We start from the raw sequence: 115,343 nt of genomic DNA, 5'->3' as shown, positions 1-115,343 counted from the left end.
GTTCCGTTGAGCGTACCTTAGAGCGCGTAAAACGCTGGCGTGAAATTTGCCCAGAATTAACTTTACGTTCTACCTTTATTGTCGGTTTTCCGGGTGAAACAGAAGAAGATTTCCAAATGCTATTGGATTTCCTCACCGAAGCACGTTTAGATCGCGTAGGTTGCTTTAAATACAGCCCTGTTGATGGTGCGAAAGCAAATGAACTGGCAGATCAAGTGCCTGAAGAAGTGAAAGAAGAGCGTTATCATCGCTTTATGCAATTACAGCAACAAATTTCGACTGAACGTCTGCAAGAGAAAATCGGTAAAGTGTTGCTTGTTATGATTGATGAAGTCGATGAAGAGGGGGCAATTGGTCGCAGTATGGCTGATGCGCCTGAAATTGATGGTGCCGTTTATCTCAATGAGCAATTTGATGTAGAACCAGGGCAAATCGTTCGTGTGCTTATTGAACATGCAGATGAATATGATCTGTGGGGTACTATCGTCGAATAATCTCTATCTTAGACAGCGTGATAATCTATTGCGCTGTCACATAGATTACCTCTTTTTTCCTCTCTTCCACTATTATTGCTTTATAATCTCTTATTAATTGAATAGATTACCTGTTAGGTATTATCTGAAATTTCGGCTTTATTTCGTGTTAGCTGGTCAGTTGTTTTGTGGCATGAAATAATCTTACAAACTGTTATGAAAGGTACGTTGGTCAGATGGCAAAGAAAATGGATCTTCAAAAAAAAACACATCCGTCTTATCGTGTATTTTCTTTACCGTTAATCATGTTGATCATTAGCACAACGCTCTTTTCTGCATCTCCTGTTTTTGCTAACACATTAACAGATAATCGTAATCAGCTAAAAGATCTACAAACCACGATCGCAGAAAAAGAAAAACAGGTTCAAGAACAGCAAAAACAACGAACTGCACTTCTTAATCAATTAAAAACGCAAGAAACCCAAATCTCTAATGCCAGTCGCTCTGTGCACGAAACACAAAACCGCTTACAAACATTAGGTAAAGAGATAAAAACCATTACCGCAAATATTGCACGTCTACAAAAACAGTATCAGTCTCAACAAGAGTTATTAGCTCGCCAAATGGATGCGGCTTATCGTCAGGGTAAACATCAAGGTATAGAGCTTCTATTTCGAGGTGAAGAAGGCCAACGTGAAGAGCGTATTTTAGCGTATTACAGCTATATCAATGATGCGCGCAAAGAGACAATGGCCGAACTGGCTGAAACCTCAAAAGAACTAGAAGCAGAAAAAGCCGCACAGCAAGCAAAACAAAACGAACAAAAACAGGTCTTAACAAAACAACAGCAAGAAAAACAAAAGCTGGATAACGCATTAGCCGCGCGACAAAAAACACTAACCCAACTTGAATCCACCTTAAAAGCGGATCAGAAAAACTTAGCCACTATGCGAGCTAACGAAGCGCGATTAAGAAATAAAATTGCGCAAGCAGAGCGAGAAGCCAAAGCTCGCGCAGAACGTGAAGCCCGAGAAGCGGCACGCATTGCAGCCAAACAACGAGAAGCTCAACAGCGCGGTTCAACCTATAAACCAACAGCTGAAGAGCAATCATTGATGTCACGTACTGGTGGTTTAGGTAAACCTGCGGGACAAGCAATTTGGCCAATAAGAGGCTCTTTATTACACCGTTTTGGTGAATCTATTTCTGGCTCTGGTGAATTACGTTGGAAAGGAATTGTCATACCTGCTGCACAAGGCACAGAAGTAAAAGCCATTGCTGATGGGCGAGTGCTATTAGCCGATTGGCTTCAAGGCTATGGTTTAGTGGTTGTGGTTGAGCATGGTAAAGGTGATATGAGCCTTTACGGTTATAACCAAAGTGCTTTAGTGAGTGTTGGTCAACAGGTTAAAGCAGGCCAGCCTATTGCTTTAGTTGGTAACAGTGGTGGGCAAGAGCGTTCAGCACTCTATTTTGAAATTAGACGTCAAGGAAAAGCAGTAAACCCTGTTCCTTGGCTTGGGAGGTAGGTTTGAAATTACTTGGCACATTACAACGCAAGCGTCCGTTTTTACTTAGTTTAATGTTGCTAAGTCTGGTTGTAAGTACACCTGTATTTGCAGCCAAATTAGCCATTGTGATTGATGACTTTGGTTATCGAAAAAAAGAAGATAACCAGATTTTACAACTCCCTACAGCCGTTTCTATCGCTATTTTACCTGATTCTCCTCATGGAAAAGAAATCGCGACGAGAGCACATGCACAAGGGCGGGAAATCCTGATCCACATGCCTATGGCGCCAATAAGCAAACAACCGCTAGAACGCGATACCTTAAAACCGTCTATGGATCAGGCTGAAATTAATCGTATTATTCAACATGCTATTAATAATGTGCCTTACGCTGTCGGTATGAATAACCATATGGGTAGTGCGATGACATCAGATAGACAAGCGATGGATAGAGTCATTAAAGCGCTTAATCACTCAAACCTCTATTTTTTAGATAGCGTAACCATTGGTAATACACAAGCTGCCACTGCTGCCAAAGCCGCGGGCGTTCCCTCTTTACGTCGCCATGTGTTTTTAGATAATGTGCAAACGGAAGCCGAAACCCGACAACAGCTTAATCGTGCTATTGCTTTAGCGCGAAAAAATGGCTCTGCGATTGCTATCGGACATCCTCATCCCTCAACTGTAAGGGCATTACAACAACAGTTGCCTTTATTACCTGCGGATATTCAACTGGTTGCACCAAGTACTCTATTAAATCCACAGTCAGAAAAACCGATACAACCCGAACCGCCTAAAGTTGCCCCCCCCACAGAACAACCGCAAGAGCCAAAACCTGCATCTTGGCTAAAACCTGCACAAAAAGCGATTATTTCGATGAAAAAAAGTACACTAATTAATACGTTATCCAGTGGATTTAGCTCATCAGAAAAAAAGAAAATACCCAATACGCCTACTCCAAACGAAACGGGTGAAATAAAAGAATAACGCAATAAAAAAGAGCCTGTTAAGGCTCTTTTTTCGCTTAATGATCACTCATTACTGCCAATCTAAAATCACTTTACCAGATTGACCTGAGCGCATGATATCAAAGCCTTTTTGGAATTCATCAATAGGAAACTGATGCGTAATAATAGGCGAAATATCAAGGCCAGACTGAATAAGTGCTGCCATTTTATACCATGTTTCGAACATCTCACGACCGTAGATACCTTTAATAAACAGTCCTTTAAAGATAACTTGTCCCCAATCAATTGCCATATCAGAAGGCGGAATACCCAACAGCGCAATACGACCGCCATGATTCATGGTATTCAGCATGGTACGAAACGCAGGTGGTGCGCCTGACATTTCTAGACCTACATCAAATCCTTCAGTCATACCTAACTCTTTCATCACATCGATTAAGTTTTCTTTGCTGACATTTACGGCTCGGGTAACGCCCATTTTTTTAGCAAGATCAAGACGATATTCATTAACATCAGTGATCACCACATGACGAGCGCCAACATGCTTACAAATTGCAGCCGCCATGATACCAATAGGGCCAGCGCCGGAAACCAGCACATCTTCGCCCACTAAATCAAAAGATAATGCGGTATGTACAGCATTACCAAAGGGATCAAAAATAGTCGCTAATTCATCAGGAATATTGTCTGGAATTTTAAATGCATTAAAGGCGGGGATAACCAAATATTCAGCAAAACAGCCCGGGCGATTTACCCCTACACCAATAGTATTACGGCATAAATGAGTGCGACCACCGCGACAATTACGACAATGACCACAAGTGATATGCCCTTCGCCCGAGACACGATCACCAATATTAAAACCTTTAACTTCCTGCCCTATCGCCACAATTTCACCGATATATTCATGACCTACAACCATCGGTACAGGAATTGTTTTTTGTGACCACTCATCCCAGTTATAAATATGAACATCAGTGCCACAAATTGCTGTTTTGCGAATTTTGATCATCACATCGTTATGACCAATTTCAGGTACTGGAACATCGGTCATCCAGATACCTTCTTGTGCTTTTAATTTTGACAATGCTTTCATAGAATAACCTTATGCAATCACATTAAGTTCTTTGCCAATTTTGATAAATGCCGCCACTGCACGCTCAATTTGTTCAGTGGTGTGTGCTGCCGACATTTGTGTACGAATACGTGCTTGCCCTTGAGGTACAACAGGATAGAAAAATCCTGTGACATAAATTCCTTCATCAAGTAAGCGTGTTGCAAACTCTTGTGCTAATTTAGCCTCTCCTAACATCACTGGAATAATGGCATGATCTGCCCCAGCCAATGTAAAACCCGCCGCACTCATTTTTTCACGGAAAAGTGAGGCGTTACGCCATAAACGAGCACGAATTTCATCTCCTGATTTCAGCATATCTAAAACAGCAATAGAGGCTGAAACAATTGCAGGGGCTAATGAATTGGAGAATAAATAAGGGCGAGAACGTTGACGTAACCACTCAACCACTTCTTTACGAGCTGCGGTATAACCACCAGAAGCACCACCTAGCGCTTTACCTAAAGTACCCGTGATAATGTCAACTCTTCCCATTACATCGCAATATTCATGGGTTCCGCGACCTTGTGCCCCCACAAAACCCACGGCATGCGAATCATCGACCATCACTAATGCACCGAATTCATCCGCTAAATCACAGATAGATTTTAGGTCGGCAATCACGCCATCCATTGAAAATACACCATCAGTGGCGATCATAATGTGGCGAGCATTATCTGCTTTAGCTTTTTCAAGTTGTGCGCGCAGTTCTGCCATATCGTTATTGGCGTAGCGATAGCGTTTTGCTTTACATAAACGCACACCATCGATAATAGAAGCATGGTTTAAGGCATCAGAAATAATGGCATCTTCAGGGCCCATTAATGTTTCAAATAATCCACCATTCGCATCAAAGCAAGATGAATACAGAATGGCATCTTCCATTCCTAAAAATTCAGCGATTTTATTTTCTAATGTTTTATGTGAATCTTGAGTACCACAAATAAAACGCACAGAAGCCATACCAAACCCGTGGCTGTCCATACCCGCTTTTGCAGCTTCAATTAATTTTGGATGATTAGCCAAACCTAAATAGTTATTGGCACAGAAGTTAATAACATGGCTTCCGTCAGCAACGGCGATATCTGCGTTTTGTGAAGAAGTGATGATGCGCTCATTTTTAAACAGGCCATCTTGACGAGTTTGTTCGAGTTGTTGATTAATTTGTTGGTAAAACGCGGGAGTAGGCATACTTTCTCCTAAACAGAGACAAAAAGAGACTATGGTTATAATTGATTATAATACAATCACGTTGTTTCTTATTTTATGCCTTTGCTCTATTAAAAACGACAAATGTAAATAAATAATGTTATTTGTGTAATTAAGATCACTAATACACACTGTGTTTTTCGAGAATTTCAGCTTGTTATTCCGTGATGAATACTACCGTTAACGCTGTTCAGTGTTATTATAGACCTAGAGCTAATTTTAGATTTTTATATGAAGGGGTAGCCACATGATTATCGTCACGGGCGGTGCAGGTTTTATCGGCAGCAATATTGTTAAAGCATTAAATGATGAAGGTTATACCGATATATTGGTTGTTGATAACCTTAAAGATGGCACCAAGTTCGTGAATTTGGTTGATTTGAATATCACTGATTACATGGATAAAGAAGACTTTATTGCGAGTATTGTTGCAGGTGATGATTTTGGTGATATTGATGCCGTTTTCCATGAAGGTGCTTGCTCTTCTACCACTGAGTGGGATGGCAAATATATGATGGATAACAACTATCAATATTCTAAAGAGCTACTCCACTACTGCTTAGATCGCCAAATTCCTTTCTTATATGCCTCTTCCGCTGCTACTTATGGTGGTCGTACGGATAACTTTATTGAAGAGAGAAAATACGAAGCACCTTTAAATATCTACGGTTATTCAAAATTCTTATTCGATGAATATGTGCGTCAGATTTTACCTGAAGCAGAATCGATGATTTGTGGCTTCCGTTATTTTAATGTTTATGGCCCTCGTGAAGGACATAAAGGTGGCATGGCAAGTGTTGCATTCCATTTAAATAACCAAGTCAATGCCGGTCAAAATCCAAAATTATTTGAAGGTAGCGAAACCTTCCAACGTGACTTTATTTATGTGGGTGATGTTGCCGCGGTTAATTTATGGTTCTGGCGCAATAATGTATCCGGTATTTTTAACTGTGGTACAGGTCGTGCTGAATCATTCCAAGCGGTTGCGGATGCCGTTATTGCTCATCATAAAGATAAAGATCTCTCTATCGAACATATTGAGTTCCCAGAAAAATTGAAAGGTCGTTACCAAGCCTTTACTCAAGCTGATCTAACAAATTTACGTAAAGCAGGTTATACCGCACCATTTAAAACGGTTGCCGAAGGTGTCGAGCTTTATATGCAATGGTTAAATCAAGGTAAGTAATCGCTGTTTATGAAAATCTTTGTGGTAGGGCCTTCATGGGTCGGGGACATGATGATGTCCCAAAGTCTTTATCGTACATTGAAAGCATTACATCCTGCGGCAACGATTGATGTGATGGCACCAGCGTGGTGCCGTCCATTATTAGAAAAGATGCCGGAAGTTGATAATGCAATACCAATGCCATTAGGTCATGGAGCTTTAGCCATTGGTGAACGCCGTCGTTTAGGAAAACAATTAAAAGAGAATGGTTACACGCATGCTTATGTATTACCTAACTCATTTAAATCGGCATTAGTGCCTTTCTTTGCAGATATTCCTAAGCGTACAGGCTGGCGTGGAGAGATGCGCTATGGTCTATTAAATGATTTGCGACCTTTAGATAAAGATGCATTTCCTTTGATGGTTGAACGCTATGTCGCGCTAGCTTATGACAAACTAAAAGTCCAAAAAGCGACTGATTTACCTCAACCTCTGTTATGGCCTAAGTTATCAGTAACCGAGAGTGATATCTCTACCACATTGCATCAATTTTCATTATCTACTCAACGTCCTGCTATTGGTTTTTGCCCAGGCGCTGAATTTGGCCCCGCAAAACGTTGGCCTCATTATCATTATGCCGCTTTAGCGCAGAAACTCATTACAGAGCAAGGGTATCAAATCTTCTTGTTTGGCTCTCAAAAAGACAACGATGCAGGCGAAGAGATAAAACAAACGCTGACGCCAGAAGCTCGTGAAGCCTGTTTTAATCTCGCTGGCAAAACCAGTCTTGAACAAGCAGTAAACTTGATTGCATCTTGTAAAGCTGTTGTCAGTAATGACTCTGGTTTAATGCACGTTGCAGCCGCGTTAGAGCGCCCGTTAGTCGCACTTTATGGCCCAAGTAGCCCTGATTTTACGCCACCGTTATCCCATAAAGCACGCGTGATCCGTTTAATTACTGGCTACCACAAAGTGCGTAAAGGGGATGCCGAACAAGGCTATCACCAAAGCTTAATAGATATTCAGCCAGAGAAGGTTTTTGCTGAATTAGAAAATTTATTGTCAACGGAGCCAGCAGCGTGAAGCGGGTATTAATCGTTAAAACCTCTTCCATGGGCGATGTGTTACATACATTGCCAGCATTAACTGATGCAATAAATGTTTATCCTGATATTCGTTTTGATTGGGTAGTCGAAGAGGGTTTTGCCCAGATCCCAAGTTGGCATCAAGCTGTTGATACAGTGATCCCGGTGGCGATACGCCGTTGGCGAAAAAACTGGTTTAGTGCGCCTATTCGTGCAGAGCGCATGCAATTTCGTCGCGCTATTCAAGCGCATCATTATGATGCCGTGATTGATGCACAAGGTTTACTGAAAAGTGCATTCTTAGTGACTCGATACGCCAAAGGCACTAAACACGGCTATTCGCGTCAATGCGCTCGTGAACCTTTGGCCAGTTTTTTCTATGATATTCGCCACGATGTCAGTAAAAAAATGCATGCGGTTGAACGTATTCGCCAGCTATTTGCCTTAAGCTTAAATTACCCGATCCCTCAATCTCAAGGTGATTATGGGATTGCACAGCATTTTCTCTCACTTCCCGCCTTTGATGAGCGCCCTTATTTAGTCTTTTTACACGCAACTACGCGTGATGAAAAACACTGGCCAGAATCCCATTGGCGAGAATTAATCGCCCTACTTGCAGATTCAGGGATACGCATTAAATTGCCTTGGGGTGCAGAGCATGAACATCAACGTGCCATTCGCTTAGCCGCAGATTTCGACTATGTTGATGTATTGCCCAAAATGTCGCTAGCACAAGTAGCTCAGGTTATTGCGGGTGCGAAAAGTGTGGTGTCTGTCGATACAGGGTTAAGTCACTTAACTGCGGCATTGGATAAACCCAATATCACGCTCTTTGGCCCTACCGATCCCGGTTTAATTGGCGGTTACGGTAAGGCACAAATGTCAGTGAAAGCAAAAGGTGGGGATATTGCGGAGATAAAGCCACAGCAAATATTCGACCTTCTTGATATTTAGCTTAATAAGCCTTAAAAGCGATTAGTCTTTTAGGGTTTTATTGACGGCATCAAAAACTTCATCAACTGTAATAAGATCCATTGATGCTGGTATTTCCTCATTTGAGCTAGGCTTCTTATTAATAATGGTATGTAAATGAAGATCTTGATAAGGCCCCGTCCATTTAGGATCTGCAGTCGCAAATAAACTTACAGTTGGACGCTGTAATGTAATCGCTAAATGCAGAGGCCCAGTATCTCCGGTGACTAATACATCCATTATTTGGATCTGACTTAACAAGTCAGGTAATGAAGTTTTACCAACTAGATTTTCAATATTGCTATGATATTTTTCTGGCAACAATACAAAAAATTCTTCAGGTAATTCTAATTCTCGCGGAGATCCTATTAATTTAATTTGTATTGTTGGTTTACTATCAATTAGCTTTTGCGCTAATTCAACAAAGTATTTAACAGGCCACCTGCGCTCTTGCGTTGATGCCCCCATCTGAAATCCAACAATATGATAGTTTCCTTTATCTAATTGTTCTACTTCACAAGGAATTTCCATTCTTGTATCCGAGCTATCTATTCCTAAATAACGAATAATATTAAGTTTACTTTGAACAACATGGCAATTAGGAGGCTGATGCTCAGCAATAATCCATTTCTGAAACCATTTAGGGATCACATGAAAAGTATTACGTAATATATACTGACAGCCCGCCATTACTGCAAATAGCACATCATAAGGAAGATGAGAATGGAGAATAACCGCTAATTCAGGTTTATATTTTTTGGCCTGTAAAGCAATGGGAAGTAGATTTTTTATCTTATTATCCCAATAAACCACACTATCTATTTGATCATAGTTTTCAACTAATAATCTATTTTTTTCGCTGGAAACCAATGTGATATGTGAATTAGGGTAATGTGCACGAATCGCTCTTATTGCTGGGGTATTAAACATAAAATCACCCAGCGCTGTCGTAGAAAAAATAAGAATACTGTTAAATTGAATATCAGATGAAAATGTATCCGTTTTTTTCATCTTACCAAAAAGTGGGTTATAAATATTTAGGAAGTTATGTACCCATTTTAATTTCTTTAACTTCATCTTATTTTGCCTGCACCTGACTTTGATAATACTCAGCTAATGTCATTCCCTGCACTTTATCTGATAAGAAGCTAAATAAGGTTTCTAAGTCGTTATATAACCCTTCAATATCTTTTTCAGTACGAAATGTTGGACTACCACCCGGCATAAATTCAGACGAATGCAACATAAATTCAATATGAGAGTGGCCTTGAGCTAACGATTTTTCTGCTACTTCAATCATCTGTTGGGCATTGCCACCTTTAGGGCGTAACCAATTTACAGAAGGTGCTCGCTGTTTTCCTCTTAATTTATCGTAACCCTGCTTAATTTTATTCATTAAAGGCGAGTGCTTATATTGAATACTCATCGGCACTTCTAGCAACGTAGAATTGCCCGGTTTAGTGATATCTTCTAGATCCATAAAATAAGCATGGCTTGGAAAATCAGTATAATTAGTGCCTCCTGATTGTGTAGGATCACCTTTAGTCAATCGCCAATCGACTTTAGGTGTTACAGAACAATCGACTTGATAACCAAATTCAACTAAAAGTTGTGCATAAATCTCATTAAATGCCCAACGACCAGCACGGTGGCTTAACATTTTGGTTTGTAGTTTATCTTCAAGTAAGTCTGTCATTAATGCGATTTTTTCTCGCATTTGATCTTTGGGGTATTCAATTAAATAAGGCTGATAACGTAAATCATCATCTGTTAAAGGTGTTAATGGTGGACTATTCCACGCATGTAAGTGCATACCAATTTCACCGGTATTGCGGGCAATTACATCACGAGCAAACTCAATATAGGCATCATCCATTACCATTTCATAGTTTGTTAGCCAAACGGGTTTAAAATCAAAGCGCTCACAAAGCTGCTGAAAACGGGGTAAAAAATGCGTATTTTGTGTAGTAATATCACGTTCATTTTCCCAAAGATTATCGCCTTCGGTATCTAATGTGATAATAAATGCTGGTTTTTTCATGCATACCCTGCCAATTAATGGATAATAGGCTAATAAATTTATATTTAATACTATGGCATGCAGTGTAAAACATCAATTCAATCAATATAAATTAGGTTTTATGGATGCTTTTGGCTGTTTTGTTTACAATTAGAGTATCTCACTAAAGCTAAAGTAATTATGACTAATATAAATCAATCATTTAATAGAATACTGGTTATTAAACTCCAACATCATGGAGATATGTTATTAACGACACCCGTTATATGCTCATTAAAATCAGCTTATCCTAATGCAACGATTGATGTTTTATTATACAAAGAAACATTACCTATGCTTGAGCACAACCCATTAATCAATCATATTTTTTATCTTGATCGTAATTGGAAACATCAAGGTAAGTTGACTCGATTAAAAAAAGAGTGGGAACTTGGCCGAACATTACAAAAACAGCAGTACGACTTAGTGGTAAACTTAGCTGATCAATGGAAAGCGGCCATTTTTGCTTTACTTACCAAAGCAAAAACACGTTTAGGCTTTGAATTTGAAAAGCGCAAAGACAGCCAATTCTGGCAAACGTGCCATAACATCATAATTTCTACGGCAGATCATGGACAACTGCACACTGTTGAACAAAATCTGAGTATCCTGACTCCACTTAATATTCCTATCATTTCGGATGTTATGATGGCTTATAGCGAAGCAGACAAACAGTGGTTAGCGGAGACTATTGAAAAATATCATCTCCCTAAAAACTATATCGTTATACAACCAACATCTCGCTGGTTTTTCAAATGCTGGGATGAAGATAAAATAGCGACTTTAATTACAAAGCTTCAGCAAAGTCATTATTCCATAGTGTTAACCTCAGGCCCAGAAGCAAAAGAATTAGAGATGATAGAAACCATTTTGACACAATGCCCTAACAAAGAAATGATAACGGTTTTAGCTGGGCAAACATCTTTATCTCAACTTGCTGTATTAATTGATAATGCAGGACTTTTTATTGGTGTTGATTCTGTTGCAATGCATATGGCTGCGGCATTAAAAACCCCTTTAGTTGCTCTTTTTGGTCCTTCTAAACTTGAGCATTGGCATCCTTGGCAAGCGATAGGCGAAACAATATGGGCGGGCGATTATGATGATATTCCACACCCAGATCATATAAAAACAGACACCCAACAACGCTATCTTTCTGCTATTCCTGTTGATGTAGTTTACAACACAGCTATAAGGCACTTATCTTAATGAATCACCCATTACGACTCGCCATTGTTAGACAAAAGTATCGCCCTGATGGTGGCGCTGAGCGCTTTATTGCCCGCGCATTAGATGCATTATCAAACGACGATCTTGAACTCAATGTGATCACGCGAGAATGGCAAGGTGAAACTAACCCAGATTGGCATATTCACTTATGTAATCCTCGAAAATTAGGCAGAATTAGCCGGCAATCGGGTTTCGCTAAAGCAGCTAGAGCATGTTGGCAAGAACATCATTTTGATATTGTTCAAAGTCATGAACGTATCGCAGGTTGTGATATTTTTCGTGCTGGTGATGGTGTGCATCGCCGATGGCTATTACAACGCCAAAGAATATTACCGAATTGGAAAGGTCGTTGGCTATTTTATGATAGATACCATCGCTATGTTATGAATACAGAAAAGCAGATGTATGCTGATCCTGCATTAAAACAAGTTATCTGTAATTCACAGATGGTAAAAAATGAAATTATTGAGGATTTTGGTGTCTCTGCCGATAAAATAACTGTCATTTATAATGCAATTGACCATAATGTTTTTGTGCCTGCGACAACGTCTCAAAAACAGAGATTAAAGACTCAATATGATATTCCACAAGATGTACCTTGTTTTATTTATGTGGGATCTGGTTTTGAACGCAAAGGATTAGCTGCTGCTATTTCAGCAATAGCAAAGACATCAGCTATATTGTTAGTTGTTGGAAGTGATAAAAATCAGCGAAAATACGAACAACTCGCAACACAATTAGGTTGTAAACAACGTATTTTCTTTTTAGGTATGCAGAAAAAAACGCTCGATTTTTATCAAATGGCGGATGCATTGCTTCTTCCTACTCTTTACGATCCTTTCCCTAATGTTATTCTTGAGGCATTATCGTGCGGTTTGCCCGTGATCACTTCAACAACTTGTGGTGGTGCGGAATTTATTCAAAATGATAAAAATGGATTTGTTTGTGATGCATTAGATATTTCAGCATTAACTAATGCGATTGTGCAGATCCCCCAAAATACTGCGTGGACTGAAATGTCACAGGTGGCGAGAGAGACTATCCTCCCTTATACGCCACAACGATTATCAGGCGAGCTTATTTCACTTTATAAACGGATATTAGCCTTGTGAGTCAACAACATATACTTTTTATTATTGATGGATTACCGGGTGGTGGCGCTGAAAATGTCACGCTCAGGTTAGCTAATGGTTTTCATCAAGCAGGATATCAAGTCACACTGCTATCCTTACATAATAAATTAGCGTATGAACTACCTGATTTTATTGATTATATTGTTGATCATGATAACTATCGTGGTATCTTCAGAAAATTGACTGAAATATCGCGTAGAGCCAAATCCCTTGATAAGGTACTAATACAGCTTTTTGCAAAGAAAGGACGCCCTGCACTTGTTCTTTCTAACTTACATAAAACAGACCGTATTGTTTGCCGATCCAAACAACTAAAAAGCTGTAATGTTTGGTACTGTATTCATGGCATTTACTCTCAATCTTATCTTGGGAATAAATCTGGCTTTTCATATTGGTTGAAAAAAAACAAAATTCAGCGAGTTTATAAAGATAAAAATCTCGTCTGTGTATCCAATGCAGTTAAAGATGATTTAATAAACGCCATAGGCATCCATGCTCGTCAATTAAAAACTATCTATAACCCTTTTAATATTGAAGAAATACAACAAAAAGCCACCCTTCCTAATGTATTAACTCAACAAGAGTATATTTTACATGTGGGTCGATTACATGAAGTAAAAAGACAAGATAGATTAATTGAAGCTTTTGCTAAAGCGGATTTACCTTGCCAACTTATTATCTTAGGTGAAGGCACCCCCTCCGTTAAACAACGATTAGAAGCTCAAATTAAACAACTTAACTTAATAGAAAAAGTCATCCTTGCGGGTTTTATCCCAAACCCTCTCCCCGCAATCAAAGGCGCTAAAGTAGTTGCATTAAGCTCTGATAGTGAAGGGCTTCCTACCGTATTAATTGAAGCATTAATCTGCGGCGTACCTATCGTCAGTACTCGATGCCCTGGTGGAGTCAGCGAAATTATGACAGACGAACTTTCTGATTACCTTTCGACAATGGATAGTGACTCTCTCGCAGAAAAGCTTCGCCTTGCATATTATTCACCACCTCAAATATTGCCATCATCCTATGCAAAATTTGAACTAAACCATATTTTAAAGCAGTATATCGCTTTAATTCCTTAATCCGCGCTTACTTGTTTTACACACTTTATCCCACACAGTGTGATACTATAAGCGTTCGTCTAGATAAGTGAATTTGATAGCATGTTGTTGCGTTTATATCAGGTACTTCTTTACCTTATTCAACCTCTGATTTGGTTGCGTCTTTTATTACGCAGCCGTAAAGCCCCCGCCTACCGAAAACGGTGGGGAGAGCGCTATGGCTTTTGCAAAGGCAAAGTCGTGCCTCAAGGGATATTATTGCACTCCGTCTCTGTCGGTGAGACTCTCGCCGCAGTACCGCTTGTTCGCGCCCTTCGCCATCACTATCCTGATTTACCTATAACAGTCACGACCATGACTCCGACAGGTTCGGAGCGTGTGCGTTCTGCGTTTGGTGATGATGTTTACCATGTCTATCTTCCTTATGATTTACCCGGTTCAGTTAATCGTTTTCTTAAAACGGTTGACCCCAAACTAGTGATCATTATGGAAACAGAGTTATGGCCTAACTTAATTTCAAAACTGCATCAACGAAAAATTCCGTTGATTATCGCCAATGCTCGTTTATCAGAACGCTCTGCCGCTGGTTATCAGAAATTGGGCAGTTTCGTCAAAACGATGCTGCAAAAGATCACCTTAATTGCCGCTCAAAACCAAGAAGATGGTGAGCGTTTTATCGAATTAGGGCTTAAACGTTCACATTTGCATGTTACAGGTAGCCTAAAATTTGATATTTCAGTTACCCCTGAATTAGCCGCAAGAGCCGTTGCTTTACGCCGTCAATGGGCAGCTCATCGCCCAGTTTGGATTGCAACAAGTACCCATGAAGGCGAAGAAAGTATTATTTTAGAGACACATAAAAAGCTACTGACACAATTTCCTCAACTTTTGTTGATTTTAGTGCCTCGACACCCAGAGCGTTTTCCTAAAGCAGAACAGTTAACTCGTGAAGCAGGGCTAAAATATACCTTACGAAGCACGGATGCTGTACCCGATGCACAGACCCAAGTGGTGATTGGCGACACCATGGGTGAACTGATGTTGCTCTATGGTATTGCCGATCTGGCATTTGTGGGGGGAAGTTTAGTTGAGCGTGGTGGTCATAATCCTTTAGAAGCCGCTGCCCACGCTATCCCTGTAATTATGGGACCACATACTTTTAATTTTAAAAATATCTGTGCCAAACTTGATCAAGCTGAAGGATTAATTACTGTTACAGACAGTGAATCAATGGCAACCGCGATTGCCTCACTGCTTAATGATGAAGATTATCGCCGTTACTATGGTCGCCATGCCGTTGAAGTGCTTCATGAAAACCAAGGAGCATTACTGCGTTTGCTTACCTTACTTTCACCTTATCTTCCCCCTCGGAGTCACTAATGAGCCAAAGTAAGCGCCTTTCTGTGGTGATGATCAGTAAAAATGTCGCTGATGTCATTGGCGAGTGCTTAGACTCTGTACAATGGGCGGATGAAATTATTGTGTTGGATTCAGGTAGCCAAGATAACACTCGTCATATTGCGACAGAAAAAGGGGCTAAAGTCTTTATCAACAGTGAATGGCCAGGATTTGGCAAACAGCGTCAACTGGCGCAACAATATGCTACTGGCGATTATATTTTTATGATTGATAGTGATGAACGTGTCACTCCTGAACTAAAAGTCAGCATTCAAGCTATTTTGCAGCAACCTGAAGAAAATGTGGTTTATAACTGTGCTCGCCGTAATTTATTTATGGGGCGCTTTATGAAACACAGTGGTTGGTATCCGGATAAAGTGACCCGTTTATATGCTCGTGAACGTTATCAATATAACAATAATTTGGTTCATGAATCGTTAGAAACCCAAGGTGCGACTACCAAAACATTACAAGGTGACCTCTTACATCTTACTTGTCGTGATTTAATGGAGTTTCAGCAAAAGCAGCTAAAATATGCCGCCGAATGGGCAAAAGAGCGTCATCAACAAGGTAAAAAAGCCAGTTTCGGCTCAATCTTAAGTCATACGTTAGGCGCCTTTTTTAAGACTTGGTTATTAAGAATGGGGTTTTTAGACGGAAAACAGGGGTTGATATTGGCATTTGTTAACGCACAGTATACCTTTAATAAATACGCCTCTTTATGGGAACTCAGCCAGAAGACTGTAAATAATGAAAAATAAAGCTATCTACCCTGGAACTTTCGATCCCATCACTTATGGCCATATCGATATTTTAACCCGCGCAGCAGGTATGTTTGATACGGTTTTATTAGCGATTGCTGATAGCGCCCGTAAAAATCCGATGTTTACCTTAGAAGAACGAGTTGATTTAGCCAAACAGGTAACGAGTCATTTATCCAATGTTGAAGTAGTGGGGTTTAGTGAACTAATGGCTAACTTTGCTAAACAACAACAAGCGACGATTTTAATTCGTGGTGTTCGTAGCGTTTCTGATTTTGAATATGAATGGCAACTGGCGAATATGAACCGTCATTTTGCACCCGATCTTGATAGCGTATTTTTACTGCCCTCTCAAAATCTTTCATTTGTCTCTTCATCTTTAATTAAAGATGTTGCGCGCCATGACGGTGATGTCTCTACGTTTTTACCTGACGTTGTCACCACCGCCATGCTAAAAAAACTCGGTAAGATTTAACGCTCGTTCTCACCATGTTGGCAATGTCGGCAAAAAAATGTGCTACGTTGCCCTTGCTTTATACTTTCAATCGGTTGCCCACAAATTAAACACGGTTTGTCTTTACGCCCATAAACAAATAGCTCTTGTGCAAAATAACCGGGTTTACCATCAGACTGTAGAAAATCTTTAAGTGTTGTCCCACCTTGCTCAATGGAGCGGGTTAATACCCGTTTGATCGCCGTAACAAGAACTTCACACTCTTCTGATGTTAAGCTATTGGCTTTTCTATCTGGCATAATACCTGATGAAAATAGTGCTTCATTAGCATAAATATTACCGACGCCAACCACTAATTTATTATCCATTAACCACGGTTTGATGGCTGTTTTTTTATTTTTAGACTGTTGATAGAGATATTCGGCATTAAATTTATCCGAAAGCGGCTCTGGCCCTAAATGGGCTAATACCGTGCTTGTGGCTAAATCTTCACACCATAGCCAAGCACCAAAGCGCCGAGGATCGGTATAACGCAGTACCTTGCCATCACGAAAAACCAAATCGATATGATCATGTTTTTCTTCAGGTTGCTCTTCTAATAAAATACGTACACTTCCTGACATCCCTAAATGAATAATGATCCATCCTGTATTAAGCTCGACTAGCAAGTATTTAGCGCGTCGTTTTACGCTTAAAATAGGTTCATCCAATAAGGTTTTTATTTTTTCTGAGACAGGCCAGCGTAATTTACTATTACGCACAATGGCGTAGTGCAACACATTACCCACAAGATGAGGCTCAATACCTCGACGACTGGTTTCGACTTCTGGCAATTCTGGCACAGGTGACTCCATGATTATCAGATAAGAGATACAGCGATAACATCATTTTTATTGTATGATCAGCTTCCCTAAAAGTATAAAGGACGATAGCAGATTATTATGATGGTGTTTAAAGACTATAGTAAAAAATCCCTGTGGAATTTATCCATTATTGGGCTTTACATTATATTGATCTACTTACCGGATATCACCCGTTATAAAAATATTGTGATCGGATTGATTGGTGCAACAGCGCTGTGGTATCTGGTACGTGATTTTAAAACTATCTGTAAAATTTTTAAAAATAATCTGGCTTTCTCGCTACTGTTTTTATTACTGACTATTGGTTATTCCATACTGATTTCTGTCGAGCCAAATATTAGTATCAAAGAAGTAAATAAGCCTATTTTAAATGGCTTACTGCTTTTTGCTGTTACCTTTCCGATTGTATTATATAAAGAAAAACCCACTGATATTGCCAAGATGGTGATGGTAGCTTTTGCAATTGGATTGTTGGTGATTATGGCAAAAGAACTGGTGCAGTATTATTTAGAGTATCAGAAAGGTATTTGGCCTTTTACAATAAAAAGTCAGTTAATTCATAGGGAAATATCCTATGCTCTTCTTTTTTTCTTTCCTATTATATTAGCATTATGGGCTCTAAAAAAACGTAACGCTATTATTAATTGGTTGCTGTTAGCTATTGTTAGTTTAGCATTTGTTTTTATTATGTTAGGAACCTTAGCACGCGGAGCATGGGTGGCATTAGCAATTAGTACGCTACTTATCTTGGTCATTAATCGCCAATGGTTACTACTAATAATCAGTACGTTAATCTGTGCTCTGTTATTTATTGGGGCGACAAATTTACCGGCAAATCCCGTTATCAGCAAATTACTTCAATATAAATTAACCCAAACCAATAGTGGACTACGATTTGATAATGGCACCCAAGGTGCTGCACTTGATCTTATTCTAGAACAACCGATTAAAGGCTATGGTTATGGTAATCAAACTTACCATAATGTTTACAATGAGCGAGTTAAAGATCACAAAAGTTGGGTATTCAAAAAATCCATTGGCCCCCATAACGTCTTTTTAGCTTTTTGGTTTGCTGGTGGTATTTTAGGGCTATTGGGTATTCTCTATTTTTGCTCGTCAATAATTGTGCAAGGTATTCAGCTAATAAGAAAAAATCATGGGATTATTCGCCAAGCAGCTTTAGTGCTATTGATGTCATTTTTAGGAGTGTATGTACTACGAGGATTATTTGAAAATGCCTATATCAATCAAGTGGGTATTTTGGTGGGATTAATGCTGGCACTGCGCCACGCTTTACTCAATAATCAATCCGTCACACCATCAGGTAAACAACAATAAGTTACTTAATTAACGTCTTTATTGTCTTTAGAATAACCTCAGCCCGTTTATCCCAGTTGTAATAATTCTCAACCAGAGAACGGGCATGAGTGGTTTTTTCTTTAGCTCGTTGTGGGTTTTCTCTTAACTGTATTATCTGTTTTGCAAAACTCTGCGCATCGCCACTATCTGCAAAACTTACCGCTTTTTCATCTACAACATCACGAATTGAAGGAAAATCAGAGATCACCACGGGTTTTTCCATCGCCATATATTCAAATAACTTGAGTGGTGAAGTATAGCGGCTTCCAATACTGGTTAACGTAAGCGGGAGTACGCAGATATCATGCTGAGCAATCGCTTCAAAGCGTTTTTTTGGGATCAACAAACCCCAAAAAATTGACCTTATCTTTTACGTCCATTTCTTGAGCTAATAAAGTTAATCCGCTAATCTGCTCCGATGTTCCCCCTGCGATATTTAACCGTGCGTTATCAAGATATTTCATTGCTCGCATCATGGTAGGAATACCTTTCCATTTATGCAAACTTCCTAAATAGAGCACTTCAGTAATAGATTGATTTAATTTAGCAGGCACTACCTGACTATCCGCCACTGCATGTAAATCTACACCATCAGGCACAATAATTATTGGTGTAACAACTTGATACTGCGAAACAATATCATCTCTTAATAATGAAGTAAGAACAAAAATACCCGTCGCTTGGCTATAAACTAACTTCTCCATTTTTAATAGCTTATGATATTTTGCACGATTCTTTTTTTTCTCAAATGAATGAGACTCAGCAAAAGATTGAGCAAAAATTTCATGGCTTTCAAAAAAGAGGGGAATTTCTGGATAATTTTCACAAAGATAACACGCTAGCTTTAAGTTACGGGTAAACAACGCATCTACATCATTTTGTTTTATCCAACGAGCAATTTGTAATGAGAAAAGTTTTTGTGAATTAAATGGAAAATACCATTTACGTCGAATATCTCTTAAGGAAACTAAGCTCGCATTAGTGTGAATTGAACGACCTAATATATCGCTATCTTGATATTGTCCTTTTGGCGTGACTAAAGTGACTTCTGCACCCGCTCGAGCAAATGCATCCACATTTTGCAAGATTTGCAAGGAAGCAACACGTAAGTCAGGAACTGGGTAAGGATCAAGATAGGCGATCTTCATTATTATGACGCCAATGCCTGTAATAAACGTTGCGCGGAATGTTGCCAAGTATAACGTGTTTCTATACGCAAACGCGCATTCTCACCCATCGCTTTTCCTCTATCAGGTAATTGGCGAAGATGATTAATCGCCATCACAATTTCATCTGCACTACCAGGAGCAACTAATAATCCCGCAGTGCCTTCATTACCGACAACTTCAGGGATCCCCCCTATATGGCTGGCAATCACTGGTTTTGCACACGCCATGGCTTCTGCAATCGTAATACCGAAGGCTTCATCTCCTGTACTTGGGAAAATACCTGCATCACTGGCTGCATAAAATTCAGGTAATTGATTATGCCCAACGGGTTGATGAAAAATGACTTGTTCTGCAATACCTTTCGCCACCGCTTTACTTTTCAATCGTTCTAAATCATCACCAGCACCGATAATCAAGAGCTTAACATCTTCACCTTTTAGTTTTTCAATCGCATCAATCGCCACACTTAAGCCTTTCCAACCCACTAATCGACCTGCAAATGAGAGTAAAAATGTAGACTGACTTATTCCTAATTGCTCACGTAATGAGGTACTCATTGGCTTAAATTTTGCAATATCCACGCCATTATAAATTACGCTCGGGAATTGCTTAAAATGGTGTTGAATTTACCAAGCATTAAAATGACTACATGCAACCCATGCTGAGATTTTCTTACCTAACCGACGATCACCTTTAAAAAAGCTGGTGCCTCCACTCATATAACAAAAACGCGTTGAGGATGATTTAGACATCATAGAGGGCCAAAAAAAATCAAACGGTTTGGTTAAAATAATCCAATCAAAATGTTGGTTGATAACATCTTTTTTAGCGTGCCGCGCAAAAGTGTAACGCTCAACAATACGGCGAAAACGTCCACCGAGATCGATAACTTTATCCCGCGGTGTATAAGGATAAGTGTGTACCTGTATTTGGCGTCCTGCCAGATTGTGTCGAATATCGCCATTGCCACCATAAAGATGAACTTCATGCCCAGCATCATGCAGTTGCTTAGCAAGCTCCCAAACCGCGGTTTGGATCCCGCCATAAGACATGGTGATTGTGACATCAATTATACCGATCTTCATGGATTACTTTTTCACCTTCATTCCATTCATGATATTACGCACTGCATTCCACACTTCTTCAACTGATATTTCAGCCATATTGTCTTCACGGTGGGCATTTTCCAACGATGTTGGATGTTGGATAACCTGACAACAAGAATGTTGTAATGGTGCTAAATAACATCCTGGGTGATAGCTATGATATAGCGCCACCATTGGGATATCTAAAGCCCCTGCTAAATGTGTAGGCCCTGTATCTACCCCTACATAGAGCGATAAATTTGCCATAATCGCCGCATTTTGTCGCATTGAAACTCGACCCGCTAAGGCTAAACAATGCTCTTCACCGATCTTTTTAGCTAAATCAATGGATAATTGTTGGCTTTCCTGACTACCTAATAGCAAAAAGTACGTACTCGCGTCATGGGTAATAATCTGTTTTGCTAATTGCAGAAAATTTTCTACGGGCCAATCCCTATAGGCTTTAGCCGGAAAACTTTGCAGTTGAAAACCAACAATATTCTTATTAATTAATGCATTATCTTTTAAAAACTGTTGTGCAAAAGCCGTTTCTTCGTCATTGATAAAATAACGTAATTGCCAACAACTCGGATAAATCCCTAATGCATTAATTAATAAGGCTCGCTCTTTTTGTGCAACCATTGGCGAAGTGGGACGCGCAACCCAAGTCGTATTACCTTGCTGCTGAGAAATATCAGCAAAAGCAACGGTATGATGAGATTGACGACGAGCATAGTTCACCAATTCACTATCATTACCGTAAACCAAAGCCAAGTCATAAGGCTTATGGGGTAACCATCCAGACCAAACTGCTCTTTTTTTAGAAAAAGGCCTAATACAATCAATATCAGGATTATGCTCAAGAATGCATGCACTACGTTTATGTGCAAATACATGAATATGAGCATTGGGCCAGCGCTGCTTTAAAGCATGAAGAACAGGAGTGATAAGTAATGTATCACCAAAACGCGCTACCGCTATAACCAATATATTTTTTGGATCCATATGCTTTTTATTTGGTTTAAATGATACATTTACTTTTCAGACTATACACTAAAAAGTATTACAAATATTCATCAATGAGATGAATACACCAAGTTAATAATAGAGATAATCATTTCACGACTTTATTATCAACATTAATCATACTGATTTATTTTTATCGTTGATTGCCTGAATAAAGATCCTTTCCATCTTATCTAACATGTTATCTAAACTAAATCGTGAAATGGCATGTTCAAGCGCTGCTTTTCCCATCTGTTCACGCAATTCATCTGAACTCATTAATTTAGCTAAATGACGGGTTAATAATTCTTGTACTTGCGGTACTAATGTAAAACCGGTTTTACCATCAATAACGGCTTCACTAATCGCGCCCACCATTGTAGAAACAACAGGTAAACCACAGGCCATCGCTTGCATAATGCCTTGCGGTACACCTTCATTACCAAAAGAAGGTAATGCAAATAGATCCATTGCATTTAAACAATCAGGCACATCATTACGATTACCAAGGAAGAAGATACTTTGTTCTAGTCCCGCCTCTTTCACCATCGGTTCTAAATTTTTACGTTGAGGTCCATCACCAACAAAAATTAATTGCCAATCAGGAAACTGCTGATGCAATGATTTCCATGCTTCTACTAAATATTTATGTCCTTTCCATACACGCATAGTTGCAACAATACCTAATGTCAGCTTATTCGGTATTCCAATTTTTTCTCTAGCGTGTTGTTTATCTTGAGGAAAAAAACGTTGTAAATCGATTCCTGTAGGCACCGATGTCATTTTTTCTAATGGAAATTTATTATGCTGATGGAGCGTCTGGCGTAATTTCTCACCTGTTGTCACAACATGGGCACTGGATGAAAGATAAAGCCATCGTGTTGGTAATGAACGTGAAACATCCGTAGAAACATGACGAGTTCGAACCACCACGGGTGATTGGCGTAATGTGGCACAAGAAGCAGCAACTAGCCATGCATCAGTTGAACTATGAGTATTGATAATATCAAATTGGTGATGATGTAATTTCAGCCATTGACGAAGTGCTTTTAATGATGAAAGACGTTTTTTTTCAATGGGCAATGTGAAAACTTCAATACCATAATCAGGTGCTGCTTTAGCAATTTTAGATGTGGGACAACACACCAATGCCACTCGGTGTCCTCTGCGGATCATACCTTGAGATTCCGTCAGTATACGAATTTCCTGACCACCCCATCCACAAGATGATTCTGTATGTAATATTGATAGTGCTGACTTACTCATCCGCAATCCATTCACCTGACGATTCAAAAGAGCCATAGTATAACTAAAGAGCAAGCTAAGGTCACAATAGCTTTACTTTGTTATACTTAGCTGGCTCCAGATAACAAAAAACCCGACACGAAGGTCGGGTTTTTTAAGAAAACTAAAATTATTTAATTTTAGCTTCTTTATAAAGCACATGTTGACGAACAACTGGATCGAATTTTTTCATTTCCAGTTTTTCTGGCATAGTGCGTTTGTTCTTCGTAGTGGTATAGAAGTGACCTGTACCAGCAGAAGAAACGAGTTTAATTTTCTCGCGAATACCTTTAGCCATTTTTCAGCTCCTTAGAACTTCTCACCACGGGCACGTAAATCTGCTAATACAGATTCGATGCCTTTCTTATCAATCACACGCATACCTTTAGCAGATACACGCAGAGTTACGAAACGTTTCTCAGACTCAACCCAGAAACGGTGAGAGTGCAGGTTTGGCAGAAAACGGCGTTTAGTCGCGTTTAATGCGTGAGAGCGGTTGTTTCCACTCACAGGACGCTTGCCGGTAACTTGGCAGACTCGGGACATGTCTATTCTCCAAAAATCTAATCAGCTCGAGCTTTAATATCAGGTTTGACCGCCTCGTCAGGCTTTGGAGCCCATCTCAGCAACTTTTAACGATTGAAAAACTGTGTAAACACCTCAGAAAAAACTTGCTGAGATAGGCTCTTCTCGCCAAACCCAAGATCCTCAAAGGTGGCGTAGTATACGCCCAATGGCCTCAACGCTCAAGACCCGTACAAATAAAGATTGACAATAATTACAAAAATATTTGCTATAACCAACCTCGTTCTGCAAAAGAAACACAATCATCATGCCCTATCACAAGGTGATCGAGTACATTTACGCCCACTAATTGGCAAGCAAGAAAAATTTTTTCTGTTATTTCTTTATCTGCGAGACTCGGTTCGCAAACACCAGAAGGGTGATTATGAGCAAGAATAATAGATGTTGCATTCTTTTTTATTGATTGACGGACAATTTCTCTAGGATGAACCTCTACACGATTAATTGTTCCTTTAAACATCTCTTCAAATGCAATCAATTGATTTTGATTATCAAGAAAAAGTACCACAAACACTTCTCTGTCTCGCCAATGCAATAGTTTTTGTAAGTAATACTTTGTATCCTCTGAAGAAGATAAAACATTTTTATACATAAATTGTGTTGTGGAAAAACGCTGTGCCATTTCATTGATAGCTTGCAATTGAGTAAACTTTCCTACACCGACACCTTTAAAACGCCCCAATGTTTCATAATCAGCATTAATAACGTGATAAAGAGAACCACACTCTTTAAGTAGAAAAGCCGCCAATTCTAATACAGATTTTTCATAAGTACCGGTGCGCAAAAAGAGCGCCAATAACTCAATATCAGTGAGTGATTCCACGCCATAAAGTAACAATTTTTCTCTAGGTAACAGTTCACTAACCGATTGATTTTCCATCCGTGGACTCCTTAATACGTAAAGACAGTGGGATTAATGATCTATTTTATTTCTTCACATAAATATTAAAATTTAGGCGAAGTATCACTCATCATTAAATGCTAATCGCAAAACAACTGTTGTTTTATACAGTTAACTTACTATAAACTGCTAATCTTGTATAAAAAAGACACATATTAAATTTATGCGAGACAAATCGCATAAATTTAATCTATAAAACATGAAGTTACATAGAATTCCGAATTCACGATGACCTTGTGGTAAAATTATGGGCAATTATTTATGTACTTAGGCATTTCATCATGACTACACTTCACGACAAAAAGATCATTCTTGGTATCAGTGGTGGTATTGCGGCCTATAAAGCACCTGAACTTGTACGCCGTTTACGTGATAAAGGCGCGATTGTCCGTGTTGTAATGACACCCGCAGCACATGCTTTTGTCACACCATTATCATTACAAGCCGTTTCTGGCTTCCCTGTAGCAGATGACCTACTTGATCCTGCTGCAGAAGCCGCTATGGGGCATATTGAATTAGGCAAATGGGCTGATTTAATTCTACTTGCACCCGCTACCGCCGATCTTATTGCACGCTTACGAGTGGGGATGGCAAATGATTTACTTACCACACTCTGTTTAGCGAGTAGCGCACCGATCGCTATCGCGCCAGCAATGAATCAGCAAATGTACAGAGCCACAATTACACAAGAAAATTTATCAGCTTTAGAGCAGCGAGGCTGTTTAATTTGGGGGCCTGACTCTGGTAGCCAAGCTTGTGGTGATGTAGGACCAGGGCGAATGCTCGATCCTTTAGAGCTAGTCTCATTAGCGGAAAAACAACTTGCTTTACAACCACAAGATTTTGCAGGTAAAAAAATTACAATCACCGCAGGGCCTACTCGTGAAGCACTCGATCCGGTACGTTTTATCAGCAATCATAGCTCTGGAAAAATGGGCTTTGCAATTGCACACGCAGCCGCACTACGTGGAGCTGATGTCACGCTTATTGCTGGGCCTGTCACATTACCGACACCCGCTTGTGTTAAACGTATCGACGTTGAAAGTGCACAAGACATGTATGAACAAGTGATGTTAATCGCACCTTCACAAGATATTTTTATTGGTTGCGCTGCAGTTGCAGATTACCGCGCTAAACTTATCGCGGCTGAAAAAATAAAAAAACAAGGTGATGAAGTCACCATCACTATGGTAAAAAACCCCGACATTGTCGCGAGTGTCGGAAAGATGGTTGAACACCGTCCTTTTGTTGTTGGATTTGCAGCCGAAACCCAGAATGTGGAAGAATATGCCCGCAAAAAACGAGAACAAAAGCAGCTCGATTTAATCTGTGCCAATGATGTTTCAATAGAAAATCAAGGCTTTAACAGTGACAACAATGCATTACACCTTATTTGGGCTAATGGAGAAACGCGCTTACCACACAGTAGTAAAGCACAACTTAGCCATCGCCTACTTGACGAGATAGCCAAACATTATGATGAAAAAAATTGATGTTAAAATCCTTGATGCACGTATTGGTCAAGAATATCCACTTCCTGCTTATGCCACAACAGGCTCTGCTGGTTTAGATTTACGCGCTTGCCTTGATGCACCATTGGTTCTTGAACCAGGGCAAACCGAATTATTACCTACAGGTCTTGCTGTACATATTGCCGATGAAGGATTAGCAGCAATGGTGCTTCCTCGTTCAGGGTTAGGCCATAAACATGGTGTTGTATTGGGTAACTTAGTGGGACTGATTGATTCTGACTACCAAGGTCAACTCATGGTGTCAGTTTGGAATCGTGGTCAAACAGCGTTCACTATCGAACCGGGTGAGCGTATCGCTCAAATGATTATCGTACCTGTCGTTCAAGCTGAATTTAATATTGTTGAAGATTTTACCGCAACGGAACGTGGTAGCGGTGGCTTTGGTCACTCCGGCCGCCAATAATAAAGACGTCTTGCATTTAATTATATCAATGACGATATCACTCCCTTTGCACTAAAACCTTAGTGCAAAGGTTTACTGATTTGTTTTGCTTTTAGCAGGGGCCTTATCAGTCATGGCAGAAGAAAAAGAAACCAAAAAGAAAAGAAATAGACGGGATGAAATCTTACAGTCACTTGCCCAAATGTTGGAATCAAGTGATGGTAGTCAGCGCATCACAACGGCAAAGCTTGCCGCCAATGTTGGTGTATCTGAAGCTGCACTCTATCGACATTTCCCAAGTAAAACCAAAATGTTTGATAGCTTGATTGAGTTTATCGAAGACAGCTTAGTTTCTCGTATTAATTTGATTTTAAAAGACGAAAAAGAAACGATAGCCAGAATTCGCTTAATTCTTATCTTGATCCTTGGTTTTGCTGAGAAAAATCCAGGACTATCTCGTATTTTAACGGGCCATGCATTAATGTTTGAACAAGATAGATTGCAAGGGCGAATAAACCAACTTTATGAGCGCATTGAGGTTCAACTACGACAAGTTATTAAAGAGCGTAAGATCCGTGAAGGTAGTGCTTTCTTGCATGATGAAGCGTTACTTGCGTCACAATTACTCGCTTTTTGTGAAGGTATGCTAGCGCGCTTTGTTCGCACTGAATTTCGCTATCAGCCCACTCAAGAATTTGAAGCCCGATGGCCATTAATCTTGGCACAGTTACAATGAAATGATGGACTCGTGATTTAACTCAACAATTTGAAATTTACAGATATGCCGTTTTTTTCTTATTTGTGTTAACATGCGTCTTCTGACACATAGTTACCTATATGTATTTATCAGGAATGGCACTCGTGCAGTTCCTACATTGTGGCATTAGCAACTCGCTTTGCCCCTGCAGTAAAAGTCCTTTTTATATTTCAATATCTGTGATATTTATCACAGAAGCTTCATTGTACTACTCACCCCGCCCATAATTGGGCGAGGGCTTTTTTTATCTATAATCGACCAACTTGTTTATCGCTTATTAACTTTATTAATTCACGCCATAGCGCTCACGATAAGCTTTAACTGCAGGTAAATACTCAGACAAAGTTTCGCTCTCACTTAGGTAGCTAATTAAATCATCCAAAGTAATAATCGAATACACTTGGCATTGATAATCGCGTTTTAACTCTTGTATTGCAGAGAGTGCTTCTCGCCCTTTCTCTTGTCTATCCAAACTTAATAATACGGCAGAAAGCGTTGCATCATGCTGTTTGATGATTTCCATTGATTCACGAATTGCAGTACCTGCCGTAATAACATCATCGACAATCACAACATTACCTTTCAATGGGCTTCCGACTAACGTTCCTCCTTCACCATGATCTTTAGCCTCTTTACGATTAAAACAGTAAGGGATATCGATATCATGATGTTCAACTAATGCGACTGCCGTTGTAGTTGCAATAGGTATCCCTTTATAAGCGGGCCCAAACAACACATCACAAGACACATTATTATCTAATAATGTTTGCGCATAGAACTGCCCCAGTAAAGCCAAATCACGCCCTGTATTAAATAAACCGGCATTAAAAAAATAAGGACTCACCCTTCCTGATTTCAGTGTGAACTCACCAAATTTCAAGACATTTTTTGCTAATGCTAGTTCGATAAAGCGGCGTTGGTAGGCTTTCATTTCTTTCTCCTCTCTACGTTACTTGATGATAAATTTTAGGCATAAAAAAGGCGACTTTTCAGTCGCCTTAAAAATAAAATTTATTGCTTCAGCGCCTCTTTTTGCGCTTCAAATATTTTCTCTAATCCCCCTTTAGCAAGGGCGAGTAAAGCAAGTAATTCTTCATGGCTAAATGGCGCACCTTCTGCCGTACCTTGAACTTCAATCATACGGCCATCATCGATCATCACCACATTCATATCTGTTTCTGCGGCTGAATCTTCAACATATTCAAGATCGCATAATGGTTCACCATCAACAATTCCCACAGACACAGCAGCAACCATTGATTTAAGAGGGCTCTTTTTCAGTTTGCCTTCTTCAACCATTTTATTTAAAGCATCAACTAACGCGACGCAAGCACCGGAGATAGAGGCGGTACGTGTGCCACCATCTGCTTGAATAACATCACAATCGACGGTGATGGTAAATTCACCTAACGCTTTTAAATCAACCGCGGCACGTAATGAGCGAGCAATTAAACGCTGGATCTCCATAGTACGCCCCGTTTGTTTACCGCGAGCCGCTTCACGAGCATTACGACTATTTGTTGCACGAGGAAGCATGCCGTATTCTGCGGTCACCCATCCTTGCCCTTGTCCTTTCAGAAAACGTGGTACACCGTCTTCTACAGTGGCATTACACAAGACTTTAGTATCACCAAATTCAACTAATACAGAACCTTCAGCATGTTTTGTATAGTGGCGAGTAATGGTAATAGGACGTACTTGGTTTGCTTGTCTGTCTGCTGGACGCATGGTGTTATCTCCGCTTTCTCTGACATATTGGGGGCGCATTATACGACCTAAAATGGCTTATGCCTATCCTTGTATTGATGCATAGGGTTATAATCGTATTATCTTTTACACTATTGAGACCCTATTATGATCCGTAGCATGACCGCTTTTGCTCGCCGAGACATTAAAAAAGACTGGGGTAGCGCTGCATGGGAACTGCGTTCCGTAAACCAACGCTACCTTGAAACTTATATTCGTTTGCCTGAGCAATTACGTAGTTTAGAACCTGTTATTCGTGAACGTCTACGTAATCGCTTAACACGCGGTAAAATTGAATGTAACTTACGCTTTGATCTTAATGCTCGCTTTCAAGGCGAACTTAATCTGGATGAAAACCTCGCCAAACAACTCATTGTTTCTGCCAACTGGGTAAAAAGCCACAGCCATGAAGGCACTATTAGCCCATTTGATATTTTACGTTGGCCAGGTGTTATTTCAGCACAAGAGCAAGATTTAGATGCCATTGGTACTGAGCTTTTAGCGGAATTAGATTTGGCAATTGATGCTTTTATTGCTAGCCGTGAAACCGAGGGGCAAGCACTTAAAGCACTAATTGAGCAGCGTTTAGATGCAGTTAGCGAAGAAGTCATTAAAGTAAGAGCACAAATGCCAGAAATTTTACAATGGCAACGTGAACGCTTAACCAGCAAATTAGAAGAAGCGCAAATTCAAATTGATAATAATCGTTTAGAACAAGAGTTAGTGATGCTAGCGCAGCGTTTAGATGTTGCTGAAGAGCTTGATAGATTAGAAGCTCACGTTAAAGAAACACGCAAAATTCTAGTGAAAAAGGAAGCGGTAGGCCGCCGTCTTGATTTTATGATGCAAGAATTTAACCGTGAATCCAATACGTTAGCCTCAAAATCAATTAATACAGAAGTCACCAATTCAGCCATTGAATTGAAAGTTTTAATTGAACAAATGCGTGAGCAGATCCAAAATATTGGGTAAGATTTCTTAGCGGTTTACAGCCCATCATTAGGCCAGTAGATACATTGTATTTGCTGGCTTTTTTGTTATAACAATTTTCTAATTTTAGTGAGCTTCATTTTTTATAAATTGAAAATTGCACACCTGAAATGTTCAATTCAAATGTACATTAAATAATGTGAGAAAATATTATGCATACTTATACCTCCACTCAAGCTCGGGCTCATATTTCTGAAGTTTTAGACACCGCTATTCATGATAAGATCTTAAAACAACTTCCTGGTGTTGCAGGAATGCCTGAGCCAAGAAGAGCTGAGGCACTTATTTACAGAGTACAAAATCGTACTCATGATGAAGGAATAACAGATATTTATGAGCTAGCTGCAACCTATTGGATCGCCATTTCTCGAGGCCATATTTTTAATGATGGTAATAAACGAACTGCATTTTTTGTCACTATGTTTTTTCTTTATCGCAATGGTATAAAAATAATAGATGTTGATGATGTATTGGAAAATTTAACCGTTGATGCAGCCACAGGAGCTAAAAATAGCCAACAGTTGGCACAATACCTAAGAAAATTAAGTGATAAAAATTAAAACGATTTAATCACTCACCTAATGCCTTTCTAATAAACCCTCTATTTTGTGTAAGCATCTGTGTGGCTTGCTGTGCATCTACGTTTGCTAAGATCATCAAAATTGCCGTTTTACAGTGGCGATGACATTGTGATAACGCGTCTTCAGCGATAGCTCTTTCACACTCTGTTGCTTGCATTACAATACGAATTTGACGTTCAACAAGTTTGGCGTTGGTTGCTTCAACATCCACCATTAAATTACCAAAAACTTTGCCGATTTTTATCATCGCCCCTGTTGTGATCATATTTAAGATAAGCTTTTGTGCTGTACCCGCTTTCATACTTGATGATCCGGTTATCACTTCTGCACCCACAACTGGTGTAATAGCAATATCAGCAAGTCTGGCAATCGGGCTTTCAGGATTACAACTTATCGCCCCTGTTGTTGCACCTAATGATTTAGCGTAATTCAATGCACCAATCACATAAGGTGTTCTGCCACTTGCTGCAATACCCACTAAAATATCTTGCTTATTAAAATTAAGTTGTCGTAAATCCTCTTCACCTAATTGCGCATTATCTTCAGCATTCTCAACAGCTTGTAAAATAGCTTTATGCCCACCCGCAATTAAACCAATCACCATTTCATGAGGTGTGCCATAAGTTGGCGGACATTCACTGGCATCTAAAATCCCTAATCGTCCCGAGGTGCCTGCTCCGCAATAAATAAGACGACCACCTTGAGAAAAAGCAATTGCAACCTTATCAATTAATTGAGCAATTTCAGGTAACACTTTCTCGACGGCTAATGGCACTTTTTTATCTTCATTATTAATGACTTTTAGCATGCCTAATGTTGAAAGTGTGTCTATATTTTCACTGTTATGATTTCTACTTTCAGTGACAAGATTGCTAAGGTCAATCGCCATTACCGCTCTCCCAATATTGTTATTTATTTGATTAACTCGAAGAAATAAACTGCTTTTATACCATTATTATTGGTAAGATTTTCAAAATCATTACAAACGGTACTCTACATGACATTTATGAAATATATTTCAACCTTTACCACCCTACTTACTCTTGTTTGCTCGTTTTCTTTGCAGGCAAATTTTGAAGAACAAGACAAAAGAAAATTTGAAGATACTCGCAAAGAAGCACTCAATCACAATGCACAAGCTCAATATCAGTTGGCCGAAATGTATTTAATGGGAACGGGTGTAGAAAAAAACTTACTTAATGCACAATTGTGGGCTAATGAGTCCATAAAAAACGACTATGCAGATGCCTATGCATTACTTGCTGATCTCTATTTATTTAATGCTGATCCTTATTTTAAAAACCATTATGTTGAAGCGAGAAAATTAGCAACAATCGCTACAAATAAAGGAAGTATAAGAGGAAAAATAAGTCTAGCAACAACACTAATATCACCTTTATCTGGTGAAACAGATTACAAAAAAGCCATTGTATTACTAGAAGAAGCCGCCACAACTCATCAACCCGAATTTGTCTATGCGCCAATTTGGTTAGGTGTGCTTTATAGCGGTGTTGGTAATGTGCCTGCAGATACTGAAAAAGCCAATATGTGGTTTACGAAAGCGAACGAAATGACTTTTGAAGGCTTTGCTCAAGCAATGGCTTCTTTTATGTTTTCTGGTCAATATCATATTATTGAACCCAATAAGCAAAAAGCTGACGAATTAATGAAACAAGCGTGTGAAGAAGCCAAAAAAGTTGGCAATGAGTTTTATTGCCAACACGAGTTTAATTAACCTAAATTAAATCAAATAAATAACCCTAACTCAGAAAAGAGCTGGTAAATCTTACCATCTCTTTTATACCCTATATGTTCTACCTAACGTTCTTTTACAGCGCCATACGGTATTCAATCACACCCGGTTTTTCTGCCACCCAGTTATATAAGCGTTGTCCTCGTAAATTAGTTTCCTGCGTATGCCAATATAGACGGGCACAATTACGCTGTTTTGCTTGTTGATTAACAAATTCAATAAGTTGCTTACCGACATGGCGACCACGCGTATCTGGTGAAACAAATAAATCTTCTAAATAACAAAAATCACTTTCAGCCCATGTTGAGCGATGAAAAAGATAATGAACAAAACCCAATACCTTTTCACCTTCCATTGCGACGGCACAATAAACCAGCTCTTTTTCATCAAAAAAACGCGCCCATGTTGTTAATGTGGTCTCTTCTGATAACTCGACTTTATAAAATGCTTGATAACTTAACCAATATGGCAACCATTGAGCATAATGCTCTTGTTCAACAAACTGAATTGAAACAGTTATTGGTGTTGTGCTCATCTCTTCACTTCCTTCTACTTTCATCAATGCGATAAAAAAGTATCGCCTGCCTTTAATCGTGGCCATGGTACGTTTAATTTTGGTTCCCAATAAGGTACACTTTTTGTGTTTTTATAGGGTCCACTTTATGAAACAGAAAAAAACAGCTTATTTTCCTAACCTTGTTTTAGAAGAGGGGCCTATTGGCTCTCAGGTTTATCACGCAATTAGAAAAGCGATTTTAGATGGGCGCTTAACATCAGGTAGCCGTCTACCATCAAGCCGCACATTAGCTGAAATGATGTCGATTTCTCGTAACTCTGTTATTGCAGGATTTGAACGTTTAATTGATGAAGGCTATTTATTTACCCGGCGCGGTGCTGGTACTTTTGTTGCAAGCACAATCCCTGATGCGATTATTTCAGATCAGTGGATCAAAACAATCCACTCTACTTCTTCAACACACATCAAAAATCCATTAGAAACGCTAAATCCCAATATGCAAAAAGCCCACGCTTTTTGGCAACAGTCACAACCCAATATCAATAGCAGTCCTACATTTCATGTTGGCGTTGGCTGTGTCGATCTTTTTCCTCATGAACTTTGGGGAAGATTATTAGGGCGGGTTTGGCGGCAATCAAAAAAAGCACTCGCAACATTTAATTCGCCAACAGGCTACACGCCATTAAAAGAGATGATATGCCAATATGTTCAATCAACTCGTGGGCTTTTTTGTCAGCCTGAACAAATCATTATTGTAAATGGTACGCAGCAAGCGATAAATCTCACCACTAGAGTTCTATTACAAGAGGGAGATACTGTTTGGCTAGATGATCCTGGTTATGACAGTGCTCGGGGTATCTTCACTTCTTATGGTATAAAACCACATCCAATAAGTTCAGATATTGATGGAATGGATATTTCTCGAGGAATAGCGCAGTGTCCAGAAGCAAAACTTGTTTTTACAACTCCTTCTCATCAATTTCCCTTAGGCAATACACTCTCACTTTCACGTCGTATTGCGTTATTAGAGTGGGCATCATCCAATAATGTGTGGATCTTCGAAGATGACTACAATAGTGAATTTCGCTATCACTCTAAACCGATTCAATCTCTACAAGGTTTAGATAAATACCAGCGCGTTATTTATGCTGGTACATTCTCAAAAATGATGTATCCCGGATTTCGTTTAGGCTTTTTAGTGGTTCCTTTACCTTTAGTTGATACATTTAAAGCTGCTAAATATTACACCGATTCGCATTCAGGTTTTCTAGAACAAGCAACATTAGCGTTATTTATGTCTCAAGGGCATTACGCCCGCCATGTAAGAAGAATAAGAAAAGCCTGCTATGAACGTTATCAAGTGTTAACTAATGCGATAAAAACACATTTATCTCATGTCTTCTGTGTTGAACCAACAGACTCTGGCATCCATATTGTCTGCTGGCTACAGGCTGGTTATACAGAAGAATATATTGTGAAAAAATCACGAGAAATTGGATTAGCTATACAGCCTTTATCACGTTACTGCATTCAAACCTACCCAAAACAAGGCGTATTATTAGGATATGCTGCTCATAATCCTCTTGAAATTGAAAAGAGTGTTATTTTACTTGCTCAAACATTATCTAAATAAATAGCATTGATTCTTAATTGTTATTTACAATATAAACGTCGAGCAAGCTTTTCATTTACCCTATATTATTTTTAGGCGTGCAATAATAAACCCAAGCAGGGGGAACATTCCGCATAACTAATTTCTTTTCTAAATGAAAATAACGAGATAACGTTTTTTCATATCGAGTGGTATATTGAAATAACACAAAACAACCTTGTGTTTTTAATAACTCTTTATGTACCCGTTTTAAAATTCTTAAACCTGTTTTCTTTGGTATCGATAAAAAAGGTAACCCTGAAATAATCATATTATAATGGCTATTTAATTTCTCCGCCGATGCTGTATAAACTCTTAATCGATGATCATTAATTTTATCTAATTCTGTTGCAAAACTAGGTTCTATTTCAAAAACATCTAATGAGGAATTCACCGACATTCTTTTTAAGATCTGTTGAGTAATAACACCCGTGCCAGCACCTAATTCAGCAACTTGAATGTCCTGTTGCCAATTGAGTTTATCCAGCATTTCATAACATAACCAACGAGATGAAGGCGCGATAGTACCCATCGTGGTTGGTGAAATCACAAACCGTTTTAAATACGAGTAGTACGTAGATAATGGAATGACTGTGGATATATCCATTTCGCCTCCTAACACCACTTAATAAGCGGTAAAATAAAATTCAAATAAAATGAAGAACCTTCATCATTATTTTTATTTATGAAAATACATCATCTATTAAACAGTAGCGTTTAGTATAAAGCTTGGAGTGACCTCTAAGTAAATACGTTTTTCTTATATATTACACTATTTTACATTTTTCTATTTTTACTCTATTTTCTTAAATATGAATATATTTTTATTTATCCTAAAAAAGAAAATAAGATATAGCAGAATATTCTTACACTTTTATGGTAAATTTATTTTCTTTTTTAACAACTCATTGATATTTGTTCGTTCTGTGGCTTTCTTTTGTTAACTCTACGCAGACTATAAGAAACACTTCTAATTCTTTGGTAAATAATCAATAAATTAACTTGCACCTATCTCTATATTTTGTCAGGTTAGTGTGAGGTCTCTCACTATTCCTACAGACAAAGACAGGGTAATTACAATGAAAAATGTTGGTTTTGTGGGCTGGCGTGGTATGGTCGGCTCCGTTTTAATGCAAAGAATGGTTGAAGAACGTGATTTTGATGGGATAAACCCTGTTTTCTTCACCACATCTCAATTAGGTGAAGCAGCACCTGCTTATGGTAATCACCGTAGCACTCTGCAAGATGCTTATGATATTGATACGCTAGCATCACTCGATATTATTATTAGTTGCCAAGGTGGTGACTATACCAATGAAATCTATCCAAAACTGCGCCAAGCAGGTTGGCAAGGTTACTGGATTGATGCCGCATCAGCACTGCGTATGAATGATGATGCCGTGATTATTCTCGATCCCGTCAACGGTCAACATATTCAAGACAGCTTAAACAAAGGCATTAAAGCTTTTGTCGGCGGTAACTGTACGGTCAGTTTAATGCTGATGTCATTAGGTGGTCTGTTTGCTAACAATTTAGTGGAATGGGCAAGCGTATCGACTTATCAAGCCGCTTCTGGGGCGGGAGCTCGCCATATGAGAGAGTTACTGTCACAAATGGGCTCTTTACATAATCAAGTAGTGAAAGAGCTAGAAAACCCAGCATCTGCAATCTTAGATATTGAACGTAAAGTCACTAACTTTACGCGCAGTGGTACAATGCCAACTGAGCAATTTGGTGTTCCTCTGGCAGGTAGCTTGATCCCTTGGATTGATAAACAATTAGAAAACGGCCAGAGCCGTGAAGAGTGGAAAGGACAAGCTGAAACTAACAAGATCCTAAATACAGGTTCAAATATTATTCCTGTCGATGGCCTTTGCGTTCGTATTGGTGCATTACGTTGCCATAGCCAAGCTTTTACTCTAAAGCTGAAAAAAGATTTACCTGTTGCTGAAATTGAACAATTACTTGCCAACCATAACGACTGGGTAAAAGTCATCCCTAATGATCGTGAGTTGACTATTAGAGAGTTAACACCAGCCGCAGTAACGGGCACATTAAGCACTCCTGTAGGGCGTATTCGTAAACTGAATATGGGCCCTGAATTTATTTCAGCCTTTACAGTCGGTGACCAACTACTATGGGGTGCAGCAGAGCCTTTACGTCGCATGTTGAATATTCTGCGTTAATTTTCCAATAAAACAGCGCCCATAAATAGAAAAAAACCAGCTAATTGAATTAGCTGGTTTTTTTACTTAGCGACATTACACGTCATTAGATATCAATATTTGCCGCTTTCAACGCATTCTCTTCGATAAAGGCACGGCGAGGTTCAACCGAATCACCCATCAAGGTGGTAAATAACTCATCGGTTGCAATCGCATCTTTAACGGTAACTTGCATCATACGACGTGTATCTGGATTCATGGTGGTTTCCCATAATTGTTCTGGGTTCATTTCACCAAGGCCTTTATAACGCTGTACAGCAAGACCACGACGAGATTCTTTTGTAAGCCACTCAAGTGCTTCTTCAAAACTTGAAATCGCCTGGCGACGCTCTCCACGCTCAATAAACGCCCCCTCTTCAATTAGGTTACCAATAATGTCACCTAAATGAGTAATACGTTGATATTCGCTACTGTGGATAAAGTCATAATCCAGTTTATAGTCTGTATCAATACCGTAAGTACGGATACGTAATACAGGCTCGAACAGACGGTTTTCATCGTTTTGAGTGATGGTATAACTATAAGTGCTACTTTGCTCTTCCGCATTATTTAAACGGTTGACCAAGCCACTCATCCACTCTTCAACTTTGGTTTTGTCAGATAAATCTTCTTCTGTGAGCGTTGAATGGTACACCAAGCTATTTAACATGCTCAGTGGATAAATGCGCTCCATACGACGAATAATTTTATGTGCAGCATGGTAGTCAACAACCAGTTTTTCAAGTTGTTCACCGTGCATTGCTGGCGCATGTTCACTAATATAAAGCGCTGCACCATCAAGCGCTATCGACATCAGATATTCGTCCATCGCATCATCATCTTTGATGTATTGCTCTTGCTTCCCTTTCTTCACTTTGTAAAGTGGTGGTTGAGCAATAAAGATATGACCACGTTCGATAATTTCTGGCATTTGACGATAGAAGAAAGTCAGTAATAACGTACGAATGTGAGAACCATCGACGTCGGCATCCGTCATGATGATAATGCTGTGATAACGCAGTTTATCTGGGTTATATTCATCACGACCAATACCACAACCTAATGCTGTGATTAATGTTGCTACTTCTTGAGACGCCAGCATTTTATCAAAGCGCGCTTTCTCAACGTTGAGGATTTTACCTTTTAACGGCAGAATAGCCTGTGTTTTACGGTTACGCCCTTGTTTTGCAGAGCCGCCCGCAGAGTCCCCTTCCACTAAGTACAGTTCAGAGAAAGCAGGATCACGTTCAGAACAGTCTGCTAATTTACCTGGTAAGCCACCTAAATCTAATGCACCTTTACGACGTGTCATCTCACGTGCTTTACGTGCAGCTTCACGAGCACGAGCAGCATCAATAATTTTACCGACAACGATTTTCGCATCGTTTGGATTTTCTAACAGGTATTCCACCAGCTTCTCATTCATCAGCGTTTCTACCGCTGTTTTAACTTCTGAAGAAACCAGTTTATCTTTGGTTTGTGATGAGAATTTAGGATCTGGAACTTTAACAGAGATAACCGCAATCAAGCCTTCACGCGCATCATCACCCGTTGCACTGATTTTCGATTTCTTATTAAACCCTTCTTTATCCATATAGTTGTTTAACGTACGAGTCATTGCAGTACGGAAACCAACTAAGTGTGTACCACCATCACGTTGTGGAATATTGTTGGTAAAGCAATAAACATTCTCTTGGAAGCCATCATTCCACAGCATCGCAACTTCAACACCAATACCATCTTTTTCAGTGGAGAAATAGAATACATTTTGATGAATTGGCGTTTTATTACGGCTTAAGTATTCAACGAATGCCTTAATACCGCCTTCATAATGGAAATGATCTTCACGGTTATCACGTTTATCAATTAAACGGATAGAAACGCCTGAGTTTAAGAATGACAACTCACGCAGACGTTTTGCTAAAATGTCATACTGGAATTCAGTCTCGCCTTTAAAGGTTTCAAGACTTGGCCAGAAGCGAACAAATGTGCCTGACTTTTCGGTATCACCAATCACTTTTAAGCGATCATCAGGTACACCATGACGATAAATTTGCTGATGGATTTTTCCATCGCGATGAATAGTCAGTTCGAGTTTTTCAGACAACGCATTAACAACAGAAACCCCTACACCATGAAGTCCACCAGAGACTTTATAGGAGTTATCATCGAATTTCCCCCCCGCATGCAGAACCGTCATAATAACTTCTGCTGCTGAAACACCCTCTTCTTGGTGAATGCCGGTTGGAATTCCACGACCATCATCTCGAACAGAGACGGAGTTATCTGAATGGATAGTGACAATAATCTCATCACAGAAACCCGCGAGGGCTTCGTCGATTGCGTTGTCGACCACCTCGAAGACCATGTGATGCAGACCGGTTCCATCATCTGTATCCCCGATATACATCCCCGGGCGCTTACGCACCGCATCCAGCCCTTTTAATACTTTGATACTTGAGGAGTCATATGTATTCGACATCAACGTTTCTCGCTTTATTCCTATGGTTTAACCTCTATTTTGCCACGTTCTACGCTAAATAGCCTGCTATTTACATCTAGCATATCTTTCACTTGCCCTTGTGTTATCGCACTGACAAACACTTGAGCTTGCGTAGACTTTAGACGCTCGGCTAACAATTGACGCCGACTTACATCTAATTCGGAAGCAAAATCATCGAGCAGATACAGGCATCTTTGCCCATTCTTACGAGTGAAATATTCACCTTGTGCCAGCCTCAATGCACACATCAACAACTTGAGCTGGCCTCGTGACAACATATCTTCTACTGGCGTGCCATTTGCTCTAATACGTAAATCCGCTTTATGAGCACCAAGTGAGGTATAGGCTAACATTTTATCACGTTCAAATTGACGTGCTAGCAACTCACCATAATCAGTTTCTTTATCCCACCCCCGCTGAAAACTGACTTTCAGCGAAAATTCAGGTAAAAACAGACGACACGTTTCTTCAATATCTTTAGCGATATCTTCAGTATATTGAGCTCGCCATTCACTTATCTGTTGCGTTAATAAGATAAGTTCTTTATCCCAAGGCATCAGCTGTCGATAAGACGTTGCTTGCCTTAGTGCTGCATTACGTTGCTTTAAAACACGTTTTAAATCCGACCATGCAGCGAAAAATCGAGGTTCATTATGAAAACAGCCCCAATCGATAAACGCGCGACGATATTTAGGCCCACCATTCAGTAAAGTAAAACCTTCAGGTGTTATTAATTGCATGGGTAACAATTTTGCTAACTCTGCAATTTTATGACCATCGCTACCATCAATGCGAACTGTACTATTTCCTTCGCGATCTTTACTTAATCCAATCGCATAGCCACGGCTTTCTTCATTAAGCCCACTTAAACGCCCATGAAGAATAAATGCATTTTCATCATGTTGGATCACGCGATTTGCTTGAGAACTACGAAATGCTCGTCCATGTCCTAAGGTGTAAATCGCTTCAAGTATACTTGTTTTACCACTCCCGTTTGGTCCAACAAGAAAATTAAAGCCATCCGCTAATGGCAGATCCGCCTGTTCGATATTTCTAAAATGGCGGATCAATAAACGGGATAAAATCATGTTAGTGACTATTATAAACGCATTGGCATAACAACATAAGCAGCTGCAGAACTTGCCACATTTTCAACTTGAACACTTGAAACGGCATCAGTCAGTAACAGCTTAACTTCTTCGCATTTCAAGGTATTCAATACATCAAGGAGATAGCTGACATTAAAGCCAATTTCCATTTCTTCGCCTTGATATTGAACATCAACAATTTCTTCTGCTTCTTCTTGCTCAGGGTTGTTGGCTGTGATTTTTAATTGACCACTCGTGAGGTTAATACGCACACCGCGGAATTTCTCATTAGATAAAATGGCAGCACGAGAAAATGCCTGTTTAAGAATATCACAACCTGCAATTACTGTTTTGGTTGGGTTTTTCGGTAATACACGACGATAATCAGGGAAACGACCATCAACCAACTTCGAGGTAAAAATAAAATCACCTACATGCGCACGTATATTGTTACTACCGATTTGTAGTTGCAGTGAACTTTCACCACCACCATCCAGTAGACGCATTAATTCAATAACACCTTTACGAGGAACAATAACCGAGTGACCAGGTAAAGATTGTCCGATATCCATCGAACATACGGCTAAACGGTGCCCATCTGTTGCAACCGTGCGTAATTCAGTGTTTTCAGTTTCAAACAACATACCGTTGAGATAATAACGCACATCTTGATGTGCCATTGAAAACTGAGTGGATTCAATGAGGCGTTTTAATGTTGCTTGAGGCAAAGTAAATTCAACCTCACTTTGCCAATCATCTAAGTTAGGAAAATCAGATGCAGGTAATGTTGATAAGGAGAAGCGGCTACGACCTGAACGCACTAATAGGCGGTCACCATCTAGCTCAACACTGATTTCAGCACCTTCAGGTAGCCCACGCCAAATATCAAAAAACTTACGCGCAGGAACAGTTGTGGCGCCAATTTCATGAGACTGGCTAAGGTTAACTCTCGCTACCATCTCCATTTCAAGGTCAGTTCCTGTTAGTGATAAGGTGTTTTCAGTCACCTTAAGCAATAAGTTACCTAAAATAGGTAATGTTGGACGACCACCTAAAGGGCCACTTACTTGTTGTAGCGGCTTAAGAAGCTGTTCACGTTCAATGATAAATTTCATAGCGCTAGGATGATAATGTTCTGATTAAGTTAGAAAAATCTTCTTTGATGTCATGACTTTCTTCACGCAATTGCTCTATCTTTCTGCATGCATGAAGTACAGTTGTATGATCACGACCCCCAAAGGCATCCCCGATTTCAGGCAAGCTGTGGTTTGTTAATTCCTTTGCCAGCGCCATTGCCATTTGCCTCGGACGGGCAACCGATCGAGATCGTCGCTTTGACAGTAAATCAGCGACTTTAATTTTATAATACTCAGCAACCGTTTTTTGAATATTATCGATAGTGACTAATTTTTCTTGCAAGGCCAGCAGATCACGTAATGCTTCACGTACAAAGTCGATAGTAATCGCACGACCTGTAAAGTTTGCGTTAGCAATCACTCGATTTAACGCACCTTCAAGCTCACGGACATTAGAACGAAGTCTTTTAGCAATAAAAAAAGCCACTTCGTCAGGTAACTGAATTTGGTTTTCATCCGCTTTTTTCATCAAAATCGCGACTCGGGTTTCAAGTTCAGGTGGCTCAATAGCAACCGTTAATCCCCAACCAAAGCGCGATTTTAATCTATCTTCAACACCGTTAATCTCTTTAGGATAACGGTCTGACGTTAAAATAATTTGCTGATTACCCTCTAACAATGCATTAAAGGTATGAAAAAATTCTTCTTGTGAACGCTCTTTATTGGCAAAAAATTGAATATCATCAATTAAGAGGGCATCCACAGAACGGTAATAGCGTTTAAAGTCTTCTATCGCATTATTTTGTAACGCTTTTACCATATCTTGTACAAAACGTTCAGAATGCATATAAACAACTTTTGCATTCGCTTTACGTTCCATAATGCTGTTACCCACTGCGTGCAACAAGTGGGTTTTACCCAGTCCTGTTCCACCATATAAAAAGAGTGGGTTATAAGCGCCACCTGGGTTATCAGCGACTTGTCTTGCTGCTGCCCTTGCTAACTGGTTTGATTTACCTTCAACAAAGTTATCAAACTTATGTTTAGGGTTAACATTAGAGCGATAATTGAGCTCAGGCAGTTGAGACGCAGGTTGATTATCCCAACTAGGGCGAACAGGCTGGCTATGTGTTGGAGTTGTATTCACCGTTGGATGTACAACAGCTTTAGGAATACTTTCCGTAGTACGCCCTGATGCTGGCTTATTACCAACTTCAAAACGTAAAGAAGGGACTTCTGAGCCACAAAAATCCACTAATAATGCATTAATATTATTAATGTATTTTTCTCTCACCCAATCTAAAACGAAACGATTAGGTGCATACAGTGCCAGCGTATTATCGCTTAGTTCTGCCTGCAAGGGACGTATCCACATACTAAATTCAGTGGCAGGTAACTCATCCTGCAATCGGGCAAGACAATGCTGCCAAAGCGAAAGTGACACGGCGGACTCCCCTAAAAAAACAAGACTAAAAAATAAACAGGAAAAATGCAGTTAAACACTGTGTGCCTAAATACAAAGTGCACAACACCGTTCCTCTTCAATTCTTAATAAGGAACAACTCTTGGTGACAACGATTTTTTTACATCGTGACTCACGATCGCAGACTGGCTATTCTGATCGTGACGGGGGATCATATCGCAAAATGAAACGAAGATCCTCTTTCTTTTGCACAGTTTTTATGGTTTTTATCCACAGGCTTACTGATTTAAGATAATTCACCAAATGAAATATGCAAAGGCGTTCTAGTGTACTTGAGTCGCCCTATAAATAGCAATTGGGGATAACTTTCTCTTTACATAAATCTCTCCTTCTTATAGGAAGTGATCAAATATCTCTCATTTGATCCACCAAAGATCCTTGCGCTTTCACCATGAGTCCGTATAATCTTGCACCCTGCGTGCTTGTACCAACAAAGTCACTTATTAAGGCTCTCTTTCAGGCCGCTAATAAGCGTACTCGTTGCGCATAAGTCAGGATTGATTATCGGGTTTGCTAAAAAAGACGACAAAAATCGGTACTTAAAGCGTCATCTTGATTGACGCATTTGAGTGATTTTATTACAATCCCGCATCTTTCCATCATTGATGCTGCGATTGAAGTACTGGTTTGTTTATTTATTGCACGCCTGTCTGTCAACGCATTTGCTGAATCAGTAATTATATTAAGTAGGTAGAAATCGCCATGAAACGCACTTTTCAACCGTCTGTACTGAAGCGCAACCGTAACCACGGCTTCCGCGCTCGTATGGCCACTAAAAATGGTCGTCAGGTTCTGGCTCGCCGTCGTGCGAAAGGCCGCGCTCGTCTGACCGTTTCTTCGAAATAATAAAAGCTAACCATTCCGTGGTTAAGCTCGCTTTTCCAAGGGAGTTACGTTTGTTAACTCCCAAGCATTTCAATTTTGTTTTCCAGCAACCACAACGTGCGAGTTCTCCAGAAGTTACTATTTTGGGTCGCCAGAATGAGCTGGGGCATCCCCGCATCGGTCTAACAATCGCAAAGAAAAACGTTAAACGTGCTCATGAGCGTAATCGTATTAAACGATTAGCCCGTGAATACTTTCGTTTACATCAGCATGAATTACCGCCGATGGATTTTGTGCTATTAGTAAGAAAAGGGGTTGCTGAACTTGATAACCATCAATTGACGGAAGTGTTGGGTAAATTATGGCGTCGTCATTGTCGCTTGGCTCAAAAGTCCTGATTTTGCTAATTAGGGGCTATCAACTGGGGATTAGTCCTCTGTTGGGGCCTCGTTGTCGTTTTAATCCTACGTGCTCTAATTACGGAATTGAGGCATTGCGCAGGTTTGGAATGATAAAAGGTAGTTGGTTAACAGTGAAACGCATATTAAAATGCCACCCTTTACACGAAGGTGGTGATGATCCTGTCCCACCTAGAAAAAACGACGATAACAGAGAAAATTAACGATGGATTCGCAACGCAATCTTCTATTCATCGCTTTGCTGTTCGTTTCTTTCCTGATCTGGCAGCAGTGGGAGGGTGATAAAGTTTCACAAAACACCACCACTACCGCTCAGGTCTCGCAACAAGCGGACGTGCCAAGCAGTGATAGTCTTGCTGTAACTGGTAACAGCAATGAGCAGGCAAAATTGATTACCGTAAAAACTGACGTACTTGATCTTCGTATCAATACTCAGGGCGGTACTATCGATGAGGCTGATTTGTTAGCCTATCCCGCCGAGCTTAATTCGACTACGCCTTTCCGTTTACTGGAAACTACACCACAATTCCTGTATCAGGCTCAAAGTGGCTTAATCGGCCCTGATGGTCCAGATCAGAAATCTCGCCCAGTTTATAGTGCTGATAAAAACGAATTCGTACTTGGTGAAAATCAGGATGAATTACGCGTACCTATGACTTTTGTGAATGAAGATGGGGTGAAATTCATCAAAACCTTCATTCTGAAAAAAGGTCAATACGATATCAGCGTTGATTACAAAATTGAGAATACAACAGATAAAACACTGACAATGAACTTCTACGGTCAGTTAAAACAATCTGTTAAATTGCCAGAAAGCCGTGATACTGGTAGCAGCAACTTTGCGCTACACACTTATCGTGGTGCGGCATACTCATCAGATGAAACCAACTATAAAAAATACAGCTTTGGTGATATCGAAGATAAAAACTTATCTCTAACCACCAATAATGGCTGGGTTGCAATGTTACAACAGTACTTTGCAACAGCATGGGTTCCTTCTAAAGATAGTCAGAATAATCAATTCTATACTATCACTTTGGAAAACAAATCTATTGCTCTGATTGGTTATAAATCAGCACCGGTGACAATTGCACCCAATAGCACAGCTGACATCAGCTCTACATTATGGGTTGGTCCTGAAATTCAGTCAGAAATGTCCGCTATCGCGCCACATTTAGACCTGTCTGTAGACTACGGTTGGTTATGGTTTATCTCTCAGCCACTGTTTAAACTGCTGAAATTCCTTCACAGCTTTATCGGTAACTGGGGCTTCTCCATCATCATGATCACCTTTATCGTTCGTGGTATCATGTACCCGCTGACTAAAGCACAGTACACCTCCATGGCGAAAATGCGTTTACTGCAACCAAAACTGGCTGCACTGCGTGAACGTATTGGTGATGACAAACAACGTATGAGCCAAGAAATGATGGCGTTATACAAACAAGAGAAAGTGAATCCTCTGGGTGGTTGTTTACCACTGATTATCCAGATGCCAATCTTCCTTGCTTTGTACTACATGCTGATGGGCTCAGTTGAATTACGTCATGCGCCATTTATGTTATGGATACAAGACTTGTCTGCGCAAGATCCATACTACATCCTGCCATTATTAATGGGTGTGACAATGTTCATCATTCAGAAACTGTCTCCAACTGCAGTGACTGACCCGATGCAACAAAAAATCATGACCTTTATGCCGGTTGTGTTTACTGTATTCTTCCTGTGGTTCCCATCAGGTCTGGTTCTGTACTATATCGTCAGTAACTTAGTGACCATTATCCAGCAGCAGTTAATTTACCGCGGTCTGGAAAAACGTGGCTTACACAGTAGAGACAAAAAATAAGGTCACATGAGGAAAAACCTCTTCCTTGGTTACATTCAAAGGAAAGTGACATAAAATAGCGAAGGCGGTCTACAATGACCGCCTTCTGTTTTTTATATTGATATGATTATTCTGATTAAGCGAGTACACCATGCATAGCACTGATACTATCGTCGCTCAGGCCACACCTCCGGGAAGAGGCGGTGTTGGTATCCTACGCGTTTCTGGCCCCAAAGCTGCCCTTGTGGCGCAAACCGTTTTAGGCAAATTGCCTAAACCTCGTTATGCCGATTACCTGCCATTTCGCAATGATGACAACTCAGTACTTGATCAGGGTATCGCCCTTTTCTTCCCTAATCCGAACTCATTTACAGGTGAAGATGTACTAGAACTACAAGGCCATGGCGGCCCCGTTATTCTAGATTTATTACTAAAACGTATTTTACAAATTCCTGGTGTGCGTATTGCAAATCCCGGAGAATTTTCTGAACGTGCATTTTTAAATGACAAACTCGATTTAGCACAAGCAGAAGCGATTGCTGATTTAATTGATGCCAGCTCAGAACAAGCAGCACGTTCAGCGATTAATTCATTACAAGGTGCATTTTCTTCTCATGTTAACGAGATGGTAGAGTCATTAACTCACTTACGCATTTATGTTGAAGCGGCTATTGATTTCCCTGATGAAGAGATTGATTTTCTTTCTGACGGCATCATCGAAGGAAAACTCAATGCTGTTATTGCTGAATTAGATGATGTTCGTGCTCAAGCTCGCCAAGGTAGCCTGTTACGTGAGGGAATGAAAGTGGTTATCGCTGGTCGTCCTAATGCAGGTAAATCAAGCCTATTAAATGCATTAGCTGGCAGAGAAGCGGCCATTGTCACGGATATTGCTGGTACAACTCGCGATGTATTGCGTGAACATATTCATATTGATGGTATGCCTTTGCATATTATCGATACAGCAGGCTTACGTGAAGCCAGTGATGAAGTTGAACGCATTGGTATTGAACGTGCTTGGAAAGAGATTGAGCAAGCAGACAGAGTGCTATTTATGGTTGACAGCACCACAACCGATGCAACAACACCTGAAGATATCTGGCCTGAATTTATGGCACGTTTACCAAACACCTTGCCTGTGACTGTTATTCGTAACAAATCAGATTTAACAGGGGAAAATGCTGAGATCACGGCACAAGGAAACTACCCGATGATCCGCTTATCTGCTCGTGATGGTATGGGTATCGAGTTACTGCGCGATCACCTAAAAGAAGCGATGGGCTTTAACAGTAATACTGAAGGTGGTTTCTTGGCTCGTCGTCGCCATTTACAGGCATTAAATACCGCAGCAGAACATTTACAGCAAGGTCATGAGCAACTGGTTTATGCAAAATCAGGTGAGTTATTAGCAGAAGAGCTAAGACTCGCTCAACAAGCATTAAGTGAAATTACAGGTGAATTTACCTCAGATGATTTATTAGGTCGTATTTTCTCTAGTTTCTGTATTGGGAAATAACAACTCAACATTACCTGCTATACCGTGTAACTTTCAATTTAACGGTTATAGCAGGTAAAATCAGATCTACACGCTATAACCATTAGACCTTGATCTACACGCTATAACCGGTATATTAGATATTAACGCCTATAACCGGTAGAAGATGATGATTATAATTAACGCCTATCAACTCAGCGTACATCTAAAAGATGTCCGATTAACAAAAAAACTATCTCAAAGTAAAGTCGCCAAAAAAGTAGGAATTCGACAAGACACCGTGTCCAATTTTGAACTTAATCCTAATTCCACCAAACTAGAAACCTTTTTCAAACTGCTCTCTGCACTAAATTTAGAGATGGAAATTCACCCTAAAGATGCTAAAAATAATTTAGCACACAAAAGTGAATGGAAAGAGGAGTGGTAAATGGCGAGTCTTGATGTATATATGAATGAATACTATGTGGGGATTTTTACTAAAAAAAGCTCGGGTGCGCATTCATTCCAATATACTGAAGATTGGGTTAATCAGCCAGGAAGTCGTCCGATCTCTCTTTCGATGCCATTACAACTTCAAGAATATCAAGGAGACTGTGTCTATAATTTCTTTGATAATCTGTTACCTGATAATACTGAAATTAGAAATCGTATTGTGAGTCGCTATAATGCGAATTCAAGCCAACCCTTTGATCTTTTAGCGGCTATCGGTGCAGATACTGTTGGTGCATTAAGGTTACTTCCTAGTGGTAGTACACCCGCGAATATCAAAAAAATAGAATATCACAAACTCGATGACACTGAACTTGAGAAAATTCTACTAGGATATCAATCCAATACACCACTCGGCATGCTTGAAGAATATCCTGACTTCAGAATCTCTATTGCTGGTGCGCAAGAAAAAACAGCATTACTTTTAAAAGATGATCATTGGTGTGTGCCACACAATAATACGCCGACTACACATATTATTAAGCTGCCTATTGGTGTTATTGAAGGTCATTCTTATACAATGGATTTATCCGATAGTGTAGAAAATGAATATCTTTGTACCTTAATTGCCAAAGAATTTGATCTTCCTGTTCCTCACTGCTCTATTATTAAAACAAAAAATATTAAAGCGCTTGCTGTAGAACGTTTTGATAGAAAATACTCATCAGATAAATCGTGGATAATACGTTTACCTCAAGAAGATTTTTGCCAAATTCTAAATATACCTTCTGCACTAAAATATGAAAATGAAGGGGGCCCTGGCATTATCGATATTATGAAATATTTACTTGGCTCATCAAATGCCGATCAAGACCGTTTTCATTTTATGAAGGCGCAAGTGCTATTTTGGCTGTTAGCGGCAACAGATGGACATGCAAAGAATTTTTCTGTTTTTATCAACCAAGAAGGACGTTTTCATCTCGCACCTCTTTATGACATTATGTCTATCTATCCCAATTTTGGAGGAAAAGGACTTAATCCACGAGATGCAAAACTTGCTATGGGATTAAAAGCAAGCCGAGGCAAAAAATACGCAATAGAACAAATTTTTCCTCGCCATTTTTACCAAACAGCCGAAGCTGTCGGTTTCGATCCTTCCTTGATGAGCAAGATTCTTCGTTATTTTTATCAAGAAATGGACGATGTTATACAACGCGTAAAACAGCAATTACCCGAAGATTTCCCTTCTGAGATCAGCAATACAATATTGGATGGAATGAAAGCACGCGTTGTTAGATTAGCTAATATTTAGCAACTTACCTGCTATACCGTGTAATTTTCAATTTAACGGTTATAGCAGGTAAAAGTTATAGGTGCGCATTTAACTTAGGTAATAAACTTTCTCAAGAAAAGTAAAATGAATGACTTATCTTCTTTTACTTTTTATATTATTTAATACCATTCTTTAATTACACGATTAAAAATAAATATCAGACGATATATCTAGTTATTTTTTATTTATTCATTGAGTAAATAACGCAATCGTTTACTTTTTATCTTTTCCTTTTTTAAAAAGAAAAATAGATTTTAGATAGAGAAAAAATAGGTATTAAAATTATCATGTTTCATGATCAAAATATAGAAAACCAGTCAATGACAATGCTAAACTTCGCCTTTAGTTAACTGGGTAAATATCCCCTTTATATTTAAGAGTCTATCGTGAGAACGCTTTATTTTACTGCGCTGACAACAGGCATTCTTTCTGCCATTTGGGCATTTGTAGCTAATCAATTTGATTTATTAAGTTGGGCTGGTTTTCTAGGTTGTACAGCTTATTTTGCTTACCCTAAAGAAGGATTAAAAGGGTTAGCAGTAACAATTGCCACAATTATGAGTGGCGTGATTTGGGCATTAGTAATTATTTATGGTAGCCAACTGTTTGATGATATATCTATTTTCGGCTATGCCGTAACGGGTGTGATTGCCTTTATAATGTGCGTTCAAGCTAAAAGCACTCTGCTTGCCTATATTCCTGGTACCTTTATTGGCGCCTGTACCATTTTTGCTGCTCAAGGTGATTTAACACAAACTATTCCTTCACTTATTGTCGGTGTGTTATTTGGTTATGCAATGAAAATGAGTGGACTGTGGGCTGCCAATAAATCACAGAGAAAAGCAGTTTAATTAATTTATCAAACCAATAAAAAGCGGTAACTTGATACTTTCCCTCTTAAAGTACCGCTTTCTTTTTTCCCTTATATTTTCTACTTTCCCTCATAGATGACTAACAAACTTTGAAATTGTAGTTCGTTTCTATTTACGTCAAAAAGGAGATCTCACACAAAACGCGAAAAGGAATATAGCTATGACGACCCCGACACAATCTACACACTACAACATTATTGTAATGTCAGATCCTCAACCTTGGAGACTCAATTTAGATAATAATGATCCCAATGACGATCAAACTCGTTGGGAGGCAACAGTTAGAAAAGTCAGAGATAGCATACAATTATTACATCGCGAAAAATCTTTTGCTTTTGGTATTATTAACGGCGACTTAACGGAATTTGGTCGTCGTCACCAACGAGAAAGTTTTCGCTCTCTTTTTGCCCCATCTCCCTTAGGATTTAATACCTATGTCGGTTTAGGTAACCATGATTATCAAAATAATGTCGGTGATTGCTCAGAACCGAGTAATTCTGATTACAGTATGAATGCTTGTGCCAGAGGCATGGTGTTTGATATGCATTATCGTATTGAAGAATACCGTCATTATTCAACCTCAGAAAATTTCCGGTACGATAGTAGTGAATATTCAGGTAGTAAAGCCTATTCGTGGGACTATGGTGAAATCCATTTTGTTCAATTACAAAATTATCCTACTTATCACGTAGTACTCGACCATTGGGCTGCATCAACAATCAATGTCACGGATTCCATTGATTGGTTAGAAAAAGATTTAATCCAAGCTCGCAATCGTAATAAAACCATTATTTTAAATTTTCATGATGGTAACCAACATTTTCCTGAAAACTCCTCTCAAGAAGAACTCTCCTTTTTTAAATACATGATTGAGCACTATGGTGTGAAAGCAGTTTTTGTTGGCCATACACACTATGTTGGACAAGATAATCGTTACGGTGGTAGTGAGATCTTTGGTGATATTCCCGTTTATAACAGTGGCGCTTTATTTAAAGGGGATTACTTATCTGTTGAAGTTAATGGCTCGCAACTTTCTATTGCTGTTTATAACGGATTATCTGGCCAGCCTCAATTAATCGAACAATGGAACTAAATATTAAACAAGGAGTTTTCTTTATGCATTTCAATCCATTAAAAGTCGCCATTAGTCCTTCATCACTCCCTGCAACACAGCCATTAATCTGTATCGACTACCAAAAACTCCAAGAAGGTATGTTGGATATGATTAACCGCAATAGTAATGTATTACCGACCATTGTCGATAAATTTAATGAGCAAGATCCACTCAATGCTCCCATTATTGTAGGACAAACCGTCATCGGACATATTATTGGTTTAATACCGGTTGTCGGTGGTGCATTATCAAAAATCACCTCTGCACTCTTTGGTATGATGAATAAAAATATGAAAGATAGCTCGCTAGCTAATCAAATTATCGAGCATGTCTCTCGTATTATTGACGCTAAAATTGCTGATAATAATGTTAAAATTATCAAACTCACCACAGAGGGAATATCCGATGTGTATCAGTTATTCTCTGATTCGTTTGCTCGTTATCTTGATCCTACAATGCATTATTCTGTACAACAAAAAAAAGATTTACGGGAACAAGTACTCAACCGTTTTGATGATGTAATTACGACAATCGTTTCTCAACAACCATTAGTCTTAAATTTAGCGCAATCCGCAGGCTTACCTTTTTATTGTCATTGTTGCGCCCTTTTTGTTGCTGCGCATTACGATATTCTCACTAATAAAGATAAACTTGAATTAAGTGATGATTACTTTAAAAGTAATCTAAAAACATTAAGAGAAAGTGTAGATAAATTTAATAGCGCAATTCATACCGCCATTTATCGGCAAACATCTAATATATTTAAAGATGATTATAATAAAAGTAATGTTTTTTTATCCGGTATTTACACATCAGGATTATCTTTTTATCAGGCTTGGATAAAAAAGAGTTTTGAAATCGAATTTAACACACCATTTTCTCGCTGGAATAGCTTAGAGTTATATGGACATGACTATAGCCATACCGATCCTAAAATCAGCTATTACAAAGCTTACTTTGATATAGGCAAAGATATATTACATCGAACATCCATGTTACAAAGTATCGAAACCTATTCTCATATTGATGCTGTTATTCGTATTAAACACAACTATTTAAGTATTGAAAAAGTACCAGATAGTTTTCAATATGAAGGCTGTTATGGTGTCGCGGGGGATAGTCGTGATGTATTAAAAACAGACACTTTTTTTACACCAGATAGCAGTAAAGCATATTTATCGCCCTCTCAAATTTTACCTTCTGTACGTTATATTTCTGATACCCCTTGGGGCGCATTACACTATATGGTGCTTGATGATGTAAACAATAATAGCTTTACCATTGGTCAAGGCCGCCGAGAGAACAAGTCTTATCTTAATATTCCTGGTTACTGTTTTAATGGCGTAAACCTTTATTTAAGCCGACATAATGGTAAACAATGCCATGATGATTCTGGCGCTTGGTTAACAGAATCTGCACCTATATTCCGTTTTTATGACGGTTATGCTTCTCTTACACTAGAAACTAAAAACCACTTGCCTGTACGACAAAAAAGCTATGAGTTGGATTTAAATCATGGGTTTGATACGCAATTAAGTAAAGCTCAATATGGGTATAGTGATATGCTGGTGGGTAAAAACTGTATTTTGTTAAATCAAGAAGCCTATTTTTGCTTACCTTCAGAAGAAACGATTGGAAAAACAAATAATTCGCAAAAAATGAAGGTGTTATTACAGTGCGCAGCTGAAAGTGAACAATCACTTTCAGTTTCTGTGAGAACGGGCAATGCCCTTAAAGGGACATTAATTGCTTCAAATACCTTTTCTCTTGGCCTAAATCAGGACAATATCATTTATAAAATAACACCATTACTTAATCATCCAGTAACAAATAAAAAAGCCTATTTTCGAACTTATCAACTTGAATTAGATTATTTATTCACACAAGAAAACGCATCCAATCTTTATTTTTATTTGCACTTTTCTAAACCTAACACTGTGTTAGCAGATATTACTGTACTGTTTTAACCATTAATTCTAATAAAAACACCTAAGTCTAAATTCACTCTTAGGTGTTTTATTTACTAGATTAATTTAATTGAAAATCTAATGAAACAATAAGCGGGTTCAATACGCTTTCAGGCTTAGGCCCTATCGGTTTTACTCGCTTTACAGCAGCCATTGCTGCATTATCCAGTGAAGAAATCCCTGAAGAGTTTTCTATCTCAACCATGGCAATAGCACCTTCTGCGGTGAGAGAAAAACTCACCACTACCTGACCTTCATGTTGCATGCGGCGCGCTTGTGATGGATAACGTTTATGACGCTCTATTTCTCGGCGCAATGAGCTTATATAGTGATTGTCAGATTCACCTTGCCCGATGCCTTTCTCGCTTAGTGCATGACTTCTTCCTGCTAACGAACTTGCCGTATGTTGCGTTAAGCTTTCTGCAGATGCTTCTGATGTTATTTGTGCTACTTGGCTTTCTAAATCACGCTGTTTTATCGGTTCTACTTTTTCTTGTACGACCTGTTTTTTTACTGGTGTAACTGGTTTTATAGGTATCGGTTTTTCTTTGGGCTTTTCAGGTATTTTCTTTGGTGCTTCAACAAACTCTCCTATTTCGGCATTTGGCAACACAATGGGAGTTTCTTGAGGTGCCGTTTCCACTAAAGGCTCAGGCACGACTGTCGATTGTTGGGGCGGTGAAAATACCACTTGGTAAACAGATAATGTATTTTCTTGTTGCTGATGAATATGGTGTGCACTTTCTGCCATAGAAAGTGAACGCAACAGCCAACTTAATATAGCGATATAAACTAACGAGATAGCTATTAGCCAGTAATAAATATTAAGCGGTTGCCTGACAGAAAGTGCCAACATAACAAAAAGCTCCTTAATTCTCTTTTAATTAAAATTGTGCAGTCACACCCAATCGGAAGGTTCTTCCGGGTGCAGGCATACCTGATCGCGTTAAAGGATCAATGTAGTATTCGTTTAATAAATTACTGCCTGTTATTTCAAACGATAAATTAGGGCTATATTGATAGTTAATATAGGCATCGACGGTAAAAACTTTTGCCCAACGCATCGGATTATTATTTCTGCCGTACATTTCTCTTGGTAACTTTTCTTTTAGCCATTTTTCATCTTTATTTTCTACTTCTGATGAATAGAGCCAGCGACTGCCCACCTCTAACTTATTATCTAACCAACGGGTACCTAAATGTAAATTAACCGAATATTTAGGCTGAATAGAAGTACGTAAAAAACCACCCGGATACCCCCCTGTCATACACTCTTTAATTCCCAAGAAACCAAAAGGATCGTAGTGACTAAAGGCATTTTTATCGCATACCTTATTTTTATGGCTATAAACTAAAGCCGTATCCATAAAAATAAAACCGTTATCAAAACGCGCTTGAACTTCCAGCCCCTCTAATTTTTGCTTTTCAAATTGCCTAATTTGCCAATTTGCATCTCTATCAAACACATTTTCGATATTGGTATGAAAATAATTAATTTTAATATCGGCATGGCGCTCGACATTAAGCCAATCGGTCAAATCAAATACAACCCCAAACTCTGTACTTTTGGCGCGTTCTGGTTTTAATTTAAAGCCATAATAACGAGCTTTAGAGCCTGAAAATCCGCTAGTGTCTTCAAATAAATTAGGCAAACGCAGTTGCTCGGTATAACGGCCATAAAAACGCAATATCTCGTTGGCATACACCGTTGCAGACACCAGTGGTGAAAAGGCCCCATGCTGATAACTGGGCTCAGGTGCAAAATTATCTTTATCATCATCAAGATAAATAGGGATTGGATTGGTCACACCCATTTCATATTTATTAACTAATTTACCTGTAATGGGATCGGGCACTTTTTCATTGATATCAGCATAACCACTTAAGAACATATTTTTACTTTTAGATAATTCGCCATTTTTATCATAAAGTATGACGGTATATTCCGTGATCATAGGACGTTTTTGAGAAGATTCTATATTGAGATTTCCTTGTTCATCACGAAGAAAATCATCGTGCATCATATGAACTTGAGTTTTTTTAACTTTATGATGATTAATAATTTTTTCTTTTATTTCAGGTGATAAATTTTCATATTCAGGATAAACAAATTTAGAGAGTAAAAACTTACGCATTTTTTTATCTATTTCTGGATAACGTCGATAATTTTTAAGCTCTTCAGGTAACGTTTCTACATCCACCCTATGGTAAGCTTTATATAATAAATATTCCTCCGCAGTTAATGTACGTCGATAAGGCAAAATAAAGCCTCTTATTGAAGGGGATTTTTCATAACCTTTTACATTATTACGTCGCTTATTATTTAAAAAAGTATCGGTTAAATGATAATAATGATATTTCCCGCCCGCAGTAATAGCTAACCAAGAAAGTGGCTTCCAATCTGTGGAAAGGGCTAAGTTAATTTCATGACGTTGTCCTGCTCGCCCGGAGGTAACAAAATCAAAACCTGCAGGTAATTCCAATTCATCACTGTCTAATTTTTCAAATTGATAATGACTGGAAAATGAAAGAGAAAATTGCGGTGATAATTTAAATATCGAAGATAAATCAATACCGTAACGGTTATTTTCTTGATAAAGAGAAGCAGTATCAATAAAACGCGTGTCTACTTTTGTATCCCATTTAGATAAATATTTTTCATCATAATCAATTTGCCGAGATACTCTAGGTTCACCACCACGAGTATTGGTATGTCCTGTGGTTGAATTTCCCCACAATCTTAATAATAAATCGGTTTGTTTATCTTCGGGTTTATATTGATAAGTTAATATACCTGTCTGTTGATTAATCGTTGCTAATGGCCATTGAGTCACTAAATTTTTTTCATAACGAGCCCACTCTAATCGTAATGGCATAATATCGCCAAACAGTAAATCGGTGTATCGATAATTAATCGAAAAACGGTGTGTTGATTCAGGGAATAATGTCCCTTTAACTAAAAATGAACGATTACGGCTGGATGTATTCGGTACTTCATTACCAGGACGATAAATATGAGCAATAAAAGGAACATAAGGTGTTAACCTTACTTTATAATCAATTGAGTGGATAGATTTCATATTATCGGTTTCGAGATAAGCTTTTGTATTTCTTTTTCCTGCTAAATAATTGCCTTTTTCTCGCAGTGCATAAGCAAATAATAAATTAAATTTTTCTTTTTCAAACCCAATGCCTAGGCGAAATGAATGATCATGAAAATGCCAATCTTTATTTTTTTGTGGTGTGATTTCTAACGCAGGATCAATAACTCTTGAACCATAATGATAAAAATAAGGCTGATTACGGTAATCTCCAAGCATATTTAAATAAACTTCTTTATACCGTGTAGAGTTATTACTAATATCCCCTTTAAAATTAATACCAAAAGAGTCACCAATAGGCACAATATCACGAATATCTAGGGTTTTAATCGCAATACCGCCACCAATACCTGTTTTCATATCTGGAGTTAATGAAGGGCCTTTTTCAATATAGATACTACTAATCAAATTAGAATCAATATAGTTACGATTAGAGGCACCACTATAACCTCGATAAACGGTAATTGCCTGCTCTGTACCATCCACCGTAACAGGAATACGTCCTTGCCCTTGAATACCCCGAATATTCGGATCAAGCGCCCCACCATTACGCGCTTCACCACTATAAACCCCAATGGCGCTTTTTAGTAAATCAGCTGGAGAAATACCTTGATAACGCTCTAATAGCTCTTTGCCTAAATAAACATTAGAGACATCTTTCTCATAAACTTGTGAATAACCTTGCGTATCTTTTTCTTTATTATCAGAAATTTGAATATGACCAAGATCGGTTTTATCTTCTTTGGCTTGCAGATAAAAGCACGGAGAAAATAGCGATAGAGAAACGAAGATTGAAACAATTTTTCGCTTTCTAAAAAGCATTATATGCATTGTTTTACCTATTCAATTAATAAAAGAAGTGATTTATTTAATTAAAACTGTTTTTCTAATTTAAATAACACTTCGTGTTGCTGATATTGATATAACCAATCCACATTGCTTAATCTTCGGGTATAACGAAATTCTATTGCGGGATAAAACCCTAAAATAAAAGATGATTTATTTTTAATATTGGTTGTAAAAACAATACTATTATCTTTTCTTCTCTTTTTTAATAAAGGGTTATAGTTATTATAGTATTTAAATTGATACTGTAAAAAAAGAGATATATGCCAATTCACTGACAAGGGATAATAAACGCCAGTTTTTATACCATACAGCTGATAATTTAATAAAGTATTTTTTTTACGATCTAACTGATAATTTAATTGATTAACTAACTGCATTCTATTATTAAAATAATAGTTATGGTTAGTACTATAACTAAGTCGCCGACTATTTAAATTATTTAACGCTTCTTGATATTTTTTTATTTTATAATCAAAACTTAAATTAATAGTTTGCTTTTTATTAATAAAATAAGAAAATTGCGCTTCACTTCCCCATGCTTGATATTCATATTGAGCTTGTGGTTTTTTTATTTCGTAATAAGGAGTCATTGACCATTGATATTGCGATTTTTGATAGCGATAACCCAGCTGTGTATATAATGCCAAAAAGTTAGCACGACGGTGAGAGTGATAATCTATATATCGTGCATAAGTATAAGAAGAAAAAGTATGGTGAGAATAAATGATAACAGGCTGATAAAAAGAAAAATAATGAGTAAGACCCGTTGATACAATGGGTTTTGCACTTCTTAAAGTCACTTTTCTTTGCGTGGATTGAGAGACCACTTTTTCAGCTATATCAGGTGCATGGTTAATATTATCGTTATAAAAGAAGCTAAGTTGATAGAAACGTTGACCTTGAAAATAAGCGGCTAATTTAACCTTATAAAACTCAATGGATTGACTAATATCTTTTGGTAAATCAACAATACTACTCAACTGATCGAGTTGTTGCTGTGCTTTTTTATATTCTCGCAAATGAAAATAAAGCTGTATTAACCCTGTTTGTGCTGGGATAAAATCAGCTTTTTGTTTAAGTTGCTGCTGATAATAAAACTCAGCCTGTAAAAAATTGCCTTTTGTTTGGGCTAAAAGCGCTTTAGCATAATCAATTAAGAGTGTTTCATGGAAAGGTAATTGTTGATAGTCCAGTAATAGTTCTTCGGCCTTTTTCCACTGCTGTTGCTGTAAAGCGCGATAAAGTTGTTGGCCTATTTGGGCAACTTGGTGTTGAGGTGAAGAATAGGAGAATAAAACAGAACTATTTTCTTTGGCATTTACTTTTAATGGAATAAATAACACACTGATAATAAAAAACAACTTCATTCGTTTTTGATAATAACGCATGTATATCCTTATAATAAAAATCGACCTATTCCTTAAGATCAGTTTATTTTTAATAAAAAAAAACAGATAACCCTATACCTGATTATCTGTTGCTAACATTTAGCTTAATGACCACTAATACCACTTTTTAAAGAATTAACCGATTTTATTACCAAACAAATTTATAATATTATTTTTGAAAAAATTAAGAAGCATCCGTGCTTGCTGTTATTTCTTCACTTTCACTACTATTTTTCGTACCACCAAAACCGATATCTTTTGTGTGATCCGAACTAAATACCACAATACCTGCTAACACTTCGGCATTTTCGCCAAAAAAGGCACCTTCAACAACCCCTGATGTTGTATCCTCTTTTGCATCTGCAGAAAACGTTACTTGGTTATTTGCGGTATAAAGATTTCCACCTTCTAACTCAACAGTACGCTGCTCATTCTTCAATGAACCTTCAATTTTCTTTTGAGAAAAATCAACATCAAACGTACCAGAAAGTTGGTTACTACCGTTATATTTACTGATACCCATTACCGTATAAGTGGCGCTATCTGTCGGTAGTGTGGTTGTCACATCTTTACCGATATAATAGGTTTGATGTGTTGCATCTGTTGCTGATGTTGTTTTTGCCCAGTCACCAAAATAGACATTAGCATTAGTGATTTTAGCAAAGTGAAAAACACCCATATCACTATGTTGGTGATTAGATTGGATTGTATAAACACCATGACTATCCGCTCCACCACTCATCATTGGTGATGTTAACGAAGCAAAACCAATTTTTTTCCCACCTCCTACGGTACTAATCCCCACACCTGGCTCTCCAGCTGGTGTTTGATGAAGACCTCGATTAATTGCATCACTTGCCCCCACAACCATCGTAACCAGAGAACCGCTTTGATTAGAATGAATTTCAGCTTGTACAGCATGAGTCCCCATTAATATAAATAATGCGCAGACTAATTCATTACGTTTTTTCATAATAACTTCCTTATTATTAGTTTGAGGGTGTGGCTACTTATTATAAATAATAAGTAGCCACTTACAGAGATATTAATATTCTATCTTTACAGCTTCATTTTCGAATATAAAGCTTGCTGTTTCGGGCGTGGTTAATATTAAATAAATCTCTGTCATTGTAAATAATTTATTTTAATAAACTGATTTTTAATTAGCCTTATTTATATTATGGTGATTAAGTTAATTAAATGATTTACTTTATTTTTTTATTTAAACACATAAAAAACCAATAAATATTTCATGTTTATTTTTGTGAACAAACTCGCAATTATTTATCTTTATTTCTTTTAAAAACAATTATTATTTATTAGGTGTTTTAGCTTTATTATAAGTTATATATTGGTAATATAATCATTTCTAAAATTAAAAACAGTTTTCATTCATTATAATTTATTTATTTCCTCATGAATTATTTTTATAAAAATATCACGATCTTTATTATGAATATTATTATTCCAAATAACACCTATTTCCCATTGTGTATACAAACCAGACAGTGGCAATAAAGTGACTTTTTGTTTGTCACAAATAAGCTCTGCATTTTTAGGTACCAATGCCATCCCTAATCCAGCAGCAACTAACGCTAATTGTGTTTGGATATCTTGTGATTGCTGTAATACACGAGGTTTAATTTGATGATATTTTAAAAAATCATTAATTTGTTGATGTAGTTTTTTCCCTTTTTCTGGAACCAGCTGAATAAGCCCAAGCATATTAAAATAGTGTAATGGATCATCTTCAATCTCTAACACCATAATGTTTTGTGTTGGAATAGCTAACATCAATCGCTCTTGTGCTAATGAAATCCCCTTGAGGGGTTCTGTAACAGGTAAGCGTGAAAATGCGAGATCGAGTTCTCCTAAACGTAATTTATTTTCCATCGTGTTAGAAGGCATATCATCGATATGAACGGTAATATCAGGATGAGCGTGATTAAATTTTGCCAATAATGGGGTAATAAAATTTAATGAGGACAAACCAAATCCTGCATAAAGCTCTGCTTTTTGGGGTTCACTTAATTGGCGAGCTTGTTTTTCTAGAACGCGAGCCTCTCTTAAAACTGATTGAGATTGACTCAGTAAATACTGTCCTTCAGGTGTTAATTTTGCACCATGGCGTCCACGCTGAAAAAGTGTGATACCTAACTGAGATTCCAGTGTTTTTATCTGTTTTGTCAGTGCGGGTTGGCTAATAAAAAGCTTTGATGAAGCTTCACCAAAATGTTCTGTTTCAGCTAAAACAACAAAAGCATGTAATAAACGGGTATCCATGACTAATTATTGATCCTATCTTATTTTTCTTTTTATTATTCTAACATAAAATAAATAAATAAAATTAATAACCAATATATTAATAAGCGAAGTAAATAAATTACTCTTTAGCTAAACAAAAACAGCTCACAAAATGAAAGCTGTTTTTTTATTAAATTACGCTTTACCAAATCGAACCGAAATAGGATCTTGTTCATTTCCAAATTTTGTCGTTAATATCGAATAAAGTTCAGGTCTTCGTCCTGTTAGCCAGCGTCTTCCTGTAGAGTTTTCTAATAATGTGAGGTCAAGATCTGCAATCACCATATCATCATTAATCGCTTTGCTCTCTTTTACTACGCGCCCATAAGGGTCAATGATCATTGCATTCCCAGTACGAACCTCTTCTTCATCACGACCAACACCATTACTAAATAACACAAACATACCGTTATCATGCGCTCTTGCAGGTAACCAACGCATTAGCCAACCTCTTCCATGCTCACCTTGAAATGCCTCTTGTAATGATTGAGGATCTTGATGTCTATTTTCCCAAAGCGTCATGGGAATAGGCTTCATACTATGTGGGCTACGTGAATTTGTTCCACCCGTTTGATGAGGAGCGAGTAAAATATCGGCACCTAACAATGCATTAGCTCGTGCATTTTCGACCAAGTTATTATCCCAGCAAATTAATACGCCCATTTTAACCCCCCAAGGGGTTTCGAATACGGTATATTGCTCACCACTTTTGATGATCGGATGTTCGAAGGCATGTAATTTCCGATGTTTATGCAAAGAGCCGTCAGGCATACAAACAACCCATGTATTATAGAGTGTATTGTCTTCTGCTCGCTCAATAAGTCCGACACCTATCGCCATTTGATGCGTTATCGCTTTTTGTTTTATTAACGCTAAAGATCCACTGTCAGAGACTCGTTCACTTAATGCATACACTGATTGGTCTGATAATTTAGGAACGTGCCAATATCCTGTAATACACATTTCAGGAAACACTAATACATTCACCTTTTCAGTCGCTGCTTTATCTATAAACTGATGAATTTTCGCTAAATTATAAATTTTGTCGTTTGCTTTATGTTGAAACTGCACTGTAGCAACGCGTAATGTTTTAGATGTGTTCATACGTTTTCACCTGTTAAGACATATATCTCTTCAATATAAAAACGTATTTATTGCTTAAAAGATAATCACTTATTCGCTACTTCCGATAACTTTTTGGAATGAAATTAAGATAACAGCAAGAAATAACAAGGTTCTATCGCTCTATTTCACGGAATAAGCACCTTATTTTCTGGCATCATAATGGCAATAAAGGAGTATTTATGTCTGCTAAGTCCCTATTTATAATTCTTTCATTATTAGGATTATCCGCTTCCTGTTTGGCAGGAGATGGCTTAGTGGATAGAACATGGACAGCTTCAGGGTTAAATACTCAAAGTTATCGACAAGCATTAAGACAACCGGCCGCAACCTCTCGATATACCCTTTTTAATATCACGCCAGATATGCCTGTTCCGGGGGGGGGCAAGCCATTCTGATCATCAAGGTATTCGTTATATTGCAATGAAGTATGGCCCTTATGGTCAGCCAGAACATTATAAAACCTACCAAATCATGTTTTCTCACTATTCAAATAGTAGTACGAAAAAAATTCGCTATTTAGGTGAGTTATATACTGTTGTGGGTGATATCTATTTAATTGATCCTTTTGCAACAACCAATGAATGGCAACGAGGTCGTAGCCAAATTGTTGAAGAGTACTATGAGATATTAGATGCTCACGGAAATAGAACAGGCAAAGGATTACGCTTTAATAATTGGGATAAGCCAATTCATATAACTAAATGGTCATCAAATTAATATATTCTTAATCAATATTCCCTTTTGTTAACTCTCTCTTAATGTCGCCACGTTTTCTTTTATTAAAATAAATACTTTGAATATTAACTCACATTAATACTTTCTAAATTTATACAAATAAAAACGATAAGAATATCAATAACTGGCATAACTCTCTTAATTTCTATCTAATTTAGTTATTTCTTTATAGAAATTTAATTCAAAGAAAAGTTAGTTTTTATTTCACTTATCTATTTAAAATAATCATTAGCTTATGAAAATCATAGAATATTATTTCAAACTGTTTCGAACTATCGTATTGCCTGATCGTGTGTATTTAAAGAATAAGTTTATTCGTAACTTAGGTTATCAACCTAACTTTAAAATACCGACATCACTTAATGAAAAAATCAATGCACGTATGCTATTTGATAGAAATCCAATTTATACGCGCTTAGCAGATAAAATCAAAGTAAGAGATTATGTGATAGAAAAGATTGGTCCACACTATCTGGTTCCTATCATTAACACCTATTCTCATCCTGATGAAATCGATATCACTCAACTTCCTTCACGTTTTGTACTCAAATGTAATCACGATAGCGGTAGTACAATCATCTGCCTTGATAAAGCAACTTTTGATATTGAAAAAGCAAAGAAAAAGCTGCAATTTCATTTAAAACGTAATCTCTATCCTGTTACCCGTGAATGGCACTATAAAAACATCAACGCTCAAATCATCTGTGAAGAATATATTGATTTATTTGATACACAAAATCCAATGATACCAACGACTTGTCGTCTTCACTGTTTTAATGGTCAACCTCATTATGCGGAAATTGATATTTCTGATACCAAAGGGAATGGGTATATAAATGTGTATGATACAAATTGGCAGTTACAACCCATCACATTAGAAGATCCCAACACACCCAAACTTATTGAAAAACCAACGCAATTTGAAATCATGTTGCAATTAGCCGCTAAACTGGCAAATGGCTTTGATTATTGCCGAGTTGATTTTTTAATGTCTGAAAATAGACTTATCTTTAGTGAAATGACCTTTACCCCAAATGCAGGGCGTATCCCCATCAAACCTAAAGAATGGGATTACAAATTAGGTGCATTGTGGTCATAAAAGAGAAAATTAAACAGGTGTAAATCGTTACATAAAACGATTACACCTATTTTTAAAAATTTCATTTTATGATGTCAATCTGTCAGTCGTTGTGGATGAGTAAATACTGTTGCTCTTCCGCGGCGACAAAAACCCACCAGCGTGACATTGTATTTATTAGCAACTTCAACCGCTAAAGAGGTTGCTGCAGAAACAGCAAATAAAATTTCTGCGCCACACATTGCGGCTTTCTGTACCATTTCATAGCTTGCTCGACTAGAGACTAATACCGCGCCTTCATTCCACTTTTCTTGTGCTTTCATACCTAAAAGCTTATCAAGCGCAACATGGCGACCAACGTCTTCACATCCCCCTTGCATTTCACCCTCTGGTGATAACCAAACAGCCGCATGAGTACAGCCAGTTAATTCACCAATTTCTTGAACGGTTGTCATCTGCTCTAAGGCTTTATCAAGATTTGAAAGTGAAAATGTTTGTGTAAAAGGTAACGGAGTAATAGGTCGAAAAATCTCTTCTAGCTGTTCAGTTCCACAAATACCACAGCCAGTGCGCCCCGTCATATTACGGCGTCGCTCTTTTAATCCCATAAAACGTCGGCTTGATAATTCAACTTGAACTTCAATACCGCCGTTACAACTTTCCATAATTTCGATACTGCGAATTTCATTAGAAGATTCTATAATGCCTTCGGATAAAGAAAATCCGACAGCAAACAACTCTAAATTTTTAGGGCTCGCCATCATAACGACGTGAGATATTCCGTTGTACACTAATGCAACAGGAACTTCGAGTGCAATATAATCGTCTTCTTGTCTGTTTAGAGATCCCTTGTGTTGCACAATTGTTTGATCTACGCCAACGATTACACGTTTAGTTAACAATTTTGTCGATTTTGTTTCATCCATAAGATGAATTCCTAAATTTATTAATACATAATAACAATACGGGTAAAAACGATTTTACACTACCTATCAGGCAATGAACCTGATCCTATTAGGGATAATAGGGATAAAAAAACAATCAGCTCCATTTTCGTGAAGAAAATTAGAGTCAGTAAAAGCAATGTATGATGAGGAGAGACCCCATGCAGGTCAGCAGAAGACAGTTCTTTAAGATCTGTGCTGGCGGTATGGCAGGTACTACAGCGGCAGCGCTTGGTTTTGCACCAGCAGTTGCGCTAGCAGGCTCACGTCAGTATAAATTACTGAGAGCCCGCGAAACCCGCAATACCTGTACGTACTGTTCTGTCGGTTGTGGACTATTAATGTATAGTCTGGGCGATGGCGCCAAAAACGCAAAAGAAACGATATTTCATATTGAAGGTGACTCAGACCATCCAGTAAACCGCGGTGCATTATGCCCTAAAGGTGCTGGTCTTGTGGATTTCATTCACAGTGAAGGTCGTTTAAAACACCCAGAATACCGTGCACCCGGCTCGGATAAATGGGTAAAACTCTCATGGGAAGAAACGTTTGATCGTATTGCGCGCTTAATCAAAAAAGACCGCGATGCCAACTTCCAGAAATTCAATAAAGAAGGTGTAGAAGTCAACCGTTGGTTAACAACGGGTATGCTTTGCGCCTCTGCAGCAAGCAATGAAACTGGGTTTTTAACTCAGAAATTCTCAAGAGCTCTTGGGATGCTGGCTGTCGATAACCAAGCGCGTGTCTGACACGGACCAACGGTAGCAAGTCTTGCTCCAACATTTGGTCGCGGTGCGATGACCAACCACTGGGTTGATATGAAAAATGCCAACCTTATCGTCGTTATGGGCGGTAATGCGGCAGAAGCACATCCTGTGGGATTCCGCTGGGCGATGGAAGCTAAAATCCATAATAACGCCAAGCTCATTGTTATTGATCCTCGCTTCACCCGTACTGCGGCTGTTGCGGATTTCTATACGCCTATCCGTTCTGGTACTGATATTACGTTCTTATCGGGCGTTATCTTATATCTGCTCGAAAATAAGAAATATCAAAAAGAATACGTTGAGGCTTATACCAATGCGAGCTTGATTGTCCGTGAAGACTATCATTTTGATGATGGTTTATTCAGCGGATATGATGCAGAAAAACGTAAATACGATAAAACCACTTGGAACTACGAGATGGATGAAAATGGTTTCGCAAAACGCGACACCACATTACAACATCCTCGTTGTGTCTGGAATCTGTTAAAACAACACGTTAGCCGTTACACGCCTGATGTGGTTACTCAGATTTGTGGTACACCAAAAGATGATTTCTTAAAAGTCTGTGAATATATTGCTGAAACAGCAGCGAAAGATAAAACAGCCTCTTTCCTGTATGCACTAGGCTGGACTCAACATACTGTTGGTGCTCAAAACATCCGTACCATGGCAATGATCCAATTACTGTTAGGTAATATGGGTATGGCTGGTGGCGGTGTTAACGCACTACGTGGTCACTCTAATATTCAAGGCTTAACTGACCTCGGTCTATTATCTCAAAGCTTACCAGGCTATCTAACTCTGCCTTCTGAAAAGCAGACTACATTAGAAACCTACTTAGCTGCGAATACGCCAAAAGCGACAGTACCGGGACAAGTTAACTACTGGGGCAATTATCCTAAATTCTTCGTGAGTATGATGAAGACATTCTATGGTGATAATGCTCAACGTGATAATGATTGGGGCTTCTCACTGTTACCTAAGTGGGACAAACCTTACGACGTTCTACAATACTTCGATATGATGGATAAAGGTGAAGTCAACGGCTATATCTGCCAAGGCTTTAACCCTGTTGCCTCATTCCCGAATAAGAACAAAGTTATTCGCTCATTATCAAAACTGAAATTCCTTATCACAATGGATCCGCTAAACACTGAAACTGCGTGTTTCTGGCAGAACCACGGTGAAGAGAACGACGTTAAAACAGCCGATATTCAGACAGAAGTCTTCCGTCTGCCAACAACCTGTTTCGCAGAAGAAGACGGTTCTATCGTTAACTCTGGTCGCTGGTTACAATGGCACTGGAAAGGGGGTGATGCCCCTGGTGTGGCTATCCCTGATGCTGAGATTTTATCGGGTATTTTCCATCGTTTACGCCAACTCTACAAAGAAGAAGGCGGTGCGATGCCAGAGCAGGTGTTGAATATGACTTGGGATTACTTTGATCCTGATAATCCAACATCCGCAGAAGTTGCACAAGAAAGTAATGGTAAAGCATTAGTCGACTTAAAAGATGCTGATGGCAATATCATTCTGAAAAAAGGTCAACTGCTTAGCTCGTTTGCTCAGTTACGTGATGATGGTACAACGGCGAGTGGCTGTTGGATCTTCGCAGGTAGTTGGACAGAGAAAGGCAACCAAATGGCTAACCGTGATAACTCCGATCCATCAGGATTGGGTAATACATTAGGTTGGGCATGGGCATGGCCTCTTAACCGTCGCATTATTTATAACCGCGCATCAGCAGACCCACAAGGTCAACCATGGGATCCTAAACGTAAATTAATCGAATGGGATGGCAGCAAATGGACGGGTATTGATGTACCTGACTATAGCAACGCTGCACCGGGTTCTGATGTTGGTCCATTTATTATGCAGCCGGAAGGTATGGGACGTCTGTTTGCTATCGATAAGATGGCAGAAGGTCCATTCCCTGAGCACTATGAGCCAATTGAAACACCATTGGGTACTAACCCACTGCATCCAAATGTCGTTTCAAACCCAGCGGCGCGTATCTTTAAAGATGACTGGGAAGATATGGGTAAAGCAGAAGATTTCCCCTATGTCGGTACAACTTATCGTCTGACAGAACATTTCCACTTCTGGACTAAACACGCGCGCTTAAATGCGATTATTCAGCCACAACAATTTATTGAAATTGGTGAGCGTTTAGCCGCAGAGAAAGGCATTGTTCAAGGCGATACCGTTAAAGTCAGCTCAAAACGTGGTTATATCAAAGCGAAAGCGGTGGTCACTAAACGTATTAAAACCCTTGATGTTGATGGGCGCAAAGTGGATACCATTGGTATTCCTATTCACTGGGGCTTTGAAGGTGTTGCTGTGAAAGGCTTTATTACGAATACGTTAACGCCATTCGTTGGTGATGCGAATACACAAACGCCGGAGTTTAAAGCGTTCCTTGTTAATGTGGAAAAGGTGTAAGGAGATAAATTATGTCACTGCAATCCCAAGACATTATTCGTCGCTCTGCCACCAATTCCCTTACTCCCGCGCCTCAGGTGCGGGATTACAAGGAAGAAGTGGCAAAACTTATCGACGTAACAACCTGTATCGGCTGTAAAGCCTGTCAGGTAGCTTGTTCTGAATGGAACGATATTCGCGATAAAATTGGCACTAACGTCGGTGTTTACGATAACCCAACTGATCTAACCGCAAAATCATGGACAGTGATGCGTTTCTCTGAAGTTGAAGAGAACGGCAAACTGGAATGGTTAATTCGTAAAGATGGTTGTATGCACTGTGCTGATCCGGGCTGTTTAAAAGCCTGCCCAGCAGAAGGTGCTATCATTCAATACGCTAACGGTATTGTTGATTTCCAATCAGAACACTGTATTGGTTGTGGTTATTGTATTGCAGGTTGTCCTTTTAATGTGCCTCGCATTAACGAAGAAGATAACCGTGCTTACAAATGTACGTTATGTGTTGACCGTGTTGAAGTCGGCCAAGAGCCTGCATGTGTGAAAACGTGCCCAACAGGCGCGATTCATTTTGGTTCGAAAGAAGCGATGCTCAATCTTGCTGGTGAACGTGTTGCAGAGCTGCAAACTCGTGGCTATGACAACGCGGGTCTTTACGATCCACAAGGTGTGGGTGGTACACACGTAATGTATGTTCTCCATCATGCTGACAAACCAAACCTGTATCATGGTTTACCTGAAAACCCAGAAATTAGCTCAACGGTTAAATTCTGGAAAGGCATCTGGAAACCATTGGCTGCTGTTGGTTTTGCCGCAACCTTCGCGGGCGCTATTTTCCACTATTTAGGTGTCGGTCCAAACCGTACAACTGAAGAAGATGAAGAAGAAGCACTCAAAGAGATGGAAGCATCTTCTAAAACACAGACCTCTGTGAATAAGGAGGAGCAGAAATGATGAAGAAGAAAGGTGATAAAATTCTTCGCCATACCGCATCAGAGCGTATAAACCACTGGGTCGTTGTGATTGTCTTTCTGTTCACAGCAATCAGCGGATTGGGTTTCTTCTTCCCATCTCTGAACTGGTTCATGAATATTTTAGGTACACCAGAACTGTCACGTCTGTTACACCCGTTTGTGGGTAGTGCTATGGCAATTCTCTTTATCTTTATGTTCTTCAGATACTTGAAGTATAACTTTATTGATAAAGATGATTTAGTCTGGGCTAAAAATATTCATAAAGTGCTACAAAATGAAGAAGCTGGCGATATCGGTCACTACAATTTAGGTCAGAAAGGCATTTACTGGATGTTAAGTATCAGCCTTATCTTACTAACAGTCAGTGGCATTATCATTTGGCGTCCTTATTTCGCAGAATATTTCTCGATCCCAGTTATTAGAATTGCCTTATTAGTTCACTCATTATCAGCAATATTACTGATAATCACCGTAATTGTTCACGCTTATGCGGCATTCTGGGTAAAAGGTTCAATTCGTAGCATGGTTGAAGGCTGGGTAACTCGCGGTTGGGCTAAAAAGCACCATCCTCGTTGGTATCGTGAAATTCTCGAAGAAGAGAAAAAAGAAGCCGAAAAGAAGTCACAGAAATAATGCCTTAAAGTGTATTTCTGAACAAACGGAGGCTTGATTAGCCTCCGTTTTTTATTCAATTTACGCCCACTTTTAAGACGTAAAAGAACAATAACACACTATTATTACCCACTGTCATGGCTTCATGTTTGCTTTTGATTTATTCTGAAGTCAAATCCTGTGGGTATTCACTATAAAATTTATGATAATAGGAAGATAGAACGTTATGAGTATTCGCATCGTTCCTAAAGAGCAATTAGGTAAAGATCAATCAGAAAAAGGGATTAGCTTTATTCCACCTGTATTATTCCCTAATCTGAAAAACCTTTATCAACGTCGTGCTGAACGTTTTCAAACACTAGCAAAAGATAATCCTTTCGCAGACTACCTTGAATTTGCAGCAGAAATTGTGAAAGCTCAAGAAAAAGCACTTCATGATAATCCACTTACCATTGATCTTGCCCCACTCCTGACACAGCAAATTGGTGTAGCACCTTTAGATAGAAAAACATTCAAACGCAGTAAACATTGGCATGCTTTATTAGCCTCGATTATTGCTGAATTACGTCCAGTTGTGCCTGAAAGTGCCACTATCACTTTAGAAAATCTCGCTAAAGCGTCTGAAACTGAATTAGAAGAAATGGCAACGGCATTACTCAATGATGAATATTCAAAAGTTTCAGCAGATAAATCTGTCTTTATTTGGGCAACGTTGTCTCTTTACTGGGCACAATTAGCGGCAAATATTCCAGGTAAGGCTAAAACAGAATACGGTGAAAATCGTCAATTCTGCCCAGTTTGTAACAGTATGCCTGTGGCAAGCATGGTACAAATCGGCACAACCCAAGGTTTACGCTATTTACACTGTAATTTATGTGAAACCGAGTGGCATGTTGTACGCATTAAATGCACCAACTGTGAATTAACAGGTAAATTAAATTACTGGTCATTAGACAGCGAAAATGCTCCCGTGAAAGCAGAAAGTTGCGGTGATTGTGGAAGCTATCTAAAAATTTTATATCAAGAAAAAGATGCCAATGTAGATGCTGTCGCTGACGATTTAGCGTCTATTGTCCTTGATGCAAAAATGGAAGAAGAAGGCTTTGCTCGTAGTAGCATTAACCCATTCCTGTTCCCAAATGAATAATAATTAGGTATTAGCATGACAAATGATACGCGCTCACTTTATAGCCAGCTTCCGTCCATTGATAAGTTACTGCATCAAGAAGAAATTCAGGCTTTAGTTGCTTCTTATGGTCAGACATTTATTACTGAGCATTTACGAAAGTTACAAGAAGAAGCGCGTATCATTATTCGCCAAGATAATGACCTACCTGCATGGCATAACCAGTGGGCGAATGAATTACAAAATCGCATTACATTACAACGAAAATCGTCAATTAAACCTGTTTTCAATTTAACAGGAACGGTTTTACACACCAATCTAGGCCGAGCATTAATGGCCGAGTCTGCCATTGAAGCCGTTAGCCAAGTTATGCGCTCAGCGGCAACCTTAGAGTATTCTCTTGATGGTGCTTCAAGAGGACACCGTGATCGCGCTATCGCTGATTTGTTATGTGAATTAACGGGCGCTGAAGATGCCTGTATTGTTAATAACAACGCAGCTGCTGTTTTACTAATGCTCGCAACGGTTGCGCCCAATAAAGAAGTCGTGGTTTCTCGTGGTGAATTAGTGGAAATTGGCGGCGCTTTTCGTATCCCTGATGTGATGACTCAGGCAGGCTGTACACTCAAAGAAGTAGGAACAACAAACCGCACTCACCTTAAAGATTATCGTAACGCCATTAATGAGAATACCGGTTTGTTAATGAAAGTTCATACTAGCAACTATTGTATTCAAGGCTTTACAGCAGAAGTACATGGCGACGAACTTGCCGCACTTGGTAAAGAGATGAACTTACCCACGGCTATCGATTTAGGCAGTGGCTCAATGACTAATTTAGCCGCCTTGGGTTTACCTTCAGAGCCGATGCCTCAAGATTATCTACAGCAAGGTATCGATCTTGTTACCTTCTCTGGTGATAAATTATTAGGTGGCCCTCAGGCGGGCATAATCTTAGGCAAAAACATGGATTGAAGCTATTCAGCGCCATCCTTTAAAGCGCGCATTACGTGTTGATAAAATGACATTAGCGGCATTAGGTGCCACATTACGTCTTTATCAGCAACCTGAAAAAATGGCTGTTGAAATTCCAACATTACGTTTGTTAACTCGGACACAAACAGAAATTAATGACATGGCGCAACGGTTATTGCCTCATTTTCAGGCATATTATGGAGAAAATTACCATATCACGATATCCTCATGCGCTTCTCAAATAGGCAGTGGTTCATTACCTATTGAAAGTTTACCGAGTGCAGCACTTACCTTTGAAGCCAAAGATGGAAAAGGTAGCCAGTTAGATGCGTTAGCTGCGCATTGGCGTAATTTAGAAAAACCGATTATTGGTCGAATTACTGATGGTCGCCTGTGGCTCGATCTGCGCTGTCTTGAGGATGAAAATGCATTAATACAGGCACTTTTACTATGATTTTTGCAACGGCAGGTCACGTAGACCACGGAAAAACCACACTGATACAGGCTATTACTGGAGTAGATACTACCCATCTCCCTGAAGAAAAAAAACGAGGCATGACCATTGATTTAGGTTATGCCTATTGGCGTCAAGATGATGGGACGTCTATTGGTTTTGTCGATGTGCCCGGTCATGAAAAATTTCTTTCCAATATGCTTGCGGGCGTTGGTGGGATCTCTCATGCACTATTAATTGTCGCTTGTGACGATGGTGTTATGGCCCAAACCATTGAGCATATTTCTATTTTACGCCTTGCTGGCTGTCCTCAAGTTACCGTTATTCTCACTAAAGCAGATCGTGTTACACCTGAACGAATTAAAGAAGTTCGGTCACAAACAACGGATGTATTGGCCAACTTAGGCTGGCAACAACCTGATGTTTTTATCACCTCAGCACCTTCTGGCGAAGGGATCCCTGCGCTTCGTGACTATCTTGTTAACCTTCATCAACAAGAACAACAACACCCCCAATGGCATAAACGCTTTCGCTTAGCGATAGACCGTGTTTTTAGTATTAAAGGGGCGGGATTAGTCGTGACGGGTACCGCCCTCGCTGGACAAATAGCCATTGGTGATACTTTTTGGCTAACAGGTGCGGATAAACCAGTAAGGATCAGAGCATTACACGCACAAAATCAACCGGTAGAAAGTGCTGGAGCCGGTCATCGTATTGCCATTAATATCACTGGAGATGTCAGTAAAGATAATGTCTCTCGTGGCGATTGGTTACTCTCTCAAGAGCCTAACTACCAAGCCCATAAAGTCTTAGTCAGTTTAATCGCTGATGAACCTTTAAAGCATTGGCAGCCAGTACATATTCATCACGGTACTCGCCATATTACAGGTCGTGTTGCGCTCTTAAATGATGCGAATGAAACACCACAGTTAGCAGAGCTTATTCTTGATGAACCCCTTTGGCTGGTGGATAACGACAGGCTTATCTTGCGTGATATCAGTGCTCAACGCACCTTAGCCGCAGCGAAAGTCTTACATTTGCATTCGCCACGTAGAGGCAAACGACAAAGTGAGTTCTTATCTTGGCTACATCAAATTGATAATGCTGACAGTGTCAGCGCCAAGTTAGCGTTATGTTTACCAAAAGGTGAATTATCTCTAAATCAGTTTGCTTGGGCTCAGCAATTAACTGAAAATGCACTCACTCAGCTACTAGAAACATTTGACCTAATTAACGTTGCTGGCGTTATTCTTTCTAAAGAAAATGCGGATAAAGCGAAACAGAAATTACTCGATACACTTGAGGAATATCACCAACAACATAATGATCAAATGGGTGTGGGTCGTTCTCGTTTAAAACGGATGGCACTACCTACTTATCATGATGAATTGGTTTATCACCTAATTGATCAGTTACGAAAAGAGGGTGCAATTAGCCAAAGTCGCGGTTGGCTTCACCTCCCAACCCATGGTCTTGCTTTTTCACCAGAACAAGATGCGCTATGGCAACATGCTAAAGTCTATTTTGAGCAATCTGAACCTTGGTGGGTGCGTGATCTCGCCAATGAAATGAAAAATGATGAGAAAGTGATCCGCTCATTATTACGTAAAGCGGCACAATTAGGTTTAATTATTCCAATTATTGCCGACCGCTACTATACACACCAATCAATGGAAAAATTTGCATCTATCATTGTGAAATATAATGAGAGTAATGGTAGTGTCACTGCCGCGGACTTTCGTGATGAGTTATCTGTTGGGCGTAAGTTAGCAGTACAAATCTTAGAGTATTTTGACCGTACTGGTTTTACTCGTCGTAAAAAAGATCTTCATATTTTACGAGACAAAGGGTTATTCTAAAAACAGATGTTAACTTAGGCTAAATAAAGTTATTTAGCCTATTTAAGATTATCGCCTACAATTTTTGTAAAATATCCCCTTTATTCTTTATAGCTATACTAGGAAGAGATATGAAAAAATATTTAGGAAGTGCTTATCTTGCACTTATTCTTATTGCCTCATTTTTTATTGTTTTTGAGAAAGCAACGTTTATTTATACTGCACTTCTTTCAGTCGGTGCTTATTTTATTCTTTTTTCTCTTTGTTTTATTTTATCAGCTCGTATCTTATTTTCAGCTATTACCACCGGCACCCTCTTCCTTATAACTAAGTTTATTAATCAACTCAAAGTCCATTATTACAAAGAAACATTAATGTTCTCTGACTTTGATTTGGCTTTTGATAGCTCTAATTTAGGGACATTAGGTCATTATTGGGAAGCCGGTGTTGCATTGATTGCGATGCTAATATGGCTTCTTATCAATATGTCTATTGCTTGGCATTTTTCCAAGAAATCACGCCCAAGCTTGCGTATCAGTGGCTTACTTTTAATGGTCATTGGATTTACCACAATCCATTTCACCGTAGAAAAGTGGCAAGCTGAATGGGAAGGTACACTTCCGGGAGGACGAGGTACTGTGACTAATTTAATCATGTCTGGCTACCAAACGGCGTACCACCCTCCTTATTTTAATGAAAATGCGGATTACTTTCTGGAACAAGCGAACAAAACCGTATTGCCAGAAACACAGACAGACATAAAACCTGATATTGTCGTTTTATTACAAGAATCGACGGTTAATCCTCATATTTATCAATTTGATACCAATGTTACACTGCCTGATTTATTTATGTTTCAAAAAGATGAAGGTGTCAGTGCGCAAAGCCCTTTACGTGTACAAACCTTTGGTGGCGGTACTTGGCTTTCTGAATTTTCTGTATTAACAGGGTTAAATACGGATGATTTTGGTGCACGTAAAAACTCGGTATTCTATTTTGTTGTCGATAATCTTAATGAGAGTTTATTCCGCCAACTAAAAGCCGAAGGTTATTACACCGTTTTACTGACTCCATTTAATCGTAGTGCTTACCATGCCGGTTACGCTTATGAAAAAATGGGAATTGATGAAATCATTCAACCTCAAGAGCTGGGTTATCCGGGAACATTAGAAGAAAACCTCTGGAAAATATCGACGGCAGATATGCTGGGTTACGTTGAAGAGGTACTAAAAAAGCGTACTGACAAGCCATTGTTTATATTCTCATTAACCATGTATGAACATGGCCCTTATGATGAATCACACAGAGATATGTACCAAATTACAGGTCATACAGAAAGCAGTAATGCACCAGGCAAATTTAGCCACTATATGGAAAAAATCATCACCAGTGATCCGGCAATTAAAGATTTCTCTAATTTTGTCGCCCAAAGAGAAAAACCGACGATGTTCCTCTATTTTGGTGATCATCAACCCAATATTGAGCTCAAAAATTATCAGTCACCTTTTAATAACCCTGCATATATTACTCAGTTCACCTTAAGAGATAACCTATCGCAAGGTGCACCAATAACAACGGGTGAATTAACTGATATTAGCTTCTTAGGTGGCATGATCTTAGAGCGCGCTCGTTTGCCATTATCTCCTTTCTACAAAGCAAATATTCAAATGCGCCACTTATGTGAAGGTAAATTAAATGACTGTGAAGATGAGAAATTAGTTAACAGTTATAAAAATTATATCTATGACAAACTGAAAATTGCAGGTAATACAGATAATTAATTCTTATTACTTGAATAAACGATGATCGGGATGATAAATCCAAAAAGATAAGTAATATCAAAAGGAAAGAGGCTAACTATTTAGCCTCTTTTTTATTTCAAGAAACAAACGTACAATTATTTGCATGTTGCCACAATCACACTTGATGCTTTTACTAATGCTAAAACATCACTGCCTTTTGCCAATTTCATTTCTTGTAAGCTTTCATTGGTGATAACCGCAGTCAGTGCTAAACCTTTCGCCGTTTCTAAATGAACAGTAGAGTTCACCGCACCTTGTACGATTTGAGTCACTTTTCCTGCAAATTGGTTACGCGCAGAGAAATTTAAACCGCAATCAGGCAGTGCTAATACAACCCACGGCGCTTTAATAATGGCAATAGCTTCACCATCTTTTTTAATATTTAAGCTTTCACAACTTTCTTTGGTGATGATTGTCGCTAGTTTCTCACCGTGTGCTAAAGATAAAATCACTTCGCTATTAACGGCACCTTCAATAATATCCACAACTTTACCGACTAACTGATTGCGTGCTGAAACTTTCATTTATCCACCCTATCATTGATGAGAAATTATATTAATAATACTATCAAGCTATTAGGATAACCTTAGCATAAATATCATTAAATAAATTATTCTTAGATCATAGATTAAAGTTTATTTGTTATTAAAAAAAACCAATCAAATTAAGATAAATTTAATAAGAATAAATCAAAATAGCGGAATCGCTTCACCTACTCACAGAATCGCAAAAAGGCACTCAATCCTTCTTTACTTCTATGCTATCTTTATTATGTGAATTAGGAATATTCAACATAATGGGAAAAAAGATGGATTTAGAACAATTAAAAAAAGAATTTCGTGCAGGAAAGAAAATAAAGTACATCTACTTTTGGGGGCACCAAAGTAAAGGTAATGACATCACAAAAAGTTGCTTTAGCCAATGGTACCCAGCACCTTTTATATTAGATGATGTGCGTTATGCCAGCGCTGAGCACTATATGATGGCTGAAAAAGCGAAGCTATTTAATGATATAGACGTCAGAAAGCGCATTATTACTGCATCTAATCCAGGCTCAGCAAAAGCATTAGGCAGAGAAGTAAAAGGATTTGACCAAGATATTTGGGAGCAACACCGTATGGATATTGTTATTCGTGCCAATATCGCTAAGTTTTCCCAAAATAAAGAACTCGGTAACTTTCTGATTTCAACAGGCAATCGAGTGCTTGTTGAAGCAAGCCCTGTTGATAAAATATGGGGGGTCGGTTTAAGTGAGCAAGACAACGAGATTAACAATCCCCTTCTTTGGAAGGGATTAAATTTATTAGGTTTTGCTCTAATGAAAGTACGTAGTATTTTGATTGAAAGTAGTCATCAATAGATAAAGAAAACTCAACTGTCACCAATCACTGTTCTTCTTTAACCTAGTGTATATAAGCAGTAGAGATAACTTAAGTATTGACTGAAATAGAAATGACCACGTAACGACAACCTTGTCGTTGCTATAAATAATATTTACAGAATAATTAAGAGACTGATATGTATTATGGTTTTGATATGGGCGGCACCAAAATTGAGCTTGCCGTTTTTGATAAAGATCTCACTCAAGTATGGCAGAAACGTGTTCCAACACCTAAAAACGACTATCAAGCATTATTGAATGTTTTTAAAGAACTGACTTTAGAAGCTGACAATGAATTAGGTTATAAGGGAAAGGTGGGGGTTGGTATTCCTGGTATTGTGAATGCTAAAGAAGGAACCGTATTTACGACTAATGTTCCAGCAGCTAAATACAAGCCTATGGTTCACGATCTCTCGCATATACTCAATAGACCCGTTAAAGTTGAAAATGATGCTAACTGTTTTGCCTTATCGGAAGCTTGGGATCCTGAATTTCGTCATTACCCTTCTGTACTAGGTCTCATATTAGGAACTGGCGTGGGTGGTGGCTTTGTTATTGATGGTAAAGTCTTGTCTGGCAAGAATGGGATTGCTGGAGAAATCGGTCATATGAATCTGAATGTGGATGCAGATAACGTGATCGGCGAAATGATGCCAAAAATTATTTGTGGTTGTGGCAAAAAAGCCTGTTTTGAAACCTATTTATCAGGCCGTGGTTTTGAACGTATGTATAAAGCCTTCAATGATGCACCACAAAGAGCGGTTGATATTGTTGAGCAATATTATGCGGGCGATAAAAAGACTCAAGAGCATGTCGATCGCTATATGAAAGTACTTGCGATTTACCTTAGCAATATCCTTACGGTACTTGACCCTCATTTAATTGTTATTGGTGGTGGACTATCACAATTTAACGCACTGTATGAGCTATTACCTGAATATCTCTCACACTGTGTTTACGGAAATGCACAAATTCCATTAATAGAAAAAGCTCGTCATGGTGATGCAGGTGGCGCTCGTGGAGCTGCTTGCCTTAATTTATTAGACTGATAAATAAAAAAGAGCCTTCTTCTTTTTTATTAAGGGCTCTTCTATTTATAGCGTTTTATCAGCGTCATCACATTATTAAGGCTACCATTATGGATAAAGTTTGGTTTAAAAAAAGACTCACCTTTCTTGGCGGGTTAACTATCATATTAGTCTTACTTCAACTTATTAACTCACTCTTTTCCATATCTCTTCTTCAATGGGGTATTATTCCAAGAACGGGTGAAGGTTTAATGGGTATTTTTATCGCGCCTTTCATTCATGGATCTTGGTCTCATCTATTTAGTAATCTACTCCCATTTCTTATTCTTAGCTTTTTATCTATGACACAATCTCTACGAGAATATGTGTTATCCAGCATATTTATTATTATCGTAAGTGGTTTATTAGTTTGGATTTTTGGACGAAGTGCTATTCACGTTGGTGCAAGTGGATGGATCTTTGGATTATGGTCTTTATTGATTGCTCACGCTTTTACTCGACGTAAAATTATCGATATTGTCATTGCCCTTTTCGTTTTATTTTATTATGGATCAATGGCCTATGGGTTAATTCCAGGTCAATTAGGTGTATCGACTGAGTCACATATTGCAGGTGTGGTTGCAGGATTACTTTATGCATGGTGCGCAAGAAAGCTAATTCGTCGTAAAAGCCAAGTAGTAGAAGTGGCTAAATAGCCACTTCTCTATAAAACGATTATTTATGACCAATTGGCAGTATTGTTCTGCCATACATCTCATTTAATACTTCAGCCATTGCCAGATAAAAAGCACTGGTACCACAAATAATACCTTCAAAACCTGCAATTTTTAAAATTAGAGCATTACCTGTGATATTTCCGATTGCCAGCAAAGCAAATAAAATAGTCAGGCTTAAAAAAACAAATTGGAGTGCTCGATTAGCTTTTAAGGTGCCAATAAACATGAAAAAGGTAAAAATTCCCCATAACGCTAAAAATACGCCCAAAAAGAGAGGTGTTGTTGGCTCACTTAAGCCCATCACGGGTAATAACCAAATTCCTACCAATGTTACCCAAAAGAAACCATAAGAGGTAAATGCGGTTGCACCAAAAGTATTGCCTTTTTTGAACTCAAAAATACCAGCAATAACTTGAGCGATCCCACCATAAAAAATTCCCATACTCATAATGACGGAGACTACTGGGAAAAAACCAGCATTATGTATATTCAACAAAATCGTTGTCATACCAAAACCCATTAAACCTAATGGACCCGGATTGGCAATGCGTTCGTTAGTCATAAAACCTCTAAAAATAATAGGGGAAAATTAAAAAAAATTTGAAGGCGCTGGATGATAAGAGGTAATACATCTAAAAACAATGATCTTGCAGGGTATATTTTTGAATAACAGCCTACACTGATCCTAATGGGAAATAACCAGTGGATTTAACTTAGAGAAAAGAAGTATTTAGTGATAGATGCTTATATCAATAAAAAACACAAAGAAAAATAAAGAACTATAATTTTAAGAGTAATATCAATCAGTTGATATATTAATACTGAAATTTACCTTAATATGCGGTTTTATACATGAAAGTGAAATAAAATCTAATACATTAATTAGTTGAATTATTAACCTATAAGTGAGTTTGTTATGAAAAAAATTCTAGTATTATTAATTGGTAGTACGTTGGCTTTTGCATCTCAAGCCAATACAACCTCTCATAATAATGGTGGCTTTGTTTCTCCTCAAGGCACTATCCAATCAAGTGCAGATCAAGGGGGATTTAAAGGCCCTTCAATTAGCGAAACCACAGTTGTAAAAGCCAAAGATCTTTCTGATGACACTTGGGTTATCTTAACGGGCAAAATTACCAAAAAAATTGGTGATGAGTTGTATGTTTTTGAAGATAGCACCGGTGGTATCAATGTAGATATTGATAATAAAAGATGGCGCGGACAAACAGTCACTCCAGATAATACCGTCAGAATTGAAGGTAAAGTTGATAAAGAGTGGACAAGTACTGAGATCGATGTAAAACAAATTACCATTATCAAATAATTTATCTTTACATTAAACATCCTGATTATTTAAAAAGCTAATATATTTCAATATATTAGCTTTTTATTTTTCTTTTTATATCCAGTAATATCCTCTATAAAAACAGAAAGAAAGATACACAAAGTATTCTTTATACCTTTGTTTTCTATAAATATTCTTTTACAAAACTCTACGTGTTTATACCTTAATTAAATTGACCTTCCCGTAGGGGGAAAGATTATTGTTTCGTCTATCAACTTAATGAAAGGAATGAACAATGAAAAAATTATTACTGCCTTCTATCATTGCAATCTCTGCTTTTACAAGTACAGCGTATGCTTCTAATCATAATGTTGTTGATGTTTATAAAACAGAAAGTTGCGGATGCTGTACTTTATGGGCTGATGGTGTGAAAGAAGCTGGCTTTAACGTCAAAGTGAATATTGTTTCAGAAACACAATTAATGAAAAAATATCAACAAGCAGGTGTACCAAATAATTTATTAAGTTGCCACTTTGCGACTTATCAAGGTAAAGATTTAGTCGGACATATTCCAGTTGATAGCTTAAAAAATATCGACTTAGTGAATAAATCTAAATCCGGTATTGCGGTAGCAGGAATGCCCGCGGGAAGTTTAGGTATGTATGCGGGGGATTACAAAGAGCCTTACCAAGTTATCGCCTTTGATAAATCAGGTAACCAATCTCTATTTAAGTCTTACAACTAGTCATTTTCTTATTTAGTTTGGTTCTGACTGTAGTGTTGTTTTAATCGTATTATTTCTCTCCGAGAGTGCTATTTTCCTCTGCCTGTATTCAGTTTACAGACAGCGTTTTATTAAGGCTTTAGCCAAACACATAAAACCACCCGTAAAATGGGTGGTTTTATAATTATCTTATAAATCAGACTGGACCATAATTAATTGCTGTTGCAATACCAATCGCAGCCATACCTATCACTACCCAAATCATTAAAATAGGAAAAACAAATTTAACCCAACGAGTCCAAGGCACTTTACCTACTGCCAATACAGCCATTAATACGCCAGATGTTGGTGTAATAATGTTAGTAAATCCATCACCTAATTTAAGGATCAAAACACCTGTTTGGCGAGTTAGATCCAAGATATCTAAGATAGGTACCATGATTGGCATCACAATAGAAGCTTGTCCAGTTCCTGATGTTACTAATAAATTGAATAATAAATTAAAGAAATAAAGTAACTGAGCTCCCCAAAAATGAGAAGTTTGCTGTAATGGAACTAATGTGGCTTGAACAATAGAATCCAGCACACGTCCTTCATCTAAAATAACAATCACGGCTCTTGCAATACCGACGACTAATGCACCATAAACTAAGGATTGAGCACCCTTCATAAAGGTTTTAATGTAGTCATTAGGCGCAATTTTAAACATCGCAGCAACGACAATACTCATCATAATAAAGATGGCAGATAAGTGCTCAATTCCCCACTTATATTCAAATGCTCCGTATAAAAACAATCCAATAAATGCAATAAAAACCACTAGACTCAATTTCTGCATTAAAGAGAAATTGCCGTCCATTGTTTGATCTTTATGGGCATCATAATCAGGATCATCAGTTGCTAGTCCATACATATAGCTTTTGGTTGGATTATTAGCGATACGTCTTGCATACCAAACAATATAAGCAATAGTGACTATAATCAGAACTGAGAATAATACAATTCTAAAAATTACACCTGAAAATAAAGGTACTTCAGCTAACGTTTGTGCTGTACCTAAAATAGTAGGATCTAAAACGCCGACAGCATTTCCTGCATAATATCCGAGGTAAACAACAGCAACCCCCGTTATGGCATCTAATTTCATCGAACGCGAAAGGGCTATTCCTATTGGAATAAAAGCAATAACTGCGTTTGCGGCCAATCCTAATGATGAAAGCATTCCAAATATAAATGCAACGGTAATAATCAGTGCTTGGTAATTACCTTTTGTTTTGACAATTAATGCATTAATCCCTGAATCAATAGCGCGTGTTCTATCATAAATAGCAATCGCACCACCAATCATAAAGATCAGAAAAATAATACTCGCTGACTGCTTTAATCCCACAGGAATGGCATAGAAAATATCCATTAATGAGGCTGGATTTTGATCAACATAACCAAAACTACCAGGTACAACACGATTTAGCCCATTAACTGTTTCACGTTCATAAGTTCCTGCGGGGATTAAATAAGTCGCAATAGCGGCTAAGATAACGATGCCAAAAATAATAATAAAAGCATCAGGCATAGCCCATTTTATTTTTTTATTCTTATCCATACATTCACCTTATTGAGACAAGCGCTTTAAAATATTGGCAAATAGCACCGTTCTTTCGGTCAATGACGGTAAATCGAGATACTCTTTATCACTATGTTGATAACCACCGATAGGGCCTAAGCCATCTACACTTGGCGTGCCAACTCCGGCGGTAAAAGAAGCATCAGAACCACCACCAGTTGAAATATCTTCAATATCAAAATCAAGCAGACGGGCTTGCTCTTTGATGATGTCAATTAATGCACCACTTTCAGGTGTTTTAACCATTGGAGGGCGATTGATACCGCCATTAAGTGTTAGCTTAATCCCTTCTAATATAGGTTTACTGCATACTTCTCTTACAAGCTTATCAATTTCAACACCTTGTTCATCGGTTGAAATACGAACGTCAATCTCAGCACGAGCATTAGGTGCAACGGTATTGACTGATGTACCACCAGAAATCAGACCAACATTAATAGAAAGCCCTTCATCGTGACGAGAAAGCGCATGTAGTGCCTGAATTTTGTATGAAAGCTCTTGAATGGCACTAATTCCAGCTTCTGGTGCAATACCAGAGTGAGATGCTTTACCTTCAATTAAAAGTTCATAAGTTCCCACACCTCGACGCGCACTAACAATCGCTCCATTGGCACGAGCGGGCTCCATCACTAAGGCATAAGATTTATTCTTGGCATACTGTTCAATCAGGCCACGAGAAGTCTTTGAGCCAATTTCTTCATCACAATTTAGAAAAATTTCAACATTCTTATAAGCATTATTGCCTGATTGTATAAGTGCATTAATAGCGTAATAAGTCAGAACATGGCTCGCTTTCATATCAATAACGCCGGGGCCATAAGCACGACTACCTTCGATACTAAATGGACGCGCTGCCACAGTTCCTTTAGGGAAGACGGTATCTAAATGTGCCGCAATGAAGATTTGCGGATCAGTGGCATCTTTATGAACTAAGCGGTAGTTATTTCCTAGTTTGTCATTTTCAAATACTTCAACAACAAAACCTAGTTTTTCATAACGTTGAATTAAAAGATCAGCGACTGCATCAACCCCTTCTTTATCATAAGAGCCACTTTCTGTGTTCACTAATTCTTTCAAAAAATCAACCATTTCACCGTATTGTGAATTAATTGTGTTTTGCATTTGATTTACCTCTTGTAATTATAATTTGTCTTTTTAGCTAGATATTTAAATCAAGATAGCCTTTATCAACTGCAATAAAATGCTTGATAAAAAGCATTAGCATTAAAATAAAATGTGGATTTATTTATCAATAACATCACATTAAACCTTACATATATTTAATATTATTGCATCCATTTTTTAAAATCATAATAACAATTAATTAAATAGAATAAGATCTGCTAGAAGTAACATGATAGGAATAGATAAAATAATCTAAATATAATGTGATCATTAAAAAATAAAAAAGAGGTTAAAGATAAAATACTTTTTACTGTTTTATCTTATTTTTAGAGAGACTTATTTTAAATAAATTTTATTTATTTTTTTATAAAACCTAAAAAACAAAAATAAAACCAAACTATTTCTTATCAAAAAAACAATAATAACAATAAAATAACCTTCAAACAGACTAAATTAAGAAAAATTGCTCTCTTATTAAAATAAAAATATTTATTATCAATTTTATTTTAAAAAAGAATAACACGATAAAACTCGGTAATAAAATTATCATACAATATAAAATATTCATGATAATAAAAGATATTTTATCTTATCTAATAAAGTTTATTGATTAATAAAAAACAATCACTCTCTTTTTATTCGTTACATTATGATCTTAATATCGTTTTTTATATTAGTTTTATTTACTTTTTTTCGTATATGACTTTGAGAACTAAGCCGCTTTCACTATCGTATTTATTGTTATGACATACCTATGTCATAAATCCCCTCTAAAATTGACATCACAATGACGCATTTTTTAAGGTTGAATGTTCTACGTTCTCCCCATTCGCCATTTTTAGTGATTTCACATAGTAGGTCTAAACATATGAATAAATCAGTTGAAGCAGTGATTTTAGATTGGGCTGGTACCGTGGTAGATTTTGGCTCTTTTGCACCCACTCAAATTTTTGTCGATGCTTTTGCTCAAGCCTTTAACTTTAAAATAAGTTTATCAGAAGCTCGTGGCCCTATGGGAATGGGTAAAATCGATCATATTCGTACTTTACTTAACCAGCCTAATATTCACACTCGCTGGATCGCGCAATTTGGTAACGAGCCAAGTGAAGAAGATGCACAGCATATCTATCACACCTTTATGCCTTTACAAATTGCACAAGTGGTACATTTTGCTAAACCGATAGAGGGAGCACTTGAGGCAATCACCACCATTAAAGCGCAAGGGATTAAAATCGGCTCTTGCTCTGGTTATCCTAAAGCCGTGATGGATGTATTAGTACCCGAAGCCGCTAAATATGGTTATCAGCCTGATTGTGTGGTTGCTAGCGATGAAATTGCCGCCGGCTCTCGCCCTGGCCCGTGGATGGCATTAAAGAATGTGATTGAACTTGGCGTGATGTCTGTAGCGCACTGCGTTAAAGTCGATGATGCGGTAACGGGTATTGCCGAAGGGCTAAATGCGGGTATGTGGACTGTCGGGTTATCTGTTTCAGGCAATGAGTTTGGTGCCACCTTTGAACAATACCAAACAATGGAACAAGCAGAAATAGAAAGCCGTAAGCGTATTGCAGAAAATAAACTCCGTACCGCAGGTGCTCATTATATTATTGATACCCTTGCCGATTTACCCGCGGTGATAGAAGATATTAATCAGCGACTCGCTAATAATCAAAAGCCGTAACTATTATCTAATACCAACGCCCAATAAAGGATTAATGGGCGTAATTAGTAGATAGATAATATAAATCAATTGACATTAAATCTAGCTTTACTTACACAGACCTCTTCTGTGATAATTTTTTCTTTTAAAGCAAATATAAGAAAATTTCTAAGTTTTCTTTCATATAAAAATAACACTCAAAATTTTTTATATTTCTATATTTTGTTTTTTATTAATTAATATTCTTTTTATATCTGACTTTTCTTAGCTTCCAAGTTCATTTTTCTCAGTGGGTAAAAATTAGTTATGGTTAAAATAGAACCTGTATAATGGATATTATTTAGCTTTTTCTTTTCAATTTATATCGGTCTCGATTTAACCTCTAAAGGCTATTATAGATGTTATAAGTCATCTACTGTTACACCAAATGAATATGTTATTTCAAAAGAGATGTGTAAATAATAAACATCTCTTTTGCGTCGATTCGTAAAATGATCGTTAGGATCAAACAATCTCTTTATATTCCCAAAAGGAGCTAATCAAAAATTTGACGGATGTTTTGCTCACCTAAACCGGGCCCGACACTCATTCCTAACCCCGTGCGCATCAATACTGCGGTGACTTTTTCACTCGGCGTTAAAATCGAAATCGGCTCTTTTCCTTTTGCCCCATAGACCCCCTGCCAACGCTCTTTTACTTGGACCGAGCAACCTAATGTGTGCTCAGCTAACTCAATCAAGAGGTTATCAACCTCTTCACTGTTAAAAGGCTGTGCATCTAAGCTATATTCGTGTGAATCACCAATAATAAGATCGCCATAAGGGGTCGGGGTAATTAATAAATGAATACCATACTGCTCAAGTAATGGTGATTGCGCTTTAATTTCTTTCGCTAAAGCCTGCGCTTCAGGTAAATCAGAAAATGCCCCATAGTGAGTGCAACTTAACCCTGTCATGAGTGCATGCTCTAATCCCATATTTTGCTCTGGGGTCACTCGCAACATCTGCAAGCGACAAACTATCGGATCAAGTTTTTTTATTTCATCAGCCAGCAATGTTTGGTAATCGTGCCCTGAGCAGACAACTATTTTCTCTGCACAAAATGTTCCATTGCTGGTGATCAATGTTCCTGTATCGATATCAATATCCCGTACTAATGTTGAAAAATAGCTATTCACATTAGCTAAACTGTCTAGATAAGCCGCCAACTGTGGAATGGCTTCTCGTGAAAACAGCACCTGATCTTCTTTGCCATGCAACGCCGCGCGATGGTGTTGTAATTGTCCACCATAAACCGTCGCTAATTGTGGTTTAGAAAGTAATTCACAATCATAGCCATAGGTTTTAGCTCGACCATCGACAAAGGCTTCAAGAACAGCTTGTTCAGACTGCGTACGCGCTAAGAGGTAAGTCCCTTTTTGACGAGCTAAAAACTTAGCTTGTTTGGCCATATTTGCCCAAATCTCACGGCTATTTTTCGCTAAATCTAGCATTTTACCCGGCGCTTGACCCAAAATTAATCCGTGGCCGAAATTACGTACAGAAGCTCCCACAGGCGTGTAACTACGCTCAAAAATAGCAACTCGTAAACCTCGCTGAGCCGCAGCATACGCATGAGATAAACCAATAATACCCGCACCAATAATAGCAATATCAAATTTCATATGACACCCTAAACAAGATAGAGCGCACCGCGCCCTATCCATTAATGAATGAAGTAAAAATAATTATTTTGCACTCTTTCCGTCATAGCGCTTACGCCATTCGTTTAAAATGGTGTCGCGTTTTTCAGCGGCCCAAATAAAATCATTTTTTATTAAACGTTGGGCATAATCGCTAGGTAATTCTGTTTGGCTTACTGGCACATTGGTATTGGCTAATACGGCAAAATTAGCACTGTAAAGTTTCATGGCTTCCTCTGTGGTGGAGAAATCAGCCAATTTTTGTGCTGCATCTAGCTTATTAGTGCCTTTGATGATGGCTGTTGCTTCAATATCCCAACCTAATCCTTCTTGCGGTAATATGATTTCCAGTGGTGCCCCTTGTCGTTTCAATTGGATCGCCGGATATTCAAAGGATATGCCTATCGGGTATTCACCCGATGCGGCCATTTTGCAGGGCTTAGAGCCAGAATGAACATATTGACCAATATTCTGATGCAACTTATCCATATATGCCCATCCATCTTGTTCACCAAATAATTGTAACCAAGCACTGACATCTAAAAATCCAGTTCCCGATGATGCCGGATTTGGCATCACGATTTTGCCCTTGTACTCTGGCTTAGTAAGATCTTGCCAAGAAGCAGGTTTAGATAACCCTAATTTTTTTGCTTCTATGGTGTTGTAGCAAATGGTTGCCGCCCATACATCCATACCAACCCAAGTTGGTGGATTATTGCTATCACGAAATTTCACATCAATATTATCTAATTGCGCCGGAGCATAAGGCTCAAGCATATTTTGCGCTTTTAATATCGCTAAACTTGATGCGGCTAATCCCCACACAATATCAGCTTGAGGACGATCTTTTTCTGCTAATAATTTAGCGGTAATAATACCAGTTGAATCTCTTACCCATTTTATTTTTATATCAGGATATTTAGCCTCAAATGCTTGTTTATAAGCTTGTAATTGTTCACTTTCTATTGCGGTGTATACCGTAATTTCAGTCGCCGCAAAGACCGTCCCCGCAGAGAATAATAAGCTGGTGGCAAGTATCAGTTTTTTTAACATCATGCGATTTTCCTAGTATTGCTATGTGAGAGTATTGGATCTTTAAATTTATGGCTTAGCTTCACGCTGATGCCATGCTTGTGTACGCCGAATAACACCTTTGGAAGCAATAGATAACAATATCGATACCCCTGCCGAGGTGGTTAAAATCAATGTCGACATAGCCGCCGCACCACCAATATTGCCTGCATCATCCATATTCAATACCGCAACCGCGGCTAAAATAGTGTCTGGACTATAAAGGAAGATCGCTGCGGAAACGGTTGTCATAGCAGAAACAAATAGATAACGATAAATATCTAATAATGCAGGTAAGCAAAGAGGAATGGTGATCCGCCAAAAGTGACGATATAAAGGTGCTTTTAATGATAATGAAGCCGCCTCAAATTCTTTATCTAACTGGCGCAGTGCAGTATTTGCCGTCATATAGGCGGTAGTGAAAAAGTGTGCAATGGAGCACAACACTAATAACGTCATACTGCCGTATAAAAAGTTAAGTGGATTATTTGGCAAATTAAAGAAAAATACATACCCTAATCCCAACACTAACCCGGGAACGGCCATCGGTACAAAACTTAGCATACGTAGCAAATTGTTAAGCCAAGAGTGGGAAGCGGTTTTTTCTATTAAGTAAGCCCCCATAAAGATCAGCAAACTGCCGATAGTCGCGGTGAAAAATGCCAAAATAATACTGTTGGTATAAGCTAACCAACCACCGGGTAATCCTTCAAAGTTATAGTGACGTAACGAAAACGATAAGTTATAAGGCCAGAACTGAATAAACGAGGAGTAAACCGCCGTACCAAATACCAGTAAAAATAGTGCACAGATCAGCATCACAAATATTAGATAAAGCGTGTCACGCTGAAAATTAGCTTTTGGTAAATAGAGTTGAGCGCGCGAACTCATTGCATCACGTTGGCGTTTACGTAACCAAACATCGACACTGAAGGTCAACAATGCAGGCAATAATAACAACATACCAATTAAGGCACCGCGACCAAATTGTTGCTGACCAAGTACTGCTTTATAGGCTTCTAACGCCAGTACTTGATAATCTCCTCCGACTACAACCGGAATACCAAAGTCAGTAATAGTTAACGTAAATACCAAACACAGTGCTGCGAAGATCCCGTGTCTGCTCGATGACCAAGTGACACTACGAAAAGTGCGCCAAGAAGAAGCGCCCAAGCTAGATGCAGCATCAAATAAACGAGCATCAGACATAGATAACGCGGAGAGTAAGATCATAAGTGCATGGGGAAAAGTGTAGATCACCTCGCCAAACACTAACCCCCAATAACCATAAATACTATCTGGAAGTAAGCTACGTAATAGCCCTTGATTACCAAATAGATAGACCAATGCAATGCCTGGTAGCATAGAGGGAGCAAGTAAGGGTAATAGTGATATTCCACGCCACCATGATTTGAAGGGGATCAAGGTGCGATGTAAAGCATAAGCAAACAGGTAAGCCAGTGGCACCGTAATAACAGCAACACTTAGCGAAACGCTAATACTATTACCAACTAACCACAGAAAATGAGCACTAGTGAACAAGTTTATAGCAGCCTGAAAACCACCGCCTTGTGATATATCAGGACTAAAACCACGCCAGAAAATGGCTAATAAAGGCAATAAAACGCCAAGTGTAAGTAAGCAAATAATAAATAGCTTACCACCAGCAACAAAAAAACTATCTAAACGATTAATAGATTTGGTAGGTACTATCACTGACATTATCTAGCCACCTTACGCAAATATGTGTAGTTCGTTAGCTGGTAAGGTCACTTTTACTTTACCGTTTTGAATACGATGTAGCTCAGCAGCAGATACCTCTGCTTGTAATAAATGCCCCGGCAAATGGTCTAATTCAAACTTCATAATGCAACGACTCCCCAAAAACACCACATTTTGTACATTGGCGTCGTATTGATTATGTTTGTTTTGTATCGGATTAATTTCAATTGATTCAGGTCGACAAAAGAGACGCCCTTGGTTATGAGCTATCGCAGCATGTTTTAATTGGACTTCTCGTGAGCCAATCATCGCCTCACCATGCTGATTTCTATTGAAAGGTAACCAGTTGCCTTTTCCTACAAACTCCGCAACAAATGGCGTTTGTGGATGGTTGTAAATCTCTTCACTACTGCCATACTGTTCAACCTTACCGTTATTCATAACGGCTATCCTATCGGCCATCAGCATGGCTTCATCTTGATTATGAGTGACCATTAATGTAGTAATATTTAAGCTTTGCTGTAAATTACGTAGTTCAACACACAAATGTTCTCGCACTTGTGCATCTAATGCCGACATCGGCTCATCCAGTAAGAGTAAAGAAGGGGCTGGTGCCAAAGCACGAGCGAGCGCCACACGCTGTTGTTGACCGCCAGATAATTCTCCTGGGTATTTTTTCTTTCGGTCTTGTAAACCAACGAGCTCAAGCATTTCATTAACGCGATTTTTAATCACATTACGAGGCTGACCAGCTAAACCATAAGCAATATTCTGCTGTACCGTCAGGTTAGGAAATAATGCATATGACTGAAATAAGATCCCATAATCACGGGCTTGTGGTGGAAGGTGTGAGATGTTGTTATCGTAATTAAAGATATTACCGTGATCTTGCGTTTCTAATCCGGCAATACAGCGTAATAATGTGGTTTTGCCACATCCAGAAGGCCCTAATAGGCAAACTAACTCGCCTTGTTGAATATCTAAAGAAACACCATCTAGAGCAATAAACTGATTAAATCTTTTTTGAATATTTTCTACACGAATATGTGGCATTGAGCCATTTTGTGAGTTTGTAGTGAACTGTAACATATCGCTTACCACGCCAAATTATGATGATTGACTAGAGATTAAGCGACAATGATGAAAGTTTTATGAAAATTTAAATTTGATTTATAAATTTTTAAGTGGCTAACAACGAGTAGATCTATCACAAAGATCAAATCTAGGTTTTAGACTTAAATCTTTACATTAAAACAATAACATAATTAAACTTATTTGAATTTTCATCGATAGGTTTATAGTTAATGATATATTTATCTAATATAAAATCTATTTTCTTCACTTTATTAAAAGTGTATAGGTAGTAATAAACAAGTTTCAATTTAGTATATTATCTATCATCAGGAAATATTTATTCCTATAATATATTTTAATAATTACGTTATAGGAAAACATAGCAAAGTTTAGAATATTTTTGTTGTCGTAACGTAGATTTTAATATTTTTTCAAATATATTATGATTATGAATAATGCACAAATAGTAGTTATTTAAAAATGATTGATCACTACATGACCATACAATGAAACATAGATGGCTATAGACAAAAAACGTTAAATTTAAAGCGTTAAAACATTAGTATAAGATGAAAGAAAGTATTATTAAGAGCTTGCTGCTTTATTCACTTTTTGTTGACATCACAGATAAAATAACTAAGATTGATCATATAGCACCCGCGGCAACGCTTGGTTCATTTGTTAACAACCTTGCCCCACCCGCGGGTTTTTTATATCTGGGCTAATAAATAATTTTATGAACATAAAAGTTGCTGTACTAGTAGACGCCTCTTTCTTTCTAAAACGCCTAAATTTTTTCAAACGCCATTACTTCCCTTCTGAACCTGAATTAACACCTAAACAAATTGTGCAAGTTTTAAATAGTTGCATTAGGCGACATATCAACGACGGTAATAAAAGCACTTATCAGCATCTATATCGTGTATTTTACTACGATTCACCACCATTAGACATAAAAGTTCATTACCCTCTAGTTAATCAGGGAGAAACAAAACATAGGGTTTTAGATTTCTCTAAACAACCAGAAACAATTCATCGTAACGAGATTTTAGCAGAAGTTAAAAAACAGAGAAAATTTGCTCTCCGCCTAGGTACCATCAAACATGACAAGCAATGGAAACTATCTGATCGAGCTCTCAACGATGTTTTAAAAGGTAATCGTAAATTTGAAGAACTAACAAATAATGACTTCTATTACAGTATACGTCAAAAGGGAGTGGATATTAAACTTGGCGTTGATATTACCAGTATTGCACAGAAAAAACTCGTAGATAAAATTGTTCTTTTTGCTGGAGATAGTGACTTTGTACCAGCGGCAAAGTTAGCACGAACTAATGGTATAGACTTTGTCTTGGATGCTCTACGAAATAATATTGCTCCTAGTCTGCATGAGCATATAGATGGCTTAGTGTCTTACGATTTAGTTGCCATATTGAAAGATATCTTAGGTAAGCCACCAACGACAACTCCAGCATGGTGGTCTAATGGTACTAGCCCCAAAAAAGCTAAAAATCAAAATCGTAAAAAATAGGTTTTTCTCTGATTTCTAGAGTTGAACGATGAATACGTTCTCATTGCTCTGTTCAACAACTACCAGATTCTTTTCCACAGACATTTTGGAGTATGTTAGATTTAAAAATGGTAGCGTAACAATGTTATCGCCACCATTTTATTATGAGACTTTAATGACTCTTCTACATTAGCAATTGACTATCAAATAATATTACTCAACAGTCACTGATTTAGCTAAGTTACGAGGCTGGTCTACGTCGGTACCTTTAATTAAGGCAACATGATAAGACAACAACTGTAATGGTACGGTATAGAAAATCGGTGCGATCAGTTCTTCAACATGCGGTAAAGAAATTAACTTCATCGTTTCGTTTTCTTCAAAGCCTGCGTCTTGATCAGCAAACACATACAGTAAACCACCACGAGCGCGTACTTCTTCGATATTAGATTTTAATTTCTCTAATAATTCGTTATTTGGCGCAATAATGATAACCGGCATATCCGCATCAATTAATGCTAATGGACCATGTTTTAACTCACCTGCAGCATAAGCTTCTGCATGAATATAAGAGATCTCTTTTAGCTTCAATGCACCTTCTACCGCAATTGGGTATTGGTCGCCACGACCTAAGAATAAAGCATGGCTTTTTTCTGAGAAATCTTCAGCTAACGCTTCAATCAACTTATCTTTCGATAACATGCTTTCAATACGGCTTGGTAATGCGTGTAATGCCGTTGAAACATCGTGCTCTAGTGTTGCAACACCTTTAATTCGTCCCATATATGCCACCAGCATTAATAGAACAGTTAACTGTGTTGTAAATGCTTTGGTTGATGCAACGCCAATTTCAGCGCCAGCTTTAGTCATTAAAACAAATTCAGACTCACGAACCAAAGAAGAGCCAGCCACATTACAAATAGCTAAAGAAGATAAATAACCTAACTCTTTAGATAAACGCAGAGCCGCTAATGTATCCGCTGTTTCACCCGATTGGGATAATGTGATTAATAAGCTATTACGGCGAGTTGCCGGTTTACGGTAGCGATATTCTGATGCAATTTCGACATCACAAGGAATACCCGCTAAAGACTCAAACCAGTAGCGAGAAACCATTCCCGCATTATAAGACGTTCCACAAGCTACTATTTGAATATGTTCAACTTTAGATAAGATCTCTTCAGCTTTAGGGCCTAATTCACTGAGATCAATCGAATCTGATTTTAAACGACCTTCAAGGGTGTTTTTAATCGCCAGAGGCTGTTCGTAGATCTCTTTTTGCATGTAGTGACGATAAACGCCTTTATCACCCGCATCATATTGAACGTTAGATTCAATCGTATCACGATTAACTTCATTGCCATTCACATCGAAAATATGAACATGACGGCGTGTGATTTCAACAATATCCCCTTCTTCAAGGTAGATAAAGCGACGAGTCACTGGTAATAATGCCAATTGGTCAGAAGCAAGGAAGTTTTCACCCACACCAAGACCAACCACCAGCGGACTACCAGAGCGAGCTGCGATTAATAACTCTGGAGTACGGCTATCCATAATTACAGTACCGTAAGCACCACGTAATTGAGGAATAACGCGTTGTACAACTTCACGTAACGTACCGCCTTGGCGCTGTTCCCAGTTTACCAAGTGAGCAATCACTTCGGTATCTGTTTGAGATGCAAACTGATACCCTTTTTTAATTAATTCTGCTTTCAGTTCTTGGTAGTTTTCGATAATGCCATTATGTACAACCGCAATTGTACCCGATACATGAGGATGCGCATTATCTTCACAAGGTTCACCATGTGTTGCCCAACGTGTATGAGCAATACCTGTACCACCAATCACTTGTGTTTTTTCTGCCTCTTCAGCCAGCATTTGTACTTTGCCAGCTTCACGTAGACGTGTCATTTTACAGTCATTATCCACAACCGCTAAACCCGCAGAATCATAACCGCGGTATTCTAAACGACGTAAGCCTTCAATTAAGATTTCAGCGATATCGCGTTGTGCAACTGCACCTACTATTCCACACATTGTGTTATTCCTAAAACTGTGCGTTTATTCGCACTTGGATGTCTTATACCTGATTGGTTTATTCCCCAAGCCATTGTAGAAAGTGGGGATATTTTTTGTTTTTAGAATAATAGCGTACAAGAAAAGGGCGCTAATTAAATATACGCCCTTCTCTTAAAATTATTGTTTTTTCTTCACTGGACGTTTCCATCCAGTGATATGAGTTTGCTTAACTCGGCTGATCACTAATTCGTTTTCATTCACGTTTTTAGTGAGTGTTGTTCCTGCACCAATGGTTGCACCATTAGCAACAGTAACGGGTGCCACTAATTGGGTATCTGAACCAATAAAGACGTCATCACCAATAATGGTTTTAAATTTATTCGCGCCATCGTAGTTACAAGTAATAGTACCTGCGCCGATATTAACGTTAGCTCCCACTTCTGTATCGCCTAAGTAAGTCAGATGACCTGCTTTAGAGCCAACACCTAAGCTGGCTTTTTTCATCTCAACAAAGTTACCAACGTGAGCTTTATCCGCTAATTCACTACCTGGGCGAAGACGTGCAAATGGGCCAACCGTACACGCTTGTGCTAAATTTGCATCCTCGATCACCGTATATGGACTAATAATAGAATTATCACCAATTACACAGTTTTTTAGAACACAACCTGTACCAATTTCAACGTTATTTCCCAATGTCACATTACCTTCAATGATAACGTTGGTATCAATCACCACATCTTTACCATGAGTTAATGTGCCACGTAAATCAAAGCGAGCAGGATCAAGCAACATAACACCTTCTAATAATAAGCGCTCTGCTTGTTCTGTTTGGTAAATACGCTCTAATGCAGCCAGTTGTAGACGGTTATTGACACCTTCCATTTCACTATGGCGACGAGGATGAGCCGTTTCAATTTTACGACCTTCTTTATGCGCTAACGCGATAATGTCAGTAATGTAATACTCTTTTTGTGCATTATTATTATCGAGTTTACCTAACCAACGTTTTAAATCACCACCATTGGCGACTAAAATACCGGTATTGATTTCAGTAATTTTGAGTTGTTCTTCAGAAGCATCTTTTTGTTCGATAATGCCTGTCACTTCGCCATTTTCACGAACAATACGACCATAGCCAGTTGGGTTATCTAAAATAACCGTTAATAAACCAATACCGCCTTCTGGTTTGATGTCAATTAAACGCTCTAACGTTTCTTTGGTAATAAGTGGAACATCACCATAAAGCATCAGGATATCTTCATCATCAGCAAAGAAAGGCGCGGCTTGTTGCATTGCGTGACCTGTTCCTAGTTGCTCTGCTTGTAGTACCCAATTAACAGGTTGTGAGCCTAATTTTTCTTTCATTAGTTCACCACCATGCCCATAGACAAGGTGTGTTTGTTGAGCACCTAATGACTTTGCAGTATCAATCACATGTTGAACCATGGATTTACCCGCAAGTTTATGAAGAACTTTAGGTAACTGTGAATACATGCGAGTGCCTTTTCCCGCAGCAAGAATAACAACGCTTTTAGCTGAATTAGACATAATTAACCCGATAACTCCCGTAAAGAATGGCAAGTAAACCTGTTTATGCCAAATAATACTACATATTTCGTCACACAAAATATTTCATGACGCAAAAAAGCCAGTTAGCGAAGAACCAACTGGCTTTTTTATTCATAGACTGCCTATTTACATCAACGTCGAGTCAGTTCGATTACACGTAGTTTTGCAATCGCCTTGGCTAATTCTGCTGATGCTTGAGCATAATCAACATCACCATGAGAGGATTGAATGTGTTCTTCAGCTTTACGTTTAGATTCCAACGCTTTCGCTTCATCCAAATCACGACCACGGATAGCTGTATCTGCCAGTACAATGACGCCAGTCGGCTGAACTTCGAGAATACCACCTGAAAGGTAGATAACCTCTTCTTCGCCCGATGTTTTTACGACACGTACCATGCCCGGTTTTATGGCAGTTAATAACGGGGTATGCTGCGGATAAATACCGAGCTCACCTTCGCTACCAGTTACCTGAATTCGTTTGACTTCGCCGTCATATAACTGCTTTTCAGCGCTGACAACTTTCAGGTGGAACGATGTATCGGCCATATCAACCTCCCGTCAGCCGTATTAAAGCTTCTTAGCTTTTTCTACTGCTTCTTCGATAGTACCAACCATGTAGAACGCCTGCTCTGGCAGGTGGTCATAATCACCGTTCAGAATACCTTTAAAGCCACGGATAGTGTTTTTCAGGGAAACGAACTTACCTGGTGAACCGGTAAATACTTCAGCAACGAAGAATGGCTGAGATAGGAAGCGCTGGATCTTACGCGCACGCGCAACAACCAGTTTATCTTCTTCTGACAGTTCATCCATACCTAAGATAGCGATGATGTCTTTCAGTTCCTGATAACGTTGCAGGATAGACTGAACACCACGAGCGACATCATAGTGCTCTTGGCCAACTACCAGTGGGTCTAACTGACGACTGGTTGAATCCAGTGGGTCAACCGCAGGGTAGATACCTAATGAAGCAATTTGACGGCTCAGTACAACTGTCGCATCTAAGTGAGCAAACGTTGTTGCTGGTGATGGGTCAGTTAAGTCATCCGCAGGTACGTATACAGCCTGTACAGAGGTGATTGAACCTGTTTTGGTTGAAGTGATACGTTCTTGCAGAACACCCATCTCTTCAGCCAATGTTGGCTGGTAACCTACCGCTGATGGCATACGACCTAACAGTGCTGATACTTCTGTACCGGCTAAGGTGTAACGATAAATGTTATCGACGAATAACAGTACGTCACGGCCTTCATCACGGAATTTTTCAGCCATAGTCAGACCAGTCAGTGCTACACGCAGACGGTTTCCTGGTGGCTCATTCATCTGACCATAAACTAACGATACTTTGTCAAGAACGTTAGAATCTGTCATTTCATGATAGAAGTCGTTACCCTCACGAGTACGCTCACCAACACCAGCAAATACAGAGTAACCTGAGTGCTCGATCGCGATATTACGGATCAATTCCATCATGTTAACTGTTTTACCCACACCCGCACCACCGAACAGACCTACTTTACCACCTTTAGCAAACGGACAGATTAAGTCCATTACTTTGATACCGGTTTCAAGCAGTTCTTGTGAGTTTGATAACTCTTCGTAGGTTGGTGCTTCACGGTGAATAGACCAACGTTCTTCAGTTGCAATATCACCTTTCATATCAATAGGTGTACCCAGAACGTTCATGATACGTCCCAGTGTTGCTTTACCTACTGGTACTTCAATTGGGTGGCCTAAATCTTCAACTTTTAAGCCACGGCTTAAACCGTCTGATGTACCCATTGCGATACAACGAACGATACCACCGCCTAACTGTTGCTGAACTTCCAGCACCAGTTTTTCTTTACCATTCATAACCTCAAGAGCGTCGTATACTTTAGGGACGCTATCCTGAGGGAATTCGGCGTCCACTACGGCGCCGATTACCTGGACAATCTTTCCAGTAGCCATCTTGAATCCTCTACGTAATTCGTAAACCTAGCTGTTATACCGCGGCTGCACCAGACACAATTTCTGTAAGTTCCTGAGTAATGCTTGCTTGGCGTGCTTTGTTGTACACCAATTGCAGTTCTTTAATCAGGTTACCACCGTTATCTGTAGCGGCTTTCATCGCAACCATTCGGGCGGCCTGCTCACTCGCTAAGTTCTCTACGACGCTCTGGTAAACCTGCGATTCGATATAACGACGCAGTAAAGTATCCAGTAACGCCTTAGGATCAGGTTCGTACAGATAATCCCAAGATTTTTCTTTCAGCTCTTCATCATCACCTGGTGGTAATGGTAAAACCTGAAGAATTTTAGGCTCTTGAGCCATGGTATTGATGAACTTATTTGCCACCACATACAGTTTATCTAAACGACCTTCGTCATAAGCCTGCAACATGATATTGACTGGACCGATAAGGTCTGACAGTTTTGGATCATCACCCATACCCGTTACTTGACCAACAACATTCCCACCTACTGAGCCAAAGAATGAAGCGGCTTTAGAACCGATTAGCGCTAAATCTACCTGCACACCTTTTTCAGACCACTCTTTCATGTCTGCCAGCAGTTTTTTGAACAAGTTAATGTTCAAACCACCACACAAACCACGGTCGGTCGAAACAACCAGGTACCCGACACGTTTAACTTCACGCTCTTCGAGGTATGGATGTTTGTATTCCAGATTCCCTAACGCAAGGTGACCAATCACACTGCGCATGGTTTCTGCATAAGGACGGCTGGCTGCCATGCGTTCCTGCGTTTTACGCATTTTCGACGCGGCGACCATCTCCATCGCTTTAGTGATCTTCTGTGTGTTTTGCACACTGGCGATCTTCGAACGTATCTCTTTTGCGCCGGCCATTTCTGCTTCTCCTCATGAACCAGACGGCCTAATGTTTAACTATTAGGCCGAATAGTTATTACCAGGACTGAGTCGCTTTGAAGTTTTCTAGCACGCCTTTCAGCTTCGCTTCGATTTCTTCGTTATAAGTACCAGTCTGGTTGATTTCTTTCAATAAATCAGCATGTTCACGAGAGGCATAAGCTAATAAAGCCGCTTCAAATGGCACAACTTTTGAAATTTCAACATCTTCCAGATAACCACGTTCTGCTGCAAACAGTGATAAAGACTGTTGTGCGACAGACATAGGTTCGTACTGTTTCTGTTTCAGCAATTCAGTCACTTTCTGACCGTGGTTCAGCTGTTTACGGGTAGCATCGTCCAGATCGGAAGCGAACTGTGAGAATGCTGCCAGCTCACGATACTGCGCAAGAGCAGTACGGATACCACCAGAAAGTTTCTTCATAATCTTAGTCTGAGCTGCACCACCAACACGAGATACGGAGATCCCTGGGTTAACAGCTGGACGGATACCTGCGTTAAACAGGTTAGATTCTAAGAAGATCTGACCATCGGTAATAGAGATTACGTTCGTAGGAACGAATGCAGAAACGTCCCCTGCTTGCGTTTCGATAATTGGTAACGCAGTCAGAGAGCCGGTTTTACCTTTAACTTCACCATTAGTGAAAGCTTCTACGTACTCAGCATTAACACGAGCAGCACGCTCTAGTAAACGGGAGTGCAGATAGAAAACGTCACCAGGGTATGCTTCACGTCCAGGTGGACGACGAAGTAACAGTGAAATTTGACGGTATGCGACAGCCTGTTTAGACAGGTCATCATAAATAATCAGGGCATCTTCACCACGGTCACGGAAGTATTCACCCATTGCGCAACCTGAATAAGGAGCGAGGTATTGCAGTGCTGCTGATTCTGATGCAGAAGCAACAACAACAATGGTGTTTTCTAACGCGCCATGTTCTTCTAATTTACGAACAACGTTCGAAATAGTAGAGGCTTTCTGACCGATAGCGACATAAATACATTTAATGCCAGAGTCGCGTTGATTGATGATCGCATCGACAGCCAGAGCAGTTTTACCTGTTTGACGGTCACCGATAATCAATTCACGCTGACCACGACCGATTGGGATCATGGCATCGACGGATTTGTAACCTGTTTGTACAGGCTGATCAACTGATTGACGGTCGATAACACCAGGAGCAATCATCTCAACAGGTGAGAATCCATCATGCTCTACTGCACCTTTACCATCAATCGGCTCACCCAGTGTATTTACCACTCGGCCAAGCAGACCACGCCCAACAGGTACTTCCAGAATACGACCTGTACATTTAACTTTCATGCCTTCTGCTAAGTCAGCATAAGGACCCATCACAACCGCACCAACAGAGTCGCGCTCTAAGTTCAGTGCGATAGCGAAACGGTTACCCGGCAGTGCGATCATCTCACCCTGCATAACTTCGGCTAAACCGTGGATACGAATGATACCGTCACTAACGGATACAATCGTACCTTCATTGTGAGCTTCACTCACTACATTGAACTGAGCAATGCGCTGCTTGATCAGTTCGCTGATTTCAGTGGAATTCAGTTGCATATGCTCCAGTCCCCTTAAGACTGCAAGACGTCAGTTAATCGCTCTAAACGGCCACGAATACTGCCATCGATGACGAGGTCACCGGCGCGTATAATCATGCCTGCGATAACAGACTTATCAATTTTGCAATTCAGCTTCACTTTGCGTGATAGACGTTTTTCCATCGCTGCAGAAATGTTAGCTAGCTGCTGTTTAGTTAGCTCAATGGCAGAAGTTACTTCAACGTCAACCGTTGACTCGAGTACTGCGCGCAATTGAATAAATTGGCTCAATACTTCAGGCAACGTTGATAAACGGCCATTATCAGCCATAACACGAATTAAATTCTGAGCATGACCATCTAATTGTTCGCCACAAAGGTCAACAAAGATGTCAGCCAGTTTTTCTGATGCTAAAGAACCAGAAAGTAATTCGGTTACCTGCTCATTGCGTGCTACTTCAGCGGTGAACGCCAGCATAACCTGCCATTTATCGACAGCCTGGTTTTCCACAGCAAAGTCAAAAGCTGCTTTGGCGTAGGGGCGAGCTACCGTTGCTATTTCAGACATGCCCCTCCCTCCTTACAGTTCAGCGACCAGTTTATCAACGATGTCGCTATTAGCAGCTTCATCCACGGAACGTTCAATAATTTTCTCGGCACCTGCGATAGCCAGCATTGCGACTTGTTTACGAAGTTCTTCACGAGCACGTTTACGCTCTGCATCCAATTCGGATTGAGCTTGTGCAACGATCTTACTACGTTCTTGCTCTGCTTCTGCTTTAGCATCTTCAATCATTTGTGTGCGTTGTTTATTCGCTGATTCAATGATTGCTTGAGCTTCTGCTTTTGCTTTCGCTAGCTGATCGCCTGCATCGGCTTTCGCTAAATCTAAGTCCTTTTTAGCACGTTCTGCAGATGATAAACCGTCAGCAATTTCTTTTTGACGTTTTTCAATGGCCGCCATAATTGGTGGCCATACGAATTTCATGCAGAACAAAACAAACAGGACAAATGCGACGGCCTGGCCGAGGATTGTTGCATTTAAATTCACAGCACAATACCTCTTTCTTGGTTATAAACTAACTTGATGCTTTTACTGCTCATTACCATCATTAGGCAACAGCAAACATCACGTAAAGGCCCAGACCCACAGCAATCATTGGGATGGCGTCAACCAGACCCATAACGATAAAGAACTGTGTACGCAGAAGAGGGATCAGATCAGGCTGACGAGCAGCACCTTCTAAAAATTTGCCTCCGAGGATTCCGATACCGATTGCAGCACCGATTGCAGCTAAACCCATCATAATAGCGGCAGCCATGTACAGCAGATCCATACTCAGGTTTTCCATGACAGTCTCCAGTTTGTTTCAGTTATTTCTTCAAAGAGTTAATAATTAATGTTCTTCAGATGCCATCGACAGATAAACAATCGTTAGAACCATGAAAATAAAGGCTTGTAACGTAATAATCAGTATGTGGAATATCGCCCAAGGAAGGCTTAATAACCACTGTGACCACCACGGTAACAGACCAGCAATAAGAATAAAAATCAGTTCACCTGCATACATGTTACCAAACAGTCGAAGACCGAGTGAAACAGGTTTTGATAGCAGGCTTACCCCTTCCAAGATTAAGTTGATAGGAATAAAAATTGGGTGATTAAAAGGCTGTAAAGTCAGCTCTTTAGTAAACCCTTTTATGCCTTTCATCTTAATGCTATAGAAAAGGATCAGGATAAATACACCAATTGCCATCGAAAGAGTAATACTCACGTCCGCAGTCGGAACGATGCGTAACGCAGGTAACCCTAAGATGTGTTCACCGATATAAGGGATGAAGTCGATTGGTAATAAATCCAGGGCATTCATTAACAGCACCCAAACGAACACAGTCAATGCCAAAGGTGCAATGACCTTGCTCTTTCCGTGATACATATCACGGACGCTGCTATCAACGAAACCGATGATCATTTCTACTGCAGTCTGGAATTTTCCCGGTACGCCACTGGTTGCTCTTACTGCTACTTTTCTAAACAGCCATAGGAATAAAGCGCCCATCAGTACTGAAAAGAAAAGTGAGTCAATATTTAACACCCAGAATGATGGCGCATTTTCAGCATGGGGATTGACCAACTCGAAAGTACGTAGGTCCAACTGAAGGTTATTCAGGTGGTGACCTATGTAGTCTCTAGTGGTTAATGCTTCTCCTGATGCAGACATGATGCCAATTACCCTTTTGTTGTTAAAAACGCTAACCGTTAATGACGGCTGGTGCAACGACCTGCATAACAAGCACCGCTAAGTAGGTCATGACCAGTGGTGCAAATGCCGCTTTAAACACTCCTAAAGCAACAATCAGCAAGGTTATTGATAATATAACCTTCAACCCTTCACTGAAAGCAAAAAGCCAGTTTATGCGAACTGGAGATTTTTCTTCGTTGACCTTTTGTAAGCGCATTAACAAAAGAAAAGCAATATTGGGTAACCAACATGCCAACCCGCCTAAAAAAGCCGAAAAACTCCAGTCTGTACTCTTTAATAAGAAACTCGCACTGAGAATAACAAAAGTCATAAACTGCAAAAATAACAGTTTCAGTGCAACTTTCCCGTTGTAGAGGGAGACAGACATGACGTTTGTATTCTCCAGACCTAGCTATCGTAAAAGGTATTACTGAATGATGTATCAAACTGTCTTTGCTATAAAGTGTCAAGTGACAAAAACGAGCAAATTATACGGGGCGTGGCAATGAATTCAATCAATAAGTAGCGAAAAAGTGAAGATTAATTTAAATTTATTACCAAGGTTCCATTTATGAAAAATGATTAAGAACAAAAAGAGTAAAAATAATAGAGCCGAATAAAATAAATAGCGTGACATACATCACAAATATAAAAGTATAAATAAAGCTTATTTCATAAAATATATAACTAAGTTAACAATTAACTGCCGTTTTATGAACAATTTAGTGTCAATTAGAAAAGAATTGACCCATTTTCAATAAAATAAATTCAATATTTTTATAATGCACAGAATTATTAATTTATTTTGGAAATAAAATAAGGAAAACTTAGGCTACAAAGTGAATTAACATAAAAGATAATAAAATGTTATTTTATTGTTTCAATAAGGTAAAATTTAATACTTTCTATAATTCCCCATAAAACAAATGGCGATAACATTGTAAATATTATCGCCAGAGCACAAAAAATGAAAAAATGATCGATGAGACACAAAAAAAATGATTAAATAATCACCAAATGTCTTTGTTCATTCAATTCAGGTATAGATAAACTAATCACTTTTTCAGGCATTTTTAATCCATTATCAGCAAGTTCATCTAACTCTTCTTGATGAATTTGTCCTTTCAATGCATAAAAACGACCGTGTTCTTCAGTCACTAAATGAGAGCACCAAGAAAGCATATCATTCATGGAGGCAAATGCTCGGCTGATAACACCATCAAAAGGCTGTTCTGTTTGGTATTCTTCAACACGGTATTGAACTGGCTCGATATTATCAAGTCCTAGTTCGTGCTGAACTTGCTTCATAAAGCGAACGCGTTTACCTAAGCTATCCAATAAGACAAAATGGTGATCGGGACGCATTATTGCCAGTGGAATACCCGGTAATCCAGGTCCTGTCCCCACATCAATAAATTTTTCACCTTCAAGATATTGGCTCACAACAATACTATCCAAAATATGACGAATAAGCATTTGCTGCGGATCTCTCACGGATGTGAGGTTGTAAGCTTTATTCCATTTATCAAGCATAGCGACATAACCCGTGAGTTTTTCAGCTTGAATATCTGTAAGCTCTATATTGGCTTGCTTAGCCAGCTTTTTTAGCCGATTAAGTAAGTCACTCATGATGCGCTCCTGCGTAATAGACCTTGTTTTTTCAACCAAACTAATAAAATGGAAATAGCAGCAGGTGTCACACCAGAGATCCGAGATGCTTGACCGATTGATGTAGGTTTGTGATCGTTTAGTTTCGCAATAACTTCGTTAGATAACCCACTCACTTGTTTGTAGTCAAGATCTATCGGTAATGCCGCGTTTTCGTTACGCTGTTTCTTTTCGATCTCTTCTTGCTGGCGACTAATATAACCTTCGTACTTAACTTGGATTTCAACTTGTTCAGCTGCTTGTGGTTTTGAATCATCAATACCAGGCGCGAAACGAGAGATATTTTTTAGTATGTTGTAAGTCATTTCAGGGCGACGTAATAAATCTTCACCATTAGCTTCTTTGGATAATGGTGTTTTTAGCAATTCATTGATTTCTGAAAGATTATCAGCTTGAGGATGAACCCAAATATTTCTTAAACGCTGACGCTCTTTTTCAACAAGCTCAACTTTTTCACTAAATTCGGCCCAGCGAGTATCATCAACCATGCCTAATTCACGACCAATTTCTGTTAAACGTAAATCAGCATTATCTTCACGTAACATCAAGCGATATTCAGCACGAGAAGTAAACATGCGGTAGGGTTCTTTTGTACCAAGAGTACAAAGATCGTCAACTAATACGCCAATGTATGCTTGATCACGACGTGGGAACCAACCTTCTTGATCAAAGGCATAACGAGCTGCATTAAGCCCTGCAAGCATACCTTGTGCTGCAGCTTCTTCATAACCAGTTGTACCGTTAATTTGGCCAGCAAAGAATAACCCATTGATAAATTTACTTTCTAGCGTTTGTTTTAGATCTCTTGGATCGAAGAAGTCATATTCAATGGCATAACCAGGTCTAATGATCTTCGCATTTTCCATACCTTTCATGGAATTTACGATTTGCATTTGAACATCAAAAGGTAAGCTTGTTGAAATACCATTTGGGTAAATTTCGTTACTCGTTAAACCTTCTGGCTCTAAAAAGATCTGATGTGAATTACGGTCTGCAAATCTCATCACTTTATCTTCAATAGATGGGCAATAACGCGGGCCTATTCCTTCAATGACACCTGCATACATTGGGCTACGATCGAGGTTATTACGAATAACTTCGTGCGTTTTTTCGTTTGTATATGTGATATGGCAAGGCATTTGTTCAGGATGCTGATCCACATTACCTAAAAACGAGAAAACAGGCATTGGAGTATCACCTAACTGAACGGCTAATTGGCTAAAATCAATCGTTCTTGCATCAATACGAGGTGGTGTACCTGTTTTTAAACGACCTACACGTAGAGGTAATTCGCGTAGCCTGTGTGATAACGAAACAGATGGTGGATCACCTGCACGACCACCGCTGTAGTTTTCTAAACCTATATGGATTTTTCCATCAAGGAAAGTTCCTACGGTTAGAACAACAGACTTAGCACGGAATTTTAAGCCCATGCGAGTAACAGCTCCTGTTACTTGGTCGTTTTCAACAATGAGATCTTCAACTGGCTGTTGGAAGATCATTAAATTAGGTTGATTTTCGAGAGTAGTACGAACAGCTTGGCGATAAAGAACACGGTCTGCTTGTGCTCTTGTTGCTCTTACAGCTGGCCCCTTACTTGCGTTAAGGGTTCTAAATTGGATCCCTGCATGGTCAATTGCAGTTGCCATTAATCCACCCATCGCATCGATCTCTTTTACCAGATGCCCTTTACCAATCCCACCAATAGCTGGGTTACAAGACATTTGGCCCAAAGTATCAATATTGTGGGTCAGTAATAGGGTTTGACGCCCCATACGAGCTGCAGCCATAGCGGCTTCTGTACCGGCGTGACCACCACCGATGACAATGACGTCAAAGTGTTCTGGATAAAACATGTGTGAACCTTAAATGTTACGAATGCTGAATGTGTTGCATTGGGAAAACGAATTCTACTCAACTTTTTGACAGATACAAGCGAGCAGATCCGCAGGTAATTATTTAAAGATCTTTTTATTTAAAGATCTCTTTATTAGATCTTTTATTAAGGAAGCGATCCTCTGTGGATAAGTGGATTTTCTATTTAAAGATCATAAAACTGTAAAGGATCATATACTGTGAATGATCCGTGATCTATCTGCTGATAAGCTGGGATCAAAATGATGACTTATGCACAGGTCATTTCTTGATATAGCCTTATACAATGGATAACTACGGGTTAACCCCTGCTTTTAAGCTGAGTTATCCACATCTGTTTGCTGTTTTTTTGTGCAATTTAAAGTAAATTTTTCCAAGAAGCTATCCATTCTTCAGCTGGATCTTCCGGAATGTCATACTTTTGAATATCAATTTCGAGACGATCACCAAGGCGAGTAGCCCCTTTTTCTATTAATTTTTGATCCAAAGTCCTGATCGCACCACAGAAAGTGTCATATTCACTACTTCCTATACCGATAGCACCAAAAGAGACATTGCTAAGATCAATAGAGTCTGCCGAAATCTCATCAGCAAAAGGCTGTAGGTTGTCAGGAATATCACCTGCACCATGTGTGGAAGTAACCACCAGCCAGATCCCTTCATTAGGAAGATCATTAAGTGAAGGGCCATGGTGTAAATCAGTCTCAAAACCTTCTTCAGATAAGATCTCTGCAAGGTGTTCTGCGACATATTCAGCACTACCCATGGTACTGCCACTAATTAGAGTGACTTTTTTCATTAATGATCTCCTTATGTTCAAGACGCGCTATTGTACGCTGTGAATCACTTGGGATCTACCTGTGGATAATGTGGTTATAAAAAAAATAAGAATTTACCCTTATGGCTTGATCGTCCTTATTATCGGGTTTTGCAGTGAGATCAATGTTTCTGTTGATTGAATTTCATCAATTGTCTGAATTTTGTTGATAAGTACATCTTGTAGTGCTTCTATGCTTTTACACATTACCTTAATAAAAATGCTGTATTGTCCTGTTGTGTAGTACACCTCTACGACTTCATCTAACTTATCTAATTTATCTAATGCTGTATGGTAATCTTTTGCACTCTTTAAAATGATGCCAATAAAGCAACAGACATCAAAACCTAATTGTTTTGCACTGATATCAACACGTGTTCCCGTAATAATTCCCGCTTGCTTCATTTTCTCTACACGAACATGAATTGTGCCTGGGCTTACTTCGAATTTTTTGGCTAATTCAGCGTAAGGTGTTCTCGCATTCGCCATTAATGCGTGAAGTATGTCACGATCGAGATTATCGATCTGATAAATATTGTCCATAAACTCCTCCTGTTTTTGACGATAATACATTTTTATAGCGTTATTTTTAACGATTTAAAACAAGCAAGGCTATTTTTAATGAAGTATATTGAATTTAGTGTCTGTTTTGTTGCTTAATCTATATCAGCGAAACACGACATCACCACTAGGGATATAAAAAATGGAAAAATCATTCATTCAGACTCAACAGCAAATTAGCTTTGTTAAATCATATTTTTCTCGTCTGCTGGAAAAAGAATTAGGATTAATTGAAGTTCAAGGACCGATCTTAAGTCGCCTTGGTGATGGAACTCAAGATAACTTATCTGGGCATGAGAAGGCGGTACAAGTTAAAGTCAAATCTTTACCAGATTCTACCTTTGAAGTTGTCCATTCATTAGCAAAATGGAAACGTAAAACATTAGGTCGTTTTGGATTTAGTTCTGGTCAGGGCCTTTATACACATATGAAAGCGTTGCGACCAGACGAAGATCGCTTAACTCAGATCCACTCTGTCTATGTTGATCAGTGGGACTGGGAAAAAGTGATGGAAGCTAAGGATCGTACAGTTCCTTATCTTAAGCAGACAGTGGGTAAAATTTATCAGGCAATAAAAGAAACTGAAAAAGCCGTCAGCGAAGAATTTGGTCTGGTACCGTTCCTGCCAGATCAAATTCAATTTATCCACACTGAAGAGTTATTGCGTCGTTATCCTGACCTTGATGCTAAAGGTCGTGAAAAAGCGATAGCAAAAGAATATGGTGCCGTTTTCTTAATTGGTATTGGTGGAAAACTTTCAAGTGGTGAATCTCATGATGTCAGAGCTCCTGATTATGATGACTGGACGACACCAAACGAAGATGGATTTGAAGGTTTAAACGGTGACATTTTAGTCTGGAACCCAGTATTACAAGATGCTTTTGAGTTGTCATCAATGGGTATCCGTGTCGATCCTGAAACATTAATGCGTCAGTTAACATTAACCGATGATACTAAGCGCCTAGAGCTTGATTGGCACAAAGCATTAATGCATGGCGATATGCCACAAACTATTGGTGGTGGTATTGGCCAATCTCGTTTAGTGATGCTACTTCTACAAAAAGAACATATTGGTCAAGTACAGTGCGGTGTGTGGGAAAAAGACACCCGTTTAGCTTTCGCTGATATGCTGTAATTATTGGCGCCAGCGCCGAAGTAAGCGACTTTTTAATCCAGTATCAAAACGCCATATATGGTCAAAGATTTTCATGATACTGGGTTTACCGTAATTGGATAGGGTTACCGCATGGAAGCGATTGTGCTGTTGCTGTTGGCTTTTTTTGATTTTGTTGATTAGGTTTTCGGGTAACCTTTGGGCAACAAAGTCAGAAATAACAACAGCATCAGCATCTTTCCATGTTGGGCTATTTAGTTTTTCTACGACATTATCTAAACAAGCACTTAAGTCTGTACCTCCTCTAAATGACTGATTCAAAAACTTGATAAGTTCTTGCAGGCCATTAGACGATGACAATTGATAATGCACAGTTTCAGTAGAAAATAACATAACATGACATGAACGATTATCAGCTAGCGCTATTTTCATCAATGCTAATCCAAAGGCTTTAGCACACTGTTCGTTAAATCCTCCCATCGAACCTGATGTATCAATACATACAATAAAAGGCCCTCTTGGTCTTTCTTCATCATGATGATGAGTTACTGGGCGTAATACCGTCCGCTTTTGCCAATTATCACCTTGTAATCGATAGGTATTGAGCTGCTTCTCTACAAGTTTTCGATAAAACTCATGTTCGATTTCATTAATACCTAATAAGGCGAGTTCTGCGGGAAGCAAACGTAAGATATCATCACTAAGTCCTATTCCATTGACTTGCTCTGGTGTGGTATCTGGTGCTTTTTCAACAATAGTTATAGGTTCAAAAATAACGCTCTCTTCAGGAAGAGATTTAGCTGTTTTGCTACGACCGAGCAAACTTGCAAGTTTATGTAATTCGGGTTGTTGATCGAGAAAGTCGCTATAACGTTGAATAATTTTCTCATCAAAAGGGGTTTTTGTTAAAACACCTTTACTCATATCCCATAAACGCCCTGCTGCGCGTTCATTTTCTGAAAATGTGTTACTTAAGCTTCCACTTAGCGCTAAACGTTCTTGAAGTTCAGCAAGGAGTTGCTCTTGTTCTTGGTCAAATAAGGCTTTGTGTAAGGCAGTGACTTGGAAAATTAAACTTACCCGCCAGTGTTGCATAAATAAAGCTTGTTGAGCTGGAGAAAAAGGTTTGTTTGTTTTGATTAATTGAGTGGCTTCTTCAATAAAAGAAGAATCTAACTTATTTAACTCAATAAGAATATGTTCAACTTGTTGATTAAATATCGCATTACCTAATGACTGAGTTTGTTGATAAAGGGCAAATTCATCAGCAATCATTGTAGGTACTAATGTCTCTTTTACTCTTTGCTGTAAGCTCTTTTTCCATTGGTGGATATCTTTAAGTAAGGCTTTTTTGAGTCTTGGATGCTTTTCAAAAAATACCGCTAATTGAGGTGATGCAAGTATAGCAATAATAACTTCCTCAATAAGCTGTCCTTCATTTATGGCTAAAAGCATATCTAATGTTGAAAGTGTCAGCATAATATCATTACTTTATTTGGCTTTTTAATTGCGATAATTTTTCATTAAGCTGAACAAAACTTTGTTCAATGGAAATAAGCCAATCATTATCAATAAATAAATTCGGTTGATGATGATTAAATTTTTCTTGTTCACTATAAATTTCTTGAGCCAGATCTTTTAATTTATCTTGCCACTCTTGGTTATCTTCAATAGGAACAGCAGGTGCTGTCTCTTTTTGTTGATAAAGAGATGTTGTTCGACGGCTCACATCCATAATTTCTAATACACCATCTTGGCGTATTTGTGCGTTAATTGATTGTGGGAAACCAATACCATTTAAACGCGCTAATAACTCATCCCCTTTAGCCAAAAAGTTTTCTAATGCTTTTTTCTCAAGAGTAATAAAGTTAACTTGAATACTATGGATATGTAGAGGGATATGTAAAAACAAGGTGAATTTATCAGCCTGCATTTTATCTGATAGGCTAAAGTGTGCATTTCGTCCAAACATTCCACTTTGTTTTTCAAAACGAAAAGCTTGTTGATCTTGTTTGCTTCTCGTTGATTGCATCCACTCAGCCCACAAACTCTCTGTTTTTCTGATCAATTCTAGCTGGTGGTAAGCTTGTTCTGTTAAAAGGCTTTGTAATAATTTATCTAATAATGCAAATGATGCTTGGTCATGCCAGAGGCAATCTTTTAATAAAATAAGATCTAATGGTGAAATAGCACTACGGCCATTAAAAAAGGCGCTAGCTTGTAAAAGGCGTACTGCTTTTTTCCAACGTCTATCAGAAACATAAGGGGCAGCATCACTTTTATCTAAAGCCTCACGAAGTTGATAAATTAAATCAAATAAGTGGTCATCTAATGTGATTTTTTCTAATTCTGATTGCCAGCGTGAAAATTCTTCTGTGGTAATTTGAAGATGGGCCGGAATATGGAAAGAGCCAACTTCTTTATTAACGAGTAAAGCGCGAAAGTTTTTCTTATCTTGAACTTTTGTTAACCAAATACGAATGAGCATTCGGTCATAAAGCGCTTCAAGGCTACTATCTGAATCAGGTAATTCATTCGAAGCTGAAACTAATAAGCGCATTGGGATGCTGACTTCAGTTTCCCCATTTCTAAATTTACGCTCATTAATCGCCGTTAATAACGTATTAAGAATAGCGGGTCCTGCTTTCCAAATTTCATCAAGAAAGACAACTTCAGCATCAGGCAAATATCCCTCAATCAAACGCTGATATTTCCCTTCATCTTTTAAAGCTTGAATAGATAAAGGACCAAAAATTTCTTCAGGTGTTGAAAAACGCGTCATCAAGTATTCAAAAGCTTTAGCTTCTTTAAAGGCTTCTTTCATTCTTCTGGCTATTAAGCTTTTAGCAATACCAGGGGGGCCAAGTAAGAAAACACTCTCACCACTCAGTGCTGCAAGTAGACAAAGACGGATAGCTGACTGCCGCTCATAAAGCCCAGTTTCAAGATATTGGCTAAGTTGTGAAATCCGCTCTGCAAGTTGCATAAACACTCCTAATAATGGGTACTTATTTTCATTATTCCCTGAAAATATCAGAAAGGGATTGCTGACATATAGTCAAACATTCTATTAGCACACAAATTGTTTATAACAAAAATCGATTCAGCTTCCTACTGCTTATTTTGGTTCTTTTTTGTTTTACTAGCGAAACGTTTCGATAGTGATCACGTTTTTTCATTAATGTTGCTGAGATGATCGGTTTAAAATATTGCATGTTATTTATTCAGTGCATTTAGAATTTATTATTGAGAGTAAGGAAAAATCATGGAAGCGAAGAAACTTGTGATTTTAGGTAGTGTTAATGCTGATCATATTCTTAATGTTGCCCATTTTCCGCTTCCTGGTGAAACCATTTCAGGTAACCAATTTCAAATGGTATTTGGCGGTAAAGGAGCTAATCAGGCGGTCGCTGCTGGGCGTTGTGGTGCGAATATTTCTTTTCTTGCTTGTTTAGGAAATGACGATATTGGCAAAAAAGCCAAAGCTCAATTAATCACAGATAACATTGATACCAAGAGTATTGAGTTAATTGACGATGTAGCAACAGGTGTTGCGTTGATTTTCGTTAATCAACAGGGTGAAAATGTTATAGGTATTCATGCTGGTGCTAATGGGCGATTAGATACAAATTACGTTCAGCGCCATGGGAATATTATAAAAGAAGCTGATGCTCTGTTAATGCAATTAGAATCGCCACTTGATTCTGTATTAAAAGCGGCTGAAATAGCGAAACAAGAAAATGTGCAAGTAATACTAAATCCTGCACCTGCTCAAGCATTACCTGATGAGTTATTATCTCTTGTCGATATTATTACTCCAAATGAAACAGAAACTGAATATCTGACAGGAATTAAAGTCATAGACGATGAAAGTGCTCAACAAGCAGCGGATGCTCTCCATCATAAAGGTATTAAAACAGTGCTGATTACATTAGGAAGCCGTGGAGTTTGGGTTAGCGAGCAAAATAGTAAAGGTTGTATTGTTTCTGCATTTAAAGTGAAAGCTATTGATACTATCGCAGCAGGCGATACATTTAATGGCGCATTAATTACCGCTTTATTAGAGGGGCAATCTATAATGCCAGCGATTAGGTTTGCTCATGCTGCAGCTGCCATTGCTGTTACTCGAGCAGGCGCTCAGCCATCAGTACCTTGGCGTCATGAAGTGGATACTTTTTTAGCATCATCCTTATAGTGTATTTTTTCTATCTATATATAAAGAAAAAGAGAGCTTATGCTCTCTTTTTAGTTTGAACAAAACTATCAGGCTTTTTTCTTTTTGTTCGTTAGGTTATCACCATCATGTTTATCGAGGAGTAAAAACACGAAGGAGGACAGTAATGTAATAATACCTACCGTAATAAAAGTATAGTGGAAGTTATCAACAGTAGAGCCAACGTTTTCAGTATCAAAATATCCTAAAATAGACGCACTGACAGCAATACCAAAACTAATAGCCAGCTGTTGAGTAACAGCTAAAACACTATTTCCTGAACTTGCATTATTATCTGTTAAGTCAGCCAATGAAATTGTATTCATCGACGTAAATTGTATCGACATGACCACGCCTAATAAAAAGAGTGGGATAACAAGATAGTAAATAGACATGTCAGGAGATTGAAGTGAAAATTGAGCGATCATCAAACCAATAATAATAGTGATAGCAAAGAGCGTTCGGCGATAGCTAAATTTCACTAAGATCTTTGTGACAAATGATTTGGCTAAAATAGAGCCCAAAGCCATTGGTGCCAGCATCATACCGGAAACAATTGCAGGGTAGCCAAAACCCACTTGCAACATAAGTGGCATTAAGAAAGGAATACACCCAGTTCCTAATCTTGTTGCAATATTACCTGCAATTCCGACAGAGAAGGTCCGTGTTTTAAAAAGATTTAATGGGATCAGAGGCTGCTGGTGGCGTCTAGCATGATTAATATATAAACCAAGTAGAGAAAAACCACCTAAAATAACGGCTATAGGGATATAGCGAGAGATATTTTTATCACCAAAAAGATCAAGGCTAACGGAAAGCATCACTAAGCCAAAGCCAAAGAAAATAAAACCCAGTAAATCGAATTTGCGTTTTGGCATAGTAAAATTAGGCATATGCTTTATGGCATAGAAAATACCTAATAGGCCAATAGGAATATTTATAATAAATATCCAATGCCAAGAGGCATAAGTAACTAATACCCCACCTAAAAGAGGTCCTACTATAGGACCTACTAATCCTGGCATTGTGACAAAATTGAGAATAGGAAGTAATTCGCTACGTGGATAAGCTCTTAATAAAGCAAGGCGTGCAACGGGCATCATCATTGCGCCACCTATACCTTGTATAATTCGTGAAATAACAAGAAAAGCAAGGTTAGGAGAAAGTGCACATAATAAAGATCCACCTGAAAATAAAGAAACCGCAATAATAAAAACTTTACGCGTTCCAAATCTATCAGCTAACCATCCACTGACGGGGATTAATAATGCAACAGTTAAGGTATAGCTGATAACAGCCGATTGCATAGCGAGAGGAGAATGGTTAAGGCTTTTTGCTATGTCTGGTAATGCCGTATTAAGAATAGTTGCATCGAGAGCTTGCATAAAAAAAGCCATTGCAGCAATCCAAGGCAACCCAGACATATTTTTGGCAGATTTCAACATGAAGCATATACCGTCTTTATTCTATATTTTGATTATCGCTTCATTATAAACAGAAAACCTATAAAATTTGTATTAAAACTATTCAATCACTTGTTAATAAGATTAAACAGAGGTCGCGTGCTTTATTTCCATCACCATCAATAATAGCTTGAACAATTTGGTTATGTGTTTCCGGTTGAACAGTTTCATTACCCACAATAAGATCAAAATACTTTTTATAAGCAGAAAGAAATAATGAGCCGAAAGAGGCAAAGAATGGATTGCCACTTGCTTGATAAATAAGATAGTGAAATTGAGTATCGATATCTAGCCAATGTTGTCTATCAAAATTCTCATCAAGTAACAGCATTTCTCTACCAAACAAAACAAGAGACTGTTTTTGGCTTTCGGTTGCATTAAATGCGGCTAAATAACAGGCTTGAGGTTCAATAGCTAAACGAACATGATGGAAATAATGGCTGACCTTATTAAATTCACCACTGTCTATCCACCAATTAAGAAGATCATTATCTAATAGATTCCAATTTTGCATTGGCGTAACACGAGTACCTATTCGTGGACGAGGTAAAAGCATTCCTTTAGCCGCAAGCATTTTTATTGCTTCTCGAATAACAGTCCTGCTGACGGAGAGTAATTCTGCTAATTCTATTTCTCCAGGTAATAAAGATTCAGGCTCATAGTGACCAGAAAGAATTTGTTTACCTAATTTTTCAGCAACTATATAAGAAAGATTCTTTTGAGAAGCTGAACGTTGTTCGCTAAATTGCATAATAAAGGTTACCTATACCATAATTTATCTTCTATCTTACGTGAGTCTGCTAGAGAAAGCTGTTCGGATTTTACGCCATCAGCATAAAATTAGAGCGTTTTTCTTTATTTTGTTGAAAAAAAAA

103 protein-coding genes and 3 pseudogenes (1 of these 106 running past the window's edge) are annotated in these 115,343 nt (G+C 38.7%); 51 read left to right on the top strand and 55 right to left on the bottom strand.

Annotation, left to right across the window (positions count from 1 at the left end):
• The 3 genes from rimO to CUB63_RS13490 all read left to right on the top strand — a co-directional run.
• Positions 1 to 494: the 3' end of a 30S ribosomal protein S12 methylthiotransferase RimO gene (gene rimO, locus CUB63_RS13500; RefSeq protein WP_109848264.1), read on the top strand. It extends 835 nt beyond the left edge of the window; the window shows 494 of its 1,329 coding nt (coding positions 836-1,329); its start codon lies beyond the left edge, outside the window; its stop codon occupies positions 492 to 494.
• 215 nt (positions 495 to 709) lie between these two features.
• Positions 710 to 2,002 carry a murein hydrolase activator EnvC gene (envC, locus tag CUB63_RS13495; RefSeq protein WP_109848263.1) on the top strand — a complete coding sequence of 431 codons (1,293 nt, stop codon included), beginning with the start codon at positions 710 to 712 and terminating at the stop codon, positions 2,000 to 2,002.
• 2 nt (positions 2,003 to 2,004) lie between these two features.
• Positions 2,005 to 2,970 carry a divergent polysaccharide deacetylase family protein gene (locus CUB63_RS13490; protein ID WP_109848262.1) on the top strand — a complete coding sequence of 322 codons (966 nt, stop codon included), beginning with the start codon at positions 2,005 to 2,007 and terminating at the stop codon, positions 2,968 to 2,970.
• A 51-nt stretch (positions 2,971 to 3,021) separates the two neighbouring features.
• On the opposite strand, the gene tdh is transcribed toward CUB63_RS13490, so the two are convergent.
• Positions 3,022 to 4,047: an L-threonine 3-dehydrogenase gene (tdh, locus tag CUB63_RS13485; protein ID WP_109848261.1), complete on the bottom strand. Its 1,026-nt coding sequence runs from the start codon at positions 4,045 to 4,047 to the stop codon at positions 3,022 to 3,024.
• 9 nt (positions 4,048 to 4,056) lie between these two features.
• Positions 4,057 to 5,256 (bottom strand): glycine C-acetyltransferase, encoded by a 1,200-nt coding sequence (locus CUB63_RS13480; RefSeq protein ID WP_006534212.1) that lies wholly within the window; start codon positions 5,254 to 5,256, stop codon positions 4,057 to 4,059.
• A 265-nt stretch (positions 5,257 to 5,521) separates the two neighbouring features.
• Between CUB63_RS13480 and rfaD the strand changes: the two genes are divergently transcribed.
• The 3 genes from rfaD to rfaC are packed head-to-tail and all read left to right on the top strand — an operon-like array spanning position 5,522 to position 8,478.
• Complete coding sequence (gene rfaD, locus CUB63_RS13475) at positions 5,522 to 6,460, top strand: ADP-glyceromanno-heptose 6-epimerase (RefSeq protein WP_006534213.1); 939 nt, start codon at positions 5,522 to 5,524, stop codon at positions 6,458 to 6,460.
• Between the two features lie 9 nt (positions 6,461 to 6,469).
• A complete protein-coding gene (gene rfaF / locus CUB63_RS13470; RefSeq protein ID WP_109848260.1) occupies positions 6,470 to 7,522 on the top strand; it encodes an ADP-heptose--LPS heptosyltransferase RfaF in 1,053 nt (350 codons plus the stop codon).
• A complete protein-coding gene (gene rfaC, locus CUB63_RS13465) occupies positions 7,519 to 8,478 on the top strand; it encodes a lipopolysaccharide heptosyltransferase RfaC (protein WP_109848259.1) in 960 nt (319 codons plus the stop codon). Before rfaF ends, rfaC begins: the two co-directional genes overlap by 4 nt.
• A 21-nt stretch (positions 8,479 to 8,499) precedes the next feature.
• On the opposite strand, the gene CUB63_RS13460 is transcribed toward rfaC, so the two are convergent.
• Positions 8,500 to 9,573: a glycosyltransferase family 9 protein gene (locus CUB63_RS13460; RefSeq protein WP_109848258.1), complete on the bottom strand. Its 1,074-nt coding sequence runs from the start codon at positions 9,571 to 9,573 to the stop codon at positions 8,500 to 8,502.
• A gap of 1 nt (position 9,574) precedes the next feature.
• Positions 9,575 to 10,537, bottom strand: coding sequence for a polysaccharide deacetylase family protein (locus CUB63_RS13455; protein ID WP_109848257.1), 963 nt, complete (start codon positions 10,535 to 10,537; stop codon positions 9,575 to 9,577).
• A gap of 159 nt (positions 10,538 to 10,696) precedes the next feature.
• Between CUB63_RS13455 and rfaQ the strand changes: the two genes are divergently transcribed.
• From rfaQ to coaD, 6 genes are all read left to right on the top strand, one after another.
• Positions 10,697 to 11,764 carry a putative lipopolysaccharide heptosyltransferase III gene (rfaQ, locus tag CUB63_RS13450; RefSeq protein WP_109848256.1) on the top strand — a complete coding sequence of 356 codons (1,068 nt, stop codon included), beginning with the start codon at positions 10,697 to 10,699 and terminating at the stop codon, positions 11,762 to 11,764.
• Positions 11,764 to 12,897, top strand: a complete 1,134-nt coding sequence (locus tag CUB63_RS13445) for a glycosyltransferase family 4 protein (protein ID WP_109848255.1) — start codon at positions 11,764 to 11,766, stop codon at positions 12,895 to 12,897. The genes rfaQ and CUB63_RS13445 overlap by 1 nt, the downstream gene beginning before the upstream one ends.
• Complete coding sequence (locus CUB63_RS13440; protein WP_109848254.1) at positions 12,894 to 13,997, top strand: glycosyltransferase; 1,104 nt, start codon at positions 12,894 to 12,896, stop codon at positions 13,995 to 13,997. The genes CUB63_RS13445 and CUB63_RS13440 overlap by 4 nt, the downstream gene beginning before the upstream one ends.
• A gap of 81 nt (positions 13,998 to 14,078) precedes the next feature.
• Positions 14,079 to 15,356: a lipid IV(A) 3-deoxy-D-manno-octulosonic acid transferase gene (gene waaA, locus CUB63_RS13435; RefSeq protein WP_072064689.1), complete on the top strand. Its 1,278-nt coding sequence runs from the start codon at positions 14,079 to 14,081 to the stop codon at positions 15,354 to 15,356.
• A complete protein-coding gene (locus CUB63_RS13430) occupies positions 15,356 to 16,135 on the top strand; it encodes a glycosyltransferase family 2 protein (protein ID WP_109848253.1) in 780 nt (259 codons plus the stop codon). Before waaA ends, CUB63_RS13430 begins: the two co-directional genes overlap by 1 nt.
• A complete protein-coding gene (gene coaD / locus CUB63_RS13425) occupies positions 16,125 to 16,610 on the top strand; it encodes a pantetheine-phosphate adenylyltransferase (RefSeq protein ID WP_006534234.1) in 486 nt (161 codons plus the stop codon). The genes CUB63_RS13430 and coaD overlap by 11 nt, the downstream gene beginning before the upstream one ends.
• On the opposite strand, the gene mutM is transcribed toward coaD, so the two are convergent.
• Positions 16,607 to 17,431, bottom strand: a complete 825-nt coding sequence (mutM, locus tag CUB63_RS13420) for a bifunctional DNA-formamidopyrimidine glycosylase/DNA-(apurinic or apyrimidinic site) lyase (protein WP_109848252.1) — start codon at positions 17,429 to 17,431, stop codon at positions 16,607 to 16,609. The two genes, coaD and mutM, sit on opposite strands and share 4 nt — an antisense overlap.
• Before the next feature lie 99 nt (positions 17,432 to 17,530).
• Here mutM and rfaL point away from each other — a divergent pair, with 99 nt between their 5' ends.
• Positions 17,531 to 18,790: an O-antigen ligase RfaL gene (rfaL, locus tag CUB63_RS13415; RefSeq protein ID WP_109848251.1), complete on the top strand. Its 1,260-nt coding sequence runs from the start codon at positions 17,531 to 17,533 to the stop codon at positions 18,788 to 18,790.
• Position 18,791: 1 nt separating this feature from the next.
• On the opposite strand, the pseudogene CUB63_RS13410 reads toward rfaL, so the two are convergent.
• From CUB63_RS13410 to radC, 7 genes and pseudogenes are all read right to left on the bottom strand, one after another.
• Positions 18,792 to 19,962: pseudogene (locus CUB63_RS13410) on the bottom strand (glycosyltransferase family 4 protein).
• Positions 19,962 to 21,065: pseudogene (locus CUB63_RS18000) on the bottom strand (glycosyltransferase family 4 protein). Before CUB63_RS18000 ends, CUB63_RS13410 begins: the two co-directional pseudogenes overlap by 1 nt.
• A gap of 3 nt (positions 21,066 to 21,068) precedes the next feature.
• Positions 21,069 to 22,070 (bottom strand): glycosyltransferase family 9 protein, encoded by a 1,002-nt coding sequence (locus tag CUB63_RS13400; RefSeq protein WP_006534246.1) that lies wholly within the window; start codon positions 22,068 to 22,070, stop codon positions 21,069 to 21,071.
• Between the two features lie 138 nt (positions 22,071 to 22,208).
• Positions 22,209 to 23,336, bottom strand: a complete 1,128-nt coding sequence (locus tag CUB63_RS13395; RefSeq protein ID WP_109848250.1) for a glycosyltransferase family 4 protein — start codon at positions 23,334 to 23,336, stop codon at positions 22,209 to 22,211.
• A 148-nt stretch (positions 23,337 to 23,484) separates the two neighbouring features.
• Entirely contained in the window at positions 23,485 to 23,652 is a 168-nt protein-coding gene (gene rpmG, locus CUB63_RS13390; protein WP_006534250.1) for a 50S ribosomal protein L33, read from the bottom strand.
• Positions 23,653 to 23,663: 11 nt separating this feature from the next.
• Positions 23,664 to 23,900, bottom strand: coding sequence for a 50S ribosomal protein L28 (gene rpmB, locus CUB63_RS13385; protein WP_036914542.1), 237 nt, complete (start codon positions 23,898 to 23,900; stop codon positions 23,664 to 23,666).
• Between the two features lie 247 nt (positions 23,901 to 24,147).
• Positions 24,148 to 24,819, bottom strand: coding sequence for a RadC family protein (radC, locus tag CUB63_RS13375; protein ID WP_109406973.1), 672 nt, complete (start codon positions 24,817 to 24,819; stop codon positions 24,148 to 24,150).
• Between the two features lie 302 nt (positions 24,820 to 25,121).
• Between radC and coaBC the strand changes: the two genes are divergently transcribed.
• The 3 genes from coaBC (at position 25,122) to slmA (ending at position 27,490) form a co-directional block, all read left to right on the top strand.
• Positions 25,122 to 26,333: a bifunctional phosphopantothenoylcysteine decarboxylase/phosphopantothenate--cysteine ligase CoaBC gene (gene coaBC / locus CUB63_RS13370; RefSeq protein ID WP_072064698.1), complete on the top strand. Its 1,212-nt coding sequence runs from the start codon at positions 25,122 to 25,124 to the stop codon at positions 26,331 to 26,333.
• Positions 26,317 to 26,775: a dUTP diphosphatase gene (gene dut, locus CUB63_RS13365; protein WP_006534255.1), complete on the top strand. Its 459-nt coding sequence runs from the start codon at positions 26,317 to 26,319 to the stop codon at positions 26,773 to 26,775. Before coaBC ends, dut begins: the two co-directional genes overlap by 17 nt.
• A gap of 112 nt (positions 26,776 to 26,887) precedes the next feature.
• Complete coding sequence (gene slmA, locus CUB63_RS13360; RefSeq protein WP_072064699.1) at positions 26,888 to 27,490, top strand: nucleoid occlusion factor SlmA; 603 nt, start codon at positions 26,888 to 26,890, stop codon at positions 27,488 to 27,490.
• A 307-nt stretch (positions 27,491 to 27,797) separates the two neighbouring features.
• On the opposite strand, the gene pyrE is transcribed toward slmA, so the two are convergent.
• Positions 27,798 to 28,442, bottom strand: coding sequence for an orotate phosphoribosyltransferase (gene pyrE / locus CUB63_RS13355; RefSeq protein ID WP_072064700.1), 645 nt, complete (start codon positions 28,440 to 28,442; stop codon positions 27,798 to 27,800).
• An 80-nt stretch (positions 28,443 to 28,522) separates the two neighbouring features.
• Positions 28,523 to 29,239, bottom strand: coding sequence for a ribonuclease PH (gene rph / locus CUB63_RS13350; protein ID WP_072064701.1), 717 nt, complete (start codon positions 29,237 to 29,239; stop codon positions 28,523 to 28,525).
• A gap of 126 nt (positions 29,240 to 29,365) precedes the next feature.
• Between rph and CUB63_RS13345 the strand changes: the two genes are divergently transcribed.
• A complete protein-coding gene (locus tag CUB63_RS13345) occupies positions 29,366 to 30,229 on the top strand; it encodes a YicC/YloC family endoribonuclease (RefSeq protein ID WP_109848249.1) in 864 nt (287 codons plus the stop codon).
• 170 nt (positions 30,230 to 30,399) lie between these two features.
• On the top strand, positions 30,400 to 30,807 hold the full coding sequence (locus tag CUB63_RS13340) for a type II toxin-antitoxin system death-on-curing family toxin (RefSeq protein ID WP_109848248.1): 408 nt from the start codon (positions 30,400 to 30,402) through the stop codon (positions 30,805 to 30,807).
• Between the two features lie 10 nt (positions 30,808 to 30,817).
• On the opposite strand, the gene murQ is transcribed toward CUB63_RS13340, so the two are convergent.
• Positions 30,818 to 31,717 carry an N-acetylmuramic acid 6-phosphate etherase gene (murQ, locus tag CUB63_RS13335; protein ID WP_109848247.1) on the bottom strand — a complete coding sequence of 300 codons (900 nt, stop codon included), beginning with the start codon at positions 31,715 to 31,717 and terminating at the stop codon, positions 30,818 to 30,820.
• 108 nt (positions 31,718 to 31,825) lie between these two features.
• On the opposite strand from murQ, the gene CUB63_RS13330 reads away from it, so the two are divergent.
• On the top strand, positions 31,826 to 32,563 hold the full coding sequence (locus tag CUB63_RS13330) for a tetratricopeptide repeat protein (protein WP_109848246.1): 738 nt from the start codon (positions 31,826 to 31,828) through the stop codon (positions 32,561 to 32,563).
• A 94-nt stretch (positions 32,564 to 32,657) separates the two neighbouring features.
• Here CUB63_RS13330 and CUB63_RS13325 read toward each other — a convergent pair whose 3' ends face one another.
• A complete protein-coding gene (locus CUB63_RS13325) occupies positions 32,658 to 33,116 on the bottom strand; it encodes a GNAT family N-acetyltransferase (protein WP_109848284.1) in 459 nt (152 codons plus the stop codon).
• Positions 33,117 to 33,243: 127 nt separating this feature from the next.
• On the opposite strand from CUB63_RS13325, the gene pdxR reads away from it, so the two are divergent.
• Complete coding sequence (gene pdxR / locus CUB63_RS13320) at positions 33,244 to 34,731, top strand: MocR-like pyridoxine biosynthesis transcription factor PdxR (RefSeq protein WP_109398971.1); 1,488 nt, start codon at positions 33,244 to 33,246, stop codon at positions 34,729 to 34,731.
• A 55-nt stretch (positions 34,732 to 34,786) separates the two neighbouring features.
• Here the strand turns inward: pdxR and CUB63_RS13315 are convergent, their stop codons facing one another.
• Complete coding sequence (locus tag CUB63_RS13315) at positions 34,787 to 35,356, bottom strand: class I SAM-dependent methyltransferase (protein ID WP_072064709.1); 570 nt, start codon at positions 35,354 to 35,356, stop codon at positions 34,787 to 34,789.
• A gap of 472 nt (positions 35,357 to 35,828) precedes the next feature.
• Between CUB63_RS13315 and asd the strand changes: the two genes are divergently transcribed.
• Entirely contained in the window at positions 35,829 to 36,935 is a 1,107-nt protein-coding gene (gene asd / locus CUB63_RS13310) for an aspartate-semialdehyde dehydrogenase (protein ID WP_109848245.1), read from the top strand.
• A gap of 85 nt (positions 36,936 to 37,020) precedes the next feature.
• Here asd and gyrB read toward each other — a convergent pair whose 3' ends face one another.
• Genes gyrB through dnaA form a run of 4 tightly spaced genes read right to left on the bottom strand, consistent with a single transcriptional unit; the run spans position 37,021 to position 43,064 of the window.
• Entirely contained in the window at positions 37,021 to 39,435 is a 2,415-nt protein-coding gene (gene gyrB / locus CUB63_RS13305) for a DNA topoisomerase (ATP-hydrolyzing) subunit B (protein ID WP_109398973.1), read from the bottom strand.
• A gap of 20 nt (positions 39,436 to 39,455) precedes the next feature.
• Positions 39,456 to 40,544: a DNA replication/repair protein RecF gene (gene recF / locus CUB63_RS13300; RefSeq protein ID WP_109848244.1), complete on the bottom strand. Its 1,089-nt coding sequence runs from the start codon at positions 40,542 to 40,544 to the stop codon at positions 39,456 to 39,458.
• An 11-nt stretch (positions 40,545 to 40,555) separates the two neighbouring features.
• Positions 40,556 to 41,659 (bottom strand): DNA polymerase III subunit beta, encoded by a 1,104-nt coding sequence (gene dnaN, locus CUB63_RS13295; protein WP_006534273.1) that lies wholly within the window; start codon positions 41,657 to 41,659, stop codon positions 40,556 to 40,558.
• Positions 41,660 to 41,663: 4 nt separating this feature from the next.
• Positions 41,664 to 43,064, bottom strand: coding sequence for a chromosomal replication initiator protein DnaA (gene dnaA / locus CUB63_RS13290; RefSeq protein ID WP_006534274.1), 1,401 nt, complete (start codon positions 43,062 to 43,064; stop codon positions 41,664 to 41,666).
• Between the two features lie 741 nt (positions 43,065 to 43,805).
• Here dnaA and rpmH point away from each other — a divergent pair.
• The 10 genes from rpmH (at position 43,806) to CUB63_RS13240 (ending at position 53,382) form a co-directional block, all read left to right on the top strand.
• The gene (rpmH, locus tag CUB63_RS13285) at positions 43,806 to 43,949 is read left to right on the top strand and encodes a 50S ribosomal protein L34 (protein WP_004246509.1); all 144 of its coding nucleotides are present in this window, start codon (positions 43,806 to 43,808) and stop codon (positions 43,947 to 43,949) included.
• 17 nt (positions 43,950 to 43,966) lie between these two features.
• A complete protein-coding gene (gene rnpA / locus CUB63_RS13280; protein ID WP_071788569.1) occupies positions 43,967 to 44,326 on the top strand; it encodes a ribonuclease P protein component in 360 nt (119 codons plus the stop codon).
• Positions 44,290 to 44,550, top strand: a complete 261-nt coding sequence (gene yidD / locus CUB63_RS13275) for a membrane protein insertion efficiency factor YidD (protein ID WP_072064717.1) — start codon at positions 44,290 to 44,292, stop codon at positions 44,548 to 44,550. Before rnpA ends, yidD begins: the two co-directional genes overlap by 37 nt.
• 2 nt (positions 44,551 to 44,552) lie before the next feature.
• Positions 44,553 to 46,193, top strand: a complete 1,641-nt coding sequence (gene yidC, locus CUB63_RS13270) for a membrane protein insertase YidC (protein ID WP_109848243.1) — start codon at positions 44,553 to 44,555, stop codon at positions 46,191 to 46,193.
• 130 nt (positions 46,194 to 46,323) lie between these two features.
• Entirely contained in the window at positions 46,324 to 47,688 is a 1,365-nt protein-coding gene (gene mnmE, locus CUB63_RS13265; RefSeq protein WP_006534279.1) for a tRNA uridine-5-carboxymethylaminomethyl(34) synthesis GTPase MnmE, read from the top strand.
• A 148-nt stretch (positions 47,689 to 47,836) separates the two neighbouring features.
• Positions 47,837 to 48,094, top strand: a complete 258-nt coding sequence (locus CUB63_RS13260; protein ID WP_072064722.1) for a helix-turn-helix domain-containing protein — start codon at positions 47,837 to 47,839, stop codon at positions 48,092 to 48,094.
• Positions 48,095 to 49,408 carry a type II toxin-antitoxin system HipA family toxin gene (locus tag CUB63_RS13255; RefSeq protein ID WP_109848242.1) on the top strand — a complete coding sequence of 438 codons (1,314 nt, stop codon included), beginning with the start codon at positions 48,095 to 48,097 and terminating at the stop codon, positions 49,406 to 49,408.
• A 407-nt stretch (positions 49,409 to 49,815) separates the two neighbouring features.
• Positions 49,816 to 50,280, top strand: coding sequence for a DUF1097 domain-containing protein (locus tag CUB63_RS13250; protein WP_006534283.1), 465 nt, complete (start codon positions 49,816 to 49,818; stop codon positions 50,278 to 50,280).
• 181 nt (positions 50,281 to 50,461) lie between these two features.
• On the top strand, positions 50,462 to 51,394 hold the full coding sequence (locus CUB63_RS13245; RefSeq protein WP_109848241.1) for a metallophosphoesterase: 933 nt from the start codon (positions 50,462 to 50,464) through the stop codon (positions 51,392 to 51,394).
• 23 nt (positions 51,395 to 51,417) lie between these two features.
• Positions 51,418 to 53,382, top strand: coding sequence for a hypothetical protein (locus CUB63_RS13240; RefSeq protein ID WP_193524914.1), 1,965 nt, complete (start codon positions 51,418 to 51,420; stop codon positions 53,380 to 53,382).
• Positions 53,383 to 53,443: 61 nt separating this feature from the next.
• Here CUB63_RS13240 and CUB63_RS13235 read toward each other — a convergent pair whose 3' ends face one another.
• From CUB63_RS13235 to CUB63_RS13210, 6 genes are all read right to left on the bottom strand, one after another.
• Entirely contained in the window at positions 53,444 to 54,238 is a 795-nt protein-coding gene (locus CUB63_RS13235; RefSeq protein ID WP_006534289.1) for a cell envelope integrity TolA family protein, read from the bottom strand.
• A gap of 28 nt (positions 54,239 to 54,266) precedes the next feature.
• Positions 54,267 to 57,314 carry a TonB-dependent receptor domain-containing protein gene (locus CUB63_RS13230; protein ID WP_109848240.1) on the bottom strand — a complete coding sequence of 1,016 codons (3,048 nt, stop codon included), beginning with the start codon at positions 57,312 to 57,314 and terminating at the stop codon, positions 54,267 to 54,269.
• Positions 57,315 to 57,355: 41 nt separating this feature from the next.
• Complete coding sequence (locus tag CUB63_RS13225) at positions 57,356 to 58,720, bottom strand: surface lipoprotein assembly modifier (RefSeq protein WP_109848239.1); 1,365 nt, start codon at positions 58,718 to 58,720, stop codon at positions 57,356 to 57,358.
• A gap of 184 nt (positions 58,721 to 58,904) precedes the next feature.
• Positions 58,905 to 59,693, bottom strand: coding sequence for a Slam-dependent surface lipoprotein (locus CUB63_RS13220; protein WP_109848238.1), 789 nt, complete (start codon positions 59,691 to 59,693; stop codon positions 58,905 to 58,907).
• Between the two features lie 422 nt (positions 59,694 to 60,115).
• Positions 60,116 to 61,003: a LysR family transcriptional regulator gene (locus tag CUB63_RS13215; RefSeq protein WP_109848237.1), complete on the bottom strand. Its 888-nt coding sequence runs from the start codon at positions 61,001 to 61,003 to the stop codon at positions 60,116 to 60,118.
• A 156-nt stretch (positions 61,004 to 61,159) separates the two neighbouring features.
• Positions 61,160 to 62,128, bottom strand: coding sequence for a nitrilase family protein (locus tag CUB63_RS13210; protein WP_109848236.1), 969 nt, complete (start codon positions 62,126 to 62,128; stop codon positions 61,160 to 61,162).
• A gap of 200 nt (positions 62,129 to 62,328) precedes the next feature.
• Here CUB63_RS13210 and CUB63_RS17765 point away from each other — a divergent pair, with 200 nt between their 5' ends.
• The 3 genes from CUB63_RS17765 to CUB63_RS13200 all read left to right on the top strand — a co-directional run bounded on the left by CUB63_RS17765 (position 62,329) and on the right by CUB63_RS13200 (position 63,983).
• Positions 62,329 to 62,544 (top strand): hypothetical protein, encoded by a 216-nt coding sequence (locus CUB63_RS17765; RefSeq protein ID WP_232240004.1) that lies wholly within the window; start codon positions 62,329 to 62,331, stop codon positions 62,542 to 62,544.
• 25 nt (positions 62,545 to 62,569) lie between these two features.
• Positions 62,570 to 62,866, top strand: a complete 297-nt coding sequence (gene umoA / locus CUB63_RS17760) for a UmoA family flagellar biogenesis regulator (protein WP_232240005.1) — start codon at positions 62,570 to 62,572, stop codon at positions 62,864 to 62,866.
• 253 nt (positions 62,867 to 63,119) lie between these two features.
• Positions 63,120 to 63,983 (top strand): ATP-grasp fold amidoligase family protein, encoded by an 864-nt coding sequence (locus CUB63_RS13200; RefSeq protein ID WP_109848235.1) that lies wholly within the window; start codon positions 63,120 to 63,122, stop codon positions 63,981 to 63,983.
• A 74-nt stretch (positions 63,984 to 64,057) separates the two neighbouring features.
• Here the strand turns inward: CUB63_RS13200 and fdhD are convergent, their stop codons facing one another.
• On the bottom strand, positions 64,058 to 64,888 hold the full coding sequence (gene fdhD / locus CUB63_RS13195) for a formate dehydrogenase accessory sulfurtransferase FdhD (protein ID WP_006534304.1): 831 nt from the start codon (positions 64,886 to 64,888) through the stop codon (positions 64,058 to 64,060).
• Positions 64,889 to 65,067: 179 nt separating this feature from the next.
• Between fdhD and fdnG the strand changes: the two genes are divergently transcribed.
• From fdnG to CUB63_RS13160, 7 genes and pseudogenes are all read left to right on the top strand, one after another.
• A complete protein-coding gene (gene fdnG, locus CUB63_RS13190) occupies positions 65,068 to 68,115 on the top strand; it encodes a formate dehydrogenase-N subunit alpha (protein WP_109848234.1) in 3,048 nt (1,015 codons plus the stop codon).
• An 11-nt stretch (positions 68,116 to 68,126) separates the two neighbouring features.
• On the top strand, positions 68,127 to 69,065 hold the full coding sequence (gene fdxH / locus CUB63_RS13185) for a formate dehydrogenase subunit beta (RefSeq protein ID WP_006534310.1): 939 nt from the start codon (positions 68,127 to 68,129) through the stop codon (positions 69,063 to 69,065).
• Positions 69,062 to 69,718 (top strand): formate dehydrogenase cytochrome b556 subunit, encoded by a 657-nt coding sequence (gene fdoI / locus CUB63_RS13180; protein WP_072065213.1) that lies wholly within the window; start codon positions 69,062 to 69,064, stop codon positions 69,716 to 69,718. The genes fdxH and fdoI overlap by 4 nt, the downstream gene beginning before the upstream one ends.
• Before the next feature lie 205 nt (positions 69,719 to 69,923).
• Positions 69,924 to 70,844: a formate dehydrogenase accessory protein FdhE gene (gene fdhE, locus CUB63_RS13175; RefSeq protein ID WP_109848233.1), complete on the top strand. Its 921-nt coding sequence runs from the start codon at positions 69,924 to 69,926 to the stop codon at positions 70,842 to 70,844.
• Between the two features lie 15 nt (positions 70,845 to 70,859).
• Positions 70,860 to 72,249, top strand: a pseudogene (gene selA / locus CUB63_RS13170) (L-seryl-tRNA(Sec) selenium transferase).
• Positions 72,246 to 74,108: a selenocysteine-specific translation elongation factor gene (selB, locus tag CUB63_RS13165; RefSeq protein WP_109848232.1), complete on the top strand. Its 1,863-nt coding sequence runs from the start codon at positions 72,246 to 72,248 to the stop codon at positions 74,106 to 74,108. Before selA ends, selB begins: the two are co-directional and overlap by 4 nt.
• Before the next feature lie 110 nt (positions 74,109 to 74,218).
• Positions 74,219 to 75,868 carry an LTA synthase family protein gene (locus tag CUB63_RS13160; protein ID WP_109848231.1) on the top strand — a complete coding sequence of 550 codons (1,650 nt, stop codon included), beginning with the start codon at positions 74,219 to 74,221 and terminating at the stop codon, positions 75,866 to 75,868.
• Between the two features lie 116 nt (positions 75,869 to 75,984).
• On the opposite strand, the gene CUB63_RS13155 is transcribed toward CUB63_RS13160, so the two are convergent.
• Positions 75,985 to 76,413, bottom strand: coding sequence for a TOBE domain-containing protein (locus CUB63_RS13155; protein ID WP_109848230.1), 429 nt, complete (start codon positions 76,411 to 76,413; stop codon positions 75,985 to 75,987).
• 284 nt (positions 76,414 to 76,697) lie between these two features.
• Here CUB63_RS13155 and CUB63_RS13150 point away from each other — a divergent pair, with 284 nt between their 5' ends.
• From CUB63_RS13150 to CUB63_RS13140, 3 genes are all read left to right on the top strand, one after another.
• On the top strand, positions 76,698 to 77,249 hold the full coding sequence (locus tag CUB63_RS13150; RefSeq protein ID WP_006534319.1) for an NADAR family protein: 552 nt from the start codon (positions 76,698 to 76,700) through the stop codon (positions 77,247 to 77,249).
• A gap of 158 nt (positions 77,250 to 77,407) precedes the next feature.
• Positions 77,408 to 78,319: an N-acetylglucosamine kinase gene (nagK, locus tag CUB63_RS13145; RefSeq protein WP_109848229.1), complete on the top strand. Its 912-nt coding sequence runs from the start codon at positions 77,408 to 77,410 to the stop codon at positions 78,317 to 78,319.
• Positions 78,320 to 78,408: 89 nt separating this feature from the next.
• On the top strand, positions 78,409 to 78,993 hold the full coding sequence (locus CUB63_RS13140; RefSeq protein ID WP_109848228.1) for a rhomboid family intramembrane serine protease: 585 nt from the start codon (positions 78,409 to 78,411) through the stop codon (positions 78,991 to 78,993).
• Positions 78,994 to 79,012: 19 nt separating this feature from the next.
• On the opposite strand, the gene satP is transcribed toward CUB63_RS13140, so the two are convergent.
• Entirely contained in the window at positions 79,013 to 79,576 is a 564-nt protein-coding gene (gene satP, locus CUB63_RS13135) for an acetate uptake transporter (protein WP_109848227.1), read from the bottom strand.
• A 354-nt stretch (positions 79,577 to 79,930) separates the two neighbouring features.
• On the opposite strand from satP, the gene CUB63_RS13130 reads away from it, so the two are divergent.
• Both CUB63_RS13130 and CUB63_RS13125 read left to right on the top strand, forming a co-directional pair.
• Positions 79,931 to 80,338 (top strand): YgiW/YdeI family stress tolerance OB fold protein, encoded by a 408-nt coding sequence (locus CUB63_RS13130; RefSeq protein WP_072065221.1) that lies wholly within the window; start codon positions 79,931 to 79,933, stop codon positions 80,336 to 80,338.
• 256 nt (positions 80,339 to 80,594) lie between these two features.
• Positions 80,595 to 81,044 carry a DUF411 domain-containing protein gene (locus CUB63_RS13125; protein WP_109848226.1) on the top strand — a complete coding sequence of 150 codons (450 nt, stop codon included), beginning with the start codon at positions 80,595 to 80,597 and terminating at the stop codon, positions 81,042 to 81,044.
• 175 nt (positions 81,045 to 81,219) lie between these two features.
• Here the strand turns inward: CUB63_RS13125 and CUB63_RS13120 are convergent, their stop codons facing one another.
• The gene (locus tag CUB63_RS13120; RefSeq protein WP_109848225.1) at positions 81,220 to 82,626 is read right to left on the bottom strand and encodes a YfcC family protein; all 1,407 of its coding nucleotides are present in this window, start codon (positions 82,624 to 82,626) and stop codon (positions 81,220 to 81,222) included.
• 9 nt (positions 82,627 to 82,635) lie between these two features.
• Entirely contained in the window at positions 82,636 to 83,769 is a 1,134-nt protein-coding gene (locus CUB63_RS13115) for a M20 family metallopeptidase (RefSeq protein ID WP_109848224.1), read from the bottom strand.
• 871 nt (positions 83,770 to 84,640) lie between these two features.
• On the opposite strand from CUB63_RS13115, the gene phnX reads away from it, so the two are divergent.
• Entirely contained in the window at positions 84,641 to 85,453 is an 813-nt protein-coding gene (gene phnX / locus CUB63_RS13110; RefSeq protein ID WP_072065223.1) for a phosphonoacetaldehyde hydrolase, read from the top strand.
• Between the two features lie 312 nt (positions 85,454 to 85,765).
• Entirely contained in the window at positions 85,766 to 85,894 is a 129-nt protein-coding gene (locus tag CUB63_RS17860) for a DUF1240 domain-containing protein (protein ID WP_082147399.1), read from the top strand.
• Between the two features lie 73 nt (positions 85,895 to 85,967).
• Here the strand turns inward: CUB63_RS17860 and CUB63_RS13100 are convergent, their stop codons facing one another.
• From CUB63_RS13100 to CUB63_RS13085, 4 genes are all read right to left on the bottom strand, one after another.
• Complete coding sequence (locus CUB63_RS13100) at positions 85,968 to 87,095, bottom strand: TIGR03364 family FAD-dependent oxidoreductase (RefSeq protein ID WP_109848223.1); 1,128 nt, start codon at positions 87,093 to 87,095, stop codon at positions 85,968 to 85,970.
• 63 nt (positions 87,096 to 87,158) lie between these two features.
• A complete protein-coding gene (locus CUB63_RS13095) occupies positions 87,159 to 88,169 on the bottom strand; it encodes a putative 2-aminoethylphosphonate ABC transporter substrate-binding protein (RefSeq protein ID WP_197939064.1) in 1,011 nt (336 codons plus the stop codon).
• Between the two features lie 45 nt (positions 88,170 to 88,214).
• The gene (locus tag CUB63_RS13090) at positions 88,215 to 89,906 is read right to left on the bottom strand and encodes a putative 2-aminoethylphosphonate ABC transporter permease subunit (RefSeq protein ID WP_006534333.1); all 1,692 of its coding nucleotides are present in this window, start codon (positions 89,904 to 89,906) and stop codon (positions 88,215 to 88,217) included.
• Positions 89,907 to 89,918: 12 nt separating this feature from the next.
• On the bottom strand, positions 89,919 to 90,995 hold the full coding sequence (locus tag CUB63_RS13085) for a putative 2-aminoethylphosphonate ABC transporter ATP-binding protein (RefSeq protein ID WP_109848222.1): 1,077 nt from the start codon (positions 90,993 to 90,995) through the stop codon (positions 89,919 to 89,921).
• Between the two features lie 721 nt (positions 90,996 to 91,716).
• Between CUB63_RS13085 and CUB63_RS13080 the strand changes: the two genes are divergently transcribed.
• Complete coding sequence (locus CUB63_RS13080; RefSeq protein WP_006534336.1) at positions 91,717 to 92,511, top strand: NYN domain-containing protein; 795 nt, start codon at positions 91,717 to 91,719, stop codon at positions 92,509 to 92,511.
• A 192-nt stretch (positions 92,512 to 92,703) separates the two neighbouring features.
• Here CUB63_RS13080 and glmS read toward each other — a convergent pair whose 3' ends face one another.
• The 15 genes from glmS to asnC all read right to left on the bottom strand — a co-directional run bounded on the left by glmS (position 92,704) and on the right by asnC (position 107,660).
• Complete coding sequence (gene glmS, locus CUB63_RS13075; RefSeq protein WP_109848221.1) at positions 92,704 to 94,530, bottom strand: glutamine--fructose-6-phosphate transaminase (isomerizing); 1,827 nt, start codon at positions 94,528 to 94,530, stop codon at positions 92,704 to 92,706.
• Positions 94,531 to 94,689: 159 nt separating this feature from the next.
• On the bottom strand, positions 94,690 to 96,063 hold the full coding sequence (gene glmU, locus CUB63_RS13070) for a bifunctional UDP-N-acetylglucosamine diphosphorylase/glucosamine-1-phosphate N-acetyltransferase GlmU (protein WP_109848220.1): 1,374 nt from the start codon (positions 96,061 to 96,063) through the stop codon (positions 94,690 to 94,692).
• A gap of 152 nt (positions 96,064 to 96,215) precedes the next feature.
• Complete coding sequence (locus CUB63_RS13065; protein ID WP_006534340.1) at positions 96,216 to 96,632, bottom strand: F0F1 ATP synthase subunit epsilon; 417 nt, start codon at positions 96,630 to 96,632, stop codon at positions 96,216 to 96,218.
• Positions 96,633 to 96,653: 21 nt separating this feature from the next.
• Complete coding sequence (gene atpD, locus CUB63_RS13060) at positions 96,654 to 98,036, bottom strand: F0F1 ATP synthase subunit beta (protein ID WP_109848219.1); 1,383 nt, start codon at positions 98,034 to 98,036, stop codon at positions 96,654 to 96,656.
• A 34-nt stretch (positions 98,037 to 98,070) separates the two neighbouring features.
• Positions 98,071 to 98,934, bottom strand: coding sequence for a F0F1 ATP synthase subunit gamma (atpG, locus tag CUB63_RS13055; RefSeq protein WP_006534342.1), 864 nt, complete (start codon positions 98,932 to 98,934; stop codon positions 98,071 to 98,073).
• Between the two features lie 58 nt (positions 98,935 to 98,992).
• On the bottom strand, positions 98,993 to 100,534 hold the full coding sequence (gene atpA, locus CUB63_RS13050) for a F0F1 ATP synthase subunit alpha (protein WP_006534343.1): 1,542 nt from the start codon (positions 100,532 to 100,534) through the stop codon (positions 98,993 to 98,995).
• A gap of 14 nt (positions 100,535 to 100,548) precedes the next feature.
• Entirely contained in the window at positions 100,549 to 101,082 is a 534-nt protein-coding gene (atpH, locus tag CUB63_RS13045; protein ID WP_006534344.1) for a F0F1 ATP synthase subunit delta, read from the bottom strand.
• A gap of 12 nt (positions 101,083 to 101,094) precedes the next feature.
• Complete coding sequence (gene atpF, locus CUB63_RS13040; protein ID WP_036914499.1) at positions 101,095 to 101,565, bottom strand: F0F1 ATP synthase subunit B; 471 nt, start codon at positions 101,563 to 101,565, stop codon at positions 101,095 to 101,097.
• A gap of 61 nt (positions 101,566 to 101,626) precedes the next feature.
• On the bottom strand, positions 101,627 to 101,866 hold the full coding sequence (gene atpE / locus CUB63_RS13035; protein ID WP_004246596.1) for a F0F1 ATP synthase subunit C: 240 nt from the start codon (positions 101,864 to 101,866) through the stop codon (positions 101,627 to 101,629).
• Positions 101,867 to 101,911: 45 nt separating this feature from the next.
• Positions 101,912 to 102,736 (bottom strand): F0F1 ATP synthase subunit A, encoded by an 825-nt coding sequence (atpB, locus tag CUB63_RS13030; protein ID WP_023583322.1) that lies wholly within the window; start codon positions 102,734 to 102,736, stop codon positions 101,912 to 101,914.
• 31 nt (positions 102,737 to 102,767) lie between these two features.
• On the bottom strand, positions 102,768 to 103,145 hold the full coding sequence (gene atpI, locus CUB63_RS13025) for a F0F1 ATP synthase subunit I (RefSeq protein WP_109848218.1): 378 nt from the start codon (positions 103,143 to 103,145) through the stop codon (positions 102,768 to 102,770).
• 614 nt (positions 103,146 to 103,759) lie between these two features.
• Positions 103,760 to 104,386 (bottom strand): 16S rRNA (guanine(527)-N(7))-methyltransferase RsmG, encoded by a 627-nt coding sequence (rsmG, locus tag CUB63_RS13020; RefSeq protein WP_072065229.1) that lies wholly within the window; start codon positions 104,384 to 104,386, stop codon positions 103,760 to 103,762.
• On the bottom strand, positions 104,383 to 106,281 hold the full coding sequence (mnmG, locus tag CUB63_RS13015; protein WP_109848217.1) for a tRNA uridine-5-carboxymethylaminomethyl(34) synthesis enzyme MnmG: 1,899 nt from the start codon (positions 106,279 to 106,281) through the stop codon (positions 104,383 to 104,385). Before mnmG ends, rsmG begins: the two co-directional genes overlap by 4 nt.
• 377 nt (positions 106,282 to 106,658) lie before the next feature.
• Positions 106,659 to 107,099 carry an FMN-binding protein MioC gene (gene mioC, locus CUB63_RS13010; protein WP_006534353.1) on the bottom strand — a complete coding sequence of 147 codons (441 nt, stop codon included), beginning with the start codon at positions 107,097 to 107,099 and terminating at the stop codon, positions 106,659 to 106,661.
• Between the two features lie 99 nt (positions 107,100 to 107,198).
• Entirely contained in the window at positions 107,199 to 107,660 is a 462-nt protein-coding gene (gene asnC, locus CUB63_RS13005; RefSeq protein ID WP_069367404.1) for a transcriptional regulator AsnC, read from the bottom strand.
• Between the two features lie 160 nt (positions 107,661 to 107,820).
• Between asnC and asnA the strand changes: the two genes are divergently transcribed.
• Positions 107,821 to 108,813 (top strand): aspartate--ammonia ligase, encoded by a 993-nt coding sequence (asnA, locus tag CUB63_RS13000; RefSeq protein WP_109399003.1) that lies wholly within the window; start codon positions 107,821 to 107,823, stop codon positions 108,811 to 108,813.
• Here the strand turns inward: asnA and viaA are convergent, their stop codons facing one another.
• The gene (gene viaA / locus CUB63_RS12995; protein WP_109848216.1) at positions 108,814 to 110,271 is read right to left on the bottom strand and encodes an ATPase RavA stimulator ViaA; all 1,458 of its coding nucleotides are present in this window, start codon (positions 110,269 to 110,271) and stop codon (positions 108,814 to 108,816) included.
• Positions 110,272 to 110,278: 7 nt separating this feature from the next.
• Positions 110,279 to 111,778, bottom strand: a complete 1,500-nt coding sequence (ravA, locus tag CUB63_RS12990; RefSeq protein ID WP_109848215.1) for an ATPase RavA — start codon at positions 111,776 to 111,778, stop codon at positions 110,279 to 110,281.
• A gap of 279 nt (positions 111,779 to 112,057) precedes the next feature.
• On the opposite strand from ravA, the gene rbsK reads away from it, so the two are divergent.
• Positions 112,058 to 112,987 (top strand): ribokinase, encoded by a 930-nt coding sequence (gene rbsK, locus CUB63_RS12985; protein WP_109848214.1) that lies wholly within the window; start codon positions 112,058 to 112,060, stop codon positions 112,985 to 112,987.
• 68 nt (positions 112,988 to 113,055) lie between these two features.
• Here rbsK and mdtD read toward each other — a convergent pair whose 3' ends face one another.
• Both mdtD and CUB63_RS12975 read right to left on the bottom strand, forming a co-directional pair.
• Positions 113,056 to 114,450, bottom strand: coding sequence for a multidrug transporter subunit MdtD (gene mdtD, locus CUB63_RS12980; protein WP_109848213.1), 1,395 nt, complete (start codon positions 114,448 to 114,450; stop codon positions 113,056 to 113,058).
• An 82-nt stretch (positions 114,451 to 114,532) separates the two neighbouring features.
• Positions 114,533 to 115,219 (bottom strand): FadR/GntR family transcriptional regulator, encoded by a 687-nt coding sequence (locus tag CUB63_RS12975; protein ID WP_072065236.1) that lies wholly within the window; start codon positions 115,217 to 115,219, stop codon positions 114,533 to 114,535.
• Positions 115,220 to 115,343 lie beyond the last annotated feature (124 nt).

The organism is Proteus penneri (assembly GCF_003144535.1).
In the GTDB taxonomy this organism is placed as follows: Bacteria; Pseudomonadota; Gammaproteobacteria; order Enterobacterales; family Enterobacteriaceae; genus Proteus; species Proteus penneri.
The sequence above is the reverse complement of the archived record's forward strand: the minus strand, read 5'-3'. Positions and strand labels throughout refer to the sequence as shown.

What these genes read in the sequence shown, in the direction of transcription:
- atpE (WP_004246596.1), bottom strand. Translation starts at nt 101,866, where the DNA reads ATGGAAAACCTGAGTATGGATCTGCTGTACATGGCTGCCGCTATTATG.
- CUB63_RS13065 (WP_006534340.1), bottom strand. Translation starts at nt 96,632, where the DNA reads ATGGCCGATACATCGTTCCACCTGAAAGTTGTCAGCGCTGAAAAGCAG.
- CUB63_RS13085 (WP_109848222.1), bottom strand. Translation starts at nt 90,995, where the DNA reads ATGTTACAGTTCACTACAAACTCACAAAATGGCTCAATGCCACATATT.
- CUB63_RS13315 (WP_072064709.1), bottom strand. Translation starts at nt 35,356, where the DNA reads ATGGATATATCCACAGTCATTCCATTATCTACGTACTACTCGTATTTA.
- gyrB (WP_109398973.1), bottom strand. Translation starts at nt 39,435, where the DNA reads ATGTCGAATACATATGACTCCTCAAGTATCAAAGTATTAAAAGGGCTG.
- dnaN (WP_006534273.1), bottom strand. Translation starts at nt 41,659, where the DNA reads ATGAAATTTATCATTGAACGTGAACAGCTTCTTAAGCCGCTACAACAA.
- CUB63_RS13200 (WP_109848235.1), top strand. Translation starts at nt 63,120, where the DNA reads ATGAAAATCATAGAATATTATTTCAAACTGTTTCGAACTATCGTATTG.
- CUB63_RS13325 (WP_109848284.1), bottom strand. Translation starts at nt 33,116, where the DNA reads ATGAGCACAACACCAATAACTGTTTCAATTCAGTTTGTTGAACAAGAG.
- CUB63_RS13215 (WP_109848237.1), bottom strand. Translation starts at nt 61,003, where the DNA reads ATGGATACCCGTTTATTACATGCTTTTGTTGTTTTAGCTGAAACAGAA.
- CUB63_RS13120 (WP_109848225.1), bottom strand. Translation starts at nt 82,626, where the DNA reads ATGGATAAGAATAAAAAAATAAAATGGGCTATGCCTGATGCTTTTATT.
- viaA (WP_109848216.1), bottom strand. Translation starts at nt 110,271, where the DNA reads ATGCTGACACTTTCAACATTAGATATGCTTTTAGCCATAAATGAAGGA.
- rfaD (WP_006534213.1), top strand. Translation starts at nt 5,522, where the DNA reads ATGATTATCGTCACGGGCGGTGCAGGTTTTATCGGCAGCAATATTGTT.
- envC (WP_109848263.1), top strand. Translation starts at nt 710, where the DNA reads ATGGCAAAGAAAATGGATCTTCAAAAAAAAACACATCCGTCTTATCGT.
- CUB63_RS13140 (WP_109848228.1), top strand. Translation starts at nt 78,409, where the DNA reads ATGGATAAAGTTTGGTTTAAAAAAAGACTCACCTTTCTTGGCGGGTTA.
- fdhD (WP_006534304.1), bottom strand. Translation starts at nt 64,888, where the DNA reads ATGGATGAAACAAAATCGACAAAATTGTTAACTAAACGTGTAATCGTT.
- glmU (WP_109848220.1), bottom strand. Translation starts at nt 96,063, where the DNA reads ATGTCTAATTCAGCTAAAAGCGTTGTTATTCTTGCTGCGGGAAAAGGC.
- dut (WP_006534255.1), top strand. Translation starts at nt 26,317, where the DNA reads ATGATGAAAAAAATTGATGTTAAAATCCTTGATGCACGTATTGGTCAA.
- asnC (WP_069367404.1), bottom strand. Translation starts at nt 107,660, where the DNA reads ATGGACAATATTTATCAGATCGATAATCTCGATCGTGACATACTTCAC.
- CUB63_RS13155 (WP_109848230.1), bottom strand. Translation starts at nt 76,413, where the DNA reads ATGAAAGTTTCAGCACGCAATCAGTTAGTCGGTAAAGTTGTGGATATT.
- rbsK (WP_109848214.1), top strand. Translation starts at nt 112,058, where the DNA reads ATGGAAGCGAAGAAACTTGTGATTTTAGGTAGTGTTAATGCTGATCAT.
- CUB63_RS13115 (WP_109848224.1), bottom strand. Translation starts at nt 83,769, where the DNA reads ATGCAAAACACAATTAATTCACAATACGGTGAAATGGTTGATTTTTTG.
- CUB63_RS13255 (WP_109848242.1), top strand. Translation starts at nt 48,095, where the DNA reads ATGGCGAGTCTTGATGTATATATGAATGAATACTATGTGGGGATTTTT.
- rfaQ (WP_109848256.1), top strand. Translation starts at nt 10,697, where the DNA reads ATGACTAATATAAATCAATCATTTAATAGAATACTGGTTATTAAACTC.
- asnA (WP_109399003.1), top strand. Translation starts at nt 107,821, where the DNA reads ATGGAAAAATCATTCATTCAGACTCAACAGCAAATTAGCTTTGTTAAA.
- rsmG (WP_072065229.1), bottom strand. Translation starts at nt 104,386, where the DNA reads ATGAGTGACTTACTTAATCGGCTAAAAAAGCTGGCTAAGCAAGCCAAT.
- CUB63_RS13130 (WP_072065221.1), top strand. Translation starts at nt 79,931, where the DNA reads ATGAAAAAAATTCTAGTATTATTAATTGGTAGTACGTTGGCTTTTGCA.
- waaA (WP_072064689.1), top strand. Translation starts at nt 14,079, where the DNA reads ATGTTGTTGCGTTTATATCAGGTACTTCTTTACCTTATTCAACCTCTG.
- CUB63_RS13090 (WP_006534333.1), bottom strand. Translation starts at nt 89,906, where the DNA reads ATGTCAGTGATAGTACCTACCAAATCTATTAATCGTTTAGATAGTTTT.
- atpB (WP_023583322.1), bottom strand. Translation starts at nt 102,736, where the DNA reads ATGTCTGCATCAGGAGAAGCATTAACCACTAGAGACTACATAGGTCAC.
- CUB63_RS13330 (WP_109848246.1), top strand. Translation starts at nt 31,826, where the DNA reads ATGACATTTATGAAATATATTTCAACCTTTACCACCCTACTTACTCTT.
- CUB63_RS13430 (WP_109848253.1), top strand. Translation starts at nt 15,356, where the DNA reads ATGAGCCAAAGTAAGCGCCTTTCTGTGGTGATGATCAGTAAAAATGTC.
- rfaL (WP_109848251.1), top strand. Translation starts at nt 17,531, where the DNA reads ATGATGGTGTTTAAAGACTATAGTAAAAAATCCCTGTGGAATTTATCC.
- satP (WP_109848227.1), bottom strand. Translation starts at nt 79,576, where the DNA reads ATGACTAACGAACGCATTGCCAATCCGGGTCCATTAGGTTTAATGGGT.
- CUB63_RS13245 (WP_109848241.1), top strand. Translation starts at nt 50,462, where the DNA reads ATGACGACCCCGACACAATCTACACACTACAACATTATTGTAATGTCA.
- atpI (WP_109848218.1), bottom strand. Translation starts at nt 103,145, where the DNA reads ATGTCTGTCTCCCTCTACAACGGGAAAGTTGCACTGAAACTGTTATTT.
- rfaF (WP_109848260.1), top strand. Translation starts at nt 6,470, where the DNA reads ATGAAAATCTTTGTGGTAGGGCCTTCATGGGTCGGGGACATGATGATG.
- atpH (WP_006534344.1), bottom strand. Translation starts at nt 101,082, where the DNA reads ATGTCTGAAATAGCAACGGTAGCTCGCCCCTACGCCAAAGCAGCTTTT.
- glmS (WP_109848221.1), bottom strand. Translation starts at nt 94,530, where the DNA reads ATGTGTGGAATAGTAGGTGCAGTTGCACAACGCGATATCGCTGAAATC.
- radC (WP_109406973.1), bottom strand. Translation starts at nt 24,819, where the DNA reads ATGGAAAATCAATCGGTTAGTGAACTGTTACCTAGAGAAAAATTGTTA.
- CUB63_RS13240 (WP_193524914.1), top strand. Translation starts at nt 51,418, where the DNA reads ATGCATTTCAATCCATTAAAAGTCGCCATTAGTCCTTCATCACTCCCT.
- CUB63_RS13125 (WP_109848226.1), top strand. Translation starts at nt 80,595, where the DNA reads ATGAAAAAATTATTACTGCCTTCTATCATTGCAATCTCTGCTTTTACA.
- CUB63_RS13260 (WP_072064722.1), top strand. Translation starts at nt 47,837, where the DNA reads ATGATTATAATTAACGCCTATCAACTCAGCGTACATCTAAAAGATGTC.
- rpmH (WP_004246509.1), top strand. Translation starts at nt 43,806, where the DNA reads ATGAAACGCACTTTTCAACCGTCTGTACTGAAGCGCAACCGTAACCAC.
- rpmB (WP_036914542.1), bottom strand. Translation starts at nt 23,900, where the DNA reads ATGTCCCGAGTCTGCCAAGTTACCGGCAAGCGTCCTGTGAGTGGAAAC.
- tdh (WP_109848261.1), bottom strand. Translation starts at nt 4,047, where the DNA reads ATGAAAGCATTGTCAAAATTAAAAGCACAAGAAGGTATCTGGATGACC.
- atpA (WP_006534343.1), bottom strand. Translation starts at nt 100,534, where the DNA reads ATGCAACTGAATTCCACTGAAATCAGCGAACTGATCAAGCAGCGCATT.
- yidC (WP_109848243.1), top strand. Translation starts at nt 44,553, where the DNA reads ATGGATTCGCAACGCAATCTTCTATTCATCGCTTTGCTGTTCGTTTCT.
- CUB63_RS12975 (WP_072065236.1), bottom strand. Translation starts at nt 115,219, where the DNA reads ATGCAATTTAGCGAACAACGTTCAGCTTCTCAAAAGAATCTTTCTTAT.
- yidD (WP_072064717.1), top strand. Translation starts at nt 44,290, where the DNA reads ATGGCGTCGTCATTGTCGCTTGGCTCAAAAGTCCTGATTTTGCTAATT.
- murQ (WP_109848247.1), bottom strand. Translation starts at nt 31,717, where the DNA reads ATGGCGATTGACCTTAGCAATCTTGTCACTGAAAGTAGAAATCATAAC.
- CUB63_RS13395 (WP_109848250.1), bottom strand. Translation starts at nt 23,336, where the DNA reads ATGAGTAAGTCAGCACTATCAATATTACATACAGAATCATCTTGTGGA.
- CUB63_RS13230 (WP_109848240.1), bottom strand. Translation starts at nt 57,314, where the DNA reads ATGCATATAATGCTTTTTAGAAAGCGAAAAATTGTTTCAATCTTCGTT.
- rph (WP_072064701.1), bottom strand. Translation starts at nt 29,239, where the DNA reads ATGCGTCCAGCAGACAGACAAGCAAACCAAGTACGTCCTATTACCATT.
- fdxH (WP_006534310.1), top strand. Translation starts at nt 68,127, where the DNA reads ATGTCACTGCAATCCCAAGACATTATTCGTCGCTCTGCCACCAATTCC.
- fdhE (WP_109848233.1), top strand. Translation starts at nt 69,924, where the DNA reads ATGAGTATTCGCATCGTTCCTAAAGAGCAATTAGGTAAAGATCAATCA.
- CUB63_RS13480 (WP_006534212.1), bottom strand. Translation starts at nt 5,256, where the DNA reads ATGCCTACTCCCGCGTTTTACCAACAAATTAATCAACAACTCGAACAA.
- nagK (WP_109848229.1), top strand. Translation starts at nt 77,408, where the DNA reads ATGTATTATGGTTTTGATATGGGCGGCACCAAAATTGAGCTTGCCGTT.
- coaBC (WP_072064698.1), top strand. Translation starts at nt 25,122, where the DNA reads ATGACTACACTTCACGACAAAAAGATCATTCTTGGTATCAGTGGTGGT.
- CUB63_RS13220 (WP_109848238.1), bottom strand. Translation starts at nt 59,693, where the DNA reads ATGAAAAAACGTAATGAATTAGTCTGCGCATTATTTATATTAATGGGG.
- CUB63_RS13455 (WP_109848257.1), bottom strand. Translation starts at nt 10,537, where the DNA reads ATGAAAAAACCAGCATTTATTATCACATTAGATACCGAAGGCGATAAT.
- recF (WP_109848244.1), bottom strand. Translation starts at nt 40,544, where the DNA reads ATGATTTTATCCCGTTTATTGATCCGCCATTTTAGAAATATCGAACAG.
- pyrE (WP_072064700.1), bottom strand. Translation starts at nt 28,442, where the DNA reads ATGAAAGCCTACCAACGCCGCTTTATCGAACTAGCATTAGCAAAAAAT.
- CUB63_RS13095 (WP_197939064.1), bottom strand. Translation starts at nt 88,169, where the DNA reads ATGATGTTAAAAAAACTGATACTTGCCACCAGCTTATTATTCTCTGCG.
- mnmE (WP_006534279.1), top strand. Translation starts at nt 46,324, where the DNA reads ATGCATAGCACTGATACTATCGTCGCTCAGGCCACACCTCCGGGAAGA.
- mioC (WP_006534353.1), bottom strand. Translation starts at nt 107,099, where the DNA reads ATGAAAAAAGTCACTCTAATTAGTGGCAGTACCATGGGTAGTGCTGAA.
- CUB63_RS13210 (WP_109848236.1), bottom strand. Translation starts at nt 62,128, where the DNA reads ATGAACACATCTAAAACATTACGCGTTGCTACAGTGCAGTTTCAACAT.
- CUB63_RS13345 (WP_109848249.1), top strand. Translation starts at nt 29,366, where the DNA reads ATGATCCGTAGCATGACCGCTTTTGCTCGCCGAGACATTAAAAAAGAC.
- selB (WP_109848232.1), top strand. Translation starts at nt 72,246, where the DNA reads ATGATTTTTGCAACGGCAGGTCACGTAGACCACGGAAAAACCACACTG.
- atpD (WP_109848219.1), bottom strand. Translation starts at nt 98,036, where the DNA reads ATGGCTACTGGAAAGATTGTCCAGGTAATCGGCGCCGTAGTGGACGCC.
- CUB63_RS13445 (WP_109848255.1), top strand. Translation starts at nt 11,764, where the DNA reads ATGAATCACCCATTACGACTCGCCATTGTTAGACAAAAGTATCGCCCT.
- CUB63_RS13235 (WP_006534289.1), bottom strand. Translation starts at nt 54,238, where the DNA reads ATGTTGGCACTTTCTGTCAGGCAACCGCTTAATATTTATTACTGGCTA.
- fdoI (WP_072065213.1), top strand. Translation starts at nt 69,062, where the DNA reads ATGATGAAGAAGAAAGGTGATAAAATTCTTCGCCATACCGCATCAGAG.
- CUB63_RS13160 (WP_109848231.1), top strand. Translation starts at nt 74,219, where the DNA reads ATGAAAAAATATTTAGGAAGTGCTTATCTTGCACTTATTCTTATTGCC.
- CUB63_RS13225 (WP_109848239.1), bottom strand. Translation starts at nt 58,720, where the DNA reads ATGCGTTATTATCAAAAACGAATGAAGTTGTTTTTTATTATCAGTGTG.
- CUB63_RS13150 (WP_006534319.1), top strand. Translation starts at nt 76,698, where the DNA reads ATGGATTTAGAACAATTAAAAAAAGAATTTCGTGCAGGAAAGAAAATA.
- pdxR (WP_109398971.1), top strand. Translation starts at nt 33,244, where the DNA reads ATGAAACAGAAAAAAACAGCTTATTTTCCTAACCTTGTTTTAGAAGAG.
- atpG (WP_006534342.1), bottom strand. Translation starts at nt 98,934, where the DNA reads ATGGCCGGCGCAAAAGAGATACGTTCGAAGATCGCCAGTGTGCAAAAC.
- asd (WP_109848245.1), top strand. Translation starts at nt 35,829, where the DNA reads ATGAAAAATGTTGGTTTTGTGGGCTGGCGTGGTATGGTCGGCTCCGTT.
- umoA (WP_232240005.1), top strand. Translation starts at nt 62,570, where the DNA reads ATGAAGTATGGCCCTTATGGTCAGCCAGAACATTATAAAACCTACCAA.
- CUB63_RS13100 (WP_109848223.1), bottom strand. Translation starts at nt 87,095, where the DNA reads ATGAAATTTGATATTGCTATTATTGGTGCGGGTATTATTGGTTTATCT.
- coaD (WP_006534234.1), top strand. Translation starts at nt 16,125, where the DNA reads ATGAAAAATAAAGCTATCTACCCTGGAACTTTCGATCCCATCACTTAT.
- mdtD (WP_109848213.1), bottom strand. Translation starts at nt 114,450, where the DNA reads ATGTTGAAATCTGCCAAAAATATGTCTGGGTTGCCTTGGATTGCTGCA.
- CUB63_RS13340 (WP_109848248.1), top strand. Translation starts at nt 30,400, where the DNA reads ATGCATACTTATACCTCCACTCAAGCTCGGGCTCATATTTCTGAAGTT.
- CUB63_RS13400 (WP_006534246.1), bottom strand. Translation starts at nt 22,070, where the DNA reads ATGGATCCAAAAAATATATTGGTTATAGCGGTAGCGCGTTTTGGTGAT.
- slmA (WP_072064699.1), top strand. Translation starts at nt 26,888, where the DNA reads ATGGCAGAAGAAAAAGAAACCAAAAAGAAAAGAAATAGACGGGATGAA.
- CUB63_RS13080 (WP_006534336.1), top strand. Translation starts at nt 91,717, where the DNA reads ATGAACATAAAAGTTGCTGTACTAGTAGACGCCTCTTTCTTTCTAAAA.
- CUB63_RS17765 (WP_232240004.1), top strand. Translation starts at nt 62,329, where the DNA reads ATGTCTGCTAAGTCCCTATTTATAATTCTTTCATTATTAGGATTATCC.
- CUB63_RS13460 (WP_109848258.1), bottom strand. Translation starts at nt 9,573, where the DNA reads ATGAAGTTAAAGAAATTAAAATGGGTACATAACTTCCTAAATATTTAT.
- rpmG (WP_006534250.1), bottom strand. Translation starts at nt 23,652, where the DNA reads ATGGCTAAAGGTATTCGCGAGAAAATTAAACTCGTTTCTTCTGCTGGT.
- ravA (WP_109848215.1), bottom strand. Translation starts at nt 111,778, where the DNA reads ATGCAACTTGCAGAGCGGATTTCACAACTTAGCCAATATCTTGAAACT.
- mnmG (WP_109848217.1), bottom strand. Translation starts at nt 106,281, where the DNA reads ATGTTTTATCCAGAACACTTTGACGTCATTGTCATCGGTGGTGGTCAC.
- phnX (WP_072065223.1), top strand. Translation starts at nt 84,641, where the DNA reads ATGAATAAATCAGTTGAAGCAGTGATTTTAGATTGGGCTGGTACCGTG.